The 115343-nt window shown below is 71.6% G+C and carries 96 protein-coding genes and 1 pseudogene (2 of these 97 cut by a window edge); 48 read left to right on the top strand and 49 right to left on the bottom strand.

Annotated features, from left to right (window positions below):
* Positions 1 to 1013: the 3' portion of a cation acetate symporter gene (locus ACHBTE_RS11145; RefSeq protein WP_394723500.1), read on the top strand. The gene continues 700 nt to the left of window position 1, outside the view; only the last 1013 of its 1713 coding nucleotides appear in the window; its start codon lies off the left edge, out of view; its stop codon occupies positions 1011 to 1013.
* On the top strand, positions 1010 to 2224 hold the full coding sequence (locus ACHBTE_RS11140; RefSeq protein WP_394723499.1) for a sensor histidine kinase: 1215 nt from the start codon (positions 1010 to 1012) through the stop codon (positions 2222 to 2224). Before ACHBTE_RS11145 ends, ACHBTE_RS11140 begins: the two co-directional genes overlap by 4 nt.
* A gap of 3 nt (positions 2225 to 2227) precedes the next feature.
* Here the strand turns inward: ACHBTE_RS11140 and ACHBTE_RS11135 are convergent, their stop codons facing one another.
* The 7 genes from ACHBTE_RS11135 to ACHBTE_RS11105 all read right to left on the bottom strand — a co-directional run bounded on the left by ACHBTE_RS11135 (position 2228) and on the right by ACHBTE_RS11105 (position 10163).
* Entirely contained in the window at positions 2228 to 2398 is a 171-nt protein-coding gene (locus tag ACHBTE_RS11135; protein ID WP_394723498.1) for a hypothetical protein, read from the bottom strand.
* 12 nt (positions 2399 to 2410) lie between these two features.
* Positions 2411 to 4318, bottom strand: a complete 1908-nt coding sequence (locus tag ACHBTE_RS11130) for a protein kinase (protein WP_394723497.1) — start codon at positions 4316 to 4318, stop codon at positions 2411 to 2413.
* Positions 4319 to 4333: 15 nt separating this feature from the next.
* Positions 4334 to 5824 carry a DUF6777 domain-containing protein gene (locus ACHBTE_RS11125; RefSeq protein WP_394723496.1) on the bottom strand — a complete coding sequence of 497 codons (1491 nt, stop codon included), beginning with the start codon at positions 5822 to 5824 and terminating at the stop codon, positions 4334 to 4336.
* A 67-nt stretch (positions 5825 to 5891) separates the two neighbouring features.
* Complete coding sequence (locus tag ACHBTE_RS11120) at positions 5892 to 6842, bottom strand: cytochrome c oxidase assembly protein (RefSeq protein ID WP_394723495.1); 951 nt, start codon at positions 6840 to 6842, stop codon at positions 5892 to 5894.
* A 113-nt stretch (positions 6843 to 6955) separates the two neighbouring features.
* Positions 6956 to 7981, bottom strand: coding sequence for a 6-phosphofructokinase (locus tag ACHBTE_RS11115; protein WP_394723494.1), 1026 nt, complete (start codon positions 7979 to 7981; stop codon positions 6956 to 6958).
* A gap of 190 nt (positions 7982 to 8171) precedes the next feature.
* Complete coding sequence (locus ACHBTE_RS11110) at positions 8172 to 8900, bottom strand: type 1 glutamine amidotransferase (RefSeq protein ID WP_394723493.1); 729 nt, start codon at positions 8898 to 8900, stop codon at positions 8172 to 8174.
* A gap of 24 nt (positions 8901 to 8924) precedes the next feature.
* The gene (locus ACHBTE_RS11105) at positions 8925 to 10163 is read right to left on the bottom strand and encodes a MurT ligase domain-containing protein (protein WP_394723492.1); all 1239 of its coding nucleotides are present in this window, start codon (positions 10161 to 10163) and stop codon (positions 8925 to 8927) included.
* 112 nt (positions 10164 to 10275) lie between these two features.
* Here ACHBTE_RS11105 and def point away from each other — a divergent pair, with 112 nt between their 5' ends.
* On the top strand, positions 10276 to 10815 hold the full coding sequence (gene def, locus ACHBTE_RS11100; RefSeq protein WP_394723491.1) for a peptide deformylase: 540 nt from the start codon (positions 10276 to 10278) through the stop codon (positions 10813 to 10815).
* Between the two features lie 62 nt (positions 10816 to 10877).
* On the opposite strand, the gene ACHBTE_RS11095 is transcribed toward def, so the two are convergent.
* Positions 10878 to 11522: a TetR family transcriptional regulator gene (locus ACHBTE_RS11095; protein ID WP_394723490.1), complete on the bottom strand. Its 645-nt coding sequence runs from the start codon at positions 11520 to 11522 to the stop codon at positions 10878 to 10880.
* A gap of 185 nt (positions 11523 to 11707) precedes the next feature.
* Between ACHBTE_RS11095 and ACHBTE_RS11090 the strand changes: the two genes are divergently transcribed.
* The gene (locus ACHBTE_RS11090; protein ID WP_394723489.1) at positions 11708 to 12934 is read left to right on the top strand and encodes an acyl-CoA dehydrogenase family protein; all 1227 of its coding nucleotides are present in this window, start codon (positions 11708 to 11710) and stop codon (positions 12932 to 12934) included.
* 104 nt (positions 12935 to 13038) lie between these two features.
* Here ACHBTE_RS11090 and ACHBTE_RS11085 read toward each other — a convergent pair whose 3' ends face one another.
* The 5 genes from ACHBTE_RS11085 to ACHBTE_RS11065 form a co-directional block, all read right to left on the bottom strand.
* Positions 13039 to 13275, bottom strand: a complete 237-nt coding sequence (locus ACHBTE_RS11085) for a DUF6213 family protein (protein WP_030054037.1) — start codon at positions 13273 to 13275, stop codon at positions 13039 to 13041.
* Between the two features lie 25 nt (positions 13276 to 13300).
* Entirely contained in the window at positions 13301 to 14695 is a 1395-nt protein-coding gene (locus tag ACHBTE_RS11080) for an NADP-dependent succinic semialdehyde dehydrogenase (RefSeq protein WP_394723488.1), read from the bottom strand.
* Between the two features lie 76 nt (positions 14696 to 14771).
* Positions 14772 to 15245: an NUDIX domain-containing protein gene (locus ACHBTE_RS11075; RefSeq protein ID WP_394723487.1), complete on the bottom strand. Its 474-nt coding sequence runs from the start codon at positions 15243 to 15245 to the stop codon at positions 14772 to 14774.
* 16 nt (positions 15246 to 15261) lie between these two features.
* Entirely contained in the window at positions 15262 to 16800 is a 1539-nt protein-coding gene (locus ACHBTE_RS11070) for an ATP-dependent DNA ligase (protein WP_394723486.1), read from the bottom strand.
* 51 nt (positions 16801 to 16851) lie between these two features.
* Positions 16852 to 17820 carry an NAD(P)/FAD-dependent oxidoreductase gene (locus ACHBTE_RS11065; protein WP_394723485.1) on the bottom strand — a complete coding sequence of 323 codons (969 nt, stop codon included), beginning with the start codon at positions 17818 to 17820 and terminating at the stop codon, positions 16852 to 16854.
* Between the two features lie 78 nt (positions 17821 to 17898).
* On the opposite strand from ACHBTE_RS11065, the gene ACHBTE_RS11060 reads away from it, so the two are divergent.
* The 6 genes from ACHBTE_RS11060 to ACHBTE_RS11035 all read left to right on the top strand — a co-directional run bounded on the left by ACHBTE_RS11060 (position 17899) and on the right by ACHBTE_RS11035 (position 23216).
* Positions 17899 to 18492 (top strand): helix-turn-helix domain-containing protein, encoded by a 594-nt coding sequence (locus tag ACHBTE_RS11060; protein WP_394723484.1) that lies wholly within the window; start codon positions 17899 to 17901, stop codon positions 18490 to 18492.
* Positions 18493 to 18607: 115 nt separating this feature from the next.
* A complete protein-coding gene (locus tag ACHBTE_RS11055; protein WP_394723483.1) occupies positions 18608 to 19585 on the top strand; it encodes an NADPH:quinone oxidoreductase family protein in 978 nt (325 codons plus the stop codon).
* Positions 19582 to 20763 carry an acyl-CoA dehydrogenase family protein gene (locus tag ACHBTE_RS11050; RefSeq protein WP_394723482.1) on the top strand — a complete coding sequence of 394 codons (1182 nt, stop codon included), beginning with the start codon at positions 19582 to 19584 and terminating at the stop codon, positions 20761 to 20763. The genes ACHBTE_RS11055 and ACHBTE_RS11050 overlap by 4 nt, the downstream gene beginning before the upstream one ends.
* Complete coding sequence (locus ACHBTE_RS11045; protein WP_394723481.1) at positions 20760 to 21845, top strand: acyl-CoA dehydrogenase family protein; 1086 nt, start codon at positions 20760 to 20762, stop codon at positions 21843 to 21845. Before ACHBTE_RS11050 ends, ACHBTE_RS11045 begins: the two co-directional genes overlap by 4 nt.
* A 183-nt stretch (positions 21846 to 22028) precedes the next feature.
* Entirely contained in the window at positions 22029 to 22892 is an 864-nt protein-coding gene (locus ACHBTE_RS11040) for a phosphatidylinositol-specific phospholipase C/glycerophosphodiester phosphodiesterase family protein (RefSeq protein ID WP_394723480.1), read from the top strand.
* 129 nt (positions 22893 to 23021) lie between these two features.
* Positions 23022 to 23216, top strand: coding sequence for a hypothetical protein (locus ACHBTE_RS11035; RefSeq protein ID WP_356577121.1), 195 nt, complete (start codon positions 23022 to 23024; stop codon positions 23214 to 23216).
* 89 nt (positions 23217 to 23305) lie between these two features.
* Here ACHBTE_RS11035 and ACHBTE_RS11030 read toward each other — a convergent pair whose 3' ends face one another.
* A complete protein-coding gene (locus ACHBTE_RS11030) occupies positions 23306 to 24544 on the bottom strand; it encodes a phosphodiester glycosidase family protein (protein ID WP_394723479.1) in 1239 nt (412 codons plus the stop codon).
* A gap of 75 nt (positions 24545 to 24619) precedes the next feature.
* Positions 24620 to 24979 carry a DUF779 domain-containing protein gene (locus tag ACHBTE_RS11025; RefSeq protein WP_394723478.1) on the bottom strand — a complete coding sequence of 120 codons (360 nt, stop codon included), beginning with the start codon at positions 24977 to 24979 and terminating at the stop codon, positions 24620 to 24622.
* A 64-nt stretch (positions 24980 to 25043) separates the two neighbouring features.
* Between ACHBTE_RS11025 and ACHBTE_RS11020 the strand changes: the two genes are divergently transcribed.
* Positions 25044 to 28202: an ATP-binding protein gene (locus ACHBTE_RS11020; protein ID WP_394723477.1), complete on the top strand. Its 3159-nt coding sequence runs from the start codon at positions 25044 to 25046 to the stop codon at positions 28200 to 28202.
* A 9-nt stretch (positions 28203 to 28211) separates the two neighbouring features.
* Here the strand turns inward: ACHBTE_RS11020 and ACHBTE_RS11015 are convergent, their stop codons facing one another.
* From ACHBTE_RS11015 to ACHBTE_RS10990, 6 genes are all read right to left on the bottom strand, one after another.
* A complete protein-coding gene (locus tag ACHBTE_RS11015; protein ID WP_394723476.1) occupies positions 28212 to 29480 on the bottom strand; it encodes a cytochrome P450 in 1269 nt (422 codons plus the stop codon).
* Positions 29481 to 29618: 138 nt separating this feature from the next.
* Positions 29619 to 31208 (bottom strand): alpha/beta hydrolase, encoded by a 1590-nt coding sequence (locus tag ACHBTE_RS11010; RefSeq protein ID WP_394723475.1) that lies wholly within the window; start codon positions 31206 to 31208, stop codon positions 29619 to 29621.
* Between the two features lie 246 nt (positions 31209 to 31454).
* Complete coding sequence (locus ACHBTE_RS11005; protein WP_394723634.1) at positions 31455 to 32087, bottom strand: DedA family protein; 633 nt, start codon at positions 32085 to 32087, stop codon at positions 31455 to 31457.
* A gap of 294 nt (positions 32088 to 32381) precedes the next feature.
* Positions 32382 to 33704, bottom strand: a complete 1323-nt coding sequence (locus ACHBTE_RS11000; protein WP_394723474.1) for an MFS transporter — start codon at positions 33702 to 33704, stop codon at positions 32382 to 32384.
* Complete coding sequence (locus tag ACHBTE_RS10995; RefSeq protein ID WP_394723473.1) at positions 33701 to 34960, bottom strand: ATP-grasp domain-containing protein; 1260 nt, start codon at positions 34958 to 34960, stop codon at positions 33701 to 33703. Before ACHBTE_RS10995 ends, ACHBTE_RS11000 begins: the two co-directional genes overlap by 4 nt.
* Positions 34961 to 34963: 3 nt before the next feature.
* Positions 34964 to 36214 (bottom strand): ATP-grasp domain-containing protein, encoded by a 1251-nt coding sequence (locus ACHBTE_RS10990; RefSeq protein ID WP_394723472.1) that lies wholly within the window; start codon positions 36212 to 36214, stop codon positions 34964 to 34966.
* A 1087-nt stretch (positions 36215 to 37301) separates the two neighbouring features.
* Between ACHBTE_RS10990 and ACHBTE_RS10985 the strand changes: the two genes are divergently transcribed.
* The 7 genes and pseudogenes from ACHBTE_RS10985 to ACHBTE_RS10955 form a co-directional block, all read left to right on the top strand.
* Positions 37302 to 37991: a GAF and ANTAR domain-containing protein gene (locus ACHBTE_RS10985; RefSeq protein WP_394723471.1), complete on the top strand. Its 690-nt coding sequence runs from the start codon at positions 37302 to 37304 to the stop codon at positions 37989 to 37991.
* Positions 37992 to 38209: 218 nt separating this feature from the next.
* Entirely contained in the window at positions 38210 to 39685 is a 1476-nt protein-coding gene (locus tag ACHBTE_RS10980; RefSeq protein WP_394723470.1) for an aminotransferase class I/II-fold pyridoxal phosphate-dependent enzyme, read from the top strand.
* A gap of 194 nt (positions 39686 to 39879) precedes the next feature.
* Positions 39880 to 43995 carry an NACHT domain-containing protein gene (locus tag ACHBTE_RS10975; protein WP_394723469.1) on the top strand — a complete coding sequence of 1372 codons (4116 nt, stop codon included), beginning with the start codon at positions 39880 to 39882 and terminating at the stop codon, positions 43993 to 43995.
* Positions 43992 to 46274 carry a glycosyltransferase gene (locus ACHBTE_RS10970; RefSeq protein WP_394723468.1) on the top strand — a complete coding sequence of 761 codons (2283 nt, stop codon included), beginning with the start codon at positions 43992 to 43994 and terminating at the stop codon, positions 46272 to 46274. The genes ACHBTE_RS10975 and ACHBTE_RS10970 overlap by 4 nt, the downstream gene beginning before the upstream one ends.
* Positions 46275 to 46328: 54 nt before the next feature.
* On the top strand, positions 46329 to 47051 hold the full coding sequence (locus tag ACHBTE_RS10965; RefSeq protein ID WP_394723467.1) for a hypothetical protein: 723 nt from the start codon (positions 46329 to 46331) through the stop codon (positions 47049 to 47051).
* 229 nt (positions 47052 to 47280) lie between these two features.
* Positions 47281 to 48138 (top strand): hypothetical protein, encoded by an 858-nt coding sequence (locus ACHBTE_RS10960; protein ID WP_394723466.1) that lies wholly within the window; start codon positions 47281 to 47283, stop codon positions 48136 to 48138.
* A 54-nt stretch (positions 48139 to 48192) separates the two neighbouring features.
* Positions 48193 to 48900: pseudogene (locus ACHBTE_RS10955) on the top strand (M20/M25/M40 family metallo-hydrolase); the annotation flags it as partial.
* A 124-nt stretch (positions 48901 to 49024) separates the two neighbouring features.
* Here the strand turns inward: ACHBTE_RS10955 and ACHBTE_RS10950 are convergent.
* From ACHBTE_RS10950 to xylB, 7 genes are all read right to left on the bottom strand, one after another.
* Positions 49025 to 49987, bottom strand: a complete 963-nt coding sequence (locus tag ACHBTE_RS10950) for a hypothetical protein (protein ID WP_394723465.1) — start codon at positions 49985 to 49987, stop codon at positions 49025 to 49027.
* Between the two features lie 220 nt (positions 49988 to 50207).
* Positions 50208 to 51443, bottom strand: a complete 1236-nt coding sequence (locus ACHBTE_RS10945) for a cytochrome P450 (protein WP_394723464.1) — start codon at positions 51441 to 51443, stop codon at positions 50208 to 50210.
* Positions 51444 to 51645: 202 nt separating this feature from the next.
* A complete protein-coding gene (locus ACHBTE_RS10940) occupies positions 51646 to 53169 on the bottom strand; it encodes an aldehyde dehydrogenase family protein (RefSeq protein ID WP_394723463.1) in 1524 nt (507 codons plus the stop codon).
* 105 nt (positions 53170 to 53274) lie between these two features.
* A complete protein-coding gene (locus ACHBTE_RS10935) occupies positions 53275 to 54552 on the bottom strand; it encodes a GAF domain-containing protein (RefSeq protein ID WP_394723462.1) in 1278 nt (425 codons plus the stop codon).
* A 117-nt stretch (positions 54553 to 54669) separates the two neighbouring features.
* Positions 54670 to 55269 (bottom strand): N-acetylmuramoyl-L-alanine amidase, encoded by a 600-nt coding sequence (locus ACHBTE_RS10930; protein ID WP_394723461.1) that lies wholly within the window; start codon positions 55267 to 55269, stop codon positions 54670 to 54672.
* Between the two features lie 447 nt (positions 55270 to 55716).
* A complete protein-coding gene (locus tag ACHBTE_RS10925) occupies positions 55717 to 56925 on the bottom strand; it encodes an ROK family protein (RefSeq protein ID WP_394723459.1) in 1209 nt (402 codons plus the stop codon).
* Between the two features lie 8 nt (positions 56926 to 56933).
* On the bottom strand, positions 56934 to 58385 hold the full coding sequence (gene xylB, locus ACHBTE_RS10920; RefSeq protein WP_394723457.1) for a xylulokinase: 1452 nt from the start codon (positions 58383 to 58385) through the stop codon (positions 56934 to 56936).
* A 208-nt stretch (positions 58386 to 58593) separates the two neighbouring features.
* Here xylB and xylA point away from each other — a divergent pair, with 208 nt between their 5' ends.
* Both xylA and ACHBTE_RS10910 read left to right on the top strand, forming a co-directional pair.
* Positions 58594 to 59760, top strand: a complete 1167-nt coding sequence (gene xylA, locus ACHBTE_RS10915; protein ID WP_394723455.1) for a xylose isomerase — start codon at positions 58594 to 58596, stop codon at positions 59758 to 59760.
* 411 nt (positions 59761 to 60171) lie between these two features.
* Positions 60172 to 60405, top strand: coding sequence for a hypothetical protein (locus ACHBTE_RS10910; protein WP_394723453.1), 234 nt, complete (start codon positions 60172 to 60174; stop codon positions 60403 to 60405).
* 65 nt (positions 60406 to 60470) lie between these two features.
* On the opposite strand, the gene ACHBTE_RS10905 is transcribed toward ACHBTE_RS10910, so the two are convergent.
* Together ACHBTE_RS10905 and ACHBTE_RS10900 are read right to left on the bottom strand one after the other, a co-directional pair.
* Positions 60471 to 61766, bottom strand: coding sequence for an SWF or SNF family helicase (locus ACHBTE_RS10905; protein WP_394723451.1), 1296 nt, complete (start codon positions 61764 to 61766; stop codon positions 60471 to 60473).
* Positions 61766 to 64615, bottom strand: coding sequence for a DEAD/DEAH box helicase (locus tag ACHBTE_RS10900; protein ID WP_394723450.1), 2850 nt, complete (start codon positions 64613 to 64615; stop codon positions 61766 to 61768). Before ACHBTE_RS10900 ends, ACHBTE_RS10905 begins: the two co-directional genes overlap by 1 nt.
* A gap of 290 nt (positions 64616 to 64905) precedes the next feature.
* Between ACHBTE_RS10900 and ACHBTE_RS10895 the strand changes: the two genes are divergently transcribed.
* Positions 64906 to 65088 carry a hypothetical protein gene (locus tag ACHBTE_RS10895; RefSeq protein ID WP_394723448.1) on the top strand — a complete coding sequence of 61 codons (183 nt, stop codon included), beginning with the start codon at positions 64906 to 64908 and terminating at the stop codon, positions 65086 to 65088.
* A 3-nt stretch (positions 65089 to 65091) separates the two neighbouring features.
* Here ACHBTE_RS10895 and ACHBTE_RS10890 read toward each other — a convergent pair whose 3' ends face one another.
* The 4 genes from ACHBTE_RS10890 to ACHBTE_RS10875 form a co-directional block, all read right to left on the bottom strand.
* Entirely contained in the window at positions 65092 to 66486 is a 1395-nt protein-coding gene (locus tag ACHBTE_RS10890; RefSeq protein WP_394723447.1) for a tannase/feruloyl esterase family alpha/beta hydrolase, read from the bottom strand.
* Positions 66487 to 66787: 301 nt separating this feature from the next.
* Positions 66788 to 67696 carry a hypothetical protein gene (locus ACHBTE_RS10885; RefSeq protein ID WP_394723446.1) on the bottom strand — a complete coding sequence of 303 codons (909 nt, stop codon included), beginning with the start codon at positions 67694 to 67696 and terminating at the stop codon, positions 66788 to 66790.
* A gap of 136 nt (positions 67697 to 67832) precedes the next feature.
* Positions 67833 to 68129, bottom strand: a complete 297-nt coding sequence (locus ACHBTE_RS10880) for a hypothetical protein (protein ID WP_394723445.1) — start codon at positions 68127 to 68129, stop codon at positions 67833 to 67835.
* Positions 68130 to 68313: 184 nt separating this feature from the next.
* Positions 68314 to 68838, bottom strand: a complete 525-nt coding sequence (locus ACHBTE_RS10875; protein ID WP_394723444.1) for a PadR family transcriptional regulator — start codon at positions 68836 to 68838, stop codon at positions 68314 to 68316.
* Positions 68839 to 68989: 151 nt separating this feature from the next.
* Between ACHBTE_RS10875 and ACHBTE_RS10870 the strand changes: the two genes are divergently transcribed.
* Complete coding sequence (locus ACHBTE_RS10870) at positions 68990 to 69745, top strand: alpha/beta fold hydrolase (RefSeq protein ID WP_394723442.1); 756 nt, start codon at positions 68990 to 68992, stop codon at positions 69743 to 69745.
* 3 nt (positions 69746 to 69748) lie between these two features.
* On the opposite strand, the gene ACHBTE_RS10865 is transcribed toward ACHBTE_RS10870, so the two are convergent.
* Positions 69749 to 70348 carry a class I SAM-dependent methyltransferase gene (locus ACHBTE_RS10865; protein ID WP_394723441.1) on the bottom strand — a complete coding sequence of 200 codons (600 nt, stop codon included), beginning with the start codon at positions 70346 to 70348 and terminating at the stop codon, positions 69749 to 69751.
* A gap of 152 nt (positions 70349 to 70500) precedes the next feature.
* Here ACHBTE_RS10865 and ACHBTE_RS10860 point away from each other — a divergent pair, with 152 nt between their 5' ends.
* The 5 genes from ACHBTE_RS10860 (at position 70501) to ACHBTE_RS10840 (ending at position 75371) form a co-directional block, all read left to right on the top strand.
* Positions 70501 to 71274, top strand: a complete 774-nt coding sequence (locus ACHBTE_RS10860) for an MHYT domain-containing protein (RefSeq protein WP_394723439.1) — start codon at positions 70501 to 70503, stop codon at positions 71272 to 71274.
* A 67-nt stretch (positions 71275 to 71341) separates the two neighbouring features.
* Entirely contained in the window at positions 71342 to 73864 is a 2523-nt protein-coding gene (locus ACHBTE_RS10855; RefSeq protein ID WP_394723437.1) for a nitrate- and nitrite sensing domain-containing protein, read from the top strand.
* Positions 73861 to 74298, top strand: a complete 438-nt coding sequence (locus ACHBTE_RS10850; protein WP_394723435.1) for a roadblock/LC7 domain-containing protein — start codon at positions 73861 to 73863, stop codon at positions 74296 to 74298. The genes ACHBTE_RS10855 and ACHBTE_RS10850 overlap by 4 nt, the downstream gene beginning before the upstream one ends.
* Positions 74299 to 74320: 22 nt before the next feature.
* Positions 74321 to 74734: a DUF742 domain-containing protein gene (locus tag ACHBTE_RS10845; RefSeq protein WP_394723434.1), complete on the top strand. Its 414-nt coding sequence runs from the start codon at positions 74321 to 74323 to the stop codon at positions 74732 to 74734.
* Between the two features lie 31 nt (positions 74735 to 74765).
* Complete coding sequence (locus ACHBTE_RS10840) at positions 74766 to 75371, top strand: ATP/GTP-binding protein (RefSeq protein ID WP_394723432.1); 606 nt, start codon at positions 74766 to 74768, stop codon at positions 75369 to 75371.
* 51 nt (positions 75372 to 75422) lie between these two features.
* Here ACHBTE_RS10840 and ACHBTE_RS10835 read toward each other — a convergent pair whose 3' ends face one another.
* The gene (locus tag ACHBTE_RS10835; protein ID WP_394723430.1) at positions 75423 to 75851 is read right to left on the bottom strand and encodes a PPOX class F420-dependent oxidoreductase; all 429 of its coding nucleotides are present in this window, start codon (positions 75849 to 75851) and stop codon (positions 75423 to 75425) included.
* Positions 75852 to 75946: 95 nt separating this feature from the next.
* On the opposite strand from ACHBTE_RS10835, the gene ACHBTE_RS10830 reads away from it, so the two are divergent.
* Positions 75947 to 76360, top strand: coding sequence for a roadblock/LC7 domain-containing protein (locus tag ACHBTE_RS10830; RefSeq protein WP_394723429.1), 414 nt, complete (start codon positions 75947 to 75949; stop codon positions 76358 to 76360).
* A 126-nt stretch (positions 76361 to 76486) separates the two neighbouring features.
* Positions 76487 to 77398: a DUF6397 family protein gene (locus ACHBTE_RS10825; protein ID WP_394723427.1), complete on the top strand. Its 912-nt coding sequence runs from the start codon at positions 76487 to 76489 to the stop codon at positions 77396 to 77398.
* Here the strand turns inward: ACHBTE_RS10825 and ACHBTE_RS10820 are convergent.
* Entirely contained in the window at positions 77385 to 78254 is an 870-nt protein-coding gene (locus tag ACHBTE_RS10820; protein ID WP_394723426.1) for an acyl-CoA thioesterase, read from the bottom strand. The two genes, ACHBTE_RS10825 and ACHBTE_RS10820, sit on opposite strands and share 14 nt — an antisense overlap.
* Before the next feature lie 19 nt (positions 78255 to 78273).
* Complete coding sequence (locus ACHBTE_RS10815) at positions 78274 to 80787, bottom strand: DUF3516 domain-containing protein (RefSeq protein ID WP_394723425.1); 2514 nt, start codon at positions 80785 to 80787, stop codon at positions 78274 to 78276.
* A 145-nt stretch (positions 80788 to 80932) separates the two neighbouring features.
* Between ACHBTE_RS10815 and ACHBTE_RS10810 the strand changes: the two genes are divergently transcribed.
* Positions 80933 to 81727: a metal-dependent hydrolase gene (locus ACHBTE_RS10810; RefSeq protein ID WP_394723423.1), complete on the top strand. Its 795-nt coding sequence runs from the start codon at positions 80933 to 80935 to the stop codon at positions 81725 to 81727.
* A 77-nt stretch (positions 81728 to 81804) separates the two neighbouring features.
* On the opposite strand, the gene ACHBTE_RS10805 is transcribed toward ACHBTE_RS10810, so the two are convergent.
* The 4 genes from ACHBTE_RS10805 to ACHBTE_RS10790 all read right to left on the bottom strand — a co-directional run bounded on the left by ACHBTE_RS10805 (position 81805) and on the right by ACHBTE_RS10790 (position 86899).
* Positions 81805 to 82068 (bottom strand): type B 50S ribosomal protein L31, encoded by a 264-nt coding sequence (locus ACHBTE_RS10805; RefSeq protein ID WP_394723421.1) that lies wholly within the window; start codon positions 82066 to 82068, stop codon positions 81805 to 81807.
* Positions 82069 to 82152: 84 nt separating this feature from the next.
* Positions 82153 to 82623 (bottom strand): DUF5709 domain-containing protein, encoded by a 471-nt coding sequence (locus tag ACHBTE_RS10800; RefSeq protein WP_394723420.1) that lies wholly within the window; start codon positions 82621 to 82623, stop codon positions 82153 to 82155.
* A 593-nt stretch (positions 82624 to 83216) separates the two neighbouring features.
* On the bottom strand, positions 83217 to 85016 hold the full coding sequence (locus tag ACHBTE_RS10795) for an ABC transporter ATP-binding protein (RefSeq protein WP_394723418.1): 1800 nt from the start codon (positions 85014 to 85016) through the stop codon (positions 83217 to 83219).
* Positions 85013 to 86899, bottom strand: a complete 1887-nt coding sequence (locus ACHBTE_RS10790) for an ABC transporter ATP-binding protein (protein ID WP_394723417.1) — start codon at positions 86897 to 86899, stop codon at positions 85013 to 85015. Before ACHBTE_RS10790 ends, ACHBTE_RS10795 begins: the two co-directional genes overlap by 4 nt.
* 361 nt (positions 86900 to 87260) lie before the next feature.
* Between ACHBTE_RS10790 and ACHBTE_RS10785 the strand changes: the two genes are divergently transcribed.
* The gene (locus ACHBTE_RS10785) at positions 87261 to 88052 is read left to right on the top strand and encodes a L,D-transpeptidase family protein (RefSeq protein ID WP_394723416.1); all 792 of its coding nucleotides are present in this window, start codon (positions 87261 to 87263) and stop codon (positions 88050 to 88052) included.
* Between the two features lie 52 nt (positions 88053 to 88104).
* Here ACHBTE_RS10785 and ACHBTE_RS10780 read toward each other — a convergent pair whose 3' ends face one another.
* The 3 genes from ACHBTE_RS10780 to ACHBTE_RS10770 form a co-directional block, all read right to left on the bottom strand.
* A complete protein-coding gene (locus ACHBTE_RS10780) occupies positions 88105 to 92511 on the bottom strand; it encodes a trypsin-like peptidase domain-containing protein (RefSeq protein WP_394723415.1) in 4407 nt (1468 codons plus the stop codon).
* A gap of 12 nt (positions 92512 to 92523) precedes the next feature.
* Complete coding sequence (locus tag ACHBTE_RS10775; protein WP_394723414.1) at positions 92524 to 92880, bottom strand: CU044_2847 family protein; 357 nt, start codon at positions 92878 to 92880, stop codon at positions 92524 to 92526.
* A gap of 189 nt (positions 92881 to 93069) precedes the next feature.
* Positions 93070 to 93519, bottom strand: coding sequence for a MarR family winged helix-turn-helix transcriptional regulator (locus ACHBTE_RS10770; RefSeq protein WP_394723413.1), 450 nt, complete (start codon positions 93517 to 93519; stop codon positions 93070 to 93072).
* Positions 93520 to 93662: 143 nt separating this feature from the next.
* Between ACHBTE_RS10770 and ACHBTE_RS10765 the strand changes: the two genes are divergently transcribed.
* Both ACHBTE_RS10765 and mltG read left to right on the top strand, forming a co-directional pair.
* On the top strand, positions 93663 to 95495 hold the full coding sequence (locus ACHBTE_RS10765) for an ABC transporter ATP-binding protein (RefSeq protein WP_394723412.1): 1833 nt from the start codon (positions 93663 to 93665) through the stop codon (positions 95493 to 95495).
* A gap of 43 nt (positions 95496 to 95538) precedes the next feature.
* Positions 95539 to 96393, top strand: coding sequence for an endolytic transglycosylase MltG (mltG, locus tag ACHBTE_RS10760; RefSeq protein ID WP_394723411.1), 855 nt, complete (start codon positions 95539 to 95541; stop codon positions 96391 to 96393).
* A 137-nt stretch (positions 96394 to 96530) separates the two neighbouring features.
* Here mltG and ACHBTE_RS10755 read toward each other — a convergent pair whose 3' ends face one another.
* Positions 96531 to 97625 carry an NAD(P)-binding domain-containing protein gene (locus ACHBTE_RS10755; protein ID WP_394723410.1) on the bottom strand — a complete coding sequence of 365 codons (1095 nt, stop codon included), beginning with the start codon at positions 97623 to 97625 and terminating at the stop codon, positions 96531 to 96533.
* Between the two features lie 166 nt (positions 97626 to 97791).
* On the opposite strand from ACHBTE_RS10755, the gene ACHBTE_RS10750 reads away from it, so the two are divergent.
* From ACHBTE_RS10750 to dapE, 3 genes are all read left to right on the top strand, one after another.
* A complete protein-coding gene (locus tag ACHBTE_RS10750) occupies positions 97792 to 98214 on the top strand; it encodes a secondary thiamine-phosphate synthase enzyme YjbQ (RefSeq protein ID WP_394723409.1) in 423 nt (140 codons plus the stop codon).
* Positions 98215 to 98477: 263 nt separating this feature from the next.
* The gene (locus ACHBTE_RS10745; protein ID WP_394723407.1) at positions 98478 to 99944 is read left to right on the top strand and encodes an amino acid permease; all 1467 of its coding nucleotides are present in this window, start codon (positions 98478 to 98480) and stop codon (positions 99942 to 99944) included.
* Entirely contained in the window at positions 99941 to 101002 is a 1062-nt protein-coding gene (dapE, locus tag ACHBTE_RS10740; RefSeq protein ID WP_394723406.1) for a succinyl-diaminopimelate desuccinylase, read from the top strand. Before ACHBTE_RS10745 ends, dapE begins: the two co-directional genes overlap by 4 nt.
* Positions 101003 to 101109: 107 nt before the next feature.
* Here dapE and ACHBTE_RS10735 read toward each other — a convergent pair whose 3' ends face one another.
* Positions 101110 to 102690, bottom strand: a complete 1581-nt coding sequence (locus tag ACHBTE_RS10735; RefSeq protein ID WP_394723405.1) for a PucR family transcriptional regulator — start codon at positions 102688 to 102690, stop codon at positions 101110 to 101112.
* A gap of 161 nt (positions 102691 to 102851) precedes the next feature.
* Here ACHBTE_RS10735 and ACHBTE_RS10730 point away from each other — a divergent pair, with 161 nt between their 5' ends.
* Positions 102852 to 103769, top strand: coding sequence for a chorismate synthase (locus ACHBTE_RS10730; protein WP_394723404.1), 918 nt, complete (start codon positions 102852 to 102854; stop codon positions 103767 to 103769).
* On the top strand, positions 103766 to 104881 hold the full coding sequence (gene menC, locus ACHBTE_RS10725; RefSeq protein ID WP_394723403.1) for an o-succinylbenzoate synthase: 1116 nt from the start codon (positions 103766 to 103768) through the stop codon (positions 104879 to 104881). The genes ACHBTE_RS10730 and menC overlap by 4 nt, the downstream gene beginning before the upstream one ends.
* Before the next feature lie 31 nt (positions 104882 to 104912).
* Here menC and ACHBTE_RS10720 read toward each other — a convergent pair whose 3' ends face one another.
* Positions 104913 to 105461, bottom strand: a complete 549-nt coding sequence (locus ACHBTE_RS10720) for a hypothetical protein (RefSeq protein WP_394723402.1) — start codon at positions 105459 to 105461, stop codon at positions 104913 to 104915.
* A gap of 541 nt (positions 105462 to 106002) precedes the next feature.
* On the opposite strand from ACHBTE_RS10720, the gene ACHBTE_RS10715 reads away from it, so the two are divergent.
* Positions 106003 to 106401: a hypothetical protein gene (locus ACHBTE_RS10715; RefSeq protein WP_394723400.1), complete on the top strand. Its 399-nt coding sequence runs from the start codon at positions 106003 to 106005 to the stop codon at positions 106399 to 106401.
* On the opposite strand, the gene ACHBTE_RS10710 is transcribed toward ACHBTE_RS10715, so the two are convergent.
* Entirely contained in the window at positions 106370 to 106858 is a 489-nt protein-coding gene (locus ACHBTE_RS10710; protein ID WP_394723399.1) for a bifunctional DNA primase/polymerase, read from the bottom strand. The two genes, ACHBTE_RS10715 and ACHBTE_RS10710, sit on opposite strands and share 32 nt — an antisense overlap.
* A gap of 319 nt (positions 106859 to 107177) precedes the next feature.
* Here ACHBTE_RS10710 and ACHBTE_RS10705 point away from each other — a divergent pair, with 319 nt between their 5' ends.
* The 9 genes from ACHBTE_RS10705 to ACHBTE_RS10665 form a co-directional block, all read left to right on the top strand.
* On the top strand, positions 107178 to 107777 hold the full coding sequence (locus ACHBTE_RS10705) for a DUF998 domain-containing protein (RefSeq protein WP_394723397.1): 600 nt from the start codon (positions 107178 to 107180) through the stop codon (positions 107775 to 107777).
* A 55-nt stretch (positions 107778 to 107832) separates the two neighbouring features.
* Complete coding sequence (locus ACHBTE_RS10700) at positions 107833 to 108582, top strand: DUF1775 domain-containing protein (RefSeq protein ID WP_394723396.1); 750 nt, start codon at positions 107833 to 107835, stop codon at positions 108580 to 108582.
* A gap of 88 nt (positions 108583 to 108670) precedes the next feature.
* Positions 108671 to 108904, top strand: coding sequence for a hypothetical protein (locus ACHBTE_RS10695; RefSeq protein WP_394723395.1), 234 nt, complete (start codon positions 108671 to 108673; stop codon positions 108902 to 108904).
* Positions 108904 to 111303, top strand: a complete 2400-nt coding sequence (locus ACHBTE_RS10690; RefSeq protein ID WP_394723393.1) for a heavy metal translocating P-type ATPase — start codon at positions 108904 to 108906, stop codon at positions 111301 to 111303. The genes ACHBTE_RS10695 and ACHBTE_RS10690 overlap by 1 nt, the downstream gene beginning before the upstream one ends.
* Positions 111300 to 111854, top strand: coding sequence for a copper chaperone PCu(A)C (locus ACHBTE_RS10685; RefSeq protein ID WP_394723392.1), 555 nt, complete (start codon positions 111300 to 111302; stop codon positions 111852 to 111854). Before ACHBTE_RS10690 ends, ACHBTE_RS10685 begins: the two co-directional genes overlap by 4 nt.
* A 157-nt stretch (positions 111855 to 112011) precedes the next feature.
* Positions 112012 to 112782, top strand: coding sequence for a hypothetical protein (locus ACHBTE_RS10680; RefSeq protein ID WP_394723391.1), 771 nt, complete (start codon positions 112012 to 112014; stop codon positions 112780 to 112782).
* A gap of 328 nt (positions 112783 to 113110) precedes the next feature.
* Complete coding sequence (locus tag ACHBTE_RS10675; protein ID WP_394723389.1) at positions 113111 to 113800, top strand: sigma-70 family RNA polymerase sigma factor; 690 nt, start codon at positions 113111 to 113113, stop codon at positions 113798 to 113800.
* 112 nt (positions 113801 to 113912) lie between these two features.
* Positions 113913 to 114983, top strand: coding sequence for an ABC transporter substrate-binding protein (locus ACHBTE_RS10670; RefSeq protein WP_394723388.1), 1071 nt, complete (start codon positions 113913 to 113915; stop codon positions 114981 to 114983).
* Between the two features lie 92 nt (positions 114984 to 115075).
* Positions 115076 to 115343 carry the 5' portion of a FecCD family ABC transporter permease gene (locus ACHBTE_RS10665; protein ID WP_394723633.1) on the top strand. It continues 752 nt past the right edge of the window, so the window shows 268 of its 1020 coding nt (coding positions 1-268); its start codon is at positions 115076 to 115078; its stop codon lies off the right edge, out of view.

The following is a 115343-nucleotide window of genomic DNA, read 5'->3' as shown; positions in this document are numbered from 1 at the left end:
ACCGGCCGCTGACCGTGACGGTGACCGGCACCATCGACGGCCGCACCCACGACGACGACCGGCTCCGGCTCGCCGCCGGCACCCATCACATCGAGGGCGGTACCCGGCTCACCTTCGCCCAGGGCGCCGAGGTCCCCGAACGCGACCGCGGAGCGGGCGGCGACCTGTCACCCTCCCAGGCCGAGAGCCGCGGCGAACGCCCCCTGTACGCCACGTACGGACTGATCCTCGCCACCTTCCTCGGCACCATGGGCCTGCCGCACGTCGTCGTCCGCTTCTACACCAGCCCGCACGGCGTCGCCGCCCGCCGAACCACCGTCGCCGTCCTCGGCCTGATCGGCGCCTTCTACCTGCTGCCGCCCGTCTACGGCGCCCTCGGCCGCCTCTACGCCCCCGAACTCACCCTCAGCTCGGACGCCGACGCCGCCGTCCTGCTGCTGCCCGACCGCATGATCGGCGGCCTCGGCGGCGACCTGCTGGGCGCCCTGGTCGCGGGCGGCGCCTTCGCCGCGTTCCTGTCCACCGCGTCCGGCCTGACCATGGCCGTCGCCGGCGTCCTCACCCAGGACGTGCTCCCGTCCCGCGGCGTACGGCACTTCCGCCTCGGCACCGTCCTCGCCATGGCCGTCCCGCTCGCCGCGAGCGTCCTGGTCGGCGGGCTCCCGGTGGCCGACGCGGTGGGCCTCGCCTTCGCCGTGTCGGCCTCCTCCTTCTGTCCCCTGCTCGTCCTCGGCATCTGGTGGCGGCGGCTGACCCCGCCCGGCGCCGCCGCCGGGATGCTGGTCGGCGGCGGCTCCGCGCTGCTCGCCGTCGCGGCGACGATGGCGGGCCTGCCCGGCTCCGGCACCCTGCACGCGCTGCTCGCCTGGCCCGCGCTCTGGTCGGTGCCGCTCGGCTTCCTCACCATGGTGCTGGTGTCGCTGGCCACCCCGGGCCGGGTGCCGCCCGGCACCTCGGCGATCCTGGCCCGCTGCCATCTGCCGGAGGACCTGCGCACGGAGGCCACGTCATGAGCGGCTTCATGGCGGGACTGTGCGTGGCGGTCCTGCCGCTGCTCGCCGCCGGCTTCTGGCTGGGCCGGCGCACCGCCCGCCCCCAGAACCTCGGCGGTCTCGGCACCCCGGTCGAGCACGCCACCTTCGAGACCCTGCACACCGCCTCCCTCGCCGCGCCGCCACTGCGCGCCGGCCTCACCGAGGAGACGGCCCGCAAGTCGGCCCGCCGGCTGCGCTCACTCCTCGGCACCGACGCGCTCTGCCTGACCGACCAGGAGACCGTCCTGGTCTGGGACGGGGTGGGCGGCCATCACCGTACGCAGATCATGGAACTCCTCGCAGGCTCCCTGGAGTCGGGCCGCGGCGAGGCCCTCCCGCTGACCTGCGACGCCCCCGACTGCCCCGTGCGCTGGGCGGTCGTCGCCCCGCTCACCGTCGACGACCGGGTCCACGGCGCCCTGGTCGCCTGCGCGCCCCGTGAGTCGGCCGTGCTGGTGCGCGCGGCCGGCGAGGTGGCCCGCTGGGTGTCGGTACAGCTGGAACTGGCCGACCTCGACCAGTCCCGTACCCGGCTCATCGAGGCCGAGATCAAGGCGCTGCGCGCCCAGATCTCCCCGCACTTCATCTTCAACTCGCTCGCGGTGATCGCCTCGTTCGTCCGCACCGACCCCGAGCGGGCCCGCGAACTGCTCCTGGAGTTCGCCGACTTCACCCGCTACTCCTTCCGCAGGCACGGCGACTTCACCACGCTCGCCGACGAACTCCACGCCATCGACCACTACTTGGCGCTCGTGCGGGCACGCTTCGGTGACCGCCTCACGGTCACCCTCCAGATCGCCCCGGAGGTGCTGCCGGTGGCCCTGCCCTTCCTGTGCCTCCAGCCGCTCGTCGAGAACGCCGTCAAGCACGGCCTCGAGGGCAAGGGGGCGTCCGCGGGCAGGAGCCACATCAGCATCACCGCCCAGGACGCCGGCGCCGAGGCCCTCGTCGTCATCGAGGACGACGGCGCCGGCATGGACCCCGCCGTGCTGCGCCGCATCCTCGCCGGCGAGGTCAGCCCGTCCGGCGGCATCGGGCTGTCCAACGTCGACGACCGGCTCCGGCAGGTCTACGGCGACGACTACGGCCTCGTCATGGAGACCGCCCCGGGAGCGGGTATGAAGATCACCGCCCGGCTGCCGAAGTACCAGCCGGGCGTCCACTCCGCGGGGCGGCTCAACCGGGAGTGAGGCTCAGGTGCTGCGGCTGACGACCATCCCCAGCGTGATCAGCCCCAGCACCACCCACCCGAACCACAGCCAGCCATTGCTCCCGAGCGCCACCGTGTAGGCCGTCACCACGACGAGGCCACCGACGGTGATCGCTCCCATCGCCTTCGTAGAACCGTCCGCAGAACCGGGCATCGCAACACCCTCCTAAGGTTCGTCCCCCTCCATGGTGCCCCCGTTCTGCTTCCGTACGGTGCACACGGCGAAATGTGTGCCCGTCTTCCAGGCCCCCTCGCTGGTCCAGGAGCCCGCCGCGTAGACGGAGGGATCGAAGCCGTACTCGCGCGGCGGCACCCGACGGGCGCACGCCGCGTCCGACTCGGTGCGCGCCTCGCTCAGCGTGATGTCGTCGGCCAGCCGGGTGAATCCGAGCACCTGCTCGTCGTGCGGGCCCTCGCAGGAGACCAGGCGGGCGTCCCGGCGCGAGCGGACGTCGAGACAGTCACGGCGCTGCATGGTCGCCGTGTCGGCGAAGGCGGACCCCGGTGCGCGATGCTCGCCGAGCGGCCCGTACACCGGCCCGTGCGCGCCCAGCACCAGACAGGCGGTGCGCCGCCCCGCCCTCGCGAACCCCGCCTCGGTCGGTATCACGGCATAGCTGCGGACGTCCGCCAGCCGGCTACGGATCTCCGCGGTCCGCTTCTCGCACGCCGCGGGCCCCGCCGCACGTGCCTCGACGGCGGACCCGGCCGGGACGAAGGCCATCACCTGACCGTCGGGTGCCCTCTCCCGGCAGCTGGGGTCCAGGCTAAGCCGAGGGGTGCCCCGGAAGGGGACCGCCCCGGGCCAGTCGGCGAGCACGCAGTCGCCGCCCTCCAGCGCCACACCGAGCCCCACGCCGTCGCCGTACGGCCGCGCCGTCCCGCCGGCGCCGGGATGCTGCGTCATGGCGTACCAGACGCCCGCTCCCGCGACCGCCAGCCCGAGAAGTCCGGCGAGGACGGCGTGCAGGACGCGGGGGCGCGTGGTGGGCACCCGCCCGCCGGTCCCGGGAGGGGCGCCGTGCGGGTCGGCGGGGTGCACGGGCGGGGGACCGGAGCCGTGCGGGGAGCCGAGGCCGTCATCGGGCGGGGCGGACACGGGCAGGGCGCCGGAACCGGTGATGTCCTGCGGTGCCGGCCCGGCGGGCGCCGCGCCCCAGGGCGGCTGGGAACCGAGGTCGGTCCGGGTGCGGGAGTACGCGTCGACCTCCGGTGTGACGATCCGTGACAGGGCCGCCTCCGTCTGCGCGGCCGTCATCCGCCGTGCCGGGTCCTTCTCCAGCAGTGCCCCGAGGACGGGCCCCAGCGCCCCGGCCCGGGCCGCCGGCCGTGGCTCCTCGGTGACCACCGCCGTCAGCTCGGCCAGATGGGACTCACGGTCGAAGGGACCCCGTCCCTCGACGCCGTGGTAGAGCGTGCAGCCCAGCGAGAACAGATCGGCGGCCGGCGTGGGCGCGCCGCCCGTGACCCGCTCCGGCGCCAGATAGCCCGAGGTGCCCACGAGCACCGACGCCAGCGTGTACCGCGTCTCACCGGCGTCCGGCTGGATCGAGATGCCGTAGTCGGTGAGCAGTACCCGGCCGTGCGGCGCCCCGGTGCGGTCCGGCGCCAGCAGGATGTTCGCCGGTTTCACGTCCCGGTGCATCACGCCCCGCTCGTGCCCGGCGGTCAGCGCGTCGAGGACGGCGAGCCCGATGCGGGCGCACTCCGCGGGGGCCGGCGGGCCGTGCCGGTCGACCAGGTCACGCAGGTTGACGGCACCTTGCACGTACTCCATGACGATCCAGGGCAGTCCCTCGTGCTCCAGTACGTCGTGCACGGTCACCACATGGGGGTGGCCGCGCAGTCCGGCCGCGTGCCGGGCCTCGGCGCGGGCGCGGGCCACCCGGGCCTCGCGCTCGTCGGCCTCGGCCGGGTCGCGGAACACGATCTCCTTGAGCGCGACCTCGCAGGCGAGTCCGCGGTCGTGGGCGAGCCAGACATGGCCCATCCCGCCGCTGCCGAGCCGGTTCAGCAGCAGATAGCGGCCGGCGATGACCCGGCCCACTCCCGATGTCGGTGTTCCTGAAGGCATCCGTCGACTCCCGGTTCAGCGGGTGCGGAGTGATGGCTGGGCGGACGTACTCCGGGCGGGCGCGCTCGCGGTCGGCGGCGTACCGCTGGTGCCCGGGGTGCCGGTCGGAGGAGCGCTCGTCCCCGACGGGGGCGGCGTGCCGGGGGTCGGGCCCTTCGTCGAGGGGGGTGGAGCCACGCTGCTCGGCGGTGCGGCGGACGAGGGCGACTCGGGCGGCGGAGTGACGGAGGAGGGCGGTGGAGGCACGGACGAGGGCGGCGGGAGCTCGGACGGGGGCGGCGCGGACGACGTCGTACCGCCTGTCGGCCCCGTACCGCCTGTCGGATTCGTGCCGCCTGTAGCCCCCGTACCGCCCGGCGCGGAGGACGACGGCGCGCGCGTCGAGGCGGACGGCGTAGAGGCGGACGGCGTAGCGGCGGACGGCGTAGAGCCAGGAGGACCGGACGACGTCGGCTTCGAGGCCGGCGGATCCGGCGTCGGCCGGGACTCCCCCGGGCCCGGCCCCGGGGGAGTGGACGACCCACCGGAGTTCCCGCCCGCCACGCTCAGCGTCACGTACTCCCCGAACCGCAGCTGGGTCCCGGCCGGCGGATCCGACGCCGTGACCCTGGCGTCGTCCGGCGGGAGCCCGCCGCCGTCGAAGCCGGCCGCCAGCCCCTCGTCGGACAGCCGACGGCTCGCCTGAGCGAACGTCGTCCCGGAGAGCTCGGGCACCGCGCGCCGCTCACGCGTGTCGAACGCGGTGTCGTCCTCGCCCGTCGTGCCGACCGGGCGGTCGATGCCCCGGTCGGGTTCCTGGACGTCGACGAGCGCGAGCCGCTCCATTTTCCGCGACGCGGGCCGCACGGCCACCACGGACGCCTTCTCGTATCCCTTCCACTCCTCGTTGCGGCCGTCGAACTCGACCGCTGTCCGAGTCGTGTCCCCCTCGAAGGGCCGCAGCGGATTACCGCACGAGCACTTCACAGCCGGAATTCCACGCTCGTCCACAAGAATCGCGATTCCGGCCTGGAGCAGCGCGTTGAAAGGGGTGGCCTTTCCCTTCTTGTAGTCGTGGTTCTGCACGAGAGTGTCGTGACGCAGGAGAACAGGAGTGAGGCGATCGAGATAATCCGGAATCTCGGCCCTGGGGAGGGACAGCGCAGCCGCCCACGCTCGCGCCTTTCGCGCCTGGGCGGGGTCGGTGAGGAACTTCTCCAGCCGTACGACGTCACAGATCGCCGGCTGCGCGGAGCCCCCGTACAGGCCGGGAGTGTCGCCCTGCTGCAGGCCGCCGTGCGCCGAACGAGGCCTGACCTGGGCGTCCCGGCCCAGCCCCTGGCTCTCGTCGAAGAAGGGCGCGAGCGAGGGGACCCCCGTGGCCACCGCTCTCACCACCAGCGCCGGCGCGTCCCGATCGCAGCCGCCGAGCGCCGTGGCGACGACCGACACAACGGCGACCGACAGAACGGCGATCCGCTGCCTCGCCGATATCCCGAACCCGCGTACGCACACACCAAGCGCCATTACCGCTCCCCCCGGCGGTTCCCCCGACGCGCTTCATGCTACTGAAAGGCGAAGCCTTTCGGTTTCCTCAGTTTCCGCGAGCGTTCAATGAGGCCAAATAGGCGTTGTACGCCTCGAGTTCCTTGTCGCCGTCCCGGTCCGCGGCACGGTCCTTTCGCCTGGCCTGCCGCTGTTCCGAGCCGTACCACTGGAACAGCAGTGCGATCAGTACCAGTACGGAAGGAATCTCGCTGAACGCCCAGGCGATACCGCCGGCCGCGTTCTGGTCGGAGAGCGCGTCGATACCGAGCGAGGCGGGCGGGTTCTCGAACGTCTCGACCATCGGCGAGGTCGCCATCATCAGCGCGATCCCGAAGAACGCGTGGAACGGCATCCCCGCGAACAGCTCCAGCATCCGCATCAGATGGCCCGGCCGGTGCGGCCCGGGATCCACGCCGATGATCGGCCAGAAGAACACCACGCCCACCGCGAGGAAGTGCACCATCATCGAGATGTGCCCCGTCTTGGAGCCCATCAGGAAGTCGAACAGCGGGGTGAAGTACAGCGCGTAGAGGCTGGCGATGAAGAGCGGAATGGTGAACGCCGGATGCGTGATGATCCGCATGTACCGGCTGTGCAGCAGGGCCAGCAGCAGTTCCCGGGGCCCCTTGCGCCCCCGCCCGGCGGGTGGCAGTGCCCGCAGCGCCAGCGTGATCGGCGCCCCGAGCAGGAGCAGGATCGGCGTCAGCATGCTGATCACCATGTGCTGCACCATGTGCACGCTGAACATGACCATGCCGTATTCGTTCAGCTTGGTGCACATGACCAGCAGCAGCGTCAGCACCCCTACGACATAACTGACGGTCCGCCCCACCGGCCAGCTGTCCCCACGCCGCCGCAGCCGCACGACACCCCATGCGTACAGCGCGAGCCCGACCAGGCAGGCGACGAGGAAGAACGGGTCGGCCGACCACTGAAGACCCCGTCCCAGCGTGAACGGCGGCAGATCCATGGTCATGCCGTGCCCGCTGTGATCCATTCCGACGGCTCCTGATTCGTGGGGGTTGTGCGAGTCTGTCCGCACACAGACTAGGACTGCCCCCGGCCGCAGCCGCGGCCGGGGGCAGTCCTAGTCAGCCATCAGGGCGTGATCTACAGGACGCACTCGGCTTCCTCGTACCGCTCCACGGGCACCGTCTTCAGCGTCTCCACGGCCTCCGCCAACGGCACCATCGCGATGTCCGTCCCCCGCAGCGCCGTCATGTGCCCGAACTCCCCGCGGTGCACCGCCTCCACCGCGTGCCATCCGAACCGGGTCGCGAGCACCCGGTCGTACGCGGTGGGCGTACCGCCGCGCTGCACATGCCCCAGGATGACCGGGCGGGCCTCCTTGCCCAGGCGCTGCTCCAGCTCGATCGACAGCTGGCGCGCGATCCCGGCGAAGCGCTCGTGCCCGTAGATGTCCTTGCCGCCCTCGTCGAAGGCCATCGTGCCGGGCGCCGGCTTGGCGCCCTCGGCGGCGACGACGATCGCGAACCGCTTGCCCGCTTCGAACCGGGCGCCGACCACCCGGGTCAACTCCTCGATGTCGAAGGGACGTTCCGGTACGACGATGGCGTGCGCGCCGGCCGCCATGCCGGAGTGCAGCGCGATCCAGCCGGTGTGCCGGCCCATGACCTCCACGACCAGCACCCGCTGGTGGGACTCGGCGGTGGTCTTCAGCCGGTCCAGGGCCTCGGTCGCCACGGTCACCGCGGTGTCGAAGCCGAAGGTGACGTCCGTGACGGCGATGTCGTTGTCGATGGTCTTCGGCACACCCACGACGGGCAGGCCGCTGTCCGACATCAGCCGGGCCGCCTTCAGCGTGCCCTCGCCGCCGATCGGGATGATCGCGTCGAGGCCGAGCTCCTCGACATGGCCCTTGGCCCGCTCCACGCCGTCCCGCAGATGGGAGGGCTGGACCCGGGAGGAACCGAGGATCGTGCCGCCGCGGGCGAGGATGCCGCCCACCGCGTCCAGGTCGAGCTTGAGGTAGTCGCACTCCAGGAGGCCCTTCCAGCCGTCCCGGAAGCCGATGACCTCGTCGCCGTGGTCGACGACTGCGCGGTGCACGACGGACCGGATGACGGCGTTCAGGCCGGGGCAGTCGCCGCCGGACGTGAGGACACCAATGCGCATAGCCCGATAAACCTTCTCGATGTGGGCCGGGACCGGACCGCGCTGTCCGGCTCGAATCCCCGCCACCCTAGCGGCATCGGGGGGCGGGGCCGAACCGTGCGTCCGCCTGCTGGACGGCCCCGCTCACCTGTGCGGACAGGGCGTCAGACGGGCTCGTGACACCAGGCCGGAACCGGGAGGCACGGGAAGGTCACGCAGGCTGCTGAGCGGCGGCGATCCGCTCGTTGCGCAGCGCCTCGTACCAGCGGTCGTCCGTCGGGGGCAGCGCGTTCACGTCGAGCGCCAGCTTCAGCAGCAGATCGGCGATCTGCGGGTTGCGCGCAAGCACGGGGCCGTGCATGTACGTACCGAAGACGGTGTCGTTGTACGCACCCTCCGTGCCGTCGCCCGTGCCGTTGCCGTTGCCGAACCGGACCTGGGCGAACGCGCGGGCGGTCGGGCCGAGGTGGGTGACGCCCTGGTGGTTCTCGAAGCCGGTCAGCGGGGGGAGCCCGAGGCGCGGGTCGATGTCGCCGAGCACGTCACCGACGCACCGCGCCCCCTCGCCGCGCACCGACACCACGTCGATCAGCCCGAGGCCGGGCTCGCGCTGGCCGAGGTCGTTGATGAACTCGTGGCCGAGGATCTGATAGCCGGCGCACACCGAGAACACGATCGCGCCGTTCTCGACAGCCCGCTGCAGACCGCCGTCCCGGCGCAGCCGCTCGGCCGCGAGCCGCTGCGGCCGGTCCTCGCCGCCGCCGATGAGGTAGATGTCGCCGGAGGTCGGGATCGGCTGGTCGCTTCGCACGTCCAGGCGGGCCACGTCCAGGCCGCGCTGCCGCGCCCGGCGCTCGACGACGAGGACGTTGCCCTGGTCGCCGTAGGTGCTGAGCAGGTCCGGATAGATCCAGACGACCCGCAGTTGGTTGTCGCTCACTTAAGTCCCCTGAAGTCTCTTGGCTCAGTTGCCGACGCGGCGGCGCAGGTCCTGGAACGCCGTGTAGTTGGCGATGACCTCGATCCGGCCCGGCGGGCTCATCTGCACCGCCTGGTCGAGGTTGTCGCACACCTGGAACTGCTGGTTCGCGACCTCCAGACGCACCGCGAGGTCGAGCTTGCGGTCGCCGATGACACAGATCGGGTGCCCGGTCAGCCGCGTGTAGTCGACGTCCCAGAGCCAGGAGGTGTCGGTGCCGTCGGCGCCGCGCGCGTTCACCGACAGGATCACCGGGGTCGGCGGCGGGTCGATGAGGGAGAACGTCTCCAGCCAGCCGGCCGGGTTCTTGGCGAGCAGCAGCCGCAGATCCCGCCCCTCGAACTGCACGACGTCGTAGCGCCCGGCGACGGCCTGCACCTGATACATGCGCTCCAGGGCGACCTGCGGCGGCACCCCGAACACGGCGGCCACGGCGGCCGAGGAGGCGGCGTTGGCCTTGTTGGCCCGGCCGGGCAGCTGGAGGTGAATGGGCCAGGCGGACCCGTGCGGGTCGAGGACATGGTCGCCCGACAGCGCCCAGCTGGGCGTGGGACGGCGGAAGCCGCACTCACCGCAGAACCAGTCGTCGCCCGGCCGCTGCATCACACCACCGCAGGACGGGCAGGACCAGGCGTCGTCCTTCCACATCTGCCCGGCGGCGACCCAGATCACATTCGGGGAGGAGGACGCGGCCCACACGACGAGCGGGTCGTCGGCGTTGGCGACGATCACGGCCTTCGAACCCGCGAGCCCCTCGCGCCAGTTCTCGGCGAGCATCCGGGTCTCGGCGGCACGGTCCAGCTGGTCGCGCGAGAGGTTCAGCAGCGCGATGCACTTCGGGTCGGTGTCCCGGGCGACGCCGGCGAGGTACTTCTCGTCGACCTCGATGACGCCGTAGCGCGCCTCCGAGCGGCCCGCGAGCGCCGAGGTGATGCCGGCCGGCATGTTGGCGCCGAGCGCGTTGGACACGACCGGTCCCGCGGCCCGCAGGGCCTCCGCGATCAGCCGGGTGGTCGTGGTCTTGCCGTTGGTGGCCGACACCAGGACCACATCCAGGTTCTGCGCGAGCCTGGCGAGGAGGTCGGGGTCGAGTTTGAGTGCCACCCGGCCACCGATCACCGAACCGCTGCCGCGCCCTGCGGCGCGTGATGCCGCCGCGACCGCCTTGCCCGCGGTCACGGCCAGCTTGGCCCGCGGCGTGAGCGGGTCCGAGTTGCCTGCCATCAGTTCTCGATCCTCCTTGCGTACGCGCCGCGCCTGAAGCCCTACGGCAACGTGGTGGTGGTCAGCCTATCGAGATCCATTCGCACTCCCGAATCGCCGTACCCTTGCGGCCATGCGGAACGGCCACATTCCGGGTGCGCACGGGCGCGTCCGCCCCCTCACCCTGCTCGGCGATCCGGTGCTGCACGCACCCTGCAAGGACGTCACCGATTTCGGCCCCGAAGTGGCGACGCTGGTGGAGGACTTGTTCGCGACGATGTACGCGGCCCAAGGCGTGGGCCTCGCGGCGAACCAGATCGGGCAGTCCCTGCGGGTGTTCGTGTACGACTGCCCGGACGACGAGGACGTACGGCACCTCGGCCATGTGGTGAACCCACGGCTGGTGGAGGCGGACGGCCTCGTGCTCCGGGGCCCGGAGGGCTGTCTGTCCCTGCCGGGCCTGGAGGCCGGGACGCAGCGGTACGACCACGCGGTGGTCGAGGGTTTCACGATGACCGGGGAGCCGGTCACGATCCATGGCACGGGGTTCTTCGCACGCTGCCTCCAGCACGAATGCGACCATCTGGAGGGTCGGGTCTACGTCGACCACCTCGCAGGCTGGCGCAGGCGACGGGTGCTCAGGCAGGCCGCGCGAGCACCGTGGGGGCGCTGAGCCGCCCGGCCGCGGGCCGTTCGCGGCCGGCCGTGACACGGCCCCGCGCCCCTGAGGGCGCTTCAGAATCCGGGTCCGCCCATCTTGTCCCCCGCCGCGGCCAGCCGGCCCCACAGCAGGTCCGCCAGGCTGCGTACCAACTCGGCCCGGGAGCACGGCCGTTCACCGAGCCACCAGTCCCCGGCGGCATGCATCATCCCGACGATGCCGTGTCCCCAGACCCGGGCCAGCTGCTGACTGCCGGGCCCGAGATCCAGCCGTTCCTCGATGACGGTGGCCAGCTCCTCGCCCATGCGGCGCAACAGCGGTGCGGAGTGCTTGCCGACGTCGAACCCCTGGTCGCCGAGTTGGCTGCCCTCGGCCGGATGCATCAGGAACCGGTACACCTGAGGCCGGGCCTCGATCGCCGCGAGGTAGGTGTCCAGCGTGGCCTCGACCCGCTCGCGCCGGTCCGCGGGAGCGTCCAGCGCGGCCCGCAGTGAATCCAGGAGCGCATCGGTGTGTCTCATGGCCAGCGCCGCGTAGAGGCCGCCCTTGTCGCCGAAGTGCCGGTACAGGATCGGCTTGGTGATTCCCGCCTCCGCCGCGATCGCGTTCATGGAGGCCTGTGGGCCGTCGCGGAGCACCACTCTGTCGGCGGCCTCCAGCAGCTCGCGCCGACGGCGGTCGGCGGACCGCTGCTGATCGGTCCGCTGCGTGGTGTCCATGAGCTCTCCCCACCCGTGGTGAATCGATGACGCCTGCGCAAACTAACACCCGAGCCGTCCGGGCCCTCGAACGGGCTGCCGACCCGGCGTGACGAGTTGACTTTATCTACTCGCTGGTAACAAACTAAGGTTACCGCTAGTAACAAGCATGCACGCAGTCATGCACGTACGCCGCTGGAGGGGACATGGCCGAGTTCACCATGGAGCTCAACGACGAACAGAAGGAGGTCCGGGACTGGCTGCACGGCTTCGCCGCCGATGTCATCCGCCCCGCGGCCGCCGAATGGGACGAGCGTGAGGAGACTCCCTGGCCGGTCATCCAGGAGGCCGCCAAGGTCGGTATCTACTCCCTCGACTTCTACGCACAGCAGTACTTCGACGCCACCGGACTCGGTATCCCGATGGCGATGGAGGAGCTGTTCTGGGGGGATGCGGGCATCGCCCTGTCCATCGTCGGCACCGGCCTCGCCGCCGTCGGCGTCCTCGCCAACGGCACCGAGGAGCAGATCGGCACCTGGGTGCCCCAGATGTACGGCGACGCCAACGATGTCAAGCTCGCGGCGTTCTGCTCCTCCGAACCCGACGCCGGCTCCGACGTGGCCTCGATGCGGACGCGTGCGGTGTACGACGAGGCCAAGGACGAGTGGGTGATCAACGGCACGAAGACCTGGGCGACCAACGGCGGCATCGCCAACGTCCACGTCGTCGTCGCGGTCGTCGATCCGGACCTCGGCTCCAAGGGCCACGCGTCCTTCATCGTCCCGCCGAACACGCCCGGCCTGTCCCAGGGGCAGAAGTTCAAGAAGCACGGCATCCGCGCCTCGCACACCGCCGAGGTCATCCTGGACAACGTCCGGGTGCCGGGCTCCTGCCTGCTGGGCGGCAAGGAGAAGCTGGACGAGCGGCTGGCGCGGGCTCGCGAGCGGGCCAAGGCGGGCGGCGAGCGGGTGAAGAACGCGGCGATGGCCACGTTCGAGGCGTCCCGGCCGGCCGTCGGCGCGATGGCCGTCGGCACGGCCCGTGCCGCGTACGAGGTCGCCCTCGACTACGCGATGACCCGTGAGCAGTTCGGGCGGCCGATCATCGACAACCAGGGCGTCGCCTTCCAGCTGGCCGAGATGCGCACCCAGATCGACGCGGCGCGACTGCTGGTGTGGCGGGCTTCCTGGATGGCGGTCAACGGCAAGCCGTTCACGGCGGCCGAGGGGTCGATGTCGAAGCTGTTCGCGAGTGAGACGTCGAAGAAGGTCACGGCCCAGGCGATACAGATCCTCGGGGGCAACGGCTACACACGGGAGTACCCGGTGGAGCGGATGCACCGGGACTCCGCGATCTACACGATCTTCGAGGGGACCAGCGAGATCCAGCGGCTGGTCATCGCCCGCACGCTGTCGGGCATGCCGATCCGATAGCACCCGAGCGGTTGGCACCCGAGCGGTTGGCACCCGTGCGGTCTGCTGCGCGACTCGGCCCGCCGGTGTGCCGCGGCCGGTCGCGCAGTTCCTCGCGGATGCCCCTACGGCGTGGTCCCGCTGCTGTGCGCGATGCACGCCACGTCGATGCGATCCGCGAGCTTGGCCAGCTCGATGGTCAGCGCGGCCACCGTGTCCTCGTCGAGCCCGTCCTCCCCGGCCTCGACGAGGTGCAGCCACCGACCACCCACCGTGCGCAGCAGCTTGCTCACATCCGCCGCGGCCACCTGGAGGGTCCCGCGGTCGTCGACGATCAGCGGCAGAGTAACTTCGCGGTTCACACCCGGGATCGTAGCCCCGCGGCGTTCACGCACCGTGCCAAACCGTAGTGATGTTGCAGAACTCGCGGATTCCGTGCCCGGACAGCTCACGCCCGTACCCGGACCGCTTCACCCCGCCGAACGGGAACGCCGGATGGGAGGCCGTCATCCCGTTGACGTACACGCTTCCGGCCTCCAGATCCCGTACGAACCGGTCGACCTCGGCGTCGTCACGCGTCCAGACGTTCGAACTCAACCCGAACGGTGAGTCGTTGGCGATCAGCACCGCCTCGTCCAGATCGGCGGCCCGGTACAGCGTGGCGACCGGGCCGAACGCCTCCTCGCGGTGGATCCGCATCGCACGGGTGATCTCCGCGAGGACGGTGGGCGGGTAGTACCAGCCCGGCAGCTCGGGCCGGCGCAGCCGGTGGCCGCCGCACAGCACCGTCGCGCCGCTGCGCTTCGCGTCCTCGACCAGTTCCTCCAGGTCGTCGCGGCCCTGCTCGCTCGCCAGCGGCCCGACCTCGGTCTCCTCCCGCATCGGATCCCCGACCACCAGCGCCTTCATGCCCTCGACGAACCGTTCGGCGAACACGTCGTAGACGTCCGTGTGCACGATGAACCGCTTGGCGGCGATGCAGGACTGCCCGTTGTTCTGCACCCGCGCGGTCACCGCGATCTGCGCGGCGCGCTCGACGTCGGCCGACGGCATGACGACATAGGGGTCGCTGCCGCCCAGTTCCAGCACCGTCTTCTTGATCATCTCGCCGGAGGTGGCGGCGACCGCGCGGCCCGCGGGCTCGCTGCCGGTGAGGGTGGCCGCCTTGACGCGCTCGTCGCGCAGGAGCTCGTCGACCCGCGCGGAGCCGACGAGCAGGGTCTGGAAGCAGCCCTCCTGGTAGCCCGCGCGATGGAACAGGTCCTCCAGGTAGAGGGCGGTCTGGGGGACGTTCGAGGCGTGCTTGAGCAGGCCGACGTTGCCCGCCATCAGCGCCGGGGCCGCGAACCGGACCACCTGCCAGAGCGGGAAGTTCCACGGCATCACCGCGAGGACCGGTCCGAGGGGGCGGTAGCGGACCCGCACTCGGGACGCGCCCGAGTCCTTCACATCGGAGTCGGCCGGCTCCTCGTCGGCGAGCAGTTCCTCGGCCCGGTCGGCGTACCAGCGCATCGCCTTGGCGCACTTGGCGGCCTCCGCGCGGGCCTGCTTGACGGGCTTGCCCATCTCGGTGGTCATCACCCGGGCGATGTCCTGCTGGTCCTCCTCCAGGAGGTCCGCGGCGCGGTGCAGCAGCCGGGCGCGGTCGGCGAAAGTCGTCGTGCGGTACGTGCGGAACGTGGCCTCGGCGAGCTGGAGCCTGCGCTCGATCTCCTCCTCGCCCATGGCCTCGTACGTCTTGAGCGTCTCGCCGTTCGCCGGGTTCACCGTTGCGATGGGCATGACCGACCTCCTGGAAACGGGCTGATGCTTCGACCTTCCCGCGCGGCGATGGGTACCGCAACGCGGATACGGCTGCTCAGGCCGAGTGCTCCGCCAGCCGGTCGAGAAACGCGGCCTGGGCCTTGACGACGACCTCCCGCGCCCGGTCGACGCCCATCCACTCGACCCGGTCCAGCTCCGGGAACTCGCGCCGCCGGCCCGACCGCGGCGGCCACTCCATCGAGAACGTGCCGGGGACCACCGTCGCCGGATCGAGGTCGGCCTCGACGGCCCACACCGTGACGATCTTGCCGTTGCTCTGCCGGACCTCACCGAGGGCCACGGCCTCCCCGTCGGGCGGCGCCAGCCCCAGCTCCTCCCGGAACTCACGGCGGGCCGCCTCCCAGGCCGGCTCGTCGGGTTCGTACTCACCCTTGGGCACCGTCCACGCCCCGGCGTCCTTCTTGGCGAAGAAGGGGCCGCCCATGTGGCCGAGCAGTACCTCCAGGCCGTCGCCGGTGCGGCGGAAGAGCAGCAGGCCGGCGCTGTGCTTCGCGCGGGCCGGGCTCACCGCGTCCCCCGCGCCGTCATGGCTTCACCTCGGGATGGGCGGCGAGCAGGGCCTCGACCGTGTCCGCCTCGGCCGGTCGTTTGTCCTCGCGGTAGCGGACCACGCGGGCGAAGCGGAGGGTGACGCCGGCCGGGTAGCGGGTGGACCGTTGAAGACCGTCGTAGGCGATCTCGACGACGAGTTCCGGGCGTACGGTCACGCCCCAGCCCTGGTCCGCGACGGCCAGTTCCCGCAGTCGTTCGGTCTGCCAGGTCAGCATTGCGTCGGTCATGCCCTTGAAGGTCTTGCCGAGCATCGCGAAGGAGCCGTCCGCCGTCCGCGCGCCGAGGTGCAGATTGGAGAGCTTGCCGGTCCTGCGGCCATGGCCCCATTCGGCGGCGAGCACCACCAGGTCGAGGGTGTGGACGGGCTTGACCTTCAGCCAGGAGGCGCCGCGCCGGCCCGCGCTGTAGGGGGCGTCGAGGGCCTTCGCGACGACGCCCTCGTGGCCGCGCTCCAGGGTCTCGGCGAGGAAGTCCTCGGCCGCCGGAAGGCCGTCGGGGCCGGACACCAGCGCGCGGCGCACCCGCATCGGTTCGGGAACGAGCCGGGCCAGTTCCGCGTGCCGCTCGGCGAACGGCAGGTCGAGCAGGTCGCGCTCGTCGACGGACAGGGCGTCGAAGAACACGGGGGAGACCGGGACCGCCCTCGCGGCCGTCGCCACGTCCACCCGGGAACCGACACGGCCCGCGGTCTCCTGGAAGGAGCGGGGGCGGCCCGCGTCGTCGAAGGCGATGACCTCGCCGTCCAGGATGAAACGCTCCCCCCTCAACTCCAGTGCCACCGCCGTGAGTTCGGGCAGCCGGTCGGTGATGTCGTCCAGGGTGCGGGTGTAGACCCGTACGGCGTCCCCGTCGCGGTGCACCTGGACGCGGATGCCGTCGAGCTTCTCCTCGACCGCGCAGGCGCCCAGCTTGCCGACCGCCTCGGCCACCGAGGAGGCGGAGTGCGCCAGCATGGGCAGGACGGGGCGGCCCACCGTGAGCCGGAAGCGGCTGAGCGCGGCGGGGCCCTCGGCGAGCAGGGCCTCGGCCACCGTCTGGAGCGACCCGGCCAGCATCACGGCCCGCCGTACGTCCGCCGCCGGTGCCCCGGTCGCCTGCGCCAGGCCCTCGACCGCCACCGCGTCCAGGGCGCCCTGCCGTACCTCGCCGGTGATCAGACCGAACAGGAAGCGCTGCTCGTCCTCGGTGGCCGCACCCATCAACTCGCCCACCAGCCGGGTTCGTTCGGCCTGCGAACCGGTGCCGGTCACCTTGCCCAGCTCGGTCAGCCGGGCATCCACCTCGCGCACGGTGAGGGAAGGTTCGGCGGCGGGGGAGACCGGACGGCTCAGCACCTTCCAGCCGATGCCCAGCCGCCCCTGGGGCAGCCGTCCCGCCAGATACGGGATGACGACCGGCACGTCGTCCGCCTCGGCGTCCCGGAACAGCTGCGCGAGCAGAGCGATCTTCCGCGACCGCGCCGAGGTCGCGGCCACCTCCTGGGACACCTGGGCCAGCCGGGTCAGCAGCATGCAGCCATGGTGCAACGGAGGCGGGCCCGCCACACCCCCGCGGGCGCGGTTCTACGCCGGCACCGGCGCGTCGAGGTCGGTCATCAGCAGCTCCCCGTTGATGGTGGCCCCGGCGCGGTAGCCGCCCGCCGCCGCGTGCACGACCTGCTCGGCGAAGCCGATCGCGTTGCCGGCCGCCCAGACGCCCGGCACGGAGGTGAGCCCCGTGGGGTCGATCACCGGGTAGGAGCCGTGGGGCGTCTCGTGGAGTTCGGCCCCGAGCTTCTCCAGCAGCCCGGTCCGCGGCACGGCCCGGGGCGCCACGAACAGCACCTCAAGGGCATGCGTCGCACCTTCCTCGCCGGGGGCGCCCCCGACGAGCCGTACTCCGGTGAGCCGGTCGTCCTCGACGACGACCTCCGCCACCGCGCCGGGCACGACCCGCACCCCGGCCGCGGCCAGCCTGCGCAGGTCGTCGTCCGACAGCTCCGACTCGGCGGCCTCGTGCAGGAAGAAGGTCACGTCCTTCGACCACTGCGACACCATGAGCGCCTGGTGCACGCTCATCGCGGTGGTCGCCAGCACGCCGAAGGCCCGGTCGCGGACCTCCCAGCCATGGCAGTACGGGCAGTGCAGCACGTCCCGGCCGAAGCGCTCGGCGACTCCGGGAACGTCCGGCAGCTCGTCCTGGAGGCCGGTGGCGACGACGAGCCGCCGGGCCCGCACGGTCCGCCCGCTCTCCAGTACGACGGTGAAGTCCTCCCCGCGCCGGACGTCCACCGCCCTGTCCCGGACCAGCTCGACGCCGTACCGTGCGATCTCCTCGCGTCCGACGGCCAGGAACTCGGCCGGCGGCATCCCGTCCCGGGTCAGATAGCCCTGCATATGGGCGGCGGGCGCGTTGCGTGGTTCTCCGGCGTCGACGACCAGTGTGCGGCGTCGGGCGCGGCCGAGGACCAGGGCGGCGGACAGGCCCGCGGCGCCGCCTCCGACGACGACCACCTCGTAGGAGCCGGTGTTGTTCTCGGTCATCTCGTTCATGGTGACCACCTCCACCGAGACAGTCGCGCGGTCGCTGCCGCATTGACAAATGTATTTGCCGAAAGTGCAATGGCTGTCATGAGTGAGGACGACATGGACACGGTGCTCGCGGAGGTCGGGCCGCGGCTGCGGCGGATCCGCAAGGAGCGGGGGGCCACGCTCGCCGGCCTGTCGGAGGCGACCGGCATCTCCGTGAGCACGCTCTCCAGGCTGGAGTCGGGGCTGCGCAAGCCCAGTCTGGAACTGCTGCTGCCGATCGCGCGAGCGCACGAGGTGGCGCTGGACGAGCTGGTCGCCGCGCCCGCGGTGCGCGATCCCCGGGTGCGGGCTGAGCCGATCCGGAGGCATGGGCGCACGTACTGGCCGCTGACCCGGCAGCCCGGCGGGCTCCAGGCCTTCAAGGTGCGGGTGCCGCAGGAGAGGGCCGAGCCGGAGCCCCGCACCCATGAGGGCTACGAGTGGCTGTACGTGATGTCGGGGCGGCTACGGATGGTCCTCGGCGATCACGACATCGTGCTGACCGCGGGAGAGGCCGCCGAGTTCGACACCCGGGTCCCGCACTGGTTCGGGTCGACGGGGGAGGGGCCGGTGGAGTTCCTCAGTCTGTTCGGGCCGCAGGGGGAGCGCATGCATGTGCGGGCGCGGCCGAGCCGGAGTGGCAAAGACGACTGACGTCAGCTGTTCCCCTCATGGCAAGCGACCGCTTAGTATGCGACTGACCCCGGGCGGACCCCCGTCGGACCCGGGGCAGACTCCGGCTAGACGACGCAGTCCGTGGAGGCCCCGCATGCAGGCATGGCAAGTGCACGAGAACGGCGAACCGAGCGAGGTGATGCGCCTGGAGGACGTGGCGCCGCCCACGCCCGGTGACGGCCAGGTCCTGCTGAAGGTGCGTGCCGCGAACATCAACTTCCCCGACGCACTGCTGTGCCGGGGCCAGTACCAGGTCAGGCCGCCGCTTCCGTTCACGCCGGGCGTGGAGATCTGCGGCGAGACCGAGGACGGGCGCCGCGTCCTCGCCAACCCGGCGCTGCCGTACGGCGGATTCGCCGAGTACGCCGTCGCGGACGCCGCCGCCGTGCTGCCCGCTCCCGACGCGCTGGACGACGCCGAGGCCGCCGCCCTGCACATCGGCTACCAGACCGGCTGGTTCGGACTGCACCGGCGAGCCGGGCTGGAAGCCGGGGAGACGCTGCTGGTCCACGCTGCCGCCGGAGGGGTCGGCAGCGCGGCCGTGCAGCTCGGCAAGGCGGCCGGCGCCCGGGTCATCGGTGTCGTGGGCGGTGCCGACAAAGCGGCCGTGGCGAGGGACCTCGGCTGCGACGTCGTGATCGACCGGCGCGCCCAGGACGTGATCGGCGCCGTCAAGGAAGCCACCGGCGGCCGGGGCGCCGACGTCGTCTACGACCCGGTCGGCGGCGAGGCGTACGCGCAGTCCACCAAGGTCGTCGCCTTCGAGGGCCGGATCGTCGTCGTCGGCTTCGCCAGCGGGGCGATCCCCTCCCCGGCGCTCAACCACGCCCTGGTGAAGAACTACTCGATCCTCGGTCTGCACTGGGGCCTGTACAACACCAAGAACCCGAAGCTGATCCAGCACTGCCACGAGCAGCTCACCGAACTGGCCGCCCGGGGCGCGATCAAGCCGCTGGTCAGCGAGCGGGTGCCGCTGGAGGGTGCCGCTGCCGCCGTGCAGCGGGTCGCCGACGGCGTCACCACCGGACGCGTCGCCGTGATCCCGGGGCTCACCGAAGGAGGAGCGGCATGATCGACGCCGCCGAACTGCGCCGCCGTACAGCCCGGTTGCTGGCCGCCCATCCGCCGGCCGGCACCGACCGCCTGGACTTCCTGCGGGCCCGATTCGACGCGGGGCTCGCCTGGGTGCACTTCCCCGAGGGGCTCGGCGGCCTCGGAGTGCCGCGTTCCCTCCAGGTCGTCGTGGACACCGAGCTGGAGGCCGCGGGCGCCCCCGACAACGACCCCCGGCGCATCGGCATCGGCCTCGGCATGGCCGCGCCGACGATCCTCAAGTACGGCACCGAGGAGCAGAAGCAGCGCTTTCTGCGGCCCCTGTGGACCGGCGAAGAGGTCTGGTGCCAGCTCTTCAGCGAGCCCGGCGCGGGATCCGACCTCGCGGCGTTGCGGACGCGTGCGGTGCGCGAGGGCGACGACTGGGTCGTCAACGGGCAGAAGGTGTGGACGTCCAGCGCCCATGTCGCCCGCTGGGCCATCCTCATCGCCCGCACCGACCCGGACGTGCCCAAGCACGCCGGCATCACCTACTTCCTGTGCGACATGACCGACCCCGGCGTCGAGGTCCGGCCGCTGCGGCAGATCACCGGCGAGGCCGAGTTCAACGAGGTCTTCCTCACCGACGTCCGCATCCCGGACGCGCGGCGCCTCGGCGAGACCGGCGACGGCTGGCGGGTCGCCCAGACCACGCTGAACAACGAGCGGGTCGCCATCGGCGGCATGCGCCTGCCCCGCGAGGGCGGCATGATCGGCCCGATCTCCAAGACCTGGCGCGAGCGCCCCGAACTGCGCACCCACGACCTGCATCAGCGGCTGCTGAAGCTGTGGGTGGAGGCCGAGGTCGCCCGCCTCACCGGCGAACGCCTGCGCCAGCAGCTCGTCGCCGGCCAGCCCGGCCCCGAGGGCGCCGGCATGAAGCTCGCCTTCGCCCGCCTGAACCAGGAGATCAGCGGCCTGGAGGTCGAACTGCGCGGTGAGGAGGGCTTGTTGTACGACGACTGGACCATGCGGCGCCCGGAGCTCGTGGACTTCACCGGCCGTGACGCCGGCTACCGCTATCTGCGCTCCAAGGGCAACAGCATCGAGGGTGGGACCAGCGAGGTCCTGCTGAACATCGTCGCCGAGCGCGTCCTGGGCCTGCCGTCCGAGCCGCGCACCGACAAGGACGTCGCCTGGAAGGACCTGGCCCGATGAGCACACAGCCCGACCTGCTGTACTCGCAGGAGGAAGAGGCACTGCGGGCCGCCGTACGGGACCTGCTCGCCGACCATTGCGACGCCCCCGGCGTCATCGCGCGCACCGAGTCGGACGCCCCGCACGACCTGGCCGCCTGGAAGGCCCTCGCCGACGGGATGGGCCTGGCCGGGCTCCTGGTCCCCGAGGACAGGGGCGGCCAGGGCGCCACACACCGCGAAGTCGCCGTGGTCCTGGAGGAGTTGGGCCGGGCAGTCGCGCCCGTGCCGTATCTGACGAGCGCCGTCGTCGCCACGGAGGCCGTGCTGGCCTGCGCCGACGCAGGGGACCTGCCGGCCGAGCTGGCATCCGGGCGGCGCATCGGAGCCCTCGCCGTCGCGCTGAACATCGCTCCAGGCGCCGCCTACCCCGTCGTACGCCATGAAGGCGGCACCCTGCACGGCGAGTTGACCGGCATCGCGGACGCCGCCGTCGCCGATGTGCTGCTCGTGCCCGCGGACGACGGCGGGCTGTACGCGGTGGACGCCGACGCCGTGACCGTCACCCCGCAGACCTCCCTGGACCTGACCCGGCCCGTGGCCACGGTCGCTCTGGACGGCGCGCCCGGCCGGCTGCTGGGCGACGCCGAGCCCGCCGTACGACGTGCCCTGCGCGCCGGGGCCGGGCTGCTGGCCTCCGAGCAACTCGGACTCGCCGAATGGACGTTGACCGAGACGGTCCGCCATCTGAAGGACCGCAAGCAGTTCAACCGTCCGGTCGGCGGATTCCAGGCTCTCAAGCACCGGCTCGCCCAGCTGTGGCTGGAGGTCGTCAACCTGCGCGCGGCCGCCCGCGCCGCCGCCGACGCCCTCGCGACCGGCGAGGACGCCGATGTGGCGGTCGCCGTCGCCCAGGCGTACGCGGCGTCCGTCGCCGTGCACGCCGCCGAGGAGGCGGTGCAACTGCACGGCGGAATCGGGATGACCTGGGAGCACCCGGTCCATCTGTATCTGAAGCGTGCCAAGGCCGACTCGATCGCCTACGGCACGGCGGGCGCCCACCGCCAGGCACTGGCCGAACTCGTCGACCTCCGGGCTCCCTGACGTACACCTGAGCGAAGCACCCGGAAAGCCCGCCCGACCTGGGGCGGGCTTTTCGGTGTGCACGGCACCGACGAAGTGAACCTGGGGCGGCGGTCCGGCCAACTCCCCGCCCGACTCTGCTCTTCGGGGCCACGGGATCGCATACTCGCAGCGGTCCCGTCCGGCCCAACTGGGAGGCAGAGCATGGCCCTCACCACCCGTCGCAGAGCCCTCACCACCCTCGGCGCAGCCCTCGCGGGCGCGGTCGCCCTGCCCGCCGCCGACGCCTCGGCGAGCGAACACCGGCACCGCCCCCGTCCGTTGTGGCGCGCGCACGCCCACAACGACTACGAGCACCCGCGCCCCCTGCTCGACGCCCTCGACCAACGTTTCGGCAGCTTCGAGGCCGACATCCACCTCGTGGGCGGCCGGCTCCTCGTCGCCCACGACGCCGAGGACCTCGACCCCACCCGCACCCTGGAGTCCCTCTACCTCGATCCGCTGGCCGCCCGCGTCAAGGCCAACCGCGGCTCCGTGTACCGGGGTCACCGCAGGCCGGTCCAATTGCTCATCGACATCAAGACCGAGGGCGCGTCGACGTACCTCGCACTCGACAGACACCTCAAGCGCCACCGGCATCTGTTCACCACGTACGTCCATGGACGGGTGCTCCCGGGACCGGTCACCGCCGTGATCTCCGGCGACCGCGCCGCCCGGGTGCCGATGGAGGCCCAACAAGTCCGGCGAGCCTTCTACGACGGCCGGCTCGCCGACCTCGGCGGCACCGCCCCCGCCTCCTTCGTCCCCCTGATCTCCGACAACTGGACCCTCAACTTCACCTGGCTCGGCGTGGGTGCCTTCCCGGACGCCGAGCGGCGAAAGCTGCACGGCATCGTCCGGACGGCCCACTCCCGTCGGCAGCAGGTGCGGTTCTGGGCCACCCCGGACTTGGCCGGCCCCGCTCGGGACGCCCTGTGGCGCGAACTGCTCGCCGCAGACGTCGACTTCGTCAACACCGACGACCTGGCCGGTCTGGCGGCCTTCCTCGACGCCCACCGGGCGGGCTAGCCGCGCCGCGCGCGGAACACCACACGTTCGGAGGACAGGTCAGCCGCCCGGACGAACACTCTGCTACGCCACACTTGCGGCGGAACGCCGTGTACCAGGACAAGGCGGCGTCGCGGAGGGAGGTTGACGATGGCCATTTCCATCTCTGTGGTGTTGCTGCTGTTCATCCTGGCGGTGATCTTCGTACGGAACGGCGGGCTGAAGATCACGCACGCGCTGGTGTGCCTGCTGCTCGGCTTCTACCTGGCCGGCACCAGCATGGCGCCCACCATCAGCAGCGGTCTGACGGCCACGGCGGACATCGTCAGCAGCCTGAGACCCTGACGGCCAGGGAGCCGGAAACCGATCGGGCGGCCGGATGGCAGGGGGCCGGATGCCAGGGGGCCGGAAACCGGCCGGGGGATCGGAGGCCGTCAGGGGGTCGAGAAGACCCCGATGCCGTTGGGAACGGGCCGTTCCACCCCGTCCGACGGATGGTTCCGTACGGACACCGCCGCCGCTCCCGGTTCGCGGGCGACCAGCGTCGAGGAACCCCCGCCGTCCAGGCTGAACGCGTCCACCGATCCCAACTCCCGCATCACCGAGGCGACTTCCGCGATGGTCAGACCGGTGCGGTACTCACGGGCGCCGTCCAGGGCCAGCAGCACCAGCCTCCGGCCTCCGTCCGCGACACCCACGGCGGTGCGCACCGCCGACGTCCGGTCGTCCAGGCCGGGCAGCGGGCGGCCGTCCTCGAGCACGGGATAGCCGCCGAGGGCGAAGCGGTACGGGACTCGCGACTCCGCCGCCACCAGCCGGTGCCGTACCCGCACCGGCTCACCCGTGGAGAATTTCCGCAGCTCCTGCGCACCCGCCTCCCGGCCCACCAGAACGGTGGTGCCCGGGGCGATCGGCCCGCTGCCCGGGGTGTCGGCGCCGGACACCACCCGGCCGTGACGAACCGTCACCTCATAGGTGTCGGTGCTGCACGGAGCCGCCCGGTCCGTGTCCGTGCCGCAGGTCGCGCGCACCCGCGAAGCGCTGCCCCAGGCCGCCGTGAACGCCCCGATGGAGCCCACCGGCAGCGCGTACTGGTTGAGACCGCCCAGCGGCAGCCGGCCCTCGGGTGTGCGGATCGAGCCGGCGAGGCGCAGACCGTCCAGCCGGGCCCGGCGGTCGACGCCCACTCCGAAGACGTCCTCGGTGCTCGTGCCGGGCGGCAGGGCAGGGCCGAAGCGCTGGCCGTCCGGCACCGCCGCCTTCAGCGCCCGGCCGTGCGCGATCGCCGGTCCCACGCTCGCGCCGGTCGCCTGGACGCCCGGGTGCTGGGCCTCGCTGATGTTGAAGAAGTCGCCGTTCACCCCGGCCACGGCACCCTGTGCGGTGGCCTGCTGCGAGATGGGCGTCCGCGCGGCCACCGCCCCCGGATACAGCAGCCCCAGACGTACGCGCGGGTTGCGCAGATCGACGGTGAGCACATGAGCGTGCGCCGGGCCCTTGGCCGCCGCGATGTCGAACTCCTCGTACCCGACACCCGGCGCGATATCGGTGTCCCGCCGCGCGGCGTCGGCCGGGGCCGCCCCCGCCAGGGCCGCACCGGACAGCGCGACGAGTGCCGTGAGCAGCGCGAGAGCCGGTCTGCCCGATCCGAACCGCTTCCGACGACGTGTCACGGTCCCCCCTGATGTCTCGTCAAATGTGCCAGGACTCAGGGGAAGTGCACCAGACGGCGACGACCTGCGGCGTTGCTAGGAGCCGACCACCCGCGAACGGGTGAGGAAACGTACCCCCTCGGGTGCTTCCAGCGAGAAGCCGCTGCCCCGGCCCTCGACGACGTCGACGATCAGCCGGGTGTGGCGCCACGCCTCGTACTGACCGCGCGCCATCCAGAACGTGACCGGCTCCGGCACCCCCTCCACATCCAGCTCCGCGAGCAGCACGTCCGCCTCGCCCGTGCGGAACTCACCCTCCGGGTAGCACATCGGCGCGCTGCCGTCGCAGCAGCCGCCGGACTGATGGAACATCAGCGGGCCGTGCGTGGCACGCAGCCGGCGCAGCAGGTCGGCGGCGGCGGGAGTCAGCTCGACGCGCGGGGTCTCCTCATCCATGGCGGCAATGGCAGCACAGTCGACGTTGCGAGAAGGTTGCACCCGTTCTGACTAATCTTCTGAGGTGACCATCGAGTTGACGCTGCTGACGTCCGTCGCCCACCGGGGCAAGGAGATCACCGCACCCCGGCTGCGCGCCCTGCTCGCCCTGCTGGCCGGGGAACCGCGGGCCGGCTGCGGAACGGGACGGCTCGTCGCCGGGCTGTGGCCCGACGAGCAGCCCGGCAACCCGACCAAGGCGTTGCAGATCCTGGTCTCGCGGGCCCGTGCACTGCTGGGCGCCGAAGTCATCGCGAGCACCCCGACCGGCTACCGCATAGCCCTGCGCGAGGACCAGGTCGACGCCTGGGCCGTCCAGCTGCACGCCGCCGCGAGCGCCGAGAAGTCCCGGGCCGGCGACCACCACGGCGCGGTCGCCGAGGCGGAGGCGGGCCTCGCCCTGTGGGACGGGGACCCGGCGGACGGGGAGCCGGGCCTCCTGGACGATCCCCTGGCGGCCCTCCGCCTCGACCAAGCCGCCGTCCACCGGGCGCTGACCCGCTCCAGGTCGCTCTCGCTGGCGCGTGCGGGCCGCCGGGAGGAGGCGGTGGCTCCGCTCGGCGAGCTGACGGCCGCGCACCCGCTCGACGAGGAGCCGGTCCTGGAGCTGATGCGCTGTCAGGCAGCCACCGCCGGAGCCGCCGCCGCGCTCGCCACGTACGACTCCTACCGGCGCCGGCTGCGCGACGAACTCGGCACCGACCCGGGGCCGGTCCTCCAGGAACTGCACCAGGAGCTGCTGCGCGACCAGGCGCCGCTCGTGCGGCGCGGGGTGCCGCACGAGCCGAACCCGCTGCTCGGGCGGGACGCCGACATCGCTGCGGTGACCCGGCTGATCCACAGCTCGCGGGTCACCTCGATCGTCGGGCCGGGCGGCCTCGGCAAGACGCGTCTCGCCGGTGCCGTCGCCCGGGACGCCGAACACCGGGTGGTGCAGCTGGTGCCGCTCGCCGGGGTCGTGCGGGACGCGGACGTAGCGGGCGAGGTCGCCTCGGCCCTCGGCGCCGGCGAGAGCATGCGCGTGCCGTCCGGCGGCCCCGGGCCGACCGCCGACGCGCTCGCCGGCATCGTCGGCGCCCTCGGCCCCGGACCGGCGCTGCTCGTCCTGGACAACTGCGAGCACGTCGTCGCCGGCGTCGCGGACCTCGTCCAGGCACTCGTGTCGACGACCAGGAACGTCAGCGTCCTCACCACCAGCCGCGCCCCCCTCGGCCTGTCCTCCGAGACCGTCCACCCGCTGCCCGAGCTGGACCCCGCCACCACCGTCGAGCTGTTCACCCAGCGCGCCCGCGCCGCCCGCCCGGACGTCGAACTGCCCGCCGACGCCGTGGCCGGCCTGTGCGCCCGCCTCGACGGACTGCCGCTCGCCACCGAGCTCGCCGCCGCCCGGGTCCGGGTCATGTCGGTCACCGAGATCGCGCGCCGCCTGGAGGACCGGTTCGCCCTGCTGCGCGGCGGCCCGCGGGACGCGCCACAGCGGCACCGCACCCTTCACGCCGTCGTCGACTGGAGCTGGAACCTGCTCGAACCGCAGGGACAGCAGGCCCTGCGCGCCCTGTCGGTCTTCACCGGCGGCTTCACCGCGGAGGCGGCGCAGCACCTCCTGGGCGGCCCCGACGTCCTGGACGTGCTGGCGGACCTCGTCGACCAGTCCCTGCTCAAGGTGACCGACACCGCGTACGGCAGCCGCCTCAGGATGCTGGAGACCGTACGGGAGTTCGCCGCCGCGCATCGCGAACGGGCCGGTGAGGACGCGGCCGTCGAGGAGCGGTTCCTGCACTGGGCGCGCGAGTTCGGGACGAGGTACCACGACGCGCCGTTCGGGCCCGACCCCCTCGCCTCCTGGCAGCTGATCCGCGCCGAGCAGGACAACCTCGTCCAGGCGATGCGCGGCGCACTGGCCCGCGCCGACGCCGACACCGCCGTCCCGGTCACCGCCGTCCTGGCGGGCCTGTGGACCACGGACGCCAACTATGCCCGGCTGGTCACCCTCACCGAGGACACCGCCGAGCTCCTCTCCCACTACCGTCCCGGCCCCGCCTACGTCGAAGCGACCCGCACCGCCGCCGCCCTCAGCGCCGCCAACACCCTCCTCGGCGTCGGCTCCGGATCCGCCCGCGCCCTCGTCACCCTGCGCCGGCTGCCGCCCGCCTCACCGGACACTCTGATCCGCGCTGTCGCGACGGTGCTGTCCGCGCTGCCCGAAGTGCTCGGGGACCACGACGCCCTGAACGCCCTCTGCGACAGCGACGCCCCCCTGCTCGCCGGCGTCGCCTGCTGTGTGGCCGGCTACGTGTGGGAGAGCGAGCACCGGCCGGACCTGGCCCTGGAGGCGGCGCGCCGGATGACAGCCGCCCTCGGCGACCGGGACATCCCGCTGCTGCGGTTCTGGCCCGCCTCGCGGGTCGCCGAGCTGTGCCTGCGGGAGGAACGCGGCGCCGAGGCACTCGTCCATGTGCGGGCCGCACTGGAGGCGTCGGACGGGTACGGCGCCTGGGGTGACCCGATCGGTCTGCGCTGGGGCATGATGCTCGCCAACCTGCAGACCGGGGACCTCGACGCCGCCGAGCACTGGCTCGAGGAGGCGCTGCGGCACCAGCCCGAGGGCACCGGCTCCGACGCGTTCACCCCTGACCTGGGCGCCCGCGCGGAGATCGCCCTCGCCCGCGGGGACGTCGAGACCGGGCTCGGTCTGTGGCGCCGGGCCGTGGAGAGGCTGGAACGCGGGGCGAGCCCGGTCTTCGGCGACGAGCTCGTCATGGAGCCCTGGGTGCTGGAACTCCAGGCGGTCGCCGTGACAGCCCACGCCCGGCACGGCCGCACCGACCTGGTCGCCGGCGTCGTCGCCGCCCTCCCCGACCGACTGGCAGCACTTCTGACCCGGCCGAAGCCCGCACCGAACCGGGTGACGGTGGACTACCCGGTGTGCGGGGCGCTGCTGCTCGCGCTCGGCACGGTCGACCTGGCCACCGGTGCGACCACGCGGGGCGTCCGCCTGCTCGCGCTCGCCGATCGCTTCCGCGCCCTGCGCAACTTCCAGCCGACCATGTCCTCCGCCCTTTCCCACGAGGCCGCCGCGAACGCCGACAAGGCCGGATACGAGGACGCGGTGGCCGGCTACGCCGCCCTGGACCCGGAGGCGCTGCGCGAGCAGGCACTCGCGCTGCTGAACGGCGGCCACTGAGGCGGCACCTCAGAGCGTGACCGGCAGCCGCAGCAGATGGAAGCCGTCCCCGGGCCAGTGCCCGAACTCCACGTCGGCGCGGTCCACGGCCAGCTCGGGGGCGGCGGGCCTGCGGATCAGCAGCTCATCGAGGACGACGCCGGTCACCAGCCGGCCCAGTGCCGCGCCGATGCAGTAGTGCGGTCCGTGCCCGAAGGCGAGATGGCCGTCGCCTCGCCCGAACTCCCGTGTGACATCGAGGGTTTCCGGCCCTTCGAACTCGGCCGGATCGTGGTTCGCGCCGAACAGCGCGACCGTCACCGCCTCGCCCTTCTCCAGCCCGGTCCCGGCGAACTCGAAGCCCTCGGTGGCGTACAGGGTGGCGCCGACGCGCACCAGCGTCACGTATCGCAGCAGTTCGGCCACCGCGCGCGGCAGCAGCTCCGGCTGGGTGCGCAGCCGGCTCAGCTGGTCCGGGTGGTCCAGCAGGGCGAGCACACCGTGCGCGAGGAACAGGGCGGGCGGGGTGATACCGGTGTGGATCAGCAGGAAGAAAGCGGTGACGATCTCGTCGTCGCTCATGCCGCCGTCGGCGAGCAGCGCCGACACCAGGTCGTCGGCGGGTTCGGCACGGCGCCGGGCCACCAGATCCTTGGTGTACTCGACGACGCCCGCGAGCCCCTCGGCGAGACGGCTGCCGTCACCGTGGGCGAAGTCCCGGATCCAGCCGCAGACCCGGTCCTTGTCGGCCGCGTCCACGCCGACCAGCTCGCAGATGACGGCCGTGGTGAGCGGGTAGGCGAACTCGTTCAGCAGATCGGTCTGTTCCTGCTCCCGCTCGGCGAGGCCGGTGAGCAGCTCGCGGGCGGTCCTCTCGACGAACGGCCGCTGCGCGGCCACCCGGCGGGCCGTGAACGCCCGGGTGAGCGGGTGCCGGCGCCGGGTGTGCTCGTCGCCGTCGAACAGGGCCAGGTGCCCCGAGAAGTACTGCACGTACTCCTCGGGGAACCCCTCGGAGCCCTGCGCCAGCAGCTCGGCCTGCGGATCGGGCATCCGGGATCCGCCGGGGACGGTGCTGCGGTCCCGGACCAGGCGGGGTTCGGTCAGCGCCGCCTTCACATCGCCGTAGCGGGTGATCAGCCGCACCGGGGTGGTCAGTCCGGGCAGCACGGCATGACCGAGGCCGGGGCGCGTGCGCAGGCCGGTGTAGCCGTGGACGGGGTCTTCGAGCAGCTCGGGGGTGAGGTGCAGGGCGGCCGGGGCCGGGGCCGGGCTGGTGTGCTGCCGTGGTGAGTTCATGCCGCAGAGCTTGCGCGGGGGCGGCTTCTTCGCGGTTTCAGCACGGTTTCAACGGCACCGGCCGCACCTGCCTCGCGGAGTTCAGGTGACCGGATCCGCCGCGGCACAGCGGCACCGGCCGCAACCACCTCCCGGAGTTCAGCTGATCGGATCCGCCGCGGCACAGCGGCTGCCGTCGGCCGGCACCGTCAGTTCCACCAGGTAGTCGTCCACCGCGTCGCGGGTGCAGTCACTGCGTCCGTAGACGCTGTGCCCCGCGCCTTCGTACGTCAGCAGGACGGTCGACTTGCGGGTCTGCCGGTGCACGTTGGCCGCCCAGGCATGGGGGTTGGCCGGGTCGTGGCGGGAGTGCAGCATGAGGATCCGGGGGGCCTCGGTGATGCGCAGCCGGTGCTGCGGATTGTTGACCTCTTCCGGCCGGCCGACGCAGCCGGCCAGCGCGGCGTGCACGCGCGGTGAGCCGCGCATGTGCGGCGCCGCCCGCAACTCGGCCTCGGTCAGGCGGGCGAACTCCCGGTGGTCCTTCGGCCTGAAGCGCCAGTCCTGGCAGAACACCGCACGGAACGGCTCGGCCTCCGTCAGACCCTCGGCGGCCGGGACAGCGTTCGTTCTGGACGTGGCCGACGGCGCTTCGGGCCGGGGCGCCCGTCTCCGCTGCCCGTCGAGTTCGGCCACGAACGAGGCCACGTGGCTCCAGTCCGGACCGTAGAACCTCTTGAAGACGGTCTCGGCGATCCCGTTCGCCGTGAGTACCCGCTCGGGGTGGGCCGGATCGCGGATCTCGCCCCGGTCGGCCCGGTCGAGGAGACCGTCCCATACCTCCGTGACGTTCCGGCCGTGCAGCGCGCACGACGGCGAGCGCTCGCACCAGCGCACGAACTCGTGGAAGGAGTCCTCGGCGGTGCGCGCGGAGGAGACCAGGAACTCACGGGTGTTCAGGCTGTGGTCGATATTCGCGGTGAGCGCCATGGCACGGATGCGGTCGCCGTACAGTTCCGCGTACTGCTCGCCGATCAGGGTGCCGTAGGAGTGGCCGAAGTAGTTGATCCTCCGTTCGCCGAGTGATCTGCGCAGGGCCTCCATGTCCCGGACGACGGCGAGAGTGTCGGCGTGGTCGACGATCGGGCCGCTGTGCCGTCGGCAGTCGTCCCGCAGCGCACGGTTGTACGCGGCCAGTCGGTCGAACTCCGCCTGGTCGCGCGGGTATGCGGACGGCGCTCGGCGCAGCAGCTCCGTGGAGCACCGCACGGGTCGGCTGGCTCCGACACCGCGCGGGTCGAAGCCGACGATGTCGAACCTCGCCCGGAGACCGGCGCTGAACCGGGCCTCGGCATCGTCCAGGGTGAACCGCACCCCCGAGGCGCCGGGGCCGCCCGGGTTGACCAAAAGCACCCCCACCCGGCGGTCGGGGTCGGTGGCCTTGCGACGGGCCACGGCCATGTCGAAGGTCGCGCCCGTCGGCCGCGCCCAGTCGATCGGTAGCCGCAGGGTTCCGCACTCGGCCCTGGAGTCGTCGGGGCACGGTTTCCAGTCGATCCGTGCGGGCGCCGCGGACGGACTCGCCGGTAACCCGCCGGTCGTTCCCGGTGTGCTTCGTGCGCGGACGTCGGCCGCTCCCGGGGTGCTCTGTGTGACGGCGTCGGCCGGGCCGGGGCCCAGCACCAGCGCGCCGGTCGCGAGTACGCCGGCAGCGAGCGCCGCGGCGAGAGTCTTGATGAACGGTTGCACAGAGTTCCTCCTGATACTCCATCGACCACGGATCACAGGAGTGGCCACCCCCGCGACGAGCCTCACAGCCGGCCGAGTCGAGCCGCAATGGAACAGGGCCCGAATCAGGGCCGAGTCAGGGAACCTCCTGAGCTGCGCTCAGGGCCGACCCTTCAGGATCCCGAGGGGTCGGCCCGTACGGGATCTGTCGCCGCTCACCGCCGGTGATCGGTGACCGGTCGCCGCCGGCGGCGCAGCAGCAGCCCGTCAGCGATCGCGGCGGGCGCGGCGCGCCTCGGTCACCAGGGGCAGCAACGGGAGCAGCGAGACCAGCACGACGAGGGCGACCAGGGGAAGGAGGTAGTCGTCGATGTCCGGGACGGAGGAGCCGAGGAAGTACCCGGCCAGGACGAGGCTCTGCGACCAGAGCAGCCCGCCGACGGTCTGCCAGACGGTGAAGGGACGAGTCGGCACGCCGAGCGCACCGGCCGCCGGGTGCAGAACCGTGCGCACCATCGGGACGAAACGGCCGATCACCAGGGCCTTGCCGTAGCCGTAGCGCGCCAGCAGCTTCTCCGCCCGTGCCACGGCCTCCCGGACCCGGGGTCTGGAGGTACGGGCCAGCAGGGCCCGCCCGCCGTGCCGCCCGAGCAGGAACCCGACCTGCCCCCCGGCCACCGCCCCGACGGCCGCGCACAGCAGCACCTGCCACAGCACCAGCCGGGGCGGCTGCCCGGCGCTCCCCGCACACAGCACGCCTGCCGGAAGCAGCAGCGTGTCACCGGGCAGGAAGAAGCCGACGACCAGCAGACCCGACTCCGCGAAGATCACTGCGAGGACGCCGAGCGCACCGAAGGTCGCCAGCACCGAGGCGCCGTCCATCGGGTTGACGGCGATCATCGCCATCACCTCCAGGCCGCCTTCGTCGATCGCCCTCCCGTCCAGCATCCCGTGCCCGCGGGCCGGACGCCTGCCCCGGCTGTGCGAACGCAGTGCGCAGGGCACCCGCTCGACGGCCCGCCCAGGGTGTCGTAGCTGGTCAGGGGTGCTTTGCTGCCTTTGCGGGTTGCCCGGGCGGGCCGGACGGGAAGGGCGGGGCCCCGGGGGGAGGGATGGGGGACGCCGCCGCGTGCCGTGCGAGACGGTCCCACTGCGCCACGGGCACGTCGTAAAGGCTGTCGACGATCTCGGACTTCACGCCCGCTTCCCGCCGTCCGGCGGGGCCGGGGACCTGAGGGCCGGGAGCGCGGCGAGGGCGGCGAGACAGGCCACGCCCTGCACGGCCCAGGGCAACAGGGGATCGGTGGAGAGCAGGCTCGTGAACAGGACGGGGGCGACGATGTTGCCCACGGACCAGGACAGTTGGTACAGACCCTGGCTGCCGCCGCGCGCGGCGCCGGGGGTGAGGGTCACGGACAGTTCGCCGACGGCCGGCGCATAGAAGATCTCGGCCAGGCTGAACAGAACGATCCCTACGACCAGCGCCGGCCGAGCGGCGGACCCGGCCGCGGGCAGCACGGCCGCGGGCAGCACGGGCACGGCGAACGCGAGCATGGCGCCCACCAGCAGGACGTGCCCGAGGGCCATGGTGTGCCGGGGCTGCCGGGGCGCCATGTGCGCCGTGAGCGGGCTGGTGAGGGTCGACACCATCACGGTGTTCACCACCAGCAGGAGGCTCGCGGACCAGGCCGGCAGCCCGAGCGTCTCGGTGGCGTACACGGCGATGAGCACCGCGAGCATCGCCTGGGACAGCACGAACGGGACGTTGGCCGTCACCAGGAGCAGGTAGCGGCGGGTGTCGCCGGCGCCGGATCTCCGGCGCACCGCGGGGTGCCCGTGATCCGGTTTCCCGTGCGCCCGCTTCCCGCGCGTCGGCTCCTTGCTCGCCGTGCCGTCGCTCGGCCGATGCACCGGTACGCCGGCGAAGCAGACCGCCGCCAGCAGATACAGCGGCGCGGCCGTGACGACGAGCCACGTCAGGGCGCTCGGGCCGGACAGGGCGAGCGCGCCGGCCGCGAGCAGTGCCCCGGCGCCGATGCCGATGTTGCGCAGACTGCCCGTGAACGCGAACCAACCGCGTCTCTCCGCGGTCGGGGCGACATACAGGATCAGCGTGCGATGGGCCGTGTAGTAGGTGTTGACGCCGGACTGCACGAGCAGGTAGGCGCAGGCGATCTGCCAGGGCCGTTCGGCAAGGAGGAAGGAGAGGAAGCCTGCGGCGCCGGTCACGTTCGCCACGACGGTGAGACGTTTGGGACCGTGCCGGTCCAACAGGCGCCCGGCGACGAAGACCACGGGCAGGGCGCCCAGTTGGCCCACGGTGACCGCCGTCCCGACGGAGGCGAGGGGCAGGTCACGCCGGGTCGTGAAGTACAGCAGGCCCAGCGGCAGCAGCATGCCGTAGGCCAGGGAGTCGATGAGGTTGCCGGTGATGAACCGGCCGTGACCGCGGGTGACCGGGAGGCCGAGCAGGCGCCGCGACCAGGGCACGCGGGACGACGTGACGGCCCGGGTCATGGGGTGAGCAGGGCTCGCGTCTTGTCCAGGATCTCCCGGTGCGGCCAGCCCACCGTCCGATGCAGCTCCTCCAGCTGCTTCACGGTCCGCCCCTCCTCGCCCTCGGCGAGGGTGAACACGACGATGTCACCCCGGCTCACGTCGTCGATCACCAACTCATGCGCTGTGATCAGGTTCAGACGGCCCGTCAGTTCAGCACGCACGGACTCCGGCAGACGCTCGGCGGTGAGGAACTCGACGGCCCATCCGGTACGTCGCACAGGAGCGGGTTCGTACGCGCCGCGTGCCAGCCCGGCCAGGGCGGCGAAGGTGTTGGTGCCGGAGGCGGCGCAGGACAGGGTGGTGGCGCCGCCGATACGGGGGTTGATCTCCAGGACGACGTACCGCGAACCGGTGTAGATCATGTCCACGTTGACGGATCCCTGCACACGGAGGTCCTCGCACAGGGCGATCAGCCTGGCCGCGACCGGTTCGAAATCGGCGTCGGCCCGCGGTCGTGGGCCGCACCAGCGCAGGTCGGCGAAGGTGAAGACGGGCTCGGCGCCCGCGGTGCCGGTCCAGCACACCGGCAGCACACGGTAGTTGCCGGGCTCGCCCACGACGTCCACCGAGCACAAGTTTCCGGCGACGCATTCCTCGATCACCGCCGACACCTCGGGCGGATCGACGAGGTAGGCGTCCAGGGCCGCGGCGTCCGGCAGCGCCCTGATGCCCATGCTGGTGGAGTCCCACAGCGGCTTGGACAGCAGCGGAAAGCCGATGCGGGCGGCGGAGGCGCGCAGGGCGTCGGCATAGGCGGGAACCGGCACGCCGCGCCCGGCGAGCAGATCGGAGTCGACCCTGACGCCGCGCGGGGTGTCCAGCCCTGCGCGGACGAGGAGTTGCTTGGTCTCCCACTTGTCGCACAGGGCCAGCGTCGAGGGCAGCGGGGTCACGACGGTGCGGATGCCCAGGGCCTCGAGGAGGTCCTTGACGGTGGCGTCGCGCAGGGCGTTCTCGCAGGGCAGCGAGATCGACACGGCGGCGTCCGCGCCCCATCGCGCGACCTCCCGGGCCAGTTCGTCGGGCGTCACGGCGGCATCCAGACGGCGGCGAGCGCCGGGGAAGTCCTCGTCGCCCGCGGTGCCGTGCGTGTGGAACAGGCAGCTCTCGATGCCGAGCCGGGCCAGGTCGCGGACGCATCGCTGGATGTACGGGTCGGCGCGGCGGATCTCCACCGAGCGCAGGAACGCGATCTTCCGTACGGGCTTGCGCACGGATCAGCTCACCTTCACTCGGGAGTCGGCGATCACCTGGTGGGCGAGCCGGCGGGCCTCGTCCACGGACGCGGCACGCGCCACGACGTGCCCGACCCGGCCGGAACTGTCGGCCGGTTCGGGCACCGGTTGCCCGGGACGGATGTGGATCTGGCTGTGGGTGCCGGGTACCGCGGGGATGACGACCTCCTGGAGCAGCCCCGCCCGCTCGGGGAGCAGAAAGCGCAGCGCGGCTGCCGCGTGCCGGGTCGGTTCGGTGTGCGGTGCCCGTCCGGTCACGGCCCGCAGATAGGCCTCCGCCTCGCTGACCCCGGTCGCGGCCTCGACGACCTCGCAGATGTTGTCCCCGGGCAGCCGGGCCCCGGTCTCGATGACGACCGGCTCGCCTCCAGGAGGGATCTTCACCTCGGTGTGCGCGATGCCGTTGCGCACCCCGACGGCGAGTGCGGCACGTGCCGCGGTCTCCTGGATCGACCACACTGTGCGCGCGTCGAGCCCGGCCGGGCAGGAGTGCCCCGTCTCCACCCGGTACCGGCCCGCCGTGGTGTCCTTGCGGACCACGGGCAGCGGATAGGGCACGCCGTCCCGAAGGACCGTGTCCGCGGAGAACTCCTCGCCGGGCACATAGCTCTGCAACAGCACCCGCGAGTCCAGCGGCAGACCGTGCGGCTCGGCGCGGGTGAACCGCCCGGCGGCGGCCACCGCGGCATCCAGTCCGTCGGGGCCCGCGACCACGCTCACACCCCAGGATCCGCCCTGCTCGGCCGGCTTGACCACCATCGGCCACCCCAGCCGGCAGGAGGCGGCGACGCAGTGGGCCTGCTCCGCCGTGGCGACCACCGCGTGCGCGGGCGCCGGCACGCCCGCCGCGCGGAACGCCTCCGCCATGGCGATCTTGTTGCGCGCGGCCCTGGCCCGCAGCGGATCGTTGCCCGGCAGGCCGAGGCGCGCCGCGAGCAGGGCCGCCAGCGGGGTCAGCAACTCCCAGCAGACCGCCACCCCCACGATCCGGCGCGCCCGGCAGAAAGCCTCCATGTCGTCCAACGCGCTCGCGGTGTCGGCGAGATCGGTCAGACACACCCCGTGCAGGCAGCGCTTCAGCCACGGTTCGTAGGCGGCGTGCACGTGCTCGTCGGTGGCGGCGTAGAGCCGTATGCCGAGGCGGGCGGCGGCCTGCGCCAGGAAGGGCCCCGCATTGCCCATGGGCTCGATCACCATCACGCCGGTCACGCCCGGCTCGTCGCTGAAGTCCACCAGGCCAGTGGACCGGTCAAAGGGATGGACCGTCCATCGGCCTGTTCTCTGAAAACAACTCACCGATGACACAACCGAGTTGGGCGAAGCCACAACGATCACCCCCGTCGGCGCGGGGGAGTCGGTACCGGCCCCGACGGCAGCCCGACCTGGGTCTGCCCCGCGTCATCATAGGGATCCAGTCACTGGTCCCCCTGGGCATCCGTGAGGCGAGCCGGGGCACGCTCGGCGAGCACGTCATCGCCGGGCCGTCGTCCGGGCAGAACCACGCCGCCGCCCTGCCGGACGGCCTGCGCCTGCCAAGAGATCGTCCACGACCGTGGACTGCCGGGACCTGTCCATGGACCTGATCACGGGTCCGTGGGCCGGCCCGAGCCCTGGCGCCCCTGGCGCACCGCCGCAGACGGCAGCGGGTACCCCCTGGGAACCTCCTGGGCGCCGCCCGGGCACCCCAAGGCACCGACCGGACACCCCCTGGGCGCCGGATCACCGCGGCCACCGTGGGCCGCCGCCTCGCCGGCAACCGGCCCACCGTGGGGACAGTCGCCTCACCAGCACCCCTCGGCGGGACGACGACCGCGACGTAAGCCTGGGAACGCCTGGAGTTCGACCCGGTCGACCCCGCACCGGGCCCGCTCGGGAGTCACCCCGCTGCACCGCCGCGGCCCACGCCCCACAGGGGGAGCCTCGCCCGAGAACGCGCGCGTCGTACGAGAGGCGACACGGGTCGCAGCCCGTTACGCACCGTAAGTCACCCTTCGTTTCGAAGCCCGCGCCCTCGACCTGACCTGTCGCCGGGCCCCGGGCCCTTCGCGCGCCGCGTGCCGGCGGGCCGGTGCTCGCTCTCGATCCACGGCATCGACGGCCGCCGTCGAAACCCGGGGCTGAGCTGGGCCTATGCGATTCTCACGACCTTCCCGAGGCATCTTTCACGCCTTTCACCCCGTTCACGACGACGCCGTGCGCCTCGCGTGCCAAGCTGGCTGTGGGGCGTGCAACGCCGGTGAAGCCGGCCTCGCCGGGCGCGAGCCGACTGGTGCGGGCCAGGACAGCGGTGTGAGGAACGACTGCGGAGAGGGAGGGCGGTTTGGACTGGGGCCGGTTCGCCGAGCAGATGGCTGCGATGGCACGGGACCTTCTGGCGCAGGATTCGGTGGACGACACGCTCGACCGGATCACCGCCTCGGCCACCGAGCTCGTCGGCGGTTGTGACGCGGCCGGAATCCTCGTCCTGCACGGCAGACAGGTGCAGACGCTGGCCCCCACGGACCAGCTGGTCGTCGACAGCGACCGGCTCCAGGCGGAGCTGGGGGAGGGTCCCTGCTTCGACGCCGCCCGCACCTCGCTGGGAGAGCGGGTCTTCCGCATCGCCGACTTCACGGAGGAACGGCAGCGGTGGCCCGCCTACGCCCCGCAGGCCCGCGCCCTCGGGGTGGGCAGCATGATGGGCTTCCTGCTCTTCACGGAGGACGAGGACCTCGGCGCGCTGAACCTGTACTCCGGTCAGCCCGGCGCGTTCACCGAGGACAGCGAGCTGGCCGGCTGGCTGCTGGCCTCCCATGCGGCGGTCGCCTTCTCCAGCGCCCGCACGCACGCCCAGATGGAGCAGGCCGTCGCCACCCGCCATGTCATCGGCGAGGCCATGGGCATCGTCATGGGCAGCCACGGCCTCACCGAGGAGCAGGCGTTCGATGTGCTGCGCCGCTACTCACAGGAGAACAACGTCAAGCTCCGCGAGGTGGCCCGCATGGTCTGCGAGCAGGGCAGCCTGGACTGAGCAGGGCAGCCTGGACTGATGGGGAGGGGAGGCTGCCCCGGCCTGTTCGGTTGGGGCGGCTTCCCCAGCTCCTGGTCTGAACCAGAGAAGCCTGGGCCGAGCCAGCCCCTAAGGGAACGCCGCTGTACCCGGCCTGCACCCCAAGTCCCCTGCCGCGCCGTCGGCCACACCTGAATTTCGCAGGGCATGCCGACCAAAGTGCTGGGGACCCGTGCCCCATGGGTGTGAACCACGCAGAGGCTCCGATCCTCGAAGCCCTCGCTCAGTACCAGAATGTCGATGAGCTGGGCTTCACGCCCCCAGGGCACAAGCGGGCTCGTGGCGCGGACCCACGCGCCCGCGCGGTCCTGGGGGACGCCGTGTTCTTCGGCGATGTCCTGGCCAACGGCGGCCTGGACGACCGGCTCACCCGGAGCCAGGTGCTCACGCGGGCCGAGAAACTCATGGCCGACGCCGTACACGCGGACCACACCTTCTTCTCGACCTGCGGAAGTTCCCTGTCGGTGAAGGCCGCCATGCTGGCGGTTACGTGCCCGGGGCACCGGCTCCTCGTCGGGCGCGACGCCCACAAGTCGGTGGTTGCCGGACTCATCCTCTCCGGCGTCCAGCCAGTGTGGGTCGAACCCCAGTGGGACGCCGCCCGGCATCTCGCTCATCCCCCCTCCGCGACGGCCTACGAGAAGGCGTTCAAGGAGTTCCCGGAAGCCGACGGTGCCCTGGTCACCAGCCCCACGCCGTACGGGGCCGCGGCCGACCTCGAGGGCATCGCCGAGGTCTGCCACCGGCTCGGGAAGCCGCTCATCGTGGACGAGGCGTGGGGTGCGCACCTGCCCTTCCACGACGATCTTCCGGCGTGGGCCATGGACGCGGGCGCCGACATCTGCGTCACCAGCATTCACAAGATGGGCAGCGGCCTGGAACAGGGTTCGGTCTTCCACCTCCAGGGCGACCTCATTGACCCCGCCGAACTGGCGTCGCGGGCCGACCTGCTCGGCACGACCAGCCCGAACGTCCTGATCTACGCGGGCATCGACGCCTGGCGCCGGCAGATGATCCAGCACGGGCATGAACTCATGGGCGCCGCCCTGGGGCTGGCGGCACGCGTGCGCACCGCCATCGAGGCGATCGACGGCCTGCACGTCCACGACGCCGACGACTTCTGCGGCCCCGGACTCGCCGCCGATTTCGACCCGCTGCCGGTCGTCATCGACATCAGCGAACTCGGCACGAGCGGCTACCGGGCGGCCGACTGGCTGCGGAAACACCATCACATCGACGTCCACCTCTTCGACCACCGGCGGATCAGCGCACAGCTCACCCACGCCGACGACGAGCAGACCTGCGAGCGTCTGCTGACGGCTCTTCGTGAGCTGTCCGAGCACGCCGACGAACTCGGCGACGCCCCCCAGGTCGTCGTCCCCGCCCCCGCCGACCTGCGGATGGAGCAGGCCACGCTGCCCCGGGACGCCTATTTCGCACGGCACGCGAAGATCCCCACGGCACAGGCGGTCGGCAGGAACGCGGCCGAGATGATCACCCCGTACCCGCCCGGTATCCCCGTGGTCCTGCCCGGCGAACGCTTGACGGAGCCGGTACTGAAGTACCTGGTCACCGGCGTCGAGTCCGGCATGTTCCTCCCGGACGCGGCCGACAAAAGCCTGCACACGATACGAGTGGTCGACGAGCAGCCCTGACAGCGCCCACAGCTCGCCCGCCCGCCGGGACTCACGACCAAGGCCGTCACCGTTACCCCGGAACCGGGGCTCCTCCCCCTCCGCTACCCGCTTCCACCTTTCGATCCGGTCGTTCACCTGCAAGCGAAGTCGTACAAGCGGTATGAAATACGTGTCCGTGGGGTCGGCCGAGGCCGCGGAATCGGGGGAGCGTCATGCCGGTCAGAAAAGCCACGACCAGAGTTGGCCACGTCGGCGTGGTGGCGGTGACGTCGGCCGCCGGCAGCATCACCGCGTTGGTCGCCGCAGCGTTCACCGGCGGCTGGTACCTGGTCGCGTTCGCCGGGGTCGCCACTTTCATCGGCAGTGTTTCCGGCACGATCCTGGCACGCCTGGACTTCCTGCGCGCGGGATTCGAGCAGCGGTACCTGCAGCAGGTCGCCCAGCTCTGCCGCCCGTCGGGCACCCTGACTCCTTCGGGGTCGAAGCCGAAGGCCCTCGACCCGCTGACGTACCCGGTGTTCATCGACGTACGGCTGAGGGAGGCGGGGCGGTCGAAACCGCGGCCGATCACCTCTTGGCTGAGCAGCTCGAAACCGGCCGTACTGACACTCGTCGGCGGTCCGGGCAGCGGTAAGTCGACCCTGCTCCGGCATATCGCCCTGCAAGCCGCGGAGGGAGAGCGCAAGTCACCGAGGAGCCTGCCCATCCTGCTGTCCTTACCGGACTGCGCAGCGGACATCGCCGCGTCGGTCGAGCTGTCGCTTCCCGAGGCGGTTCATGCCTCGTTGGGCGAACTCCAGGGGCGAGGGCGCGCCGACTGGTTCGAGCAGCAGCTCCACGACGGCCGATGCCTCGTGCTGCTCGACGCACTGGACGAGGTCCCCGACCGTTACCGACCCGCCGTTTCGGACTGGGTCCAGCAGCAGGTGATGCGTAACCCGGGCAACGACTTCGTGGTCGCCTCACGGAACCTCCCGCCCGGCAAGTGGCCTTCTCCCGATGCCCGCACCCTGCACCTCCAGCCCCTCACCGACAGCCAGATCGCCGACTACATGGAGCGCCAACTGCTCTCCGGGCTCACTCTGGTCAGTGCCGTGGAGAACCTGACCAGGGGCAAGACCCTGGAACAGATGCGCGAACGATCGGACCTCCTGGAGTTCGCGAGAACGCCCCTGTTGCTCGCGCTGCTGACGAACACCTACCGCTTCACCGGCCGGCTGCCGGTGAACCGCACCGTCCTGTACGGCGAACTCGTGGAACACCAGCTGTCGCGCCGCGCGCCACGGTCGGACGACGAACTGTCCCCGGAGCAAAAGCTGCGGATCGTCCGTGTGCTGGCGCTGGCCATGACACAAGACGGCCGTGAGACGGCACCGGAGGACTGGTGCACGCTGACGATCGAGCGTTCGCTGCGCAGGTCCGGCCCCGTCAGTCCGGCGCGTTTCCTGAGGCTGATCGTCGACGACGGCGTCCTCGTACAGGGTCCCGGGCACACGTACATGTTCGCCCACCGCGAATTCCAGAGGTACCTCACCGCGGCACAGATCGGTGCCGAGGGCTCCGTTCGGTTGCTCATCGACCGCGTCGAGGACCCACGGTGGCACGACATCATCCTCACCTGGGCCTCCTCGGCGGACGCCAGCCCCGTGATCGAGGCATGTCTGCGGCGCGGCAGCGACGCCATGCTGAGCCTGGCCCTGGACTGCGCGGCCGTCAGCCCGCAGATCGATCCGGAACTCCGCTCGGACCTGCAAGGGCTGCGGCGTCGGAGGCGGACCGTCGAACCGGGGAAGGACGCGCTGACGACGTACGTGGAGGAGCAGTACTCGACAGCGGCGGCGCAGCTGCTGCCACGCTTCCGCGAGCGGGGGCATCGCGTCGGGCGGCGCGAGATCGACGAACTGCTGGCCCGCCCGCAGTCGCGCCCGGCCTCCGACTGGACCGAAGCGGACGCCTCCGCGTTCCTGTCGGCCGCCGTCCTCGCCACAGAGGTCGCCTGGCACCGGGAGGCGAGCGGCTACCGCTTCAAGGGACTCATCGCCCTGGCGTACGCCCTACGTGAGCGCAGCCGCTCATCCTCCCGCGATCTGTGCCTCGCCGCGCTGCGGCAACTCGATCAGAACGGGCCACAGCCCGCCGACGTACTGCTGGCCTGCCTCGCCTATCTCGGCAGCACAGTGCCCCAGGACGGCACCGATGAGTTCGTGCGGGCCCTGCGCAGCGCGTGCCGTGCCGCGGGCAACCGGGCCGGCGAGTTGTTGGTGCCGCTGGTGGCCGCACATCAAGAGGCCGCCCGGCTGGTCGTCGACGCCGTGCGCGGGGATGAGGAGTTGACCGGGCGGATGTCGGAACTCCTCGGCACCGATCCGGCCGGCTCGACGACACTCGCCGGCTGGGAGCCGGCGGTCGAGCGGTGGCATCGCGCCCGCCGGGAACTCGTCCACCAGTTCTGTGAACTCGCTCAGTTGACGGTGGACGAGGAGTCGTTGCTCCAGGCCAGAGAGCGCATGGCCGAAGGTCTCCAGCAGCAGTCGGCCGGAGTGCTCGGACTGAAGAAGCTCTCCCAGGCACTCGACCGGCTCGACCATTTCCTGCGCAACGAGCAGTTCGACGAACGCGACACAGCGCTGCGCGCCGCCGAACGGTACGCGGCGGCGGTGCGCGACGGGGTCCGCAGTGCTCCCACCTCGTTGTCCGTCGAGCTCTCCGAACCCGCCGCGGTCCGCATCGAGGAGCTCGTGCAAGAGGAGCGACGACGGCTTGCCCAGCGTCACCCGCCCCACCCCGGTCTCGTGGCGGCGCTGCCCACCGCCCGGATTCGGGGCAGGACCCTCACGGTCGCGGTCGAGGTGGCCAATCAGGACGTACGCAGCGCCCCCATCGAGTCCGCCTGGCTGACCGCCACCGGCGATCCCGCCGTCCTCACACCGCAGGACGGCCCCACGGAGGTGCCCGATCCGGTCCGTGGCGGCACTGCCACGACCGTTCTGCTGCGCTTGACACTCGCCGAGGCGGCGCTGGATTCCGAGCGGGTCGAGATGGATCTGGAACTCCGCTACCGGCGCCGGGACCAGCCGGACGACGCCGTGCTGCGGGGACGCTTGACCGTCCGCGTGGACCGGACTCACGCGCCCATCGAGCCCAACCCGTTCATGGCCGGCAACTCGGGCCTCCCGGTGGGCGACCCCGACATGTTCTTCGGCCAGAAGGAACTGATCGACAGGGTCCTCGAACGACTTCGCGGCACCTCCGAACCCGGAGCGGGTATCGCGCTGTTCGGCCAGAAACGGACCGGCAAATCCTCGATCCGCGTGGAACTGATACGACGGCTCCGCGCGGCCGACGGTCTCCCGGTCGCCGATGTGGGCAATCTCGGCGAGCTGACTCCGCAGCGTCACAACGAAACGGACACCGGCACACTGCTCGGTTCGCTGCTGTGGCGGATCCTCGACCGGGCTGACAAATCCATCGCGTCCGGCATCAGGCTGATCCCGGACGGTTTCGACCGCGACGCGCTGATCAAGAGCCCTGACCCGGTGGAGGACTGCGCGGCCCTGTTCGACCGCTACCGCACCGCATGCCCTGACGGCCTGCCATGGGTCGTGCTCATCGACGAGTTCCAGTACATGGACCAGTGGATCCGCGAAGGGCTCGTGGGACCGTCCTTCATGCAGACGTTCAAGGCCATAGTCGAGCGGCGGCTGTTCCATCTGGTGCTGGTCGGCCAGACGCGACTGGAGCGCCTTGTCGAGGAGGACCCGAACGCGTTCGGCGTGTTCTACCTCGAACGGGTCACCTGTCTGGCCGAGCCGGACGCCCGCGCCCTCATCCAGGAGCCGGTCATGCTCGCCACCCCGGAGGGCCGAGTGAGCCGCTACCACGAGCGGGCGGTCGAGGAGATCCTCCGGCTCAGCGGCGGGAATCCCTACTACATCCAGAAGATCTGCTTCGCGCTCGTGGCTTTCATGAACGGCGAATGTGCCACGTCCGTCACCGATGCCGACGTACGCGAAGTCACCCGGTCCATGCTGAACGGATTGCGCGGGGAGCAGTTCGACGGTCTCGAAGCCCCCGACTTCGGCGACGACCGCTGGACCGCTGAGGAACTGCGCGCCGCCCTCGTCGCCCTGTCCTGTGCCTGCTCCACCGGGCTCGCCTCGCGGGAGGCGATCGAGCGCTGCCATCAGCGGCCACTCGCTGCCGGGCTGCTGGAGCATCTGGTCTCCCGAGACGTCGTCCGCCAGGTCGGCGACCGCTACCAGTTCGTCGTAGGCCTGTACGAGGAATGGCTGCGACGCTACTTCGTCGCCCCGGAAGGACAGTTGTGAGCACTGCCAATCCGTACGAGGGTGCGGGCCGACCTTGGCGCGCCGTCGGGCAGGACGCCGGGGGGTTCGTCGAACGAGCACAACTGCTCGAAACGATCGAGTCGCTGTGGCGGGCGCCCGGGCGCCCCGGCAACCTCAGCGTCCTCGGCCAGCTGCGGTACGGAAAGAGCAGCCTCGTCGAACGGGCCCTGAGCCGGGTCGACCGGGTCGACTTGGCGGTCGTCCGGCTCTCCGTGGTGGAACTGGACTCGGTGTTCGGGTTGTTCCGCGCCCTCACCCGGCAGGTCACCGAACGCTTCGCGGGCGTCCCCGACCTGGCACGGCTCGACAACACCGTGCAGAAGGCGCACGGCTGGTACGACCTGGAGAACGCGGTCACCAGCTACTTCGAAGCAGCCGGACGCCGTGGGGTGCAGGTCCTGCTGGTCCTGGACGAGTTCGACCGTGCCCCCTGGGTGCTGGTCGATCTCTCGGGCTATCAGCTGCTGCGCTCGCTGGTCAGCGAACCCCGTTACCCCGTAGGGCTGGTGACGATCTCGCGCCGCTCGGTCTTCGAGATCGAGGAGGACGCGGCCGGAGGGTCGCGGCTCGACGGCGTCATGTCCCAACGGTGTTACGTCGGGCTCCTGGAGCCGAACGAAGTGACCGAGCTGCTGGGCCGGGCCGTGGCAGCAGGCGTCGATCTGAGCGCGGTGCGGTCACAGATCCTCGACCGGTGCGGGCGCCACCCCTACCTCCTGGGCCTCCTGTGCAGACGTCTGGTGGAGGAGCACATCGCCGGCGGGGCGGTCGACGTGCCCAAGGCCCACGAACTGGAGTCCGGTGTCTTCCACGCGTACTTCGACCGGCTCATCGAGGAGGTCGATGTCGACCTGTCCGGACGTGGCGCGTCGCTGCTGAACGCCGTCGCCAACGGCTCGCCCGTCTCCGGCTTGGCTCCCCTCGATGTTCAGGAGCTCCTCGACAAGGGCGTCCTTGTCCGCGAAGGCGACTCGATCCGGCTGTTCTCCGAGGAGTTCGCGGCCTATCTGCGTGCGGCGACCACCGCTGCGCCGGTGCCGCCGCGGCCGAGGACTCCGGCCCAGAAGCGGTGCACCGCCCTGCTGGTGGCAACGGAGTGGGGTTCCGCCCACGGTGGACTCAGCACGTTCAACCGCGAATTGTGCCTGGCGCTGGCCCGCGCCGACGTCCGGGTGTTCTGTCTGGTCGCCGACGTCACCGATGACGAAGTGGCGAAGGCGAAGGCCGCCGGAGTCACCGTCCTGCGGAGCCGGCCGGTCGCAGGGGCCGACGAGATGGCCGGCCTGATGCAACGGCCGCACCTGCCCGACGGCGTGGTCCCCGAGCTGGTGATCGGGCACGGCCGGGTCACCGGACCCGCGGCCCAGGTGCAGGCGGCGACCTTCACGCGGGCGAAGTCGTTGCACTTCGTGCACATGGCCCCGGACGAGATCGAGTGGCACAAGCTGGACCGGAAGAACGACTTCCACTTGAGTGCGGAGAATCGCACACGGATCGAGGTCCAACTGGGCCGTGCCGCCGACCGGCTGGTTGCGGTGGGCCCCCGGCTGTACGGCAGGTTCCGGGGGTTCTTCGCCGGGCGGGACGACTCCGACGCGATCCGCTTCGATCCGGGCTTCGACCTCACGGATCCGCGTCCTCGGCGGATCCCGGACAACGACCCGCTCACCGTTCTGCTCATGGGCCGCACCGAGGACGCCGAACTCAAGGGCCTGGACCTGGCCGCCGCGGCCTGCGGTCTGGTCGCGGACTGGCGGCACGCGGCGCGTAAGCGGGAGATCGAGCTCGTGGTCCGCGGTGTACCCCCCGAGGACGAGATCCGGCAGAAGCGCCAACTGGACGCATGGGCGGCCAACCCGAGGCTCCATGTCGTACCGCGCATGTACACCACGGAGGCCGAGCGGCTCGCGGACGACCTCAACCGAGCGAGTGTCGTCATCATGCCGTCGCGAGCCGAGGGCTTCGGCCTCGTGGGGCAGGAAGCCATCGTGGACGGCACTCCGGTGCTGGTCAGCGAGAAGAGCGGGCTCGCGGACCTGCTCAGGACAGCCCTCGGTGACGAGCGGGCCGCCGCGTGGGTGGTGCCGATGTCCGGCGACAAGGAGACTGACGTCCAGACGTGGGCCCGTGAGATCGACGGGATGCTGACCGGCCGGGAACAGCGGTTCGCTGCCGCCGAGTCGCTCCGCGTGGAGCTGGCCGAGCGGCTGCCGTGGTCGCGGTCGGTCGACCGGCTGCTCGCCGAGATGGGGTTCTGACCGATTCGTACGGCGCTCCGGCGCTCTGAGAAGGAGGCAGCGATCTACTCGGTCGTGGTCAACGTGCTGATGGGGCTGGCGACCAGTGTCATCGGCGGTGCGTGTGTCTGGCTCTGGGAGCGCGGGAAGAACGCCCGGGTGCTGCGGCGCAGGGCCGCCTTCTTCGGACTGGTACCGGGCGAGACCTGTCTGCTCGTCATAGGCAACAAGTACAACGTGAGGGGAGCCGCCACCCACAAGGACATCCGCGCCGTCATCGAAGTGGCGACCCTGGCGAGCCAGATCGGCTGCGACACCGTCATCGAGTCGAGTGACGACTTCCGCGGCAGCAACGGCGATCGCACCGAGTACTGCATCGGCGGTCCCCTGGGCGCCGCCAACGTCCGCACAGGCGGCCATCTCGCGGCCCACCTCCCGGGCGTCAGGATCCTTCCGTACGGCGCGGACCCCGAGTCGGCGGCCATCGCCGTAGGGGAACACCGCTTTCTGTTCGAGCACGACCGTGTGGAACACACCCTGGTGGCCAAGTTCACGCCGCCGGAGGCCACCCGCCCGGTCGTCGTCATCTGCGGCCAGAGCTCCCTGGCCAACCAGGCGGCCATCCACCACCTCACACGCAACTACCGGGAGGTCGCCGGGCGTCTCGCCTCGATCGAGCGGTTCTGCATCGTGATCAAGGTCTCGGACATCGGCACCTACGGGTACCAACGGGCGCACTTTCTCCGCGATGTGACGCCAGAGGCCTTCGCTCCGACGGCCGGCGGCACGCCCACCTGATGAAGTGAGCGTATTTCCGCCCACACCGGGCACTCGCGTCCCAAGCCGACGGCACGTCAGGTGCGGTCGGTGACCGTGAACCGGTCGTGTGGGCCGGTCTTGCGACTGGTCTTGTGACCGGGCTTGGTGAACCGGTCCTAGTGAACCGGTCCTAGTGAACCGGTCCTGGTGAACCGGTCTTGGTGCACCGGACTTCGTGAGCCGGTCATCGCGAGGAGAAGGGGAACTGATGCGGAGCAGTGGGGTCAAGGCGGGCGCGATCGGAACAGCCGTCCTCATGGGGAGTGCCTTACTGACGGCCTGCGGGGGCGACGGCGATCCGAACGCCGACAAGCCCGCGGCCTCGGCGAGTGCGGGCGGCGCCCAGGAGCAGGGTACGACGGCGGTGCGCAGTGCCTACGACAGGACCGCCGAGGCCGAGACGGCGAAGCTGACCCTCAAGGTGCGGGCCGCGGCGAACGGCCGGTCGGTCACGTCCGACGGCAAGGGGGCCATCGACCTCGCCGACGGTGACAGCACCATGACCGTCACCGCCGAGGGCAAGACCATCGAGCAGCGCGTCGTCGACCAGGTGCTCTATCAGAAGGCCCCCGGTCAGAAGGTGCCGGACGGCAAGTCCTGGGTCAAGATCGACCTCCAGAAGGTCGCGGAACGCCAGGGTGTGAACCCCGGTCAGATCGGTGACCCGGCACAGTCCGCCGGCTATGCGAAGGCGATCACCGACAAGGACGTCTCCAAGGTCGGCGCCGAGACGATCGACGGCGTCCGGACCACCCGCTACAAGGTCTCCGTCGATGTCGCGAAGCTGCCCGGCGGCAGCCGACTGCGGGAGCAGTTCGGCCCGACGCTGCCCATGCAGATCTGGCTCGACGACGACGGCCGGATCCGCCGCCAGCAGGTCGACATGACCGTCAAGGCTCCCGCCTCCGCCCAGCCCGGAAGCAGTGCCTCGCCCCGACAGATCAAAGTGAGCACGCTGATGGAGTACTCCGACTTCGGAACGGAGGTCGATGCCGACGCCCCGCCGGCCGAGCAGGTGGCCGACATGACCGACCAGGTACTGAAGAACGGCCGACAGCAGAGCTGACACCACCCTCGCCGCCGTCCTCGACAACCGCCTCGGCGGGAAGGCCACGCTCCGGTCACGGCCGATGAAGAGGTCGGCTCCCACTCCTCCCGAGCCCTCATCGAGGAACGCGCCCGGGCCTGCGGCGCCGTCCTCGTCTTCGAAGGCGCCGCCGACGGGGGAGCGCTGAAGACCGGCCGCAAGGGCTGCGGCACGTTCCAGGTCGCCGTCAGGGGCCGCGCCTCGCACGCCGGCCTCGAACCCGAGGCCGGCGTCAACGCCCTGATCGAGGCGTCGCACCAGGTGCTGGAGATCGCCGCACTCGGCCGACCCGAGATCGGTACGACGGTCACCCCCACCGTGGCCGCTGCCGGCACCCTGGACAACGTGGTCCCGGCGGAAGCCACCGTGACCGTCGATGTCCGCGTCGAGTCGGCCGAGGAGAAGCAGCGGATCGAGTCCGCGTTCGCGGCGCTCACCCCGCATCTCGACGAAGCCGAGATCACCGTTCAGGGAGGCATCGGCCGACCCCCGATGCCCGAGTCGGCCTCGACCGAACTCTTCGCCATGGCACAGCGATGCGTCGAAGGCGTCGTGGTCGGCGGCGGAAGCGACGGCAACTTCACGGCGGCACTGGGCGTACCGACGCTCGACGGCCTGGGAGCAGTCGGCGGCGGTGCCCACGCCGATCAGGAGTACCTCGTCATCGAGTCCAGGGCGGAACGGGCGAACCTCGGTACCGGGCTCGTCGAGGCGATCCGTGCGGCGCGGGGCCGGCCCTAGTTCGCGGGAACGTGCCCCGCGTGCGCGTGCCTCGCGGGAACGTGCTCCGCGAGAACCTGCGGCGCGAGAACGTGCTCCATGAGAACTGGGGCGCGAGAACGCTGAGGCCGGCCCCGGGGGAGGTTCAGCCGGTCCGGAGGCCCAGCCCGTAGAACGTGACGTGGTAGTCGTCCACGTACTCGGCCTCACCGCCGACGATCAGGTCGGCCGGTTCGCTGACCCCGACCGCCCTTGCCGTCGCCACGAGCATCTCCGCGAGTGCGCGGCCCTTCGGTTCGCCGGGGCCGCCCGCGTCCACGCGCCACACCGGATCGTCGTCGCTCCAGACGGAAGCCGTGCTCGGGTGCTGCGCCACGGTGCCCCAGCCGAGAGCGGCCGGATCGACGTCGTCCGGGGCGAAGCAGCCGATCGACAGCCGGTCCCGGCACGTCACATCGAAGAGGATGGGTGCCCCGCTGCCGGTGCGCCCGTAGAGCGGCATCCCGATGCCGATGCCGAGTGCGGTGGTCTCCGCGGGCAGTGCCCCCAGGAAGTCGCTCAGCGACCGGGTGACGGTTTCCCAGCTACGGGCGGTCCAGCCGCCGGGGAAGCCGAGGCCGGCGTTGGCCCGGTCACGGTTACTGCCGAAGTAGCCGCTGATCGATTGCTCTTCGCCGATGCCCTGGCGCCAGAACCAGTTCTCCGCCGGGTCCGTGGGCTGGAGGACCAGCTCCGGTCCTGCCTTCCCGGCGCGAAGTTCCAGGGTGTCCGGACGGCCGCGCCAGCGCATGAAGGGCGCGCCCCACAGCTGCCCGCTGTCGTAGAACGGGCCGATGTCGCCGTGCGAACCCAGAACGGACGGCTCTCCCAGCGCAGCGGTCAGTTCCTCGTTGACGGCACGGAAGGCGGCGGCCTGCGCCGCGTCGTCCGCAGCGACGGTCGCCAACGGGACCGCGAGCTCCACGTACGACTCGCCGCCGACGTACCGTTCCTCGTATCGGCCGACCGGACGCAGCCGGGCGTCACCCGAGGAGCGTCCGGTGACCAGTACGGGACTGTCCGGTGTGCCGCTCCAGGCCCAGCCCAGCTCGGCCGCCAAGGCCCTCACCCCGTCGGGCGTCCAGCCGCCGGTGTCCGCCGCAAGGAGTCGGCGGGCGAGGTCCGCTGTGGATGGTTCTTCGATTGCGGATGGTTCTTCGATGCTTCCCCGTTGTGCGTTCATGCGCTCATCGTGCCGCATTCCCGACGGGACCTGTTCCACGGGAGCCGGGGGGAGATACCAGCCCTGCTCCCGTCGAGACGGTCTGCGCCCCGGTGATGACGCTCCATCAGGTGGCCGCAAGGCCGAGGCGGACGGGGAGCCTCTGGTGACCATTGCTGATGAGGGAGGCCACCGGCTTCAACTCTGCGGCGGGCTCGGCGAGCCGGACGTCGGGAAAGCGGTCGAAGAGGTGTTGGAGCGCACAGGCGACTTCCAGTCGGGCCAACGGAGCGCCCAGACAGAAGTGGACGCCATGACCGAAGGCAAGATGGTCCTTGTCCCGGCGGCCGGCATCGAAGGCGTCGGCGTCGGCGTGCCAGCCGGGGTGGCGGTTCGCGGCGGCGTAGGAGGCGAGGATGGCCTCGCCGCGTGCAATGGTCCGGCCATCGGGCAGCGGGATGTCCGCCACGGCGAAGCGCAGGGGAAGGTGTTTCACGGCCGGTTCGTGACGCAGGGTCTCCTCCACGACGTCGTTCCAGGTGATGGCACCGGTCCGGACCAGCCGCAGTTGGTCCGGGCGCGTCAGCATCGTGAAGACGCTCTGGTCGATGACGTTGACCGTGGTCTCGTACCCGGCACTGATCATCAGCAGCAGCGTGTCGCGAAGCTCCTGAGGGGCGAGGCCGCTGCCGTCGGCCTCCTCGTCCCGGGCCTGGATCAGCAGCGAGGTCAGGTCGTCACCCGGGTCGTGGCGCTTGGCGGCGATCAGCTCGTCCAACTGCCCGTACAGACGGGCGGTGTTGGCCTGGGCCTGTGTCGGTGTCAGCGTGGTGTCGAAGACGCCGTCCACGAGCTGCCGGAACCCGTAACGACGGCCCTGTGGCACACCCATGAGATGGCCGATCACGGCAATGGGGAGCGGGTGGGCCAGGTGCCGGCGCAGGTCCACCACCTCGTCCTCGTGCTCGGGAAGGGCGGCGAGACGGTCGAGCAACTCGACCACCATGGCTTCGATGACCGGCTTCATGCCGGCTGTGCGGCGCGCGCTGAAGGCCGGCGCGATCAGACGCCGCAGCCTGCGGTGGTCCGGGCCATAGGCCGTGAACATGTTCTCCACCGCGATCCACAGCGCAAGTGGCCAGCGAGCGACGGTCTCCTGAAAGGCCGGCCAGTGAGCGCGGCCGTCCTTCGACACATCCGGGCTGGTCAGCAGCTGCTTGAGGAGGTCCGGGTCGGTGACGGCCCACGCCGGGACACCGAGGATGTCCACCTGGGCGGCCACCCCCTGGGCACGTAAGGAAAGGTGCTCGGCGTGGCGGTCGGCGCCGGTGGGGTCGAGGACGATCAGAGGCTGCTCGGGCACGGAAGGCTCCTTGGCGGACGGCGGGGAACAGGGCGGGCAACGCTTCGGGCCAGTGGTCGGCGAACCCTCGACAGTCTGAACGGGAGCATGAAGGAAGCCTCCCGGCCGCGGCGCATCCGGCCGGAAAGGCTTCACAGATGCCCTGAACCGCTTCGACGGCAGGGCCTGCACCGGACCCTGGCCGGACGCCCTCCTCCGGTGTCTAGAAGAAGCCCAGCCTCTTCGGCGAGTACGACACCAGCAGGTTCTTCGTCTGCTGGTAGTGCTCCAGCATCATCTTGTGCGTCTCACGACCGATGCCCGACCCCTTGTACCCTCCGAACGCAGCGTGCGCCGGATAGGCGTGATAGCAGTTCGTCCACACGCGACCGGCTTGGATGGCGCGGCCCGCCCGGTACGCGGTGTTGACGTCCCGGGTCCACACGCCCGCCCCGAGCCCGTACAACGTGTCGTTGGCGATCTTGATGGCGTCGTCGAAACCGTCGAAGGACGTCACCGAGACCACCGGCCCGAAGATCTCCTCCTGGAAGATCCGCATGCGGTTGTCGCCCTCGAAGACGGTCGGCTGGACGTAGTAGCCGCCCTTCAACTCGCCGTCGTGCTCGATACGTTCGCCACCCGTGAGCACCTTCGCGCCCTCCTGCCGGCCGATGTCCAGGTAGGAGAGGATCTTCTCCAGCTGGTCGTTCGAGGCCTGCGCGCCGATCATCGTGTCCGTGTCCAGCGGGTGACCGGTCTTGATGCGCTCGGTGCGTTCGACCGCCGCCGCCATGAACTCGGCGTAGCTGCCGCGCTGCACGAGCGCCCGGGACGGGCAGGTGCACACCTCGCCCTGGTTGAGCGCGAACATCGTGAAACCCTCGAGCGCCTTGTCCCGGAAGTCGTCGTCGGCCGACCAGACGTCGTCGAAGAAGATGTTCGGTGACTTGCCGCCGAGTTCGAGCGTCACCGGGGTGATGTTCTCGGAGGCGTACTGCATGATCAAGCGGCCCGTGGTGGTCTCGCCGGTGAACGCCACTTTGGCCACCCTGGAGCTGGAAGCCAGCGGCTTGCCGGCCTCCACACCGAAGCCGTTGACGATGTTCACCACCCCGGGCGGGAGCAGATCGGAGACCAGGCTGAGCCAGTAGTGGATGGAAGCGGGGGTCTGCTCGGCCGGCTTGAGCACGACCGCGTTGCCCGCGGCCAGTGCCGGGGCCAACTTCCAGGTCGCCATCAGAATCGGGAAGTTCCACGGGATGATCTGCGCGACCACGCCGAGCGGCTCGTGGAAGTGGTACGCCACCGTGTCGTCGTCGACCTCACCGAGCGAGCCCTCTTGCGCCCTGATCGTGCCCGCGAAGTAGCGGAAGTGGTCGATGGCCAGCGGGATGTCGGCCGCCAGGGTCTCCCGCACCGGCTTGCCGTTCTCCCAGCTCTCGGCGACCGCCAGCCGCTCCAGGTTCGCCTCCATCCGGTCGGCGATCTTCAGCAGGATGCCGGCCCGGTCGGTCACCGATGTCCGTCCCCACCCCGGGGCCGCCGCGTGCGCCGCGTCGAGCGCCCGCTCCACGTCCTCCGCCGTGCCCCGGGCGATCTCGGTGAACGGCTGACCGTTCACCGGCGACGGGTTCTCGAAGTACTGCCCCCCGGCCGGCGGCACGTACTCACCGCCGATGAAGTGGTCGTAGCGCGCCTGGTAGGAGACGATCGCACCTTCGGTGCCGGGCGCCGCGTAACGGGTCATACTGCTCTGCCTCCCGAAGAAGCGCTGCCCGCCGTTGGACAGCTCTGGCGTGAGGGTAGGAACGGTGGGGTTGCAAGTACGTTGCGTGGGCCGGGCCGGGCCCGGTCAGCGCGCCGGGCGACGCTCCCACGCGTGCGGGGCCGCGAGCTCGGACGACAGCGCCGCCAGCCTCGAACGCACCGCCGCGGTCGGACGCACCGCGGCGAGCGCCTGCCATACGTCGAGGTCGTCCTCCCCCCAGGGCGAGTGCGCCCAGTCGGCCAGCAGGTCGGGGTCCCGGCGGGCGATCAGCGCCGTACGGAGCCCGTCGGCGAGAAGGCGTCTGAGCCGCAACACCGCAGGAGCCTGCGAACCGGGCAGCAGCGGGCCGCCGTACGCCGCCGCCGCGGCCGTGACCGCACCGGTCTCCAGCCGACGCTCGACCACCGCGACGTCCGACTCGACCGGCACCGTGAGCCGGTAGGGACGCGACGCCAGCAACCCAGGGCCCAGCACCCGCCGCAGACGGGCGAGTTCGGCGCGCAGCGTCACGGGCGTCACCGACTCGTCCTCGTACAGCGCGCACAGCAGCTCGTCCCCGCTCAGCCCCTCCGGATGACGGGCCAGCAGCACCAGGATCTCGCTGTGCCGACGGCTGAGCCTGACCTGCCGGCCGCCCACGCGCAACCGCGCCTCGTCGCGGCCCAGCGCGAGCAGCTCCGTCGTGTCCGAGGCGGGCACCGGCGGCGCCAGCAGTGCCAGATGGGCCTCCGCGGCACGCGCGACCGCCTGCACGAACCCCAGGCTGTGCGGATGCGCGAGCCCGTCCCCGCCGGTGATGTCCACCGCCCCGAGCACTCGCCCGGTCCGCGGATCGTGCACCGGTGCCGCGGCACAGGTCCAGGGCTGCACCCGGCGTATGAAGTGCTCGGCCGCGAAGACCTGGACCGGACGGTCCACAGCCACCGCCGTGCCCGGCGCGTTCGTCCCGACGGCCGTCTCCGCCCAGCGCGCACCCGGTACGAAGTTCATCCGGTCCGCTCTGCGCCGCGTCGCCGGATGCCCCTCGACCCACAGCAGTCTGCCGTGCGCGTCGCACACCGCGAGCAGATGCTCACCGTCGGCGGCGAACGTCCCCATCAGCTCCCTGAACAGCGGCATCACCCGCGCCAGCGGATGCTCCGCCCGATAGGCACCGAGATCGCCGTCCGCCAACTCCACGCTCGCGCTCCCGTCCGGACCGACTCCGGCCCGCGCGGAGCGCCGCCATGAGTCCGCGACCACGGCGCGCACCGGTGTCGGCACGGTGCCCACGTGGGTGAAGGTCTCATGCGCACGACGCAGCACCCGGACACGCTCGGCAGGGTCGGCCCCCGGCTCCAGGGCCACCCATGGATCGGTCAACTCGGCCTCCTCGGAACGCGATGCGCTGGGGACATCGTCACTCCCCGTAGGCGCATGGACAACCTCTTCGACGGCGGTGCCCCGAACCACTGCCCGCCGGTGCGGCCGTGGGGGCACTCAGACGCCGTTGACCAGACGTATGTAGCGCGTCCAGTCCCAGTGCGGGCCGGGGTCGGTGTGGTCCGTGCCCGGCACCTCGTAATGCCCGATGATGTGCTCGCGGTCCTTCGGGATGCCGTATCTGTCGCAGATTCTCGCTGTGAGCCGGGCCGACGTCTCGTACATCACGGTGGTGAACCAGGCGGTCCGGTCCACCCATCCCTCGTGCTCGATGCCGATGCTGCGTGTGTTGTGGTCCCAGTCCCCGGCGTGCCAGGCGATGTCCGACTCTCTGACGCACTGGGAGGTGTGTCCGTCCGCCGACCGGACCACGTAGTGCGCGGACACGTTCTTCTTGGGGTTCTCGAAGACGAACAGGGTGTTGCGGTAGATGGTCTGGGTCACGTGGAGGATCACCCGATCGATGTGATGGCTGGAAGGGCGGTTCGCCGGCGTGTAGTTGGAGACGCTCGCCGGTCGCCACTCGGCGAGCGGGTAGTCCGGTCCGGGGACATGCGCACCGGCCGGCCGTTCGGGGAGCAGGGCGTACGGGACGGCGGCGAGGGCGGTGCCTTGGAGGATCCGCCGCCTGCTGAGGCTTGGTCTTGCGCGTTCCAAAGAGCCGTGGCCTTTCGGGGTCGAGGTCGCGTGGGGCGCGGGGGACAGTTCGGGCGGGGCGAGCGGGGCAGGTTCTCGGCGCAGGGCAGTCGCCGTCTCCGCAGCCGAGCGTGCACCCCGCGGTCGTTCTCACGTGTGGGCAGCCATTCCTTGCGGATCTTCGCCACTCCCGGATCACTCATCGCTGCACCACTCCGTTCTGCACAAGGCCGGTGGGAGAGTTCGGCGAGACCTGCCGGTTCGGCGGCGCGACTGTGAATCCCCCTGGTTCACACCGCAGCGCCACCGTCGTGAGCCGACGGTTTGCGCCTCGCGTGGATCACGGTACGACGAGGGGGAGTCGGGCAGAAGTCAGCCCCGGTATTCCGTGGACAGCCGCGGGATTGTGGACAACTCGCTCACTCACACGTGTGAACTCGCCCTGGAGCCGGGCCCGGTACGTCCACCTCAGGTCCGGGAGGCCACCGCCGACGGATCGTCGAGCACCGCCCGCACCACCGAGTGCGCGGCCCCCAGCAAGGGCCCCTCGGGCCCCAGCCGCGACACGGCCACCGGGCAGGCCGGACCCGCGGTGCGCCGGTCCAGCTCGGCCTCCAGCGAGGGCAGCAGCCAGGGCGCGAGACCCGCCAGCGCGCCTCCCAGCACCACGCTCTCGGGGTCCAGCAGATTGACCGCGCCGGTCAGTGCGACACCGAGCGCCCGACCCGCGTCTCGCAGGGCGCGTCTTACGTCTTCGTCGCCTTCGGCCGCCCGCCCGGCGAGCAGCCCGACGCGGTCCTCGCCCGGCTCCAGCCCGGCGGCCCGCAGGACGGCCTCCTCACCCGCGTACTGTTCCAGGCACCCTCGACCCCCGCAGGGGCACTCGAGGCCGTCCGGCTGGACGGGCACGTGGCCCAACTCGCCCGCGAAACCGCGCGTTCCGCGCAGCAGTCCGCCGTCCACCACTACCGCCGCGCCGATGCCGATCTCGGCCGACACGTGCAGGAAGTCGCGCGGGGTGCCCTCGCCCAGCCAGAGCTCGGCGAGGGCACCGAAGTTCGCCTCGTTGCCCACGGTCAGCGGGAAGTTCACGGGCAGCAGGGCGCCGAGATCCATGTCCCGCCACCCGAGGTTGGGGGCGCGTACCACGGTACGGGCGTCCCGCGCCACCAGACCCGGCACGGCGACCGCGAGACCGGCGGGCCACAGCCCCTCGCGCTCGGCGTCGGCGACGACCCGGCGCACCAGCGCGGTGAGTTCCTCGATCACCGGTCGCGGGTCACGGCCCCGGTTCGCGCCGTGCCGCACATGTCTGGACCGTACGTCGCCCCGCAGATCGACCGCGCAGACGGCGAGATGGTCGACACCGACCTCGGCGCCGATCCCGGCGGGCCCGTGTCCGCTGACCGCCAGCGCCGACCCCGGACGGCCCACGCGGCCGGGCCGCTCGGGGCCGAGCTCCTCGAGGAGCCCCGAGCGGATCAGCTCGTCGACGAGCGTGGACACCGCGGCGCGGGTCAGCCCGATACGGGAGGCGACGGCGGCCCGGGAGAGCGGGCCCTCGGCACTGACCGTGTGCATCACCCGCGCCAGGTTGCGGCGGCGCATGCCCTGCTGGGTGTCGGGCAGCGCGCGCCCGGCGCCGGCCGGCCGGGACTCGTGCAGCGGTGCGGTCATGCCTGGAGTCAGTCCTCAGTACGCCTCGGGGCCCGCTCCAGCAGCGGCGCCGCGTCGGAGAGTACCCCGCTGATCCTGGCCAGCGTCACCTCGTCCCGCTCGACGGCCTCGAGCACCGGCCCGCGCGCGGTGTTCCAACGCCGGGCCACCGCGGCCGGGTCCTCGCCGGTCAGCAGGCCCGCCGCCTGGGCCGCCGCGCCGAGCGCGACGAGTTCCTTGGCCTCGGGGACCTGCACCGGCCGCCCCGACAGCCGCCGTACCGTCTGCTGCCAAGCCCTGCCCCGTGCTCCGCCGCCGATCAGCAGCAGCGGCGCCGAGCGGTCCGCGTCCTCGTCCAGCACCAGGTCCAGCGCACCCAGCAGTGCGTGGACGGCGCCGTCATAGGCGGCCTGGAGCAGCTGGCCGGCCGTCGTGTCGTGACGCAGCCCGTGCAGGAGGCCCGAGGCGTTCGGCAGGTTCGGTGTGCGTTCGCCGTCCAGATAGGGCAGGAGGGTGAGGCCGGTGGTGGGCTCCACGGCCTCGCGGTCGAGGCCCAGCAGGGTCGCCAGGCGGTCCACCGCGAGGGTGCAGTTCAGGGTGCAGGCCAGGGGCAGCCAGTCGCCGTGCGCGTCGGCGAAGCCCGCCACCGTGCCGGTCGCATCGCCCGGCCGCCGCTTCGACACGGCGTACACCGTGCCCGAGGTGCCGAGGGACAGCACCGGAGCTCCCGGGCGCAGTCCGAGCCCCAGGGCGGCTGCCGCGTTGTCACCGGTGCCGGATGCCACGAGGGTGCCCCTGGAGAACGGCAGATCATGGCCGTCGCGCACGGTGCCGGCGACCTCGCCGGGCCGGACCAGACGCGGCAACAGTGCCGGGTCGAGCCCCACATGCGCCAGGATCTCGTCGTCGTACGACTCCGTCCCAGAGGCCCACCAGCCCGTACCGGAGGCGTCGCCGCGGTCGGTGGTGCCTTGCCCCGTGAGGCGTTCGGTGAGGTAGTCGTGAGGGAGACGTACCGCCTTGGTGGCCCGGACGGCCGCCGGCTCGTTCTCGGCGAGCCAGGCCCACTTCGTGACCGTGAAGGAGGCCGCCGGGACGGAGCCGGTGCGCTCTGCCCAGAACTTCGCGCCGCCCAGTTCCTCTGTCAGGCGGCGGGCCTGCGGGGCCGAGCGCACGTCGTTCCACAGCAGGGCAGGGCGCACCGGCTCCCCCCGGTCGTCCAGCGTCACCAGGCCGTGCTGCTGCCCGCCGACGGACACCGCTGCGGCCTCGCGCGCCGCGTCGCCGCACTGATGCAGCGCCTCGCGCAGGGCGTCCCACCACTGACGCGGGTCGCTCTCGCGGCCGACGCCGGACGACACCGTGTGCGGTGCCTGACCGCTTGCGACGACCTGCCCGGTCGACGCGTCGACGACCAGCGCCTTGGTGGACTGGGTGGACGTGTCCACGCCGACCACGAGCGGACCCTCGGCTGCTGACATCGCGCACTCCCTTTTCCGCTTTCCGCGCCTCTGCGGGATCTGACCTGCTCTTTTCGAGGGTGCCCGGGGTGTCACGGCCCGACCTCACCCCATGGGGGACATCTTGTCCCTTCCCCGTGACGCGTCCGCATACTAATTTGTAAAGTGCCATGACGAAATAGTCGTGGCGAGTCGCAGAAGCAGTCGTCCGCAAGCAAGGAGCCGCGGCATGAGCTACCAGCCCACCCCCGAGGACAGGTTCACGTTCGGCCTGTGGACCGTCGGCTGGCAGGGACGGGACCCCTTCGGCGACGCCACCCGCCGTGCCCTCGACCCGGTCGAGTCGGTGCAGCGCCTGGCCGAGCTCGGCGCCCACGGCGTCACGTTCCACGACGACGACCTGATCCCCTTCGGATCCTCGGACAGCGAGCGCGAGTCGCACATCAAGCGCTTCCGTGAGGCCCTCGACGCGACCGGCATGAAGGTGCCGATGGCGACGACCAACCTCTTCACCCACCCCGTCTTCAAGGACGGCGCGTTCACCGCCAACGACCGCGACGTGCGCCGTTACGCCCTGCGCAAGACGATCCGCAACATCGACCTCGCGGTCGAGCTGGGCGCGCAGACGTACGTCGCCTGGGGTGGCCGCGAGGGCGCCGAGTCCGGCGCCGCCAAGGACGTGCGCGTGGCTCTCGACCGCATGAAGGAGGCTTTCGACCTGCTCGGCGAGTACGTCACCTCCCAGGGCTACGACCTGAGGTTCGCGATCGAGCCCAAGCCGAACGAGCCGCGCGGCGACATCCTGCTGCCCACCGTCGGCCACGCGCTGGCGTTCATCGAGCGCCTGGAGCGCCCCGAGCTGTACGGCGTCAACCCCGAGGTCGGCCACGAGCAGATGGCGGGGCTCAACTTCCCGCACGGCATCGCGCAGGCGCTCTGGGCGGGCAAGCTCTTCCACATCGACCTCAACGGCCAGTCCGGCATCAAGTACGACCAGGACCTGCGCTTCGGCGCGGGCGACCTGCGCGCCGCGTTCTGGCTGGTCGACCTCTTGGAGAGCGCCGGTTACACGGGGCCCCGCCACTTCGACTTCAAGCCGCCGCGGACCGAGGACCTCGACGGAGTGTGGGCGTCGGCCGCGGGCTGTATGCGCAACTACCTCATCCTGAAGGAGCGTTCGACCGCCTTCCGCGCAGACCCGGAGGTCCAGGATGCCCTGCGCGCCTCTCGCCTGGACGAGCTCGCACTGCCTACGGCGGCGGACGGCCTGAAGTCGCTGCTCGCGGACCGCACCGCCTTCGAGGAGTTCGACGTCGAGGCGTCCGCCGCGCGCGGGATGGCCTTCGAGCGTCTCGACCAGCTGGCGATGGACCACCTGCTGGGCGCTCGCGGCTGAGCCCACGCACGCGTGCACCGCTCTCACGGCCGGCCGCGTGTGGACCGCCCAAATGTTCCGGAACCGTGCGGTCCCTGGCATGAGCCCGAATCAACTCCCGTAAACGGCTCGCGCCCCGGCCGGTCCGAGGCGAACCTTGAAGGCATGGCCATGCCGCCCGTACCGCCTCAGCCGCCAGGACCGCCGGGTGACACGCCGCCTTCGGGCGGTGGGTACGGACCGCCCCCCGACGGCTTCGGCAGCGGGCAGGGCGGCCATGGGCCCCCGCCTGCGAACAGCGGCCCACCCACGTACGGGGATTGGCCGCCGGATCCGCCAGGCGGAGCCGGTGGACCAGGGCGGCGGCGCAATCCTCTCCTCATCCTGCTGGCCGCGATCGTGGCGGTGGGCGCCGTCGTGACCGTGGTGCTGATGGCGTCGGGAAGCGACGACTCGCGCGACGAGAGACCACCCGCCGAGACCGGCACGAGCGGCTCACCCGAGCCGTCCCTCAGTGTCCCGACCGAGCTGCCCAGCAGCCTGCCGAGCAATCTGCCGAGCGACCTGCCGACAGCACTGCCGTCCGTTTTCCCGACCGACCTCCCCAGCGGCTTTCCGAGCGGTCTCGAATCGCTGCTTCCCTCACTGGAGGGCGAACTGCCGTAGCCGGATCCCGCCGACGGGACGGTGCCTGTGGGCCCGTACCGGCCCACAGGCCCGCCACGCCGGTCCTACGACTGCCCCGCCGTCGTCGTGAACTGAGCCGACGCCAGCGCCGTCGCAGGATCGAGCGCAGGGCCCCCTGCGGGCACCCAGCGGCCACGCTCCTTGCGGTACGGCCACCAGCGTCCGTCCCGCCCCAGGCGCAGTTGGAGGGGCGCACCGACGACTGTCCACCGGTTGCCCTTCGCCCGCAGCGAGGGCCGTTCGCCCTCGTCCCAGGCCGACTCCAGCGCGGCACGCGCGCGTGCGAGCGTTTCCCCCTCGACGGTCCACTCCTCGTCGAGCACGAAGAGCGCGGCGACACCCCCGAGGTGCCAGGCCCGTACGGCCGTCGCCAGCCCCTCCCGGCCGCGCCCGGACCCGTCGACCAACCGCTCCGTCACCTCCGCACAGGGCGCACCGGCAGCGAGGCGCACGGCGTCCTGCGCCGGCGTCAACTCCGTGCCAGGACTCGAGGGAGCCTGAGTTCCCGGATCGGAGCGCAGGGCTTCGGCAAGCAGGCGATGCGCCTCCACGGCGGTCCTGGCGGCCAGGAACTCCAGCGCGGCTGCGTCGACGCCGGGTCCCGGCGGCGTTTCGGTGTCCAGGGACGGCGGCGCGCCAGGCTCGGCGGACAGCTCGGGCAGGGCGGGCAGCGGCGGCAGGATGTCGCCGGTCGCGTACGCCTCCAAGGCGTCCACGCCCTGCGGGCCGGGCGTCGTGGACTCCGCGGCCGGCGTTGGGTGGGGCGCGGTGCTACGGGCCTGAAGGTCGTCCAGGAGGTCGCGCTCTCCCCGTCCGCGCATCAGCAGCAGGACGAACGGATCCTGGTCCAGGAGCCGAGCCAGCTGGTAGCAGAGGGCCGCGGTGTGAGCGCAGTGGTCCCATGCGCCACAACCGCACTCGGGCTCCAGATCACCCATGCCCGGCAGCAGTTCTATGCCCATGGTGGCCGCGTCCTCCACCAGGTGCGGCGGCACCTCGCGGTCCAGCAGCGCCGCGACATGCCCTGCCCGCTCGACGGTCATGTCCAGGAAGCGGTCCCACTGTTCCGTGGACAACTCCTCCAGCAGCACGTCGGCCCGGTGTGCCGTACGGTCACGGCCCTGTACGACGGCGGTGATGCGTCCCGGGCGCACCGACACCGCGCCGGCCGCGCCCGCGCGCGCCAATCTGCGGCCGGCCTTGAGCTGTTCGGAGTCCAGTGCCGTCTCCTCCAGCGCCTTCAGCCAGGCCTGGCCCCACCAGGTCCGCGCGAACCCGCGGCCCTGCGCGGGCGGCAGCGCCGCGAACGTGCGCTCCATGTCACCCTCGTGCCCAGTCATCACGCGCCCCCTCGCAGTTCCACCAGATCGGCCAGCTCCGCGTCCGTCAGCTCCGTCACCGCCGCCTCACCGGCGCCGAGCACCGCGTCGGCCAGCTCCCGTTTGCGGCTCAGCATGACGGCGATACGGTCCTCGATGGTGCCCTCGGCGATTAGCCGGTGCACCTGAACGGGCCGGGACTGACCGATGCGATGGGCACGGTCGGTGGCCTGCGCCTCGACGGCGGGGTTCCACCACCGGTCGTAGTGCACGACGTGTTCCGCGCGGGTGAGGTTGAGACCGGTGCCCGCGGCCTTCAACGACAGCAGGAACACCGGGACTTCACCGTCCTGGAAGCGCCGGACCAGGGCCTCCCGCTCCGCCACGGGCGTTCCGCCGTGCAAGAACTGCGAGGGTACGCCGCGAGCCGCCAGGTGCTGCTCGATGAGGCGCCCCATGCGCACGTACTGAGTGAAGACCAGTGCGCTCGCGCCCCCGGAGAGGATGGTGTCGAGCAGCTCGTCCAACAACTCCAGCTTCCCCGAGCGCCCGCCGATCCTCGGGCGCTCCTCCTTGAGGAACTGCGCCGGGTGATTGCAGATCTGCTTCAGGCCGGTCAGGAGCTTCACGATCAGACCGCGGCGCGCCATGCTGTCGGCGCCGGCGATCTCCGCGAGCGTCTCGCGGACCACGGCCTCGTACAGACCCGCCTGCTCCACGGTCAGCGACACGGCACGATCGGTCTCCGTCTTCGGCGGCAGCTCCGGTGCGATCCCCGGGTCCGACTTGCGTCGGCGCAGCAGGAACGGCCGTACGAGCCGGGCGAGGCGCTCGGCGGCGGCCGGGTCCTGGCCGCTCTCCACGGCCTGCGCGTAGCGCGTGCGGAAGGTGCCGAGCCTGCCCAGCAGGCCTGGGGTCGTCCAGTCGAGGATCGCCCACAGCTCCGACAGGTTGTTCTCGACCGGGGTGCCGGTGAGCGCCACACGCGCGCGTGCACCGATCGAGCGCAGCTCCCGCGCGGTAGCCGAGTACGGGTTCTTCACATGCTGGGCCTCGTCCGCGACGACCATGCCCCACGGCACCTCGCCGAGCCTGCGCGCGTCCAGGCGCATCGTGCCGTACGTCGTCAGCACGAACTCGCCGTCCGCCACGCCGTCCAGGTCGCGGCGGGCCCCGTGGAATCGACGCACGCGCGTGCCGGGCGCGAACTTCTCGATCTCCCGCTGCCAGTTCCCCATCAGGGACGTCGGGCACACCACCAGCGTCGGCCCTGCGGACGCGGTGTCGGACTGGCGGTGCAGATGCAGCGCGATGAGCGTGATCGTCTTGCCGAGACCCATGTCGTCGGCCAGGCAGCAGCCCAGGCCCAGGGAGGTCATCCGGGCCAGCCAGCTCAGTCCCCGGCGCTGATAGTCCCGGAGTGTGGCCGCGAGAGCCGCCGGCTGAACGACCGGCTCCTGCCCCTCGGGGTCCGCGAGCCGCTCCCGCAGTGCTGCCAGCCAGCCCGTGGGCCGGACCTCGACCTGGCGGCCGTCCACCTCGGTGGAGCCCGTCAGGGCGGCGCGCAGCGCGTCGATGGGCGTCACCTTGTGGTCCTGCTGCGCGCGGGCGCGGCGCACCTCCCGCGGATCGACGAGGACCCACTGGTCGCGCAGGCGCACCATGGGGCGGTTGGACTCGGCGAGACGGTCCAGTTCGGCACGCGTGAGCCGCTGGTCGCCCAGCGCGAACGACCAGTTGAAGGCCAGCAGCGCGTCGGCGGACAGGAACGACGGTGTGTCCGACGTGACACGGCCGGGCGCGGACTCGTCGTCCGGTGGGCCGATCACCGCGCGGGCGGTCAGCTTTCGGGTCGCCTCCTTGGGCCAGTGCACGTCGACACCCGCGCCGGCGAGGACCTGGGCGCCCTCCCCGAGGAGGTCGGTCACCTCGTCGTCGGCGAGTTCCACGGCGTTCGGGACCGCCGCCGACAGCAACGGCGTGAGCGGACTCCACGCGCGCGCCGCCCGGCGAAGTGCCAGCAGGGCGCCCATCCGCGCGCGTGGACCGAAGGTCCCGGATCCCGCCCACACGTCACCGGCGTCCGCGACCAGCGTCGGATCGCTCACGCTGTGGACCTGGAGGACGGCCCGGAAGCGCAGCGCCGCGTCGTCCTGCGTTGCAGCGGCCAGGCCGGGGACCTCGAGCCGCAGGGAGAGCCGTACGCCCGCGTCGTGGCCCGCGGCGACATCGGCGGCCCAGGCGCGCTGCCCGGGCATGGGCTGTGGCTCCTGGGCCGCATAGGCGGGCCCGCCGGTCACGAGCGCGGCGGCGGGGGAGCGAGGCAACGCGTCGGCCACCGCGTCGAGGAAGGCCCGCAGCAGCCGCTCCGGTTCCGGCAGCCTCGAGGGCTCGACGTCCTCCAGCGGCACGGCGTGCGCTTCGGGCGGCATGGCGGCGGCGAGATCCCGGATGTGGTCGACGTCCTCCGGCCGCAGGGGGCCGATGCGCCAGGCGTCGTGATCGCTCGCCGAGAGGCCGGGCAGGAGCGCGCCGCGTGCCACGAGTTGCAGGGCCAGCACGGTCGCCGCGCCCCAGAAGACGGCAGCTCGGTGTCCCCGAGTGCGCACATGCGCGCGGGTGAGCACGGACAAGGCGTCACGCACCGGGAGCACGACGGCCGGCACGCTCACCTGCGCGACACCGCCCTCGGCGGGAACAGCGACGGTCACATCCTCGAAGGAACCGGGCACGGCGAGCGGGACGGCGCCGCCATCGGCTCGCCAGAAGGCGATCCGGCCGGTGCGGGCCGGGTCACCAGGGAGGAAGACGGCGCAACAGGATGACAGTTCGGAGATCTCGGACGGTGTTGCCTCGGGAAGCCTCGGCACAGCTCTGTAGCACTCCTCAAATTTGACTACCCAGGTCGGGCTGCCCGAGGGTACAGGATGGCGACGGCAAACCAGGCACGGCTGGACCATGATCTGGGTCACTTATCGGGCGGGGCGGGTATCTCCCTTCTGCGGAGCCGGCAAGCGGCCACGGGTCGGCTGCACCGGCGCTCCGTGACCACTAGGGGCCGCACCTCAGGGTCGTCTCAGGGGCGGGGCTCGGAACCGCTGGAAGCGCGGGCCCGTTTCCAAGACAGAGAGCGGCAGTGGCCGCGAAGGAGGCGACGCACATGTCGAAGAACGCGAAGATCGCTGCGGGAGGTGTGGCGGCCGGCCTCATCCTGCTGATCTGGCTGCCCTGGTGGGCGGCGCTCCTGATAATCCTGGGAGTCCCGGCCGCCGCCTACCTCACGCTCGACCCGTCCCAGCGGCGCAGGCTGCGCCGCGTGTCACGCAAGGAGCTCGGTCGCTGACCCTCACCCGGCGTCCGGTGCGACCGGGGCGGACAGAGCGCAGGAATTCAGCACATCGCCGTTCGCGGGCCTGCCGACGGTACGGTCCGCGGGCGGCCGAGTGCCTCGCTCCACCCAGGACACCAGCGCGTCGAAGGCTGACCGGTAGCAGGGCAGGATCGGGCGAAGCCGGTCCGGGTGGCTGTCGTACAGCCCGTCGACGTGCGTGCCGCCCGCGATCGTGAAGTAGCGGTGCAGCGGACCCCGGCCGCGCGCGTCGATCATGCGGGCGTAGACGTCCGAGTCGGCCGCCTTCGGCAGCAGTGCGTCCAGATCGCCGTGCAACGTGATCAGCGGTCTGCCGATACGCCCGGTGAGCGCGACGCGTGCCACCGCGCGATGCACGGACGCCGGACGCGAGGCGTAGTCGTACGTCGCGTCGGACGAGCACGGCGCCAGGACCTGTTCCGGCGTGGTCCCGGCAGTCGGGCCGGGGCAGCCGGGGTCGAACGCGGGGTCGAACTCGGCGCGGTAGATCTTCTGCGTGACTCCCCAATAGGCCTTCTCGTGGTACGGCCACAGGAACTCGGAGCCGCGCGCGAAGCCGACCGCGTACAGATCCTCGTCCCGGGCCGAACCGAGCACACGCCCTACCGCGGTGGGCAAGGAAGTGAGGAGGTTGGGGCCGCGCGCGGTCCACAGGGCGCCCTCCCAGTCCACACCGCCGTCGTACAGCTCCGGATGGTTCTCCAACTGCCAGCGGGTGAGGTAGCCGCCATTGGAGATGCCGGTCATGTAGGTGCGGCGAGGCAGGTGGCCGTAGCGCTGGGCGACCGCCTCGCGGGCGGCCCGGGTGAGCTGGGTCGTCCGTGCGTTCCACTCGGCGACCGCGTCTCCGGGCCGCCTGCCGTCGCGATGGAAATCGGCGCCGTTGTTCCCCTTGTCGGTCGCGGCGTAGGCGTAGCCCGACGCGAGCACCTGATCGGAGATCGCTGTGTCCGTCGCGTACTGCCTGCGGGTGCCGGGAACCCCGGTGACGACCAGTCCACCGTTCCACCGGTCCGGCAACCGGATCACGAACTGTGCGTCGTGGCGCCAGCCGTGCGTGGCGTTGAAGCGGGAGGAGTCCGGGAAGTAGCCGTCGATCTGGACCCCGGGCACGCCGGCCGGTGTCCAGGTGCCGCGCGCCGTCAGCCCGGCCTGGTCGGCCATGTCGGTGTAGGGCGTACCGGCGAGTCCCGTCGTCGTCAGATCCGGGAGGCAGGCGCTGCGCTGGTGGGCCGCGCCGGGCACCCGCACATGTTCCTGACCGGCGCAGTGGTGCGAGCCGACGGGCGTGGCCGAGGCCGGAGGAGGCCAGCTGATGGCACCCGCCAGCAGTGCGGCGGCAACGAGGGGAACTGATCGGGGCAGGCGCACGACGGCCTCCTGGAGGCGGGAGACGGGACAGCGAGGAGCACCGCGTGGAATGCGGCGTCGCGAAAGCTGCCTCATCGTGCGGGCGCGGCTCCCCGACTGAAATGGGTCGGGGCCACATGGAACGCCTTCGCCGAATGGGGCGACGGGACAGGAGTGCTGCGTCACAGGGCTGCGCTCGCCGTCGCGGGACGGCGAGCGCATGGGCCCACCTGATCGGCGTGGCTGCGGAGCGGAACGACGCTCAGAGCCTCCGCGTGCAGCGGGCCCGCGTCGCCTGGGGGCGTCCCTGCGCGTGTGCGACTCAGCTGGGACGTACGGCTATCTTGTCGAGGGCCTCCAGCAGCCCGGGCAGCTCCGGTCCCCGGCCCACCGGCAGGACCTCGCCGGGTTCGTCGTCGAGGAGCACGAAGGCAATGTCGTCGGTCCTGGCGACCAGCGACCAGCCGGGACCGTCTGCGCGCAGGGTCCGCGCGTCGCCTGAGGCGAACGACGAGCGGACGCGGCCGAGGGGCGGCGGGGACTCCACGTATGCGCGTGCCTCGGCCAGGACGCGCCGGACACCGCTGTGGCCCCCCGGGCCCCGCCCCTGCTCGCTTCCGTCGCCGCCCTCGTCGTCTGCGTCTCCGCCGTCGCCTGCGCCTTGGCCCCTGCTCGCGTTCTCGTCCGCGCCGTCGGCAGCGGTGTCCGATCCGGCGCCCGGTGTTGCGAAGTCGGCGTCGTCGATCTGATCCCGCCAGGTCGCCCACTGCAAGGCGATCTCGTCGGCGCCCAGGCGCCGCTGAGCCGGGCCCCACACGCTCGTGTCCGGCGGCGTCAGCGGCGGACCATCGGAAATCTCCGGGTCGGGATCATGTGGCAGCGGCACATTGGGGGCGGCGACGGCGACCGCGAGCGGCCATCCCGGCAGCGCCGCCACGACCGTGCGCTCGTCCGGCGACAGGTCGTACTCCATGCCGCAGTCCCAGGAGGCGATGGCGACGGCCACCAGCGAGACGTCGTCGATGACGACCGTCCACCGGGCGCCGTCGCCGTCCTGGCCGAGCACCAGGCCGTACCCGTCGGCGAGCGGTGCGAGGCCGAGCGCCGCGCACGCCTCCGGATAGTCGTCGCCCAGCACGCTCGGGAACTTCGCCGGCGTCAGCAGCACCGCCGTGAGCACGTAGAGCGCATCGTCCGCGGCGGCGACGGCCTCCTCGTCCGTCCCTGCCATCCCAGCCTCCCCATCGGTTCGTCCATCGGCGCGCACCCTAGTGCGCCCGGAAGCCGCTTGTCACGACTACCAGAGCCACCCGGAGCTGCTGTTTTCCGACCGACGGGGGCGAATCGACCGCGATTTGCCCACAGGCTCAGGCCACCGGCAGTCCGAGCAGCGAGCGGGCCACGGTCTGCGGCGACTCGTCGCGCTCCCGGGCAAGCACGACCACGGCCCGGCAGGCCAGCTCACTCACCCCGAACGACAGCGCCTCCGGGGACACCCAGCCGGCGGCCTCGTCGAGCTGCTCCTGGTCGTCCTCAGCGCGCGCCGACACATACACGGCGGCGGCCTCGAACAGATTGTGGGTGCGCTTGTCCTTGCCGGAGTCGGCCTCCGTACGCAGCGAACGAAGTAATCTCGCACCCGCCTCGCGCAGCCTGCCCCACATGCTGACCACCTTCCCCCTCGTGGCTGAACTTGCTGATCACCATCTTCCCTCAACCAACCTAAAGTTGAAGCTGCGGCGACAGAAGGGGGCAACGCGGTAAAGCGCTTCGGGTGGCTCGCACAGATCGGGCAAGGCGCACCCGCACCCGCGCCCGCGCAGTTGAGCACGTGCGCACGGCGCCGCGTCAGCCGTCGAGTGCGGCGACCGTCTCGCGAAGCCAGGTGAGTTCCGCCCGCGACGTGGCCCGCGCGATGGTCAGGATGCCGCTGCGGAACGGGTCGTCCAGCTCCTCGGCGCGCAGCGGCCGGTCACCGTCGTAGAAGAAGCTGGCGGGCTCCTCCAGGAAGGCCAGCCGACGCCTCAGTACGGCGGACTGAGCGGTCGCGTCGTCCAGGTGGCGCAGGAAGGCGAGCACGGTGAACCACCTGTTCTCATCGCTGATGTCGCGCGGTTCCGGCTCGGCGAGCCGACGGCGCAGTTCCCCGCGCCCCGCTTCGGTGAGCGTCAGGACGTGACGTGGTGCCGCCACCGATCCGGGCTCCGTGGCCCGGGCCAGCAAGCCCGCCTTCTCCAGCCGCTTGATCGCGGGGTACAGCGTGCTCTCCGCGACCGGCTTCACGTGGCCTGTCAGTGCCGTGATGCGTTTGCGCAGCTCATAGCCGTGGAGCGGGGTGTCGTACAGGAATCCGAGGATGGTGAGCTCCAGCATGCCCACATTCTCGCTCAGCCGCTGTACATCTGAACGCTAATACATCGGTCTGGCAATACCTCGTTACGGAGGTATATGGTCCTCACGTCGACGGAGGGCCGGCCGTCCGACGATCAGCATTCAAGGCGCAGCGGGACCAGAGGGGGACGGGATGAGGCAGGCCGAGTTCGACAGCGAGGGCAGCTGCATCCGCTGGACGGAGACTCCGGGAGAGGAGCCCGCCCGGGTGTATGTGCACGGGCTGGGCGCGGCCTCCTCCGTGTACCACGCCCATATCGCGGCCCGGCCCGAACTCGCGGGCCGGCGAAGCCTGTTCGTCGACCTGCCGGGGCACGGCATCAGTGACCGGCCCAAGGACTTCGGGTACCGGCTGCAGGACCACGCCGACGCCCTCGCGGTGGCACTGGACGCGGCGGGGCTCAGCGGCGCCGAACTGATCGCGCACAGCATGGGCGGCTCCGTCGCCATCGTGCTCGCCCACCGTCGGCCCGACCTCGTCTCCCGGCTGATCGTCACCGAGGCCAACCTCGACGCCTCGCCGCCGCCCGCGGCGGGGAGCGCGTGGATCACGGTCTACGAGGAGGAGGAGTTCGTCGGCGGCGCCTACGCGCGCGTGCTGGACGCCGTCGGGCCCCTGTGGGCGTCGACCATGCGTCTGGCGGACCCGCGGGCCCTGTATCGCAGCGCCACATGGCTGAGGCGTGGCTCCGACCCGATCATGCGCGACATCCTTGAAGCGCTGCCGATGGACCGCGTGTTCCTCCAGGGCGAGCTCACCGGCGAACTCGCGGGCGCAGCAACCCTGGAGGCCGCTGGCGTGCGTGTGGTGACCGTGCCCGGCGCCGGCCACAACATCATGTTCGACAACCCCGATGCCTTCGTGGCCGCGGTCGCCGGGCAGGACTGAGCGTCAGGACTCGCGCACGGCCAGCGCGAGGAAGCGTTCGTCCTCGTCGACGTACGACGTCATGCGCCAACCGGAACCGGCCAGCAGCGGACGGAGGTTGGGCTCGGCCCGCAGATCGTCCGGAGTGATCTGCCGGCCCTGGCGTGCGGCGAGTGCCGCCCTGCCGATCGGGTGGAACAGCGCGAGCGTGCCGCCGGGGCGCACCACGCGCGCCAACTCCTCGAGGTTCTCCGCAGGGCGCGGCAGGTGTGCGATGAGGCCGGCCGCGAACACGGCGTCGAGCGACTGCGACCGCAGCGGCAGTGCGGCCACGTCGGCGAGCAGCACCTGCCCGTCCGCGCCCCGTCCGGCCCGTACGGCGGCCTCCAGCATGGCCGGGGTCAGATCGGCCCCCAGGACCACTCCCGACGGCCCCACGGCGGCACGCAGGGGCGGCAGGGCGCGTCCGGTGCCGCAGCCGGCGTCCAGCACGCGGTCCCCCTCGCGCAGCCCGAGTCGGGCTGCGGCAGCCGCGTAGGCGGGACCGTCGTCGGGGAAACGGCTGTCCCAGTCGGCGGCGCGGGCGGTGAAGAACTCCTGGACACGTGTGTGGTCGTCGCTCATGTTCCGCATGATCCCTCACCGGCACGGATGACGTCGCTGTGCACACGTTCGAGCGTGACGCGATCGCACCGGTGCATCACTACGTCATATTCCAGCAGCTTTCGAAATGCGCCCCTGTTGTGCGCCCATGCCCCGGCTAGCGTCCCGAGGCCATGGGACACCTGGACCACGCCGCCCTGGGGGGGCTGACCCCCGTGCTGTCGTACGCGATGGCCTGCACAGGCGCCGCGCTGGGACTGCGCTGCACCGTGCGCGCGCTCGGCGCCACCGGCCGGTCGCGCCGCAACTGGCTCGTCACCGCGGCCTCCGCGATCGGCACCGGCATCTGGACCATGCACTTCGTGGCCATGCTGGGCTTCAGCGTCAGCGGCACCGACATCCGCTACGACGTTCCGCTCACCATCGTGAGCCTCCTTGTCGCCATGGCCGTCGTCTGCGGCGGCGTCTTCGCCGTCGGCTACAGCCGCGACCGGACCCGTGCGCTCTTCCTCGGCGGGCTCACCACCGGGCTCGGCGTGGCGAGCATGCACTACCTGGGCATGGCCGCCGTCCGACTGCACGGCGACGTCACCTACGACCCCGCGCTGGTCGGCCTCTCCGTCCTGATCGCCGTCGTCGCGGCGACCGCGGCCCTATGGGCTGCGCTCAACAGCAAGTCGCCCGTCGCCGTCACCGTCGCGTCCCTGATCATGGGCGCGGCGGTCAGCAGCATGCACTACACCGGGATGTTCGCGGTCGGCGTGCAGGTCACGCCCTCCGGCGCCGTCCTGCCCGGGGCCACGGCGATGCAGTTCATCTTCCCCCTCGCCGTCGGCCTTGGGTCCTACCTCTTCCTGACCTCGGCCTTCGTCGCACTGTCGCCCACGACGGGGGAGCGGGCGGCTTCCGCGTCGGCCCAGCGGCCGGTGGAGGGCGCCGCCGGCTGACGGCGCGCCTTCCCGGCCGGTGAACGTCCGGGAAGCACGCCCCGAACCACTTCCGAGCGAGGAGGCCATGCGTACACCCCGTAGGACCACCGCAACCGGCGCCCAGATGCCGTCCCCGCCCCTCGTGCGAGGCCGTCGCGCCCATGCCGGGCCGCCGGCCGACGAGGGGCCGGAGGAGCCCGCGGCCCCAGCGCCGGACGCACCGCCCGCGCGCGCGGAACGCCGCCACATGCGACCGCGCACCGTCCGAGCCAAGATCGTCTGCCTGCTGATGGTGCCGGTCGTGTCGCTCCTGGCCCTGTGGGCCTTCGCCACCGTCAGCACCGCACAGGACGTCTCCAGGCTGCGCCAGTTGCAGCGCGTCGACTCCGGCATCAGGGCGCCGGTCGCCGCCGCCGTCGCCGCGCTCCAGTCCGAACGCGCAGCCGCGGTGCGCTACGCGGCCCACCCCTCCGCGGTGCGGGGCGGCGACTACGAGACGCTTGCGCAGGGCACGGACAGGGCTGTGGCCCGACTGCGGCTCGGCGACGGCAACACGGTCGCCGACGGCGAGGAACTCCCCGCCGGTGTGGCCCGGCGGCTGGACGCCTTCGTCACCGGTGCCGAGCAGCTCAGCACCCTGAGAACCGCCGTGCTCGAGCACCGGGCGGGCTGGGACGAGGCGTACGGGCGCTATACGAGCACCATCGCGACCGCGTTCTCGGTGGGCGGCGCGCTGAGCGGCATCCAGGACGCCGAGGTCGGATCCGACGCACGTGTGCTGCTCGAATTCGCCCGCGCGGGCGAGGCGTTGGCCCAGGAGAACGCGGTGCTGGACAGCGCACGGCTCGCCGGGCGGCTCGACGGCGAGCGGCTGCGGCTGTTCACCGGCGCCATCGGCACCCGCCGTACCCTCACCGAGTCCGCCGTCGCCGACCTGCGGGGGCCCGAACACGCGGCCTGGCAGCGACTCGCCGACGGCAGCGCCTACGCGACCCTGTCCACCGCGGAGGACAAGATCCTCGCCACCGCCCCGGGCACACGGGCCATCGACGCCGTGGCCGAATCCACCTGGAGCACGGCACACGCGCGCGTGCAGAGCGGCATGCGGGCGATCGAGCTGGACGCCGGGCGGGATGTGGCCGAGCGCGCCGACCCCTTCACACGCGGCCTGCTCACCCCGGCAGGCGCCGCGGTCCTCTTCGGCCTCGCCGCCGTGGCCGCCTCTCTTGTGATCTCCGTACGCATCGGCCGCGGCCTCGTCGTCGAGTTGGTCAGCCTGCGCAACAGCGCCCTGGAGATCGCACGGCGCAAGCTCCCCGAGGCCATGCGCAAGCTGCGCTCCGGTGAGGAGATCGACGTCCGGGCCGAAGCGCCCCCCGGGCCGCGGGCCGAGGACGAGACCGGCCAGGTCGGCGAAGCCCTGGGCATCGTCCACCGTGCCGCCCTGCGTGCCGCCGTGGAGCGCGCCGAGCTCGCCAGCGGGATCTCCGGAGTCTTCGTCAACCTCGCCCGGCGCAGCCAGGTCCTCGTGCACCGCCAACTCAGCCTGCTGGACAGCATGGAGCGGCGTTCCGACGACCCGAACGAACTGAGCGACCTCTTCCGGCTCGACCACCTCACCACGCGCATGCGCCGCCATGCCGAGAGCCTGATCATCCTCTCCGGAGCGGCGCCCGGCCGTGCCTGGCGCACGCCGGTCTCCCTGACCAATGTGGTGCGCGCGGCCGTATCGGAAGTAGAGGACTACGCGCGCGTGGAGGTGCGGCAGCTCCCCGAGGCGGCCGTCATCGGTGCGGCCGTCGCCGACCTCACCCATCTGCTGGCCGAGCTCGTCGAGAACGGCGCCCAGTTCTCGCCGCCGCACACGCGCGTGCGCGTCACAGGCGAGCCCGTCGGCAACGGCTACGCCGTCGAGGTCGAGGACCGCGGCCTGGGCATGGGCAAGGAGACCCTTGTCGAGGCCAACCGGCGCATCGAACAGTCCGAGGCGCTCGACCTGTTCGACAGCGACCGGCTCGGCCTCTTCGTGGTCAGCCGGCTCGCCGCCCGGCACGGCATCAAGGTGCACCTGCGCACCTCGCCCTACGGCGGCACCACGGCCGTCATCCTGCTGCCCACCGCCCTGCTGCACAACGCCACGGCGGAACGTTCCGCCGACGGCACGGCGATCCCCGAACAGCCCACCGAACGCGACTACGCGCGCGTGCCCGCCGCCGAGCGGCACCAGGAACCCGTCCACGCGGTCGCCGACCGGCCCGCCCTCGTGGCTCCCGTGCCGGCCGCGGCCAGGACCACGACCGACACCCCACCTCCCGGAGTCACCACCTTGCGCCTGCACCGCCCCCCGGACGACTCCGAAGCCTCCGACGACCTGCCACGCCGCGTACGGCAGGCGTCCCTCGCACCTCAACTCCGCGAGGGACGACCCGAGGAGCCCTCGGGAACCGCCGCCTCCCAGGACGACGACCGGCGCACCCCTGAGCTCGTCAGGGACCGCATGGCGGCATACCGGGACGGCTGGGCGCGCGGCGGCGGCAGGCGACCCGGTCGCGGCCCCACCCCCGATTCCACCGCGCGCAGCGACAGCAGCGAAGGAGACCTTGCATGATCCCGGATCCGAGCATGAGGGCCGCCCAGCGGTCCGGCGAACTCGACTGGCTGCTGGACGACCTGGTGCTGCGGGTACGCGAGGTGCGGCACGCCGTGGTGCTGTCCAACGACGGCCTCGCCGTAGGAGCCTCGTCCGACCTCCGCCGTGAGGACGCCGAACACCTCGCCGCCGTCGCCTCCGGATTCCACAGCCTGGCCAAGGGCGCGGGCCGGCACTTCGGCGCCGGCGGCGTGCGACAGACCATGGTCGAGATGGATGAGGCATTCCTGTTCGTCGCCGCCGCGGGCGACGGCTCCTGCCTCGCCTTGCTCACCGCCGTGACCGCCGACATCGGACTCGTGGCGTACGAGATGGCCCGCCTGGTCAAACGCGTCGGCGAGCATCTCTACACACCGCCGCGCGCCACGGCACGACCGCCCGCCGCGAGATGAGCCGGAAAGGCGGTCCGCGCTCATGACCGAGGACACGGCGGACGCCCCGCGCGAGCAGGGCAGTCAGTGGTACGACAGCGAGGCGGGGCCACTGGTCCGCCCGTACGCCATGACGGGCGGACGTACGAGACCCGGCCCCACCGGGGTGCGTTTCGACCTGATCGCCCTCGTCACCCTGGACGCCGCGGCCTCAGGTGCCGACGACGGCGCCGCGCTCGGCCCGGAACACCGGGCCCTCGTCGAGCTGTGCCGTACGGAGACGCAGTCGGTCGCGGAACTCGCCGCGGGAGCCGATCTGCCCGTGGGGGTCGTCAGGGTGCTCCTCGGCGACCTCCTGGAACTGGGCCGCGTCACGGTCAGCCGTCCGGTACCGCCCGCACAGCTTCCCGACGAACGGATCCTGCGCGAAGTGATCGAAGGACTGCGGGCTCTGTAGTTGACATTCCAGATCCAGAGAGAAGTGATCGATGGTCTCCGAGCACCCCGACGCATCCGGCGGCGACACGTCCGCCCTGGCGTTGAAGATACTTGTCGCCGGCGGGTTCGGCGTGGGCAAGACCACCCTGGTGGGCGCGGTCAGTGAGATCCGGCCGCTGCGCACCGAGGAACTGCTGAGTGAGGCAGGGCAGTTGGTCGACGACACGGACGGCGTGGACCAGAAGGTCACCACGACCGTCGCCATGGACTTCGGCCGCATCACCATCCGCTCCGGCCTGTCGCTCTACCTCTTCGGCACCCCGGGCCAGGACCGCTTCTGGTTCCTCTGGGACGAGCTGTCTCAGGGCGCCCTCGGCGCGGTGGTCCTCGCCGACACCCGGCGCCTGGAGGACTGCTTCCCCGCAGTGGACTACTTCGAGCACCGGCACATCCCGTTCGTCGTGGCCGTCAACTGTTTCGCGGGGGCCAGGACGTACGGCGCACAGGACGTCTCACGCGCACTCGACCTGGACCGCGGCACACCGGTGGTGCTCTGCGACGCCCGGGACCGCGACTCGGGCAAGGAGGTGCTGATCCGGCTCGTCGAGTACGCCGGGCGTATGCACACCGCCCGGCTGCTCGACTCCGTGGGCTGACCGGTTTTCGACTACCGCCGACATCCTGCGCCAACCGCGCCCGGACCGCTCTCAGTCCGCGACGCCGCTCTCCGCCAGCACCTTCTCGATTCTGACGCGGACGAGGAGTTCACCCGGAACGCCGTTGCGGGCCCCGAACTCCTCCGCGCGCTCCTCACCCATGTACCGGGCCCCGATACGTCCGGCCCAGTGCCTCAACTCCGCCAGATCCTCAGAGACCCGGGCGCGACCCCGCACAACCACGAAGGCGTACGGCGGCCGGTCGTCGTCCACGCACAGGGCCACCCGGCCGTCACGGACGAGACTGCGCCCCTTCACACTCGACTTGCCGGTGTTGAACACCACCTCGTCCCCGTCGAGCACGAACCAGATCGGCGTGACATGCGGACTGCCGTCGGCCCGGACGAGCGACAGTTTTCCGGTGCGTGTGCCGTGCGAGACGAACGCCCGCCATTCCTCATCGGTCATCTTCTTCGCCATGCCTCCATCCTCCTTGCCCACGGCCGGATCGTCGGGAAGGGTGACGAAGAGATCCTCCTGCGCAGGGGGAGACATCTACACGGGGAGAACGGACCATGGCGCAGAACCAGGGACTTGGCTGGTTGCTCGACGACCTGACCAAGCGCGTCGATCATGTGCGGCATGCGTTGGTGTTGTCCAACGACGGTCTTGTGACCGGGGCGAGTACGGGACTGCGACGCGAGGACGCTGAGCATCTCGCCGCCGTCTCGTCCGGACTGCACAGCCTGGCCAAGGGGTCGGGACGACACTTCGGCGCGGGCGGGGTACGCCAGACGATGGTGGAGTTCGACGACGCGGTGCTGTTCGTCACCGCGGCCGGCACCGGAAGCTGCCTGTGCGTGCTCAGCGGCGCGGAAGTCGACATCGGGCAGATCGCCTACGAGATGACCCTGCTCGTCAACCGGGTCGGCGAACACCTCGACGTGGACGCCCGCCGGCCCGAAAGGGCACCTCTCAGGGAACTCTGACCTGCTGATTCTTCAGCCCCGGTGGAGTTATCCACAGGCTCGTCGCGCGATACGCCGGACCGGCTACGGTTTTGTCACGGCGAGCGCACTCAGCGTGAGCGACTGACTCCACGGGGGAGATCGACCATGACGGGCGACACCATCACCAAGCCGCACCAGCCTTCCTGCACACTCAGCCGCGCGGCACGCGAACTGGGACTGAAGCGGGGCGAGTTGGACCTGGCGATCCACCTCGGGCTCGTTCGGACCGTGCCCGACGAAGGCGGCGGAGGCCGGCGCGTCCCCAGCTCCGAGATCGATCGGGTCGGTGCGAGCACCGGCTTCCCCGCCTCGTTGCAGGAGAGGGTGAAAGTCGCGGGCACATCGGAGGGTGCCGGCCTCATGAAGGTGCCCGTCGGCCGCTTCACACGGCTCGCACGCCTCGGGCTGGTGACGCCGGTGAAGTGGTACCTGAACCGCTACCGGGCCCTGGTCTGGCTCTATCTGGCCGAGGAGCTGAAGCAGTTCGCCGCCGACGAACGGAACGCCGCACTGCTCAACGCCCGTCGCATGCCCGAGGAACTGCGCCGCATCCTGGACACAGGCGTGGATCTGCGTCCGCGCAACTGGCGCGGACGGCATCGGGGATTCCTGCTGCGTCAAGCCGAGGGCCCGTGGGAGAGCGCCGGGGTGCTGGCCGCGTTCCTCGATCCCGTGCAGATCGCGGAGATCGTGCCCGACCCGTATGACCGCTCGCATCTCAACCGCTTCCGGCCGGAACCACCCGCGGCCGGGGCACCGGGCTCGCCCGCCGCGCACATCGCCGAGAGGATCATGACGGCGGACGACCCGGACGAGATCGGTCTGCTGCGGGCCGACCTCATGGGGGTGCTGGAGGAGGCGCGCGAGTGGCGGCCCGCGCCGCGCCCCACAGCGCACCGGTTCCCGGCCCCCGCCCATCCGGCACTGCCCGGATCGCCCGGGCCGCGGGAGCCGGCAGCGTCACGAGGGCTGCTGGGATGGCTGCGGCGCAGAAGCCCCAGGGTCACAGCGCCCTGAACAGCCCCTCCTGCACGACCGACACCAGCAGCCGGCCCTCCAGGTCGTAGATCCGCCCACGGGCGAGGCCCCGCCCGCCCGTCGCGATCGGTGACTCCTGGTCGTACAGGAACCACTCGTCCGCGCGGAAGGGCCGGTGGAACCACATGGCGTGGTCCAGCGACGCCATGTCGAAGCCCCGAGGACCCCACAGCGGTTCCACCGGGATGCGGACGGCGTCCAGAAGGGTCATGTCGCTGGCGTAGGTGAGCGCGCAGGTGTGCACGAGCGGATCGTCACCCAGCGGCCCCACCGCGCGCATCCACACCGCGCTGCGCGGCTCGGCGCCCTCGACCTCGTCCTTGGACCAGCGCAGCCGGTCGACATAGCGGATGTCGAACGGCTGCCGCCGGGCCATCCGCTCCAACTGCTCGGGCAGTGCCCCGAGATGCTCCCGGATCTCATCGGTCACCGTCGGCAGCGATTCCGGGTCCGGAATCTTGCGGGCCGGCGGCAGCTGATGCTCGAAGCTCCCCTGTTCAGGTTTGTGGAAGGAGGCGGTGAGATTGAAGATCGTGCGGCCCTGCTGCACCGCGGTGACCCGGCGCGTCGTGAACGACCTGCCGTCCCGCACCCGTTCGACCTGGTACACGATCGGCACCCCCGGCCGTCCCGGGCGCAGGAAGTACGCGTGCAGCGAGTGCACGGGACGCTCGCCGTCGGTGGTGCGCCCGGCGGCGACCAGCGCCTGGCCGGCCACCTGGCCGCCGAAGACCCGTTGCAGGGACTCCTGCGGGCTGCGGCCACGGAAGATGTTGACCTCGATCTGCTCCAGGTCGAGCAGGTCGACGAGTCTCTCGGCCGGGTTCGTCGTCATGGGTGGGCTTCTCCTGTGCTCACAGCTGGCCTACGTCGGTGACACGGACCACCGCGCGGCCCTCCGCATCGGAGGCGGCGAGGTCGATCTCCGCGCTGATGCCCCAGTCATGGTCGCCGTTCGGGTCGTCGAAGATCTGGCGGACCCGCCACAGCCGGTTCGCCGGCTCCTCCTCGATCACCAGAAGCTTGGGACCACGGGCGTTCGGGCCGGTACCGAGGTCGTCGTACTCGTCCCAGTACTTGTCCATGGCCTCGCCCCAGGCGTCGGCGTCCCAGCCGGCTTCGGCGTCCAACTCGCCCAGCTCCTCGACCTGGTCGAGCGCGGCGAGTTCGACACGACGGAACATGGCGTTGCGGACGAGGACGCGGAAGGCACGCGCGTTGGTCGTGACCGGCTTGACCTCGTCGGCCTTCTCCTGGGCCTCCTCGGCGGTCATCTCCTCCGGGTTGGCGAGCTGCTCCCACTCGTCGAGCAGGCTGGAGTCGACCTGGCGCACCATCTCACCGAGCCACTCGATCAGATCCTGAAGGTCCTCGGACTTCAGATCGTCGGGGATGTTGTGGTCGAGGGTCTTGAAGGCGCCGGCGAGGTAGCGCAGCACGATGCCCTCGGTGCGGGCCAGCTCGTAGAAGGACACCAGCTCCGTGAAGGACATGGCCCGTTCGTACATGTCACGGATCACGGACTTCGGCGACAGCGGATGGTCGCCGACCCAGGGGTGGCTCTTGCGGTACGTGTTGTACGCGTGGAAGAGCAGCTCCTCCAGGGGCTTCGGGTACGTGATGTCCTGGAGGCGCTCCATGCGCTCCTCGTACTCGACGCCGTCCGCCTTCATCGCGGCGACGGCCTCGCCCTTCGCCTTGTTCTGCTGGGCGACGAGGATCTGCCGCGGGTCGTCCAGGGTGGACTCGACGACGGACACCATGTCCAGGGCGTAGGAAGGCGACTCCGGGTCCAGCAGTTCGAACGCGGCCAGGGCGAAGGTGGACAGCGGCTGGTTGAGCGCGAAGTCCTGCTGGAGGTCCACGGTGAGACGGACGATACGGCCGGTGGCGTCCGGCTCGTCGAGCTTCTCGACGATGCCGCCGTCCAGCAGCGAGCGGTAGATCGCGATCGCGCGCCGGATGTGCCGCAGCTGCTGCTTGCGCGGCTCGTGGTTGTCCTCAAGCAGATGCCGCATCGCCTCGAATGCGTTGCCGGGGCGGGCGATCACCGACAGCAGCATGGTGTGCGTCACCCGGAAGCGGGACGTCAGCGGCTCCGGCTCGGAGGCGATGAGCTTCTCGAAGGTGTTCTCCGTCCAGCCGACGAACCCCTCGGGTGCCTTCTTGCGAACGACCTTGCGACGCTTCTTCGGGTCGTCGCCGGCCTTCGCCAGTGCCTTCTCGTTCTCGATGACGTGCTCGGGAGCCTGCGCCACGACGAAGCCCGCCGTGTCGAATCCGGCCCGCCCGGCCCGCCCGGCGATCTGGTGGAACTCGCGGGCGCGCAGCGTACGGACACGGCTGCCGTCGTACTTGGTCAGTGCCGTGAACAGCACTGTACGAATGGGGACGTTGACGCCCACGCCGAGCGTGTCCGTGCCACAGATGACCTTCAGCAGTCCGGCCTGGGCGAGCTTCTCCACCAGGCGGCGGTACTTCGGCAGCATGCCGGCGTGATGGACACCGATGCCGTGCCGCACGTAACGGGAGAGATTGCGGCCGAACTTGGTGGTGAACCGGAAGTTGCCGATCAGCTCGGCGATCTGGTCCTTCTCCTCGCGCGAGCACATGTTGATGCTCATCAGCGCCTGCGCCCGCTCCACGGCCTGCGCCTGTGTGAAGTGCACGATGTAGACCGGCGCCTGCCTGGTCTCCAGCAGTTCGGTGAGCGTCTCGGTGAGTGGGGTGAGCCGGTAGTCGTAGGAGAGCGGCACGGGGCGGGTCGCCGAGCGGACCACCGACGTGGGGCGGCCGGTGCGCCGGGTGAGGTCCTTCTCGAACATCGAGACGTCGCCGAGCGTCGCCGACATCAGGATGAACTGCGCCTGGGGCAGCTCCAGAATGGGGATCTGCCAGGCCCAGCCCCGGTCCCCCTCCGCGTAGAAGTGGAACTCGTCCATCACGACCTGACCGACGTCCGCGTTCTTGCCGTCGCGCAGCGCGATCGACGCGAGGACCTCGGCGGTGCAGCAGATGACGGGGGCGTCGGCGTTGACGGAGGCGTCGCCGGTCAGCATGCCGACGTTCTCCGTGCCGAAGAGCTTGCAGAGCTCGAAGAACTTCTCCGAGACGAGGGCCTTGATCGGAGCGGTGTAGAAGGTGACCTCGTCCCGGGCCAGGGCGGCGAAATGGGCGCCCGCGGCGATCATGCTCTTCCCGGAGCCGGTGGGCGTCGAGACGATCACATTCGCGCCGGAGACCACCTCGATCAGCGCCTCCTCCTGGTGGGAGTAGAGAGTGAGGCCCCGCTCGTCGGCCCAGGACTCGAAGGCTTCGTAGAGGGCGTCGGGATCGGCGGTCGTCGGCAGATGATCGATGAGGGTCACCCACCCATCTTGCCTGGCCTTGTCGCCCATGGGGGAATCGGCTGCGGGCACGAAGATCGCGAACGCTACGCTGTGTCGCCGACGGCAGGTCGACGAACCGGGTCAACTGGACAGCGGCACACGAGGAATGGGGCGGGCAACGGCGATGATGGGACCAGCACACTCACTGTCGGGGGCCGCCGCCTGGCTCGGCGTGGGAGCGGCCACCGCTGCTGCCGGTCACGGAATGCCCTGGCCTGTCCTGCTTTCCGGTGCGTTGATCTGTGCCGGCGCGGCCCTCGCCCCGGACCTCGATCACAAGGCGGCGACCATCTCGCGGGCGTTCGGTCCGCTGTCGCGCTGGCTCTGCGAGATCGTCGACAAGTTGTCGTACGCCGTCTACAAGGCGACGAAGAAGCAGGGCGACCCGCGTCGCTCCGGCGGACACCGCACGCTCACGCACACCTGGGTGTGGGCGGTCCTGATCGGCGGGGGTGCCTCCGTCCTGGCGATCACCGGGGGCCGTTGGGCGGTGCTGGCGATCCTCTTCGCACACCTGGTGCTGGCCATCGAGGGCCTGCTGTGGCGTGCGACCCGTGGCGCCAGCGCCGATGTCCTGGTGTGGCTGCTCGCCGCGACCAGCTCATGGATCCTCGCCGGCGTCCTGGACAAGCCGGGCAACGGCTCGGACTGGCTGTTCACGGCGCCGGGCCAGGAGTATCTGTGGCTGGGGCTGCCGATCGTCCTGGGCGCGCTGGTGCACGACATCGGGGACGCGTTGACGGTGTCCGGGTGCCCGATCCTGTGGCCGATTCCGGTGGGCCGCAAGCGCTGGTACCCGATAGGGCCGCCCAAGGCCATGCGGTTCCGGGCGGGCAGCTGGGTCGAGCTGAAGGTGCTGATGCCGGTGTTCATGGTGCTCGGCGGACTGGGCTGCGCGGCGGCACTCAACGTCATCTGAGCCGGCGGGGGCGTTCGCTGAGCGGGCGGGGACGTCCGGGTCCCGGCAGGCTCCGGGGGCCGGACGTGACAGCCCGGTCAGTCGCCCTGGCCGCCCGCTCCACCGCGGTAGCGGCGCTCGAAAGCGGCGACGCGGCCCTCGGAGTCCACCGTGCGGGCCTTGCCGGTGTAGAAGGGGTGGCTCTCCGAGGAGATCTCGACATCCACGACGGGATAGGTCTCGCCGTCGTCCCACTCGATGGTCTGGTCGCTGCTCGCAGTGGACCGGGTGAGGAACGCGTAGCCGGCGGCGCGGTCGCGGAAGACGACCGGGCGGTAGTCGGGGTGCTTGTCCTGCTGCATGCGAACTCCTCCTGTCACGGCACGGACGAGTACCGAAGGCATGGGACGCAAGGCGCGCGAACCGCATCGCGCCGGGCCGTGCGGTCAGCCGGACAGCGCGTCCTCGTCGACGATGTGCACGGCGGCCTCCTCGGCGGACGCGGCGGCGCCGTCGATGCCCACGTCCGTCGCGACGAGCGCGCTCTCCTCGTCCTCGTGAGCCCCTTCGTCGGGCGCGACCAGGCGGCCCGAGCGCATGGCGCCGACCTCGTTGTCGAGGAGCTCCCCGTCGGTGCCCTCGGCGTCGCCGAGGCCGTCGCCGTCGGGGGGAATCGTGTCGGGCAGCTCCTCGGCGAGCCGTTGGTCGAGGGTCTCGCCCTGGTGCCGCTCGGCGGCCGTGACCCCGGTGTGCTCCACCGCCCATGGTCGCTCCGGAGGGGACCAGCCCCGGTCCAGGGGGTCGTCGACGCCGTCGTTCTCCAGAGTGTCCTCCGCGTCGAGCAGCCCCGTGTCCTCGCGTTGATCGTCCGCGTCGGGCTGGTAGACGTCGTCCCCCCATCCGTCGGCGCTGTTCACGGGTACCTCCAGGTGCTGGGGACGGGCCCGTACTCACCGCGGAAGGCGGGCCGCCGCGATGCGGGGGCACAGGCCGCACCCGGCTTCGATCGCATGCTTCCCGGGTGCTCCCCGAACCGGTGCCGCTTTCCAGCCTTCCACCCCTCTTCGCCCCGGCGCAACGGCACGGGGCCGGACCGGAGCGACGGCAGGGGTGCGCAGGTGCCGCGGGGGCGGTTCAGGGCCGTGGGCGCGGGCAGGCAGGAGGTCGCGGCAGAGGCCGGCGAGGGGCGTCAGCGGCAGGGGCACGCCACGGCGCCGCGGACTGGACCACCGGCTTCTGCACGACGGGCAGGGACGCGCGTGCCCCGGCGACATGGCACGGAGGCCGGTTATCCGCAACCCCGCCCGCTTGCAGTACTTGCAGTACCAGCGACCTTGCGTCCCCCGGCGACGGCACGGGTCCCACCCGGGGTCCCCGAGCCCGTCGCCCGCCCCCTCGACCGGGCGGGAAGGCGGGAGGCGGGAAGGCGGGAGGGGGTGAGGCCGGGTGGGCGGCAGGGTGCGACCAGCCGACCGTCATCGACCCACCCACTCCCCCCCCCACGGGTCACTCACCCGTGCCAGGACCGCCACAGCGCCGCGTACGCGCCGCCGGCGGACACCAGGTCGTCGTGGCTGCCCAGCTCGCTGATCCGGCCGTTCTCCACGACGGCGATGACATCGGCATCGTGGGCGGTGTGGAGGCGGTGGGCGATGGCGACCACGGTGCGGCCGTCGAGGACGCGGGCGAGGGACCGTTCCAGATGGCGGGCCGCGCGTGGGTCGAGGAGCGAGGTCGCCTCGTCCAGGACCAGCGTGTGCGGGTCGGCCAGTACCAGACGGGCCAGCGCGATCTGCTGGGCCTGGGCCGGGGTGAGCGCGAACCCGCCCGATCCGACCTCCGTGTCGAGACCGTCGTCGAGCGCACGGGCCCACGCGTCCGCGTCGACCGCGCCCAGCGCCGCCCACAGCTCGGCGTCGCTCGCGTCGGTGCGGGCGAGGAGCAGGTTGTCGCGAAGGGAGCCGACGAACACATGGTGCTCCTGGTTGACCAGGGCCACGTGCGAGCGGACGCGCTCGGCGGTCATGCGGGACAGTTCGGCGCCGCCGAGGGTGATCCGGCCCTCGCGGGGCGCATAGATGCCGGCGAGCAATCGGCCCAGCGTGGACTTGCCCGCCCCCGACGGGCCGACCAGCGCCAGCCGGGTGCCGGGCGAGACCTCCAGGGAGACCTTGCGCAAGACGTCCACACCCTCCAGGTAGCCGAAGTGCACCCGGTCGGCTTGCACGTCGTGGCCCTCGGGTGTCAGCCGGCTGTCCCCGGCCTCGGGCTCGATGTCCCGGACCCCGACCAGCCGGGCCAGCGACACCTGGGCCACCTGGAGCTCGTCGTACCAGCGAAGGATGAGTCCGACCGGGTCCACGAGCATCTGCGCGATCAGCGCGCCCGTCGTGAGCTGACCGACTCCGATCCAGCCCTTCAGGACGAACACCCCGCCGATCATCAGTACGGAGGAAAGGACGGTCACATGGGTGATGTTGATGACCGGGAAGAGCACCGACCGCAGCCACAGCGTGTAGCGCTCCCAGGCCGTCCACTGCTTGATCCGCAGCTCGGACAGCTCCACCCGGCGGTCACCGAGGCGGTGGGCCTCGACGGTGTGGCCGGCGTCCACGGTCTCGGCGAGCGCGGCGGCCACGGAGGCGTATCCGGCGGCCTCCGAGCGGTAAGCGGCGGGCGCCCGCTTGAAGTACCAGCGGCAGCCGGCCACCAGCAGCGGCACGGCCACCAGCACGGCCGCGGCGAGCGGTGGCGCGGTGACGACGAGGCCGCCCAGCAGCAGGACCGCCCACACCACACCGATGGCCAGCTGGGGCACCGCCTCGCGCATCGCGTTGGCCAGCCGGTCGATGTCGGTCGTGATCCGGGAGAGCAGGTCGCCGGTGCCGGCTCGTTCCAGGACGCCGGGAGGCAGCCCGACCGACCGGACGAGGAAGTCCTCGCGCAGGTCGGCCAGCATCCGCTCACCGAGCATCGCGCCGCGCAGCCGGACCTGCCGTACGAACACGGCTTGGACGACGAGAGCGGCCACGAACAGGGCGACGGTGAGCTCCAGATGGAGGTCCTGCGAGCCGACCCCTCCGCCGTCGATGTCCGAGACCCGTTCCACGAGCCCGCCGAGCAGCCAGGGTCCAACCATCGAGGCCACCACGGCGACAGTGTTGACGATGATCAGCAGCAGGAAGGCACGGCGGTGCCGACGGAACAGCTCGATCACGTAGGCGCGTACGGTGGCGGGGGCGCCGACCGGCAGGGTGTTCGCCGTCGTCGGGGCCGCCGGGTCGTACGCCGGTGGCGCCACGCCGATCATGCTGATTCCTCGATTTCTTCCAGTTCCTTCAGTTCGTCGAGCTCGTCCAGTTCGTCGAGCTCGTCCAGTTCTCCGAGCTCATTGAGCTCACTCAGCCCCTTCGGCGCGCTCGGGTACTTCGGTGCTTCGTCGCGCGGCGCGGTCTCCTCCTCCTCGGTCTCCCGGGTCACGACGGCCCGGTACCGCGGTTCGCCGTGCACGAGTTCCCGGTGCACGCCTGTCGCCGCGACCTTGCCCTCGTGGACGAGTACGACCCGTTCGGCGCGGTCCAGGAGCAGCGGGGAGGAAGTGAACACCACGGTCGTGCGCCCCCTTCGCAGGTTCTGCACACCGCGTGCGATCCGTGCCTCCGTGTGCGAGTCGACCGCCGACGTCGGCTCGTCCAGGACGAGCACCTCCGGGTCGGTGATCAGCGACCGGGCGAGTGCGAGCCGCTGGCGCTGGCCGCCGGACAGGGACCGGCCGCGTTCGGTGACGCGCACCTCCATCGGGTCGTCGGTGTCGAGCGAACCCTGGGACAGCGCGGCGAGGACGTCCTCGCACTGCGCAGCGGCCAACGCCTGCTCGGCATCGACGGCACCCGACCGGGGCACGTCGAGGAGTTCGCGCAGCGTGCCGGAGAGGAGTACCGGGTCCTTGTCCTGCACGAGGACGGCCGTACGCGCCCGGTCCAGTGGCAACTCGTCCAGCGGGACGCCGCCCAGCAGCACCGAAGTACCCTCCTGCGTGGCGTGTCCGCCGAGCCGTTCGGCCAGTCGTCCGGCCGCGTCGGGGTCGCCGCAGACCACGGCGGTGAGGCGGCCGGAGGGGGCGAGCAGACCGGTCGCCGGGTCGTACAGATCACCGGACGGCAGGTCGGCGGCCTCGCGTGATCCCTCGATGTTCGTGGGCCGCTCCAGAGCCAGCACGCGGGCAGCCCGTCGCGCCGAGGGGCGCGAGAAGGAGTAGGCCATCGCGATCTCTTCGAAGTGCCGCAACGGGTAGGTGAGGATCATGATCGAGCTGTAGACGGTGACCAGTTCGCCGATGGTGACCCGGCCCTGGCGGGCCAGATGGACGCCGTACCAGACCACCGCGATGAGCAACAGCCCCGGCATCAGTACCTGGATCGCGGAGATCAGGGCCCACATCCGGGCGCTGCGCACGGCCGCGTGGCGCACCTCCTGGGAGGCGCTGCGATAGCGGTCGAGGAAGAGTTCCTCACCGCCGATGCCGCGCAGGACACGCAGGCCGGCGACGGTGTCCGAGGCCAGTTCGGTGGCGCGGCCGGCCTTCTCGCGCTGGAAGTCGGCCCGTCTGGTCGCCCGGGGCAGCAGCGGCAGCACGGCGATCGCCAGCACGGGCAGACCCACGGCGACGATCACACCGAGCGCCGGCTGGTAGACGACCAGACCGATGGTGACCAGTACGAGGGTGAGCGCCGCCGCCATGAACCGTGACCAGGCCTCGACGAACCAGCCGATCTTCTCGACGTCACCGGTGGAGACGGCCACGACCTCACCGGCAGCGACGCGTCGGGTCAGAGCCGAGCCCAGCTGCGCCGCCTTGCGGGCCAGTACCTGCTGGACGCGGGCGGCTGCCGTGATCCAGTTGGTGACGGCGGTGCGGTGCAGGAAGGTGTCGCCGAGCGCGTTTCCGGCGCAGCACAGGAGCAACAGGCCGCCTGCCAGGGCGAGTTGCTCACCGGAGCGGTCGACGACGGCCTGTACGGCGACGCCTACGCAGAACGGCAGCGCGGAGACGGACAGGAAGTGCAACAGCCCCCAGGCCAGGGACTTCAGCTGCCCGTCCAGCTGGTTCCGGAAGAGCCACCACAGGAATCGGGGACCCGAACGTGCGTCCGGCACGCCTGGGTCGGGATATGGAAGGTCTTGGATCTGCATGACGTCCCAGTGGCTCGTGTCAGTTGAGGGATGAGGGATGAAGGAGAGGGGGTCGGCTGCCTGGTGTGCGGGAGGAGCGTGCGCGGTACGGACGGTCTGCGGTACGACGGTGCGCGGAACGGACGGTGCGCGGAACGGACGTGCACGGCGGCAGCAAACCGTGACAGGTTCGCGTCGCAGCGTGTCCGGACGCAAACGGTTTTTCGGTGCGCCGCACAGATCCGGCTCCCGGGCCGGGACCGTGCGGCATATGTCCGGTTGGCTACCCCGGCCCGGGCGAACGGCCCGGCGCGGTACCGGCCGGTGGCCGATCCCGCTGTCGCTACGGCCGCGGCCCCTGGTGCGGTGCGACCATGGGGCGATGCGCAACGGCGGCGGGGTACGACCGGCCACGGTCGCGACGGTGGCCCTCACAACCTTCCTGACGGCTCTCACGGCTCTCACGGCTCTCACGGCACTGACCGCCTGCGGCGGCGGCGAGCGCGACGGTACCGGGCGGGGCGGCGGTGGCGCGGGCGTCGGCAGGAGCGCGCGCACGAGCCCGGCCGTCCCCGAGGATCCGACCCACATCCCGGGCCTGTCCGACCGCTGGCAGCGCCGTATCCCCTCCGATTCCCGGCAGGTCGTCGCCGTCTACGGCCATGCCAAGGACTCCCCGAACGCCACCGTCGTGCTCTACACCAAGGATGGCTCCACCGGGGACGGCTCCGCCTGGGTCCGCGTCCGCAGCTGGCCCGCGCACAACGGCAAGAAGGGCTGGACCACGGACCACCGCGAGGGCGACAACCGCAGTCCCGTCGGCGTATTCACGTTGAGCGACGCGGGCGGCGTACTGAAGAACCCCGGGTCGAGGCTGCCGTACACGAGGTCGGCCGCCTTCGCGCCGCGCCGGTGGGCGAAGTCGCACTGGCACGACTTCGATTACGTCATCGCCATCGACTACAACCGCGTCAGGGGCACCCCGCCCAATGATCCCAGCCGCCCCCAGGGTGCGGCCAAGGGTGGCGGGATCTGGCTGCACATGGACCACGGCAGCGGCACCTCGGCCTGCGTCAGTCTGTCCGAATCGGCGATGAGGTACCTGCTGCGCACGCTCGATCCCGGGCGCCGTCCCGTCGTGGTGATGGGGGATCGGGCGGGCCTGCGGCACTAAGGGGCGGCGGCGTTCAAGAGCGGCCTTCATGGGCTGCGTTCATGGGCTGCGTTCATGAGCACGTGTTCCGGTACCGCATCGACGGGATGAAGGATTCCCATTCGAGCTTGTCGAGTCCTTCTCCCGTCAGCGCGCACGCCAGTTCCGTCGGCTCGTCGCGCGCGTCCGCGATGGCCCCCACGTTCCACAACCGCACCACACCGTCCGCGCCGCCGGTGACAAGGGTCCGGGTGTCGGGAGAGAAGGCCATGGTGAGGACGGTGCCCTTGTGGCCGGTCGCGGGCGGGCCGCTGAGGTTGAGCGGGCCGTCCTTGCCGGGCGACCAGATCACGACCGTGCCATCGGTCGCCCCGGTGGCGGCCGTCGAGCCGTCGGGGGAGAAGGCGATGGCGGAGATCGCCGTGCCGTGTCCCTTGACCGGGAGCCCGATCCGGCGCCGTTCCTCATGGGCACCCTCGATCTCCCACAGCGTCAGCGCGCCGGACGGGCTGCCGACGGCGAGTATCCGTCCCGCCGGATGGAACTCAAGCGCCGAACCGACGTTTCCCGGGCCGGGCAGTTCATGGGCACCGCTGCCCGGCATGGGCCCCGAGTCGCCGACCGGCCACAACTGCACACTCGCTCCCACCAGGTCGCCGCGCTCACGCACCACCTGGGAGAACGGCTGATGCGGCGCGATCCGCGCCATGGTGTCGGTCTGCCGGCTGAACGCCACACGGGCGACGAACTGGGGATAGACCGTGCCCATCGTGAGGGGGATCGTGGGCGAGCCGGTGCGCCAACGCACCACATAGGCGGCGTCCGAGATGTGCAGCGTCCGGCCGTCGGGGGTGAAGCTGAGCGCGGTGACCCGGCCGAGAGTCGCCCTGGGGGCCGCGGTACGACGCATTGGCCGTCGCACGTCGCTGACGTCCCAAAGCTGGACCGTGCCGCCGTCTCCCCCGACCGCCAGTCCTCCGCCGTCCGGGCGGAACGCCAGGGCGCTCACCCCGCCCTTGACGCCCGCACGGAAGGAGGAGACCCGCACGGCGTGCTCCGGCGCGGCGATGTCCCAGCAGTCGACCCAGCCGCCTTCGCGCGCCGTCATCAGCACGCGTCCGTCCGCCCGCAGGGCCAGGGAGGGGGAGCGGGAGGGCAGCTTGCCGCCGAGGGGTTGCGGCAGACCTGGCCGGCGGAGATTCCAGACCGTCACATAGCCCCCCGACGAACCGCCGTGCTGCACCATGAGGCGCCTGCCGTCCGGCGCGAAGCGGATCGCGACGGCGCCGCTCTCGTGGGGTGAGGGGAACCCGTCGACGCGCCGGGCCCGGGACCTGTCGGTGATGTCCCAGAGCACGGCGCTGCCGTCGTCACCGGCGGTCGCCAGCGTCCGGCCGTCGGGTGCGAAGACCGCCGTGGAGCGGGCGTCGGGCAGCGTCTGGAGCAGCCTGGGCCGTCCCGGATCGGCCACGTCCCACAGGACCACGCCACCGCCCGCAGCCGCCGCGAGGGTCTTGCCGTCCGGGCTGAAGGACACCTGGGAGATCTCGTACGGATCGGTGTACGCCTCGGTCTTGAGCGGCGGCAGCCGCAGGCGTGCCACCTCGTGCCGGGGCGCCGCGACGGTCCACAGGACGACCGATCGCTCGACGGCCGCCGCGATGAACCGGCCGTCGGGTGAGATCCCGGGACGGGCGGCCCACGGGGCGGTCTCGTCCGCTCGGGGTTCGGGCCGCACCCGCACCGGCGCGCCCATCGCCGTCGGCCGGGAAGGCCGGGAGACATCCCAGAGGGACACGGTGCCGTCCAAGTGGCTCAGTACGAGCCGGCTGCCGTCCGCGCCGAACTCCGCACCGGTCGTCTGCGCGTCCGTACCGAACGCCGGCGGCACGGCTGCTCCCTCGACTCCCTCGGCTCCCTCAGTTCCCTCGACTCTCTCCGCTTCCTCGACGTCCTGAGCACCCACGGCATGTACCCGTACCGCCCGCATGCCCTCGTCGAACGTGGCCAGCCGCCGCCCGTCCTGGCTGAGGGCGGCTGCCGTACCGATGTCGCGCCGCTGGAGTGCCCGGCCGGGACCCGTCCCGCCGAGGGCGTACGTGGTCAGGCGCTCGCCGTCGGCTCGGTCCCTGGGGGCGCCGACCAGGAACCGGTCGCCGTCGTCGCCCGTGAACCCCATGCCCTTGCCCGAGAAGGTCGCGGCGAGCCGCGTGGTGTTGAGCGTGTTGACCAGGCTCGCGCGCACCTTGCCGGTGCTGCGCAGTCGATCGGCGGCCATGCCCAGTTGAAGGGCGAGCCGCGGATCGCTCTCCCGCAGCCGCTCGGCCTGAGCCGCGAGTCCCTCCGTGGTGGCGATCAGACCGCGCTCCTGCATCTCCTCCTTCGCCTGTTGCTCGCGATCGGCGTAGTCGACGGCGAAGGCCGAGGCGACCATCAGGCCGGCGGTCATCAGGGACAGCACCGTGCCGACGGTGCGGCGGATACGGCGACTGCGCTGCTCGCGCTTCTTGTGGTGGTCGTCGCTGAGCCGGAGGAACTCACTGACGAGCGGAGGGAAGGCGCGCTTGCCCGCGGCCCAGTCGAGTGCGGCGTTCAGGTCGGAGCGCTGAAGGAAATCATCGGCATTGTCCGTCGCCTTCCAGATCCGCTGTTGTGACTCGACCCGGCGAAGCCAGGCGTCGAACGGGGCGTCCCGTTCCACCCACTTGCTCAAGTTGTCCCATGTGGTGATGAGGTAGTCATGGACCAGCTCGACCATGGGCCGGCCCTGGTACCTGCCTTCCGCCGGGGTGTGCGTGATGACGAGCCGATGGCGGGCCAGCACGGCCAGGACCTCGTCGAAGGACGAGTCGGCGGTCAGATCCCTCAGTTCCTCCACCGAGCGGATCTGCCGGGTGTCAGGGGTCTGTTCCGTTTCGTCGTGACGGACCAGGGCGCTGAGGATGCGCTCGGCCACGGCCCGCCGACCGGGGCCGAGTTCCTGAAAGGCCCGTTCGTACCATCGCTCCAGGCTCCCGCCGAACCTGCCGATCCGGCCGTACGCGTCGTCGGTGAGCCGATTGCCGCTCCGGTTCTCCCACAGCAGCGTCAGGGTCTTCTCCAGCAGAGGCAGCAGCGAGACATCGGCTCTGCCGTTCCGGGCGAGGCGTGGACGCGTGGTCAGTGCCTCGGTGACGATCGCTTCCGGCAGTCCCTCCTCGAAGCGGAGGCCGACGCTGTGGGCGGGCCGGGTCACGATGTCCCGCAACTCCGCGGCCTTGAGCGTGGGGAAGAGATCGATCTGCCCCTGCTTGACGGCTTGCAGCAGGTCCGGCGCGAGAGCGTGCAGTCGGTGGTAGAAGTCGACGCGCATGACCAGCAGCACGACGACGGGCTCGTACGAGTTGATGACCTCGGTGATGTGCTGGAGGGCGTCGGCGGCGTGCGGGAGCGGATCGGCACGGGCACTGGCACCGGCACTGGCACCGGCCGAGGTGAGCAGTTCCTCGAACTGGTCGAAGACGAGCAGCAGCCTGACGCCGCCCTCCCGGCCCGCCAGCAGTCGGCGTACGGCTGCGAGCAGTCCGCTGTCCCGGACGCCGGCAAGACCGTCCCGTTCCAGGTCACCGGCCCAGTCCCGGCCGGTGCGCGCGGTGCAGGTCAGCCAGCTTCTGGGCAGCTGGGGGAGGACGCCGGCCTGCACCAGGGACGACTTGCCGGAACCGGAGGGACCTTGCAGCAGGACGCCGCGGTGCCGCCGCAACTTCTCCAGTACCTCGTCCCTTGCCTCGTCACGGCCGTGGAACAAGTGGCTGTGCCTGGTCTCGAAGGGCTCGAGGTCCAGATAGGGGCAGAGGTCCTGTCCGGCGAGTTCGGGGCAGGCGGCGCGAAGCGTCTCACCGGGTGTCACATACGCGACGTTCACGCCTCGTTGATGGCGATCGGGGGCGGTGATCTCGGTGACCATGCCGATCACGAGCCCGGATTCCTCGTCCCAGACCGGTCCGCCACTGAAGCCCTGAGTCAGGGTGTTCGCGCTGTCCAGTTGCAGAAGCCTGTGTCCGGCGGCGGTGAGGTAGCGCTGCACGACGCCGGTTCCGTGGTGACCGTCGGCAGGCGCCTGGGCCGGAAAGCCGAACGAACCCACCGGCTGCCCCTCGAAGCCCTCGGCCGACCCGACCGCGAGCAGCGGAATGCCGGGAGGCGCCGGGTGCAGCCGGAGGACGGCGATGTCCTCGCCGTTCGGGTCTCGCCACGGCTCGGCGAGGACCGTCCCGACCGCGTACGGCGCGTTCGCGGCCTGGGCGAAACGGACCCTGACCTCGTCGCCGGGACCGTGCCCCGCTGCTTCGACGACGTGCGCGCAGGTGAGCAGCAGACCGTCACCGGCCAGGAAACCCGAACCGGCCACGGCCCCGTCGGGTGCGAGAACCTGCGCTACGGCGGCCTCGGGATTGGGATTCCGCCGCGCCGGCGGTCCGCCGTCCCGTTCCGTCTGCATGACGGATCCGCCTCAGCTCGCGCCCTGGTCGGCATGTGCGGTGCCGTTCCAGGCCATGGTCACCTTCAGATGGCAACCCGCCTCGCTCTTGGCGATCACGGCCCCGGCCTGGGCGGCGAGGTTCACCCCGAACTCCACCGTGACGGCGTCCGGCCCGGCCCGCCGAAGCTGCTCCAGGACGGCCCGGGCCATGTCGGTCACGGGCCCCATCGCCGTTTGCAGGGTCTGCGGCAGTTCACGGACGGCGTCCGCCACGCGGCCCGCCTTGACGGGCCCGTGCGGGTCGGCCGGCACGTCGGCCGGGTCGACCTGGAACAGAATCGAACCGCCGCCCTCCAGTGGGACCAGCACCACAGCCGGTGTCAGCACATGTCCTCCCCCACGCATGCTCGTTCGCTCAACGTAGCCGAACGGACACATGCCGGGAGGCCAAGTCGGCTTATTGGGAAGGGGGGTTGACGTGCCCGGCCGAGCCGGCGCATGCGCATGGAAGGAAGCCTCGACGGCCGGCGGTCCTCCCGACGCCTCGACGGTCGGCCGTCCCGCCGGAGGCGTCGCTCAGCAGCGCCGCTCACCGCCCCCGTCGATCAACGTGTCCAGCAACTCGCCCAGCACCGCGCGCTGTGCGTCCGTCAGCGGCGCCAGGATCTCCTCCGCGGCCGACCGCCTGGCGCCGTGCAGCTCCCGCAGGGCCATGCGGCCGTCGTCGGTGAGCTCGATGCGGATCACCCGCCGGTTCGTGGGATCCGGCACCCGCCGCACCTTCCCGCTCGCCTCCAGCCCGTCGACCAGCGTCGTCACGGCACGCGGGACCACTTCCAGGCGCTCGGCGAGATCGGCCATCCGAGGCGGTGAGCCGTAGTGCGCGAGCGTGCGCAGCAGGCGGGACTGAGCCGGAGTGACGCCCAGGCCGCACTCATGCAGGTGCCGCTTCTGGATCCGGTGCACCCGGCGGGTGAAACGCAGCAGCTGCTCGGCGAGCGGGCCTTCGGGGTCGGGGCTGGTCATGCGGGAACAATATCAGGGCACTGTTCATTGTGAACATAGGTAACAATGAGCTAAGCTCCATGAGCCCTTTTCGTTACACCTCCCGTATCCGTCACCTCCCGTACCCGTCACCTCCCGTACTTCGATACCACCCGTAGGAGCCCATGCGCCCCGATCAAGAACCCACCTGGACGCCGCCGGTCGCTGCCTCCCCGCAGCCCCGGCAGGTGCGCCGCATCCTGCGGCTCTTCCGCCCCTACCGGGGCCGCCTCGCCGTCGTCGGTCTGCTCGTCGGCGCCTCGTCGCTGGTCGGTGTCGCCACGCCGTTCCTGCTCAAGGCGATCCTCGACGTGGCGATCCCCGAGGGCCGCACCGGCCTGCTCAGTCTGCTCGCGCTCGGCATGATCCTCAGCGCCGTCCTCACCAGCGTCTTCGGCGTGCTCCAGACCCTGATCTCCACCACGGTCGGCCAGCGCGTCATGCACGACCTGCGCACCGCCGTCTACGGCCGCCTTCAGCGCATGTCGCTCGCCTTCTTCACCCGCACCCGCACCGGCGAGGTCCAGTCCCGCATCGCCAACGACATCGGCGGCATGCAGGCCACCGTCACCTCCACCGCGACCTCTCTGGTCTCCAACCTGACGAGCGTCGTCGCCACGATCGTCGCGATGATCGCGCTCGACTGGCGGCTGACCGTCGTCTCGCTGGTCCTGCTGCCGGTGTTCGTCTGGATCAGCCGTCGCGTCGGCAACGAACGCAAGAAGATCACCACCGAGCGTCAGAAACAGATGGCCGCGATGGCCGCCACCGTCACCGAGTCGCTCTCGGTCAGCGGCATTCTGCTCGGCCGCACCATGGGCCGCTCGGACTCGCTGACCAGGGCGTTCGCCGACGAGTCCGAGCGGCTGGTCGATCTCGAGGTGCGGTCCAGCATGGCCGGCCGCTGGCGCATGGCCGTCATCTCCATCGTCATGGCCGCCATGCCCGCTGTCATCTACTGGACCGCGGGCCTGGCCCTGCGGCACGGCGGCCCGCAGATTTCCATCGGCACGCTGGTGGCCTTCGTCTCGCTCCAGCAGGGACTATTCCGCCCGGCCGTCAGCCTCCTGTCGACCGGCGTGCAGATCCAGACCTCACTCGCCCTCTTCCAGCGCATCTTCGAGTACCTCGACCTGCCCGTCGACATCACCGAGCGGGAGAACCCGGTCCGTCTCGACGCCGTCAAGGGCGAGGTCCGCTTCGAGAACGTCGAGTTCCGCTACGACAGCGGGGACGGCGGCGACGGCAAGAGCGGCGGCAGTCGCGGCCCCGTCCTCGACGGCGTCGACCTCAACGTCCCGGCCGGCGGCAGCCTCGCGGTCGTCGGCCCGACCGGCGCCGGGAAGTCCACTCTGGGCCATCTCGTGCCGCGTCTGTACGACGTGACGGGTGGCCGGGTCACCCTCGACGGGGTCGACGTGCGCGACCTCGACTTCGACACCCTCGCCCGCGCGGTCGGTGTCGTCTCGCAGGAGACGTACCTCTTCCACGCCTCCGTCGCCGACAATCTGCGCTTCGCCAAGCCGGACGCCACCGACGACGAGTTGCGCGCGGCGGCCGAGGCGGCCCAGATCCACGATCACATCGCCGCCCTGCCCGACGGATACGACACGGTCGTCGGCGAACGCGGCCACCGCTTCTCCGGTGGTGAGAAGCAGCGCCTGGCCATCGCCCGAACCATCCTGCGCGATCCGCCGGTGCTCATCCTCGACGAGGCGACCAGCGCCCTGGACACCCGTACCGAACACGCCGTCCAGCAGGCCATCGACGCCCTGTCCGCCGATCGCACCACCCTCACCATCGCGCACCGCCTGTCCACCGTGCGCGGTGCCGACCAGATCGTCGTCCTCGACGCGGGGCGGGTGGCCGAGCGGGGGACGCACGAGGAGCTGTTGGAGCGGGACGGACGCTATGCGGCACTGGTCCGACGGGACGCCCAACTGGAGCCGACGGGGTGACGTTATGCCGGGTTTGTAACCATGTGGGGGTTACCGTTCCCGCATGTACTTCAACACTCCGTCACGGAGAACGATCCGACTGACGCGCCGGGGCCGTATCGCTCTCATCGCCGCCGGTGCCGCCCTGGCCGGTGCCGCCGTGGCGGTGCCGCTGCTGAGCGGGGGCGAGGAGGAGGCCGCGAGGCCCACCTCCCTGGTGATCCCGGAGGGCTGGCGCGCGAGCCAGGTCTACGCCGCCGTCGACAAGGCTCTGGCCCTGCGGCCCGGCAGCACCAAGAAATCCCTGGAGAAGCTCGACCTCAAGCTGCCCGAGGACGCCGAGGGCAACCCCGAGGGCTATCTGTTCCCGGCGACGTATCCGCTCGAACGGGACGGCAAGAAGGCGACGCCGGACACCTTGCTGTCGGCCATGGTCGACACCGCCAACAAGAAGTTCAGCGGGGCCCCGATCGCCGCCGGTGCGCAGCGCAACGCCTTGAACGTCTATCAGGCGGTCACCATCGCGAGCATCGTCCAGGCCGAGGCGGCCGACAAGGCCGACATGGGCAAGGTGGCGCGGGTCGTCTTCAACCGGCTCGAACGCGGTATGCCGCTCCAGATGGACTCCACCATCAACTACGCGCTCAACCGCTCCACGCTCAGGACGACCGACGCCGACACGCGGATCGAGAGCCCCTACAACTCGTACCAGCGCATGGGGTTGCCGCCCACGCCGATCGCCAATCCCGGCGAGGACGCGATGCGCGCCGCGATCAGCCCGGCAGCGGGTGACTGGCTCTACTTCGTCACGGTCAAGCCCGGTGACACCCGCTTCACGGCCGACTACGCGGAACACCAGCGCAATGTCGCCGAGTTCAACGCCCAGCAGAAGTCCGCGAGGCCGCAGCCGACGAAGTGAGCCGACGCGGCGTCGTGATCGGATCGTTCAGCGGGCGGGCTGCGGAACGGCGCCGCCCGCCGACAGCCCGGGCCGACGTATCCGGTCCCGTCCCGCTCCACACGCCGCCCGGACCGTGACGTATCCCGTCCGGCTCGTCACGCCGCCACCGGCTCCTGGGACAGCAACCGCCTGATGTCCCGTACGGCCGCGCGGCCGGCCCGGTTGGCGCCGATCGTGCTTGCGGACGGCCCGTAACCGACGAGGTGGACACGGGCGTCGGCGACCGCACGCGTGCCCTCCACCCGGATTCCGCCGCCCGGCTCACGCAGCCGCAGCGGAGCCAGATGGTCGATGGCGGGGCGGAACCCGGTCGCCCACAGGATGACATCGGCGTCCACGTGCCGACCGTCCCTCCACTCCACGCCGGTCGGCGTGATCCGGTCGAACATGGGCTGCCGGTCCAGCACGCCGTCCGCCAGCCCCTGCCGTACGGCGTCGTTCAGCGGCAGACCGGTGACCGAGACCACGCTCCTCGGCGGCAGCCCCTGCCGGACCCGCTCCTCGACGAGCGCGACCGCTGCCCGGCCCACTTCCTCGGTGAAGGGACCCTCGCGGAACACGGGTGGGCGTCGGGTGACCCAGGTCGTCGCGGCAGCGTACGGGGCGATCTCCAGCAGATGCTGGGTTCCGGAGGCACCGCCGCCCACGACGACAACGCGCTGCCCGGCGAACGCCTCCGGCCCAGGGTACTGGGCGGTGTGCAACTGCCGCCCCCGGAACGTCTCCTGGCCCGCATAGCGCGGCCAGAACGGCCGGTCCCAGGTGCCGGTCGCGTTGATCAGCGCCCGCGTCGACCAGGTACCGGCCGAGGTCTCCACGAGCAGCCGCCCGTCCAGCCCCTCTCGTACGGTACGCACCTCCACGGGCCGCCGGACCCGCAGGTCGAAGGTCCGCTCGTAGCGGTCGAAGTATCCGGCGATCACCTCGGACGACGGCTGCTCGGCGGCGGCGCCGGTCAGTTCCATACCGGGCAGCGCGTGCATCCCGTGCACCTTGCCGTACGTCAGCGACGGCCACCGGAACTGCCAGGCACCGCCCGGGCCGGGAGAGTGGTCCAGCACCACGAAGTCACGGCCCGGCTCGAAACCGGTGCGCCGCAGGTGATAGGCGCTGGAGAGACCGGCCTGGCCGGCCCCTATGACGACCACGTCGACGTACTCGGCCACCTCGGACACCTGGGTATCGTTCACGCTTCCACCAACAGTCGCGGGGGCGTGGATCTTCCCCCGCTGCCGTACGGAGGCAGCGTGGGCGTGGACACAGGCGTCTCACGATACGGATCCGAATGTCACGATGCGGTTCACCGTCGCGCCCGGCCGAGGTGTGAAGTCGAGGGCATGGGTGAGTATGGAGGGCATGTCAGACGCCTTCACCACCCGAGTTCTGAACGTCGCCTCCGGCTCCTCGGAGCGGGTCGTGGACCTCACCCGCGACTGCGAGGGCTTTCTGCGGGACGTCGCCGGGGGCCGCGACGGCCTCCTGAACATCTTCGTGCCGCACGCCACGGCCGGCATCGCGATCATCGAAACGGGCGCCGGCAGTGACGACGACCTCCTGGCCGCCCTCCACACCCTGCTGCCCGCCGACGACCGCTGGCAGCACCGCCATGGCAGCCCCGGCCACGGCCGCGACCACGTCCTTCCGGCGTTCGTCCCGCCCCACGCGACCTTGCCGGTGCTGGACGGCCGGCTGGAGCTCGGGACCTGGCAGTCGGTGTGCCTCGTGGACACGAACAAGGACAATCCTCGTCGGCAGGTGCGGTTGTCGTTCCTTGCGTGACGGGGGCGCCGACTGTAGGTCTGAAGTCCGGCCGTACCAAACGGGTCCGGCTCTCTGCAGTCCACCCGTAGCCGGCACCGTGCGATGCGGCATCCGTGAGGCGATCGACCGTCATCGGATGTACTTCCCGAGCGCATCGCCCCGGGGCATTGGCCAGAAGGCCAAAGCGGCCCTCACTGTCTTGGTCGACACGCACACCCCTCCCCACCTCGCCGTTCCGCATCATCAAGGGCCGGAACGGCAGCTGTGAGAGGAGTGGGCGCGTGGACACTGTTCAGACGAGACCGCAAAGCCCCGCGGGTGAGGTCAGGACTGCGAGCAGGCTGATGCGGCGGCGGGATGTCGCCCATCTGGTTGCCGAGGCCCGTGGGGGTGAGCTGCGTCGGACGATGGGGCTCACACAGCTCACCCTGCTCAGCGTGGGCGCCACCCTCGGCACCGGAATCTTCGTCGTCCTCGGCCAGGCGGTGCCCGAGGCGGGCCCCGCCGTCGTGGTCTCCTTCGTGCTCGCCGGGATCACGGCACTGTTCTCCGCCTTGTCCTACGCCGAGCTGGCGGGCATGATCCCGGGCGCCGGAAGCTCGTACAGCTATGCCTACGCCACACTCGGCGAGCTGGTCGCCTGGGTGTGTGGCTGGTGTCTGGTGCTGGAGTACGGCGTCTCGGTCGCCGCCGTCGCGGTGGGCTGGGGACAGTACCTGAACGAACTGCTGGAGCTCACCGTCGGCTGGACGCTGCCCGAGTCGCTGGCCGCCCCGCCCGGCGTCGGCGGAGTGCTGAACGTGCCGGCCGCCGCGATCGTCGTCCTCGCCATGGTGGTGCTGCTGCGCGGGGCCCGCGAGAGCGCCGTCGTCAACACGATCATGGTGGCAGTGAAGGTGGCCGCACTGGTGCTGTTCTGCGCCGTCGCCTTCACCGCGTTTCGCGCGGGGAACTTCCAGCCGCTGTTCCCGCTGGGCATGGCGGGCGTGAGCGCGGGCGCCGCCTCCCTGTTCTTCTCGTACATCGGCTTCGACGCCGCGTCGACGGCCGGAGAGGAGGCCAAGAACCCGCAGCGTGACCTGCCGCGCGCCATCCTCCTTTCCCTCGGGCTCATCACCGCGCTGTACTGCGCGGTGGCGATCGCGGCGGTCGGCGCGATGCCGTGGCAGAAGTTCGCCGGTACCGAGGCCACTCTCAGCGAGGTGCTGGTCCGCTCGGTCGGCGGCGGCGACCTGTGGCCGATCCTGCTGTCCGTCGGCGCGGTCGTCGCCACCACGAGTGTCGTCCTCGCCGTGCAGTACGGGCAGACCCGCATTCTGTTCTCGATGGCGCGCGACGGGCTGGTGCCGCCACTGTTCGCCAAGGTCCACCCGAAGACCGGGGTACCTCGCGCCAACACGGTCATCGTGTCCGTGTTCGTCATGGTGCTCGCCGCACTGGTGCCGCTGGGCGCGCTCGCGGACGCCACCAGCATCGGCACCCTGTTCGCGTTCGCGCTGGTCAACTGCGCCGTGCTGATCCTGCGCCGGCGCAGCCCCGAAGCGCCGCGCGGCTTCCGGGTACCGCTCGCGCCGGTGACCTGCGTGCTGGGCGTGCTGTGCTGCGGCTATGTGATGTGGGGGCTGGGCACCGACACCTGGGTCGCGTTCGGCCTGTGGATGGCGGTCGGGTCCGCGCTCTACGCGCTCTACGGCATCAAGCACTCCCGGCTGGGCCGGCCCGCTCCGCAGGAGGAGACCGTCGTATGACCTCGCTGAACCCGACCGGCGACCTGGTGGACCTCGCCCGGGCCCTGGTGGACACCCCTTCCGAAAGCGGCGACGAGGCCATTCTCGCCGACGCCGTGGAGTCCGCCCTGCGCGCCTGCGCGCATCTCACGGTCGAACGCATCGGCAACTCCCTCGTGGCCCGCACCGACTCGGGCCGTGCCGAGCGGGTGGTCATCGGCGGTCACCTGGACACCGTCCCGGCAGCCGGCAACCTGCCGTCCCGGATGGACGGAGAGCTGCTCCACGGGCTCGGCGCGTGCGACATGAAGGGCGGCGTCGCCGTCGCCCTGCGCCTCGCGGCCACCCTCACCGCACCGGTACGCGACGTCACGTACGTCTTCTACGAGTGCGAGGAGGTGTCCGGTGACCGCAATGGCCTGAACCGTATCGCTGGAGAACGACCCGACCTGCTCAAGGCGGACCTCGCGATCCTCATGGAGCCGTCCGGCGCGGGCGTCGAGGCGGGCTGCCAGGGCGTCCTGAACGCGGACATCACGGTTCGCGGCGAGCGCGCGCACACCGCCCGCTCCTGGAAGGGCGTAAACGCCGCGCACCGAGCGGCGGCCGTGCTCCAGCGCCTGGACCACCACACCGCCGAGCGGATCCTCATCGACGGCCTGGAGTACCGCGAAGGGCTGAACGCGGTCGCCGTCCGCGCGGGCATCGCCGAGAACGTCGTCCCCGACACGTGCGTGATCACGGTCAACCTGCGCTTCGCGCCCAGCCGTTCGGCCGAGCAGGCCGAGGCGTATCTGCGTGGACTCTTCCCCGAGTACGAGGTCGAGGTCACCGAGGTCGTGCCAGGAGCCCTGCCCGGGCTCGGGCGGGGCCCGATCGCCTCGCTCGTCGAGGTGCTGGGTACGAGCCCCCGGCCCAAGCTGGGCTGGACCGACGTCGCCCGCTTTGCCGCGCTCGGCACGCCCGCGCTCAACTACGGCCCCGGCGACCCGACTCTCGCGCATACCGCCGGGGAGTACGTGCCCGTGGACCAGCTGCGGAAGTGCGAGGCCCAGCTCGCGGGCTGGCTGAGCGACTGAACTCCACGGCGGCGCAGTGCGCCAGGTTGGTGGACGGCACGTGCCACCGACCGTCGCATCCCATGACGCCGACCGGTGAACCCACCCAGGGCCTGCGGCGGGTGGGTTCACCGGTGGGGGCCCCGCAGGCCCCCGAGCGTCCGCAGCTGCAGCCACAGCACCAACCGCTCGTCCGGGTCGTCCAGATCGATGCCGAGGTGCTGCTGAATCTGCCTGAGGCGGTACCGGCAGGTGTTGGGGTGCACGGCGAGCAGCTTCGCCGCCCGCGCCATCTCGCATCCGGCGTCCAGCCAGCACAGCAGGGTCCTGGCGTAGTCGGTACCCTGCTCGGCGTCGTACTCCAGCACCTCCCGCCAGGCGCCGGCCGTCAGGTCCCGCTGTCCTCCCATGACTTCACGGAGACGGAGCAGGGTGACCCGGGCGCGGACCTCGGCAACGGCGGCGACGTCCTCGTCCGGCCCGAGTACCCGCAGGACGATGTCGGCGTCGTCGCGTGAGCCGCGTACTGCCGCCAGGTCCGCGGCCACGTCGCCCAGTCCGGCCCGTACCGGCATCCGCAGCGCCTGACCGGCGCGCCGCACGATGTCCTCGACGAACTGCCTGTGCCGCTCCCCGCCGTGCTCACCGACGACCGGCAGCAGGGCGTACACCGCCCCGTCCACCAGCACGCACGCGTGCCACCCGTACCGCGCCTGGCACTGGAGCCGTACCAGGTCCAGCAGCCGCAGCGCGGTCTGTTCTCCGTCGGGCGCGGACGCCGCGCCGTCGAGGGCGAAGGCCGCGACACGAACCGGTGAGCCGGGCGCGAGGCCGAGGCGGTGCGTGGCGCCGGCGGGGTCGACGGTGCCGTCGAGGAGACGCCGCAACAGGTCGCTCGTCAGATGCCGGGACAGTTCCTCGCTCGCCCGTGCCCGCAGCAGGAGCAGGGCGGCCGTGGACGCGCCCCGGATGAGAGCCTCCTCGGCATCGGGGCCGAGCCGCCCGTCGTCGACAGCCCACACCGACCCGAGCGTCTCGCCGCCCGCGCGGATGGCGACAGCGAGCCGCGGCAGTTCGTCACCGTCGAGTGCGGCGAGACGTACCGGTCCGGGTGCGGCGAACAGGACGCGGTACTGCTCGGTGTTCCCGGGGCTGCTCGGCACCTGCCGGCCCAGGATGCCCTGCCGCCGGGCCTCGTCGACGGCCTGTCCGGGGACGGTGGAGTAGGCCAGGATTTGCTGGCGGGCGTCCTCGACGACGGTCGCGCCGCCCACGGCCGCGGCCACCGCGTTGGCGAGCGCGAACAGGTCCCCGAAAGCGGCCGTGTCGCCCGCAGGGCCGGGCCGGGAACCGCTCGCGGACGCCAGGAGAAGATGGACGTGGTGCCAGGCGGCTTCCTCGTCGATGGCGAGCAGCGCGAGGCCGTGGGCCTTCGCAGCCGCCACCGCGTCGGGCTGCCCTTCTCGGTCCCGGACCACCAACCCGGCCATCCCGGCTGCCGCTGCATCGCGGGCCAGAGGCCCGATGTCACCCGCTCGCGCCCCGACCGCCAGCAGCAGGGCGCCGGGCGCGCTACGCGGAAACGGGGCCCCGGCGTCGTACAGAAGGATCTCCGAGACGGGCGCCGTGAGGTCGGCCGGGGCGGCGAGCACGCGGAACATGGGTTCGCCGAGGGTGTCGAGCAGTTCCTCGAAAGTGCAGGCGTCCACGGGCGGGGCGGGCTCCTTCGATGAGGGCGGTCAAACAGGGACGATTGGCGTTTTATCCCGAGGTGGCAGCTGAGGGCTTTGGTCGATCGCAATACAGTTGCGGGACCTCATTGTGCCTGACGCCAATGGCCGACGGCTCGTGGCCTTGGAGACTCAAGGTCATGACACCTGTGACGAACTCCGCCGCCGGGTCTGCTTCGGCGGACGATATGCCGCCCGGTGAAGCAGCCCGCATCGCCCGGGAGGGCGTAGCCGAGGGCGCGGCCCGTGCCGCCGGGGTCACGGTCCGTACCGTGCACGACGTGGCCGGTATCCGTGCCGTGGCCGACTTCTTCGCCGATGTGTGGCAGGCGCCACGCGACACCCCGCCCTATCCCTCGGAGGTGCTGCACAGCCTGGTGCACGCCGGTGGCGCGGTGCACGCGGCGTACTCCGCCGGGCCGTGGGGCGAACGGCTCACCGGGGCGGCGGTGGCGGTGTTCGGGCCGCCCGCCGAGCTGGACGCGTACTCGTTCGTGGCCGCGGCGAGCGCGTCGGGCCGTGGTGTCGGCCTCGCGGTCAAGCAGGCGCAGCGGCTGTGGGCCCTGGAACGGGGTGCCACCACGATGCGCTGGACCTTCGACCCGCTGGTCAGCCGCAACGCCCGCTTCAACCTGGTCAAGCTGGGCGCCGTCGGCAGTGAGTACCTGGTCGACTTCTACGGCCCGATGAGCGACGGCGTGAACAGCGGCGACGAGAGCGACCGGCTGACCGTCGCGTGGGACTTGGTGAGCGGAACCGCGCGAAAGGACGACCCGGCCGAGGGCCGCCTCGCCGCCGACGTCGTTCGCCGGGCACCGGACGGGGGCCCGCTCGCCCTGCGCGACGCCGACAGGCTGTGGTGCCGCGTGCCCGAGGACATCGTCGCGCTCCGCGCCGCTGATGCGGCGCTCGCGCTCGACTGGCGGCACGCCGTGCGCGAAGTCTTCACGGAGGCGTACGCCGAGGGCCTGCGCGCGACGGCCATGTCCCGCGACGGCTGGTACCTGCTGACTCGCCCGTCCCCCGATCTCCCAGCTGCTTCCGAGGAGCCGAAGTGAAGCTCGAACGCGTGGAACTACTCCATGTCGCCATCCCGCTCGTCACCCCGTTTCGTACCTCCTTCGGGACGATGACCACCAAGGACACCTTCCTGCTGCACGTGGTGACCGACGAGGCCGAGGGCTGGTCCGAGTTCGCCGCCGACCCGCAGCCGCTGTACTGCTCGGAGTTCGTCGCCGGCGCCGAGACCGTCATCCGGGACTTCCTGCTGCCCCGCGTCGCCGCCCTGCCTGAGCCGACGACCGCGGCCGTCGCCCCCGCCCTGGCCGCCGTCAAGGGCCACGAACTCGCCAAGGCAGTCCTGGAAACCGCCCTCCTGGACGCCGAACTGCGCGCCTACGGGATGTCCCTCGCGACCTTTCTCGGCTCGGTTCACGAATGGGTGCCCGCCGGCGTCTCGGTCGGCATCAAGGACTCGGTGCCCGAACTGCTCGACGACGTCGAGCGGTACCTCGACGAGGGCTACCTCCGCATCAAGCTGAAGATCGAACCGGGCTGGGACGTCGAGCCGGTGCGCGCCGTACGCGACCGCTTCGGTGGCGAGCTCCCGCTCCAGGTCGACGCCAACACCGCCTACACGCTCGCCGATGCCGAGCACCTGCGGAAACTCGACGACTTCGGGCTACTGCTGATCGAGGAGCCGCTGGAGGAGAACAACCTCCACGCCCATGCCCAGCTCCAGAAGCGTCTGGCCACTCCGGTCTGCCTCGACGAGTCGATCCACTCCGCGCGCGACGCGGCGTCCGCGATCGCGATGGACGCCTGCCGGGTCGTCAACGTCAAGCCGGCCCGCGTCGGCGGCTATCCGGAAGCCCGTCGCGTCCACGACGTGGCCGCCGCCCACGGCGTGCCGGTGTGGTGCGGCGGCATGCTGGAGACGGGCATCGGCCGCGCCCCCAACCTGGCGCTCGCCGCCCTCCCGGGCTTCACCCTGCCCGGCGACACCTCTGCCTCCAGCCGCTACTTCGCCGAGGACATCACCGAACCGTTCGTCCTTCAGAGCGGCCACCTACCAGTACCAACCGCCCCTGGCATCGGCGTCGACCCCCTGCCGGACGCGCTTGCCCGGTTCACGACGGGAGCCCGGGAGTTGTACGCGGGACGGAAGTGATCAGGCGACGGCCTTGACGGGGCGCCGCCGCTCACCCACGCGCCACGCACTGGCGCACCACCTGCGGACCCTCGGTCTCCGCGTCCTGCGGTGGCGTCGGGCTCTGTGCGGTCGGTGCCGGGTGGCCCTGGAGGCGGGACAGTTCGTCGGCGCAGCGCTGGAGGGCCATTTCCAGGACGTCCGGCATGGTCAGGGTGCCGGTGCCGTCCGGTGGGACGAGCCAGCGCAGGGTGCCCCAACGGCAGTGCGGTGCGGGGGCGGTGATCCATGTCCCCGCACCGAGGAGGCGCACGCCGGTGCCGATCCACACGGTCTGCGGCTCCGGTGGCAGCAGGAAGCCCACATGACGCCGTCTCGTGTCCAGCAGACAGGGCCCGGGTTCGAGCAGCGGCAGTTCCTCCAGCAGGTCGGCCACGCGCAGACCGAGCTGTTCCGGCACGATCAGCACGTCCCAGAACCGCCCGGCCGCCAGCAGCGTGACCCCGCTGCTGCCGTTCTGCCACTCCTGCTTGCAGGCTCCCGGGTCCTGTGACGCCGCCGCCAGCCACTCCATTGACTTCGTCCACTCCGTGAGTGCCATGAGGAGCCTCCTTGTGGTGCGCAGCCGGACGAGGGTGCGGACCGGTTCAGGGTTCGTTGGCGCCCTCAGTGCACCGGCTGCCGGGGGCCGGGGCCATCCGCCGGGAGCTCAATTCCCCGTATGGGGCGAGCGCCCGCGCATCAAACCGGCAGATATATGCAGCGCGTGCGCCCCCGGGCGCCCCCATGGCTCACCAGTCGTCGACGTCGTACAGGGCTCCCGACACGTACGGGTCATATCGTCGACGTCGCGACGACGACGGTGCCGGTGGCGGGCTCGCCTCGCGCAGTGCGGCGCACCACGGGCAGTCGTCGGTGTCGTCGCTGTCGCTTCGGACGTGGGAGATGGCAAGCATGTGCTCTCGTCCGTCGATGGAAACGGCTCCTGTCGTGTTCGAGGGCAGGGGTGGTGTCTGTTCGAGGGTGGGGCGGACAGAGCCGGCCGGGCGGCCATGGCTCCATCCGGGGGACGGACTCACCCGACCGGGTGGTGGCAGGGGCAATCGGCGTACCACCGGCGCACGCCTCGGCGTTGCTCCGGCATGGACAGCAGTGAGACGGCGCGGCGCGTACTCGGAGGCGAGGCCGCACCCATGTCGTACGGCGTACCGGTCACCGGCCTTCGGGGCCGGCCGTCGATCTACGCGGCGCTGGTCGCGGAGTGGCACGCCAAGGGGCGTGCCGTTCCGGGCCGGTGGGAGCCATCGCGGGGTCCCTTCGTCACCGGCGACGGCCATGCCGTCACCGCCTGGGCGGTGGGCCGGTGGAGCGGTCTGGCCCGGGCCGCCGACGCGGAAGCGGCGGAGGAACGGCATCCCGGGGACGCCGAGCCCGTACCGGCCGTCGTCATCCCGCGGGGCCTCCCCGGACCGGCGGGGCTGTGGGAGTGGACCATCGGCAGCGGGCGCGTCAGGGCATCCGCTCCACCCACGGCCGACTGACGCGCACCGGGGCGGCGGGCGCGCCGCAGGCCTCGCGCAGCGCCAACTCCACGACATCGGGGTTGTACAGGGCGCCGGTACCGTCGGGTGGCAGCAGCCACTCCAGTCGCCAGCCGGTGGACCGGTCGGGCGGAGGCACGGCGACCCAGGAGCCCCGGCCGACATGCCGTACGCCGGGGCCGACCCAGTCGGTGGCCGGGTCCGGCGGCAGGAAGAAGCCGACTCGGCGCGCCCCGCAGTTCACGAGGACCGGGCCGGACGCCCGCACCTGCATGCGTCTGAGGAGATCCACCGCGCTCAGTCCCAGATGCTCGGGAACGCTGAGCACGTCCCACAGCCGACCGGCCTCCAGCAGCACCGCGTCCGCCCCTTGATCCCACTGCTCCTTGCATGTCCGAGGATCCGTGGCGGCTGCGGCGAGCCACTCGACGGCCTGCTTCCCCATGGTGCGCTGCATGCGCCTACCCCCAGCACTCTCGGCCCTGCCGACCAGGTCGGGACCAGGTCGGAGCCATTCATGCTGGTGGATATTTCTATGTGCCGGAAGGGGTGGCGCAGCCTGGCGCAGGGTGGCGCTTCCGGTCGGTGTGTTCGATGTGTGCACGGCTGTTCGTCGCTGCCGCCTCGCCGGAGGGGCATCGATCCCGCCTGCTGGACGGGCGTCGATCCCACCGCGCGAGGGCGTCGATCCCAGCGCGTCGAGGGGCGGGACACCGGCCGCCTCGCCCTGCGTGTACCTGACGGGCCCGACGATGCGCCCGTCTTACGGTTGTTCGATGCAACTCGTGCCTAGATGGGCTTTGCTGTCGTCGGGATGCGCGCCGGTCGTGTTGATCGCCGGCTGGACGATCGCGGCGCTGCTCGAAGGGCCCGCCTACGACCCCGCCACCCAGACGATCAGCGTCCTCGCGGCCTACGGCGCCGCGGGCTTCTGGGTGATGAGCGGGGCGCTGGCCGCCCTCGGGATCTGCCATGTGCTCACCGCCTGGGGGCTGCGCCCGGCCGCGCTTCCCGGGCGGGTGGCACTGGCCGCCGGTGGGGTGGCGGCGGTCACGGTGGCCCTGATCCCGCCGCCGAGCAGCGGCGGGTCACTGCGCCACGGTTCGGCCGCCGCGGTCGGCTTCGCCCTCCTCGCCGTATGGCCTGTTCTGGCCGCCGATCGCCGGGGAGCCGCTCCGTGGGGGCTGCGGCCCGTGCCCGCCTTCACGGCGACCGGGCTGATGGTGTTCGGCGCCGCCTGGTTCATGCTCGAGATGCACCAGGGCGGAGCCGCCGGAGCCGCAGAACGCCTGGTGACGGCCATCCAGTCCGTGTGGCCCTTCGTGGTCGTCACCTCCTGCCAGCGCCGGCCCCCGCAGGCGAGCCCCTCGCCATGAGGCCGGCCCTGCGCTTGAATGCACCGACCACATCACCGGTACGAGGGAGTCGCACGTGCCCCGCCCCACCCTGCCCCGCGGCCTGCGCCGGACCGGCGCCCTGACCATGGTCGCGTTCGCCGCCTCCGTAACCCTGGCCGGTCCGGCTGCCGCGCACACCGAGGTCGAGGCGGAGGGCGCCCGGGCGCTCGACCAGAACGTCGCGCTGACCTTCACCGCCGAGTCCGAGTCGGGCACCGCCGGGATCAGCAAGCTGGAGGTGATCCTCCCCGAGGGCATCACCCCGCAGGACATCACCTACAAGAACGGCCCCCAGGGCTGGAAGCTCGCCCCCACCGGCCGCGGCTACACCGTCTCCGGACCGAAACTCCGGGTCGGCGAGGACGCCGAATACGTCGTCACCGTAAGGCAGTTGCCCGACGCCGAGACGCTGGTCTTCAAGACCCTCCAGACCTACGGCGACGGCCGTGTGGACCGCTGGATCGAACTGGACGAGGACAACGGCGGCGACGACCACGGACACGGTCACGGTCACCCCGCGCCCCAGCTCGCGCTGAAGCCCGCCGCACCCGGCGCGAAGGCCGTGAGCCCCACACCCACCGAGAAGCCGGAGTCCGCCACCCCGTCGACCGGCGCGCCGGCGAACTCGCCGAGCCCCTCGGCACCGTCGGCCGGGGCCTCGGCGGACGACGCCGCGGATGACGACAGCATCCCGGTCGCCCTCCCGATCGGCATCGGTGCGGCCGTCGTCGTGCTGGCCGCCGGCGCGTGGTGGTTCAGGAGCCGTCGCAGCGGATCTTCCTGAAAGGCACGCGCGGCGGCCCGGGCGGCCCGGGAACTCCCCGCCGCCCGCACCCGACTCCTGAAGCGGTACGTGCGTCAGGAGGCCGTAGATGAAAAAACCCCAACGTGTGCCGCCCGCCCTCTGCGGGTTTCTCGTGCTGCTCGCCCTCGTCTTCACCGTGTCGTACGCCGTCGGAGCCGCCGCCGGTCCCGTCGCGCCCGGTATGCACCGCTCCGGCACGAGCGGTGACGGCGGCGGCGACGGCACGGACGGCGGCGACGCGGACCCAGGAGACATGGGGGACATGGGGGACATGGACATGCGGCACGGGAGCGGCGGCTGATGACCACCGAACCGGCACCCCGGATGACCACCACGGACCTGACCGTCGGCGGAATGACCTGCGCGGCCTGTGTACGCCGGGTGGAGAAGAAGCTCGCCAAACTGGACGGCGTGACCGCCACGGTCAACCTGGCCACCGGACGCGCCCGGGTGAGCCACCCGCCGGACGTCCGCCCCGAGGAACTCGTGGCGACGGTCGAACAGGCCGGCTACACGGCCGCGTTGCCCGCACCTCCGAAACGACCCGAACGCCAGGACGACGACCCCGGGGCGGGCGAGGAAACCCGTGCCGAGCGTCACCGGCTGCTGGTGACCGCGCTGCTCGCGGTGCCGGTGCTCGTGCTGTCGATGGTGCCCGCCTGGCAGTTCCGCAACTGGCAGTGGCTGTGCTTCGTACTGGCCGCACCGGTCGCCGTGTGGGGTGCGTGGCCGTTCCATATGCGCGCGCTGCGCGGGCTGCGGCACTCCGCGTCGACCATGGACACGCTGGTCTCCCTGGGTGTGGCGGCCTCCTTCTCCTGGTCGGCGTACGCGCTGTTCCTCGGAGGCGCGGGCGCGCCCGGCATGCGGATGCCGTTCAGCCTGCTGCCCTCCGCCTCGGACGGCGTCGCGCACGTCTACCTCGAAGCCGCCGTCGGCGTCCCGTTGTTCGTGCTGGCGGGCCGCTTCCTGGAGGCGCGAGCACGGCACGGCACCGGTGCCGCGCTTCGCTCGCTCGCCCGGATCGCCGCCAAGGAGGTGACGGTACGGGAGGACGGGGCAGAACGCCTCGTCCCCATCGAGGAGCTGACGGCCGGACAGGTCTTCGTCGTGCGGCCCGGCGAGCGGGTCGCCACCGACGGCGAGGTGGTGCAGGGCAACTCCGCCGTGGATCTGTCGCTCGTCACCGGAGAGAGCGAACCGGTCGAGGTCGGGCCGGGCTCGACCGTGGTGGGCGGCGCCGTCAACGCCGGCGGGCTGCTCCTCGTCCGCGCCACGGCCGTCGGTGCCGACACCCAACTCGCCCGCATCACCCGGCTCGTCACCGAGGCACAAGCCGGCAAGGCGCGGGCACAGCGGCTCGCCGACGCCGTGGCCGGTGTCTTCGTGCCCGTGGTGCTCGCGCTGGCCGTCACCGTGCTCGGGTTCTGGCTCGGGGCCGGGGCGGATCCGCAGGCGGCGATCACCGCGAGTGTGGCCGTGCTGGTCGTGGCGTGCCCCTGCGCCCTGGGCCTCGCGACCCCGACCGCACTGATGGCCGCCACCGGACGCGGCGCGCAGCTCGGCGTGCTGGTCCGGGGGCCGCAGGGCCTGGAAGGGCTCCAGCACGTCGACACCGTCGTCCTCGACAAGACCGGCACCCTCACCTCCGGGCACATGAGCGTCGCCCGTGTCACCGCCGTGCCCGACGGCCTCGGCAAGGAAGCCGTGCTACGGCTGGCCGGGGCCGTCGAACAGGGTTCGGAACATCCGCTGGGCCGCGCGGTCGTCGCATACGCCCGCCGGACCCTGGCCGAACAAGGGCCGTTGCCCGACGTACGCGACTTCCGCGCCGAGACGGGCCGGGGCGTGCGGGGCGTGGTCGAGGGGCGGCTGGTCGAAGTCCTCGCGCCGGACGACGAGTTGCCCGCCTCGCTGGCGGACGCGCTGCCGGTGGCGGAGGCCGCCGCTCACACGCCCGTCCTCGTCCGCGTCGACGGGACGACCCAGGCCCTGATCGAGGTCGGCGACGTCGTACGCCCCGGCGCCTACCGCGCCGTGGACCGGCTGCGGCGCCTCGGCGTACGCCCGGTGCTGGCCACCGGCGACCGGGAAGCACCGGCCCGGGCGGTGGCATCCGCGCTGGGCATCGACGAGGTGCACGCCCGCTGCACCCCCGAGGACAAGGCCGACCTCGTACGGGAGTTGAGGGAGCGGGGCCGCCGCGTCGCGGTGGTCGGCGATGGTGTCAACGACGCCGCGGCGCTGGCCGGCGCCGATCTCGGGATCGCCATGGGCACGGGCACGGACGTCGCGATCGGAGCCGCCGATGTGACGCTGGTGCGCGGCGACATCGAAGCGCTCGGCGACGCCGTACGACTCGCCCGGCGCACCCTCGGCACGATCCGCGTCAACCTGCTGTGGGCCTTCGGCTACAACGCGGTCACCGTGCCGCTCGCCATGGTCGGCCTGCTCAACCCGATGGTCGCCGCGGTGGCCATGTCGGTGAGCTCCTTGTTCGTGGTGGGCAACAGCCTGCGGCTGCGCGCCTGGCAACCGACGCCCGGCCGGGCCCGCCGGCACGACACGGCCGCGGCCACGGTTACGAGCACGGAGATGGGCAGGGACATGGGCACGGCCACGGACCCGGAAACGGAAACGGAAACGGAAACGGAAACAGAAACGGAAACGGAAACGGATCGAGAGGGCTACGGCCGATGACCATATCCATGGCCGAGTCGACGGCCGCCTCCCACAACCGGCGCCCGGACCAGCGCCCGAACCGGCGCCGTATCGCCGACGGACTGCTGGCCGCGCTCGCCCCGGTCACCGCGTGCAGCATCGCCCTGGGCGGTCTGACCACCTGGGTCACCTACGGGGCCGCGGGCAGTCCGGCGCGGATCGCGGTGACCGAGGGCCGGGTGTTCCTGCCGTACGGCGAAGTCCGGGACACGGCCGCGTTCTTCCGGATCACCAACTCCGGGGGCGCGGACGACCGACTGCTGAAGGTGACCTCGCCCGCCGCCGAGAGCGGAACGGCACTCAGCCGCCACCGCATGATCAGCGCCAGCGCGGCAACCGCGCGGACGGTGGACTCGGCCCGCGTCCCGGCCGGCGGCACCCTCGCCATGTCCCCGTTCGGCCTCGACGTCACACTGCGGGCGCGGCCCGGTTGGCAGGAGGGCACATTCGTACCGTTCACCCTGCACTTCGAGCGGGCCGGGCGGATCGACGTACAGGCGATCGTCGTCCGCCCCGGCGGGGGCGGGTGAGGGTCACCCCACTCCCCTAGAAGTCGGTCGGCGAGCGCGTCAGGTTCCCTGGCGTCCATGTGTCCTGTATCACTCTCCTGGGCTTGAGTGTCGGGTGGGGGTGTAGTGCGTACCCACCCGTGACGAGTGGGCCCAGGATGCGAGGATGAGGGCCGTCATGACTGTTGGGTGGGGTGTGCGCACGATACGGGCCGCGGTGTTCGCGTCCGTCTGTGTGCTGCTCGCCGCCCTCGGCCACGTCCTGATGTCAGGCGCCACCGTCCCTTGGTGGACCCTGGCGGCCGGGCTGCTCGCCACCGGCGGTGCGGGGTGGTGTCTCGCGGGCCGTGAGCGGGGGCTCCCGCTGGTCGTGTCCGTCGTCGTCCTCGTCCAGGGTGGACTGCACGCGGCGTTCGAGTTCGCGCAGTCGATGGGCGCCAAGGACATGGGCTCTTCGGACATGGGGGCTATGGGCTCCATGGATGCGCAGCACATGGACCCGAGCCACATGAGCCACATGTCGACGGGGCACATGTCGGCAGGCCACATGGGCGGTGGGGACATGGGCACGGGCCACATGGACCTCCCCGCGGGCCTGAGCGACATGTCGCTCGGCGATATGTCGGTGGGTCATGTGTCGTTGGGCCATATGTCGATGGGCCACGACATGGCCGGCTCGTCCTCGCTCGGCATGTTCGCAGCCCACACCCTTGCCGCGCTGCTGTGCGGCCTGTGGCTGGGCCACGGTGAGCGTGCCGCCTTCCGCATCATGCGGGCCGTCGCCGGATGGCTGGCAGCCCCGCTGCGGCTGGCGCTCGTCCTGCCTCCACCGCCGCACCGCCCGCGTCTGCGGCCCGGCCGGGCTCGCTCCGACCGGCCGCCGCGGCTGCTTCCGCTCGTCCACACGATCACCTCTCGGGGGCCTCCACCGGGGATCGCTGTCGTCTGAGACAGCCGGTTCCCCGAGGCCGTACCGCACCGCCGTCGATCGTCGACCTGTCGATCCGTCGATCCGATGACCCGTCGACCCGTCGACCGCGGTGCGGACGTCGAGCAGTCGCTTCGTCGACGCCGACCGTGCCTCGGGCCTCGGCCGTACCTCCCCGTACGGCCGTATCCCACACCCCCGGACCCTCCGGTACGGCGTATCCGCATGGCTTGCGTCCACAGGGCCGACGGCGACTTCGGCGTCGCCTTCGTGCCCGCCGACACGTCTGCCTACGCGCTGGTCCTCGTGCCTCGCCCGCCGGAGCCCGGACTACCCGAGAAGGACTCAGGTGATCACTCCTGCCCTGCCCTCAAGGTCGGCCGCTCGCGACGAGTCGACGACCGCGTGGGCGCTGGCCGCACGCGGCGGCGACCCGGACGCCGCCGACCGATTCGTCCGTTCCCTGCACCGAGACGTCGTGCGGTACGTGGCGCATCTCTCCGCCGATCCGCAGGCCGCCGACGATCTGGCGCAGGACACGTTCCTGCGGGCGCTCGGCAGTCTGCACCGGTTCGAGGGCCGTTCCTCGGCCCGCGCCTGGCTGCTGTCCATCGCGCGTCGCGCGGTGATCGACAGCCACCGGTACGCCGCTGCCCGGCCCAAACTGTGCGACACCGACGACTGGGCGCTGCTGGCGGAACGTACCCAGCCGACCGGCCTGCCCGGCTTCGACGACGGCGTGGCTCTGCTCGATCTGCTCGACACGCTGCCCGATGAACGCCGCGAGGCGTTCGTCCTGACCCAGCTGATGGGTCTGCCGTACGCGGAGGCGGCCGAGCGGAGCGACTGCCCTGTCGGGACGGTCCGTTCACGGGTGGCCCGCGCCCGGGCGACCCTGGTCGGCCTGCTGGCCGACGCCGACGCCGACACCCACGCCGACACCCACGCCGAGGCCCCGGTCGACACCGTGCCCGCGCCCACGCCCGTGCCCACGCCCGTGGCCGTGCCCGTGGCCGAACCGGCCGCCGTCGCCGCCTGACGAGGAACGCGGTGTCGGTTCCCCCGCCGGGAACTGACACCGCGTCCGCTCCGACTACTGGTTCGGGTGACGGGGATCCGCCCGGGCATCCAGTGGATCGTGGGGAGTTTCGATGCGTTCTCGTGTGTGGCGGAGTACGACGGCCGTGGTGCCCGGTGGCCTGCTGGCGGCGGGCTGCGGAAGCGGCGCCGGCGAGACGGCGGACACCGCCGAGGGCAAGGGCGACTCCGCGGGCCGCCCGGTCACCGTCACCGACTGCGCGGGCGCGAAGACCACCTTCACCACGGTCCCGGAGCGCATCGTCACCTCCAACGCCTCCACCCTGGAGCTGCTGCTGCGGCTGGGGGCCGGGGACAAGGTGATCGGTACCGGCTTCCCGCCCGGCAAGGGCACCCTGCCGGGCGAACTCGACGCCCGGGCCCAGCAGGTGAAGGTGCTCGGCGAGACCGTCATCCCCAAGGAGAAACTCCTCGGCTCCGGCGCCGACCTCTACATCGACACGTTCGCCGCGATGAACATGGGCGGCGGCATGGGGGACGCGCCTACCGAGGAGGAGTTCCGGGCGGCCGGCATCAAGCACACCTATCTGAAGTCCACGGCCTGTGCCGCCATGAGCAAGGCCCCGGTCACCGACCTGTCCGCCGTAGAGAGCGACATCCTCTCGCTCGGCGCCGTGACCGGGACGACCACCAGGGCGAAGGAACTCGTCGCCGGGATGAAGCAGAAGGTGGACGCCGTACGGAAGACCGTCGGCGACGTGCCCGAGGGCGAGCGGCCCAGCTACTTCCTCTTCGACTACGACGCCGGCACCAAGCAGCCCATGGCCGTCTGCAACCGTCAGATCGCCAACGCGGTCATCACCCTCGCCGGGGCCCGCAACGTCTTCGCCGACTGCGACGGCGACTTCAAGCAGGTCGGCTGGGAGGACGTGATCGCGAAGAACCCCGACTGGATCCAGCTCGGCGTACGCAGCCGGGGCAGCGAGGCCGCCGACGACAAGGCGTTCGACGAGGCGGAGGACTGGCTGAGGTCCAACCCGGCGACCAAGGGCCTGAAGGCGGTCGAGGAGGGACACTTCCTGCGCATCGGCTCCGAGCGGACCACCATCGCCGGCGTCCGGAACGCCGACGCCGTCGAACAGATCGCCAAGACGCTCCACCCCGCCCGGACCGGCCGACCGTGACCTCCTTGCTGCCGCGTCGCGAGAAGGCGACCGCCCGGGAGACGCCTGCCCGCGCGACGGCCGCCGGCGAAACGGCCGCCGCCGCGCGCACACTGCCCGCCGGAGTACTCGCGGCGGTCCTGGGCGTCCTGCTCCTCGCCGCGCTGACGGCCGCCGTGGCCTGGGGCTCGACATCGGTGCCACCCGGCGAGGTGTGGAGCGTGGTGTGGCGACGGCTGTCCGGCGAGGCGCCGCGGCCCGGCACCGACGACCTGATCGTGTGGCAACTGCGCCTGCCCCGCGCCCTGTTGGCCGCCGTGGTGGGCGCGGGACTCGGGCTCGTCGGTACGGCGGTGCAGGCGCTGGTGCGCAATCCGCTGG

The sequence above is a fragment of the Streptomyces sp. M41 genome (assembly GCF_043673425.1).
In the GTDB taxonomy this organism is placed as follows: Bacteria; Actinomycetota; Actinomycetes; order Streptomycetales; family Streptomycetaceae; genus Streptomyces.
Note: the sequence above shows the minus strand (reverse complement) of the source record. Positions and strands in the feature narration are given on the sequence as shown.

Bases quoted from the DNA above. Each gene is read 5' to 3' on its own strand.
- ACHBTE_RS11140 (WP_394723499.1), top strand. From the start codon at position 1,010: ATGAGCGGCTTCATGGCGGGACTGTGCGTGGCGGTCCTGCCGCTGCTC.
- ACHBTE_RS11135 (WP_394723498.1), bottom strand. From the start codon at position 2,398: ATGCCCGGTTCTGCGGACGGTTCTACGAAGGCGATGGGAGCGATCACC.
- ACHBTE_RS11130 (WP_394723497.1), bottom strand. From the start codon at position 4,318: ATGCCTTCAGGAACACCGACATCGGGAGTGGGCCGGGTCATCGCCGGC.
- ACHBTE_RS11125 (WP_394723496.1), bottom strand. From the start codon at position 5,824: ATGGCGCTTGGTGTGTGCGTACGCGGGTTCGGGATATCGGCGAGGCAG.
- ACHBTE_RS11120 (WP_394723495.1), bottom strand. From the start codon at position 6,842: ATGGATCACAGCGGGCACGGCATGACCATGGATCTGCCGCCGTTCACG.
- ACHBTE_RS11115 (WP_394723494.1), bottom strand. From the start codon at position 7,981: ATGCGCATTGGTGTCCTCACGTCCGGCGGCGACTGCCCCGGCCTGAAC.
- ACHBTE_RS11105 (WP_394723492.1), bottom strand. From the start codon at position 10,163: ATGGCAGGCAACTCGGACCCGCTCACGCCGCGGGCCAAGCTGGCCGTG.
- def (WP_394723491.1), top strand. From the start codon at position 10,276: ATGCGGAACGGCCACATTCCGGGTGCGCACGGGCGCGTCCGCCCCCTC.
- ACHBTE_RS11095 (WP_394723490.1), bottom strand. From the start codon at position 11,522: ATGGACACCACGCAGCGGACCGATCAGCAGCGGTCCGCCGACCGCCGT.
- ACHBTE_RS11090 (WP_394723489.1), top strand. From the start codon at position 11,708: ATGGCCGAGTTCACCATGGAGCTCAACGACGAACAGAAGGAGGTCCGG.
- ACHBTE_RS11080 (WP_394723488.1), bottom strand. From the start codon at position 14,695: ATGCCCATCGCAACGGTGAACCCGGCGAACGGCGAGACGCTCAAGACG.
- ACHBTE_RS11070 (WP_394723486.1), bottom strand. From the start codon at position 16,800: ATGCTGCTGACCCGGCTGGCCCAGGTGTCCCAGGAGGTGGCCGCGACC.
- ACHBTE_RS11065 (WP_394723485.1), bottom strand. From the start codon at position 17,820: ATGAACGAGATGACCGAGAACAACACCGGCTCCTACGAGGTGGTCGTC.
- ACHBTE_RS11060 (WP_394723484.1), top strand. From the start codon at position 17,899: ATGAGTGAGGACGACATGGACACGGTGCTCGCGGAGGTCGGGCCGCGG.
- ACHBTE_RS11055 (WP_394723483.1), top strand. From the start codon at position 18,608: ATGCAGGCATGGCAAGTGCACGAGAACGGCGAACCGAGCGAGGTGATG.
- ACHBTE_RS11050 (WP_394723482.1), top strand. From the start codon at position 19,582: ATGATCGACGCCGCCGAACTGCGCCGCCGTACAGCCCGGTTGCTGGCC.
- ACHBTE_RS11045 (WP_394723481.1), top strand. From the start codon at position 20,760: ATGAGCACACAGCCCGACCTGCTGTACTCGCAGGAGGAAGAGGCACTG.
- ACHBTE_RS11040 (WP_394723480.1), top strand. From the start codon at position 22,029: ATGGCCCTCACCACCCGTCGCAGAGCCCTCACCACCCTCGGCGCAGCC.
- ACHBTE_RS11035 (WP_356577121.1), top strand. From the start codon at position 23,022: ATGGCCATTTCCATCTCTGTGGTGTTGCTGCTGTTCATCCTGGCGGTG.
- ACHBTE_RS11025 (WP_394723478.1), bottom strand. From the start codon at position 24,979: ATGGATGAGGAGACCCCGCGCGTCGAGCTGACTCCCGCCGCCGCCGAC.
- ACHBTE_RS11015 (WP_394723476.1), bottom strand. From the start codon at position 29,480: ATGAACTCACCACGGCAGCACACCAGCCCGGCCCCGGCCCCGGCCGCC.
- ACHBTE_RS11005 (WP_394723634.1), bottom strand. From the start codon at position 32,087: ATGATCGCCGTCAACCCGATGGACGGCGCCTCGGTGCTGGCGACCTTC.
- ACHBTE_RS11000 (WP_394723474.1), bottom strand. From the start codon at position 33,704: ATGACCCGGGCCGTCACGTCGTCCCGCGTGCCCTGGTCGCGGCGCCTG.
- ACHBTE_RS10980 (WP_394723470.1), top strand. From the start codon at position 38,210: ATGGGTGTGAACCACGCAGAGGCTCCGATCCTCGAAGCCCTCGCTCAG.
- ACHBTE_RS10975 (WP_394723469.1), top strand. From the start codon at position 39,880: ATGCCGGTCAGAAAAGCCACGACCAGAGTTGGCCACGTCGGCGTGGTG.
- ACHBTE_RS10960 (WP_394723466.1), top strand. From the start codon at position 47,281: ATGCGGAGCAGTGGGGTCAAGGCGGGCGCGATCGGAACAGCCGTCCTC.
- ACHBTE_RS10940 (WP_394723463.1), bottom strand. From the start codon at position 53,169: ATGACCCGTTACGCGGCGCCCGGCACCGAAGGTGCGATCGTCTCCTAC.
- ACHBTE_RS10925 (WP_394723459.1), bottom strand. From the start codon at position 56,925: ATGACCGCACCGCTGCACGAGTCCCGGCCGGCCGGCGCCGGGCGCGCG.
- xylB (WP_394723457.1), bottom strand. From the start codon at position 58,385: ATGTCAGCAGCCGAGGGTCCGCTCGTGGTCGGCGTGGACACGTCCACC.
- xylA (WP_394723455.1), top strand. From the start codon at position 58,594: ATGAGCTACCAGCCCACCCCCGAGGACAGGTTCACGTTCGGCCTGTGG.
- ACHBTE_RS10910 (WP_394723453.1), top strand. From the start codon at position 60,172: ATGGCGTCGGGAAGCGACGACTCGCGCGACGAGAGACCACCCGCCGAG.
- ACHBTE_RS10905 (WP_394723451.1), bottom strand. From the start codon at position 61,766: ATGACTGGGCACGAGGGTGACATGGAGCGCACGTTCGCGGCGCTGCCG.
- ACHBTE_RS10895 (WP_394723448.1), top strand. From the start codon at position 64,906: ATGTCGAAGAACGCGAAGATCGCTGCGGGAGGTGTGGCGGCCGGCCTC.
- ACHBTE_RS10885 (WP_394723446.1), bottom strand. From the start codon at position 67,696: ATGGCAGGGACGGACGAGGAGGCCGTCGCCGCCGCGGACGATGCGCTC.
- ACHBTE_RS10880 (WP_394723445.1), bottom strand. From the start codon at position 68,129: ATGTGGGGCAGGCTGCGCGAGGCGGGTGCGAGATTACTTCGTTCGCTG.
- ACHBTE_RS10875 (WP_394723444.1), bottom strand. From the start codon at position 68,838: ATGCTGGAGCTCACCATCCTCGGATTCCTGTACGACACCCCGCTCCAC.
- ACHBTE_RS10870 (WP_394723442.1), top strand. From the start codon at position 68,990: ATGAGGCAGGCCGAGTTCGACAGCGAGGGCAGCTGCATCCGCTGGACG.
- ACHBTE_RS10865 (WP_394723441.1), bottom strand. From the start codon at position 70,348: ATGAGCGACGACCACACACGTGTCCAGGAGTTCTTCACCGCCCGCGCC.
- ACHBTE_RS10860 (WP_394723439.1), top strand. From the start codon at position 70,501: ATGGGACACCTGGACCACGCCGCCCTGGGGGGGCTGACCCCCGTGCTG.
- ACHBTE_RS10855 (WP_394723437.1), top strand. From the start codon at position 71,342: ATGCGTACACCCCGTAGGACCACCGCAACCGGCGCCCAGATGCCGTCC.
- ACHBTE_RS10850 (WP_394723435.1), top strand. From the start codon at position 73,861: ATGATCCCGGATCCGAGCATGAGGGCCGCCCAGCGGTCCGGCGAACTC.
- ACHBTE_RS10845 (WP_394723434.1), top strand. From the start codon at position 74,321: ATGACCGAGGACACGGCGGACGCCCCGCGCGAGCAGGGCAGTCAGTGG.
- ACHBTE_RS10840 (WP_394723432.1), top strand. From the start codon at position 74,766: ATGGTCTCCGAGCACCCCGACGCATCCGGCGGCGACACGTCCGCCCTG.
- ACHBTE_RS10835 (WP_394723430.1), bottom strand. From the start codon at position 75,851: ATGGCGAAGAAGATGACCGATGAGGAATGGCGGGCGTTCGTCTCGCAC.
- ACHBTE_RS10830 (WP_394723429.1), top strand. From the start codon at position 75,947: ATGGCGCAGAACCAGGGACTTGGCTGGTTGCTCGACGACCTGACCAAG.
- ACHBTE_RS10825 (WP_394723427.1), top strand. From the start codon at position 76,487: ATGACGGGCGACACCATCACCAAGCCGCACCAGCCTTCCTGCACACTC.
- ACHBTE_RS10820 (WP_394723426.1), bottom strand. From the start codon at position 78,254: ATGACGACGAACCCGGCCGAGAGACTCGTCGACCTGCTCGACCTGGAG.
- ACHBTE_RS10810 (WP_394723423.1), top strand. From the start codon at position 80,933: ATGATGGGACCAGCACACTCACTGTCGGGGGCCGCCGCCTGGCTCGGC.
- ACHBTE_RS10805 (WP_394723421.1), bottom strand. From the start codon at position 82,068: ATGCAGCAGGACAAGCACCCCGACTACCGCCCGGTCGTCTTCCGCGAC.
- ACHBTE_RS10795 (WP_394723418.1), bottom strand. From the start codon at position 85,016: ATGATCGGCGTGGCGCCACCGGCGTACGACCCGGCGGCCCCGACGACG.
- ACHBTE_RS10790 (WP_394723417.1), bottom strand. From the start codon at position 86,899: ATGCAGATCCAAGACCTTCCATATCCCGACCCAGGCGTGCCGGACGCA.
- ACHBTE_RS10785 (WP_394723416.1), top strand. From the start codon at position 87,261: ATGCGCAACGGCGGCGGGGTACGACCGGCCACGGTCGCGACGGTGGCC.
- ACHBTE_RS10780 (WP_394723415.1), bottom strand. From the start codon at position 92,511: ATGCAGACGGAACGGGACGGCGGACCGCCGGCGCGGCGGAATCCCAAT.
- ACHBTE_RS10770 (WP_394723413.1), bottom strand. From the start codon at position 93,519: ATGACCAGCCCCGACCCCGAAGGCCCGCTCGCCGAGCAGCTGCTGCGT.
- ACHBTE_RS10765 (WP_394723412.1), top strand. From the start codon at position 93,663: ATGCGCCCCGATCAAGAACCCACCTGGACGCCGCCGGTCGCTGCCTCC.
- mltG (WP_394723411.1), top strand. From the start codon at position 95,539: ATGTACTTCAACACTCCGTCACGGAGAACGATCCGACTGACGCGCCGG.
- ACHBTE_RS10750 (WP_394723409.1), top strand. From the start codon at position 97,792: ATGTCAGACGCCTTCACCACCCGAGTTCTGAACGTCGCCTCCGGCTCC.
- dapE (WP_394723406.1), top strand. From the start codon at position 99,941: ATGACCTCGCTGAACCCGACCGGCGACCTGGTGGACCTCGCCCGGGCC.
- ACHBTE_RS10730 (WP_394723404.1), top strand. From the start codon at position 102,852: ATGACACCTGTGACGAACTCCGCCGCCGGGTCTGCTTCGGCGGACGAT.
- ACHBTE_RS10720 (WP_394723402.1), bottom strand. From the start codon at position 105,461: ATGGCACTCACGGAGTGGACGAAGTCAATGGAGTGGCTGGCGGCGGCG.
- ACHBTE_RS10715 (WP_394723400.1), top strand. From the start codon at position 106,003: ATGGACAGCAGTGAGACGGCGCGGCGCGTACTCGGAGGCGAGGCCGCA.
- ACHBTE_RS10710 (WP_394723399.1), bottom strand. From the start codon at position 106,858: ATGCAGCGCACCATGGGGAAGCAGGCCGTCGAGTGGCTCGCCGCAGCC.
- ACHBTE_RS10705 (WP_394723397.1), top strand. From the start codon at position 107,178: ATGCAACTCGTGCCTAGATGGGCTTTGCTGTCGTCGGGATGCGCGCCG.
- ACHBTE_RS10695 (WP_394723395.1), top strand. From the start codon at position 108,671: ATGAAAAAACCCCAACGTGTGCCGCCCGCCCTCTGCGGGTTTCTCGTG.
- ACHBTE_RS10690 (WP_394723393.1), top strand. From the start codon at position 108,904: ATGACCACCGAACCGGCACCCCGGATGACCACCACGGACCTGACCGTC.
- ACHBTE_RS10685 (WP_394723392.1), top strand. From the start codon at position 111,300: ATGACCATATCCATGGCCGAGTCGACGGCCGCCTCCCACAACCGGCGC.
- ACHBTE_RS10680 (WP_394723391.1), top strand. From the start codon at position 112,012: ATGACTGTTGGGTGGGGTGTGCGCACGATACGGGCCGCGGTGTTCGCG.
- ACHBTE_RS10670 (WP_394723388.1), top strand. From the start codon at position 113,913: ATGCGTTCTCGTGTGTGGCGGAGTACGACGGCCGTGGTGCCCGGTGGC.